Origin of the sequence: Roseovarius salinarum (genome assembly GCF_002834145.1) — a bacterium.
GTDB classification, from domain to species: Bacteria; Pseudomonadota; Alphaproteobacteria; order Rhodobacterales; family Rhodobacteraceae; genus Roseovarius; species Roseovarius salinarum.
Genome location: NZ_PHNT01000016.1, coordinates 1 through 94,633, shown reverse-complemented (window position 1 = coordinate 94,633; position 94,633 = coordinate 1). Strand labels below are relative to the sequence as shown.

Sequence of the window (94,633 nt, the reverse complement as noted above, 5' to 3'; positions counted from 1 at the left end):
CAATCTTGTCGTAGGCCTGGAAATCACCGAAATACTTCGTGATCGCAGCCGTCAACGTCGTCTTGCCGTGGTCAACGTGACCAATCGTCCCGATGTTCACGTGCGGTTTCGAACGGTCAAACTTTTCCTTTGCCATATCTCTGGGCGCCTTGTTCTGTTGGAGGGCCGGACGGCCCGTGGTGCTTGCTCCGCGCGCCTATTATTGGCTCGCGCGCCGAAAATCAAGCGCTTCATCGCCCGTTGAAGACCCCCGCGGGCGCGGTCAGCCCTCGGTCGCCTCGACGACGCGTTCCTTCCCCGAATCGGCGCTTTCCGCGTCTTCCTCCGCCGCGGTTTCCGCGGCCGCCGGCGCGGGCTCTTCCGTCGCGGCCTCGTCTGCGTCGAACCAGCCGTGCCGCGCGTGCTGCTGGACCAGCCAGGTCTCGATGCGCTTGGACGCGTTGCGACTAAGGTTGCGCATCTGCTGTTCTTTCGACTGGGTCAGCCCCGAACCCAGCACCGTCTCTCCCGAAAGGGTTTCGACCACGGTGATCTGTTCGGGTTCCTCGTTGAGCTTCTTGCCCGCGGCGTCGTCCCAGGCGGTCACCTTGATGATGAGAACCGATTTCGGAGACGCGACCACCGGCACGCCGGGGATGGCCAGAACATAGCCTTCGACGCTGATCCCGAGGTGATAAAGGCTGTCGCCGTCATAGCGGCTGAACCGCTCGTCGATGGCCGCCTTCATCGACTCGATCCACTCCTCCTTGCTGGCCTTGCGCGAGGCCGGGCCCTGCGTGAGGTTGGGGGCGACCACCACGTTGTGACCGAGGTGGAAATCGCCGAGATCGGCCGTCGGCCCGTCCAGGTCGTTGGGATTGGTGCACCCGGCAACGACCAGCCCGGCGATCAGCATGGCAAAAAGGCGGAACATGGACGATCCCCGTGCTCGTTTCACCCGGCCCGAATACAGCAGCCGCGCAGGCCGTGCAATCCGTTGCCGGGCGCGGCGTGACGCCTACGTTCTCGGCGAAGAGGTCGAGAGATGACAACACCCACCGGCATACCGGTCCGCGCGACGCTGCCCCGACGCCGCCTCGGCGCGGTGGAAAGCTTCCTGGCCGCGCGTCGCAACCTGCTCGGCATCGTGCCGGAGGCAACGATGCACCAGGCGGTGGTGTCCGGCCGGACCGGTGCGCGCTGGCACATGGTCACCGACCCGGCCGCGATCCGCCGCGTGCTGTTGGAACGTCCCGACGCCTACCCGAAATCCGAGGTCACCAAGGCGATGCTGCGCCCGGCCATCGGCGACAGCCTGTTCGTCGCCGAGGGCGCGCACTGGCGCTGGCAGCGCCGTGCCGCCGCGCCCGTGTTCTCGCAGCGCAACCTGTCCGCGCTCGCGCCGGTGATGACGGCCGCCGCCGACCGCGCAGCCGAACGGGTTGCAGCGGCGGGAAACCGGGCCCTCGACCTTTGCCAGGAAATGGTGCGCACCACCTTCGACGTGATCGCCGAGGTCAGCTTCTCCGACGACGGCAGCTTCGACGCGGCCGGCGTGCACCGTGCCATCGACACCTTCATCGCCGAGGTCGGGCGCCCCGCCTTTTTCGACATCCTCGGGCTCCCGGTCTGGATCCCGCGGCCCGAACGGCTCATGGCCGAGCGAAGCGTTGGGGCCATGAAGGCCGAGGCCGATGCCGCCGTGGCGGCCCGCAGCGCGCGGGGCACGGGGACGGCGCCCGATCTGCTCGACATGCTGATGTCCGCGCAGGATCCCGAAACGGGGCGCGGGATGACCCGGTCGGAGTTGCGCGACAACCTGCTGACATTCATCGTGGCGGGTCACGAAACCACCGCGCTTTCACTGGCGTGGTCGCTCTATCTCTGCGCCTTCGACCAGCAGGTGCAGGACCGCGCCCGCGCCGAGGCGCAGTCCGTTCTGGGCACGCGCGCCGCCGGCGTGGACGACCTCGACGCTCTGCCGTTCATCCGCATGATCGTGGAAGAGGCGCTGCGCCTCTACCCGCCCGCGGCGATCGTTTCGCGCACGGCACACGCGGCCGACCGGCTGGCGGGGGCCGAGGTGCGGCCGGGCGACACGGTCGTGTTGCCCATCTACGCGCTGCACCGAAGCCGGTTGATCTGGGACACGCCCGACGCGTTCCGGCCGCACCGCTTCGCCGATCGCAAGGCGATCGACCGTTTCGCCTATCTACCCTTCGGCGATGGACCCCGCGTGTGCATCGGCGCCCGTTTTGCCATGCAGGAGGCGGTGATCGTTCTGGCCACGCTGCTGGCGCGGTTCCGGTTCCGCCCCGTGCCCGGCCGCGACCCGGACCCGGTGATGATCCTGACGTTGCGGCCGGAGCGCGGCGTCTGGCTGGAGGCCGAGCCCGCCGCCCCGCGTCAGTAGAATGCCTCGAACGGGATGTAGCGCACTGGGTCGCCCGGCGTGATCGTCGCCGCGCCGTCGCCCAGTTCCACCAAGCCCTCGGCCCAGCTCAGCCCGCTGACCCGCCCGGATCCTTCGGAGGGGAACACCTCGACGCGCCCCGCACGCACCCGCGCCCGCAGGAATTCGCGCCGGCCCGGCTTCTTGCGTTTCTCGAACCCCGCGGGCAGTTCGACGCCCTGCGGAACGCGCCATCCCTCGCCGGCGAGCACGCCCATTGCCGGGCGCGCGAACACCAGTGTGCAGACCATGGCCGCCACCGGGTTGCCCGGAAGCCCGAAGACCGGCACGCCGCGCCACAGGCCCAGCGCCAGCGGGCGGCCCGGCTTGATCGCGATGCGCCATTCCGCCATCGCGCCGGATTCGTTCAGCAGGGCGGAGACATGATCCTCATCGCCCGCCGAGGCGCCGCCGGAGGTCAGGATCACATGCGCCACGTCGGCGGCCGCGTCGAGACGCGCGCGCAGCGCATCGCGATCATCGGGCACGCGCCCCATGTCCTGCAAACCGTACCCGAACCTGCGCACGAGACCACCGAGCATCGGCCGGTTGGCGTCGTGGATCCGGCTTGGTGCGACCTCCGTGCCGGGCTCGGCCAGTTCGTCGCCGGTCGACAGCACCGCGACCTGCAGCCGCGCGCGCACCGGCAGGCTGCCGACACCGGTCGCGGCCGCCAGCGCCGCGTCGGCCGGGGTCACGCGGCGGCCGGCGTCAAGGATGCGCGCGCCGTCCTCCACGTCCTCTCCGGCCGGGCGGGTGTTGGCGCCTGCGCGGATGCCAGCGCGAAAGGCGATGCACCCGCCCGAGTCGTTCACGTCTTCCTCGAGAACCACGGTATCGACGCCCTCGGGCAACGGCGCGCCGGTCAGGATGCGCACGGCCTGCCCGGCGGGCACCGGTTTGCCCAGCGGCACGCCGGCCGCCGCGCGGCCGGGCACCAGCGGAAGCACCGGGTCTCCCGGCGGCAGCGCGTCATGGGCAAAGCCGTAGCCGTCAACGGCGGAATTCGCCTGCGGCGGGTGCGCGCGCCGGGCCGTCACCGGGGCGGCCAGAACCCGGCCCGGGCTGTCGGAAACCGCGCAGTCCTCACGGCCCACCACAGGGTGCAGCCGGTCGCGCAGCCGCGCCAGCGCGTCCTCCACCGGCGTCCAGTCCACGCCGGCGGGCATGGCGAAGCAATCATCGCGCAAGGGTGGCGGTGCCGGGGCGGGCGTTGCAGCGGCGCGCAGCGCGTCCTCCTGGCCCACGCCGAGAATCCAGCCCTCCTCGGCATCGCCTTCGGCCAGCATGGTCTCCAGCGTGCCCGGCTCCAGACCGGCAAGGGTCCGGGCCGTGACGCGCACCTGCGCGGCATCGGGGATCTCGTCCTCCACCGCCTGTGTCGCGATCTCCTCGGCCAGGAGCGAGGGGTAGATCTCGGCCAGCACGATCCGGGCCCCGTCGGCGGGTTCAAACGGGCTGACGGCCAGCGCGTCACCATACCGCCGGCGCATTGCCTGCAGCATCGGCAGGCCCAGCAGCACCTGCGAGCCGACGGACCCGGTGGTGTAGAGCTTCCAAACGGGCTGCGCGCGCCGCAGGCGCTGCTCGACCTGCCGTCGCTCGGGCAGGCCGTGGCCCGCCCGGTCGCTGCCCCGCGCCGGCAGGTCGGGCGTTTCGTGGTCGCGCGGACAGCCCCAGAAGGGACCGGTTCCGGGAAACAGCCGGTTGAGCTGCGCGGCAACGCCGAAGCGGTTGTTGGCGTTGTCGGGCGCGTCCTCGACCCTCTCGGCCAGCTCGGCCCAGAGCGCCAGCGGATCGGCCCGCCCCGTCACCGCGCGCGCGAACCCGCGCGGGTAGCCGAAGGGAAAATCGAACCCCGCCAGCACCCGCCGCCCCGCGTCGAGCGCCCGGTCGAAATGGGTGACAAGCGCATCCCGCGCGGCGGCCCGCGTGCGGTGATAACTCACCCGCGTTTCGCCGCCCTCGTGCACCGCGATCCAGATCGCATCACGCACGGGGCGCGCCGGCGAAGGCTTGGAGCGCGCCGACCAGTCGACCATCACGATGGACTCGAAACCGGTCACAGCCCCACCTCGCGCAAGATGAAATCGGCGATCACGGCCGTGTCGTCGAGGCAGAAAACGGGCCGGTCGATAGTCGGGTGCGCATCGCTGGCCACGGCACGAACGCTCGGGTCGCCCGGCGCGATCAGCGCCTTTCCTGTCGCGGCGCGGTGCGCTTCGACCTTGGGGTGCGAATCCCGCTTGTAGCCCTCGACCAGCACCAGGTCGACCGGCGACAGACGATCCAGAAGCTCCGGCAGGGCGGGCTCCGGCGCGCCGCGCAACTCGTTCATCAGGACCCAGCGGTTGGCCGAGGCCAGAAGCACCTCGGATGCGCCGGCATGGCGGTGGCGGTAACTGTCCTTGCCCGGCTGGTCCACGTCGAAGCTGTGGTGCGCGTGCTTGAGCGTCGAAACGCTCAGCCCGCGGCCCGTCATCTCGGTCACCAGCCGTTCCATCAGCCCGGTCTTGCCGCTGTTCTTCCAACCGACGATGCCATAAAGCCTCATGGCCCGCCCCCGGCCATCGCACGTGCGCGCGCCAGATCCTCGGGCGTGTTCACGTTGAAGAACGGGTCGCCCGCCTCATTGAACAGGGCCGTGCGGCCGCCGTGGGCGTCCGTCCACTCGACGACCTTGCGCAGGCCGCCTTCAAGCGCGGCGCGCAGATCATCGCGCAACGCCACCGGCCAGAGGCCGAAGGTCGGGTGGCGCCCCTCGGAGGTCGCCGCCAGCGCCAGCGGCGCCTCCATGCCCTCGGCCGCGCACAACAGCCGCGGGACGAGGTCGCAGGGAAAGAACGGCGTGTCGCCGGCGACACTGACCACGGTTTCGGCCCCCTGCCCGGCCGCCCAGTCCAAACCGGCCAGCACACCTGCCAGCGGCCCGGGAAAGCCCGCCACGCTGTCGGGCAGAACCGGCAACCCGAAACGCGCGAAGCGCGCGGGATCGCCGTTGGCATTGAGCGCCAGCCCCGCCACCTGCGGCGACAGGCGGGCGGTCACCTGGTCGAGCAGACAGCCCTCTCCCAGCGTCAGCAGCGCCTTGTCGCCACCGCCCATGCGCGTGGCCCGCCCCCCGGCGAGGATGACACCCAACGGCTGGCTCATGCCGCGCCCTTCCCGCCGGGTGCGGCAAGAAAATTCGAATTTTCTTGCCAATTTTCTTTGAAGAAAATTGGCCCGGCGGCCGGCGTCATGCGCGCTCTCCCTTTCGGCGGTGGCGGGCCGATTCCTCGGGCACGGCTCCCGGGTCGGCATCGCGGTGAACACGGTCCGCGCCCGACAGGCACAGGAACCGCTTGCCCTTGAGCCGGCCGATCAGCGTGAGGTTCACCTGCCGCGCGATCTCGACCCCCCAGGCGGTGAAGCCGGAGCGCGAGGCGAGCACCGGGATGCCCATGAGCGCGGTCTTGATCACCATCTCTGAGGTCAGCCGCCCGGTGGTGTACAGCGTCTTGTCGCCGGCTGCGACGCCCTCGGAGAACATCCAGCCGGCGATCTTGTCCACCGCGTTGTGGCGGCCCACGTCCTCCATGTAGACCAGCGGCCGGTCGCCGCGGCACAGGACGGTACCGTGGATGGCACCGGCCGCAAGGTAGAGCGACGGCGTGCGATTGATCGTGGAGGCCAGGGTATAGAGGTGCGAGGTGCGCACCGACGCCTCCGGCAGCTCGACCGCCTCCAGCCCCTCCATCATGTCGCCGAACACGGTACCGACCGCGCAGCCGGAGGTGCGCGTCTTCTTCTTCAGCTTCTCCTCGTAGCGCGTCTGCCCGTCGGTGCGCACGATGACGGTGTCGAGGTCGGCGTCGTAGTCCACGCGCTCAACCGTCTCGGTGTCGGCCAGCATGCCCTGGTTGCGCAGGAACCCGAGCGCCAGGTACTCGGGATAATCCCCGATCGTCATGGCCGTGACGATCTCCTGCCCGTTCAGGAAGATCGTCAGGGGCCGTTCCTCCACCACCGCGGCGGTGGCGGGGGTGCCGTCGTGGTCCACGCCCTCGACCGTGCGGGTCAGCCCCGCGCCTTCCGGGTCGGGGGCGATGATATAGTCGGCCGGGTCCACCTTTGCCGTCAATTGCATCTCCTTCGCGCAAGCACTATGCGGGCTACGTGCGAGTCAATCTAGGGGCAAGCGTTGGCGACAGAAACCACGAAATCCGCCTATTGGCAGGGCGTGCGCGACGGCGCGCCGTTCCTGCTGGTGGTGTGTCCCTTCGCGCTGCTGTTCGGGGTGGTCGCCACCGAGGCCGGGCTCGACGTGGTCGAGACCATGGCGTTTTCCGTGCTGGTCATCGCCGGCGCCGCACAGTTCACCGCCGTGGAACTTCTCAAGAACGACGCCCCGACGGTGATCGCGCTGGTGTCGGCGCTCACGGTCAACCTGCGCATGGCGATGTATTCGGCATCGCTGACGCCGCACCTGGGCGCCGCCACGCTGTGGCAACGCGCGCTGGTGGCCTATTTCACCGTCGATCAGACCTATGCCTGTTCGGTTCTGGCCTACGACCGGAACCCGGACTGGTCCGTTGCGCAAAAGCTGGGCTATTTCTTCGGAACGGTCACGCCGATCTGCCCGCTGTGGTATGTCTTCACGCTGGTGGGTGCGCTGGCGGGCAACGCGATCCCGGACGGGCTCGCGCTGGATTTCGCGGTACCGATCACCTTCCTCGCGCTGATCGGGCCGATGCTGCGCACCCGCGCGCACATGGCGGCCGCCTTCGTCTCGGTCGTCACCGCGCTGGTGTTCGCGTTCCTGCCCTACAACCTCGGCCTGCTGGTGGCCGCTCTGGCAGGGATGATGACCGGCGCCGAGATCGAACGCCGCGATCCCGAAAGCCTGCTGCCATGAATGAGGTGGCGGTCTGGACGGTGATCGTGCTGCTGGGGCTGGGCACCTTCGGGTTGCGCTTCGTCTTCACGGGCGTGATCGGCGATCGCCAACTGCCGCCCTGGATCCTGCGGCACCTGCGCTACACCGCGGTGGCCGTGCTTCCGGGGCTTGTCGCCCCCCTTGTCGTCTGGCCCTCGGCCACGGGCGGGCAGCTCGACCCGCCGCGACTGGCTGCGGCTGCCGTGACGCTGGCAACCGGACTGTTCAGCCGCAATGTCGTCGCCGCGATCCTGCTGGGGGCCGCGACACTATACGCCGGACTTTACCTGCTGGGCTGATGCGCTGGCGCGCCGCCACCTAGCTGTCGGCGCGTGCCACGCGCTCGGGATCCCATTCCTCGAGCACCTTGCTGTTGTCGTCGCTGTCGTATTCGTACAGCACCTCTTCGGTCACGCCGGGCACCTGCGCGAACTGTTCGGCCAACTGCTTGGGAAACCAGGTCGTGCGGATATCGCCGAAGCCGGGCAGCCCCGACAGCACGCGCGAGGTGCTCAGCGAACACTGGGCCGGCGGGACCGCACCGTAGGCCATGACCGCCTGCATCGCCTGTTCCGCCACCTCCGGCGGCACGTCGAGCTTCTGCACCTTCACGTGATAGGTCTCGCGCGCATGAAATCGCGTGTAGACATCGGCCACCTGGGGCGTGATGCCGTAGACCACGTCGTTACGTTCCGGCAGCGTCTCGTGCTTGAACGATCCGGCCGGATCGAAGACCACCCTTTGCGAGGCGTTGACCATCAACGAGGAATGCGCACCGGCCCCCGTGTTGTTGTTGATCATCGTGTAGAGCGTGAGCCGCGGCGGCCCGTCATGGCGGTAGGCGGCCTTGGTCACCTCGTTGTCGGGCGCCCAGACCGACTGACCGGCGCAGGCGCCCAGAAGCATGGCCGCGCCGAGCGCAAGCAGTGATCGTTTCATGCCGTCCCCCAACCCCGGACTGGATGTCAGCCGTTGATCAACCCGATGAAGACGATAACGGCGATGGACAGCCCGGCCACCCAGGCCGACGCTTTCACGAAGCCCTCGAAGGTCTTCTCCTGCTCTTCGATGTCCATGTTCCCATGCTCGTGTTCGGCCATGTCGTTGCGATCCCTCGAATGTCACGTTTCATCGCCGAGATACTGCATTTCGGCACGGCTGTCATCACCTTTGGGACACCGTTGCCGCGTGTGCGGCCAAAACGGCCGCGCCGGCGCCCCTGGTCCATGAACGCGAACAATACCGGCGCCGCCTCAGCCGCCGCTGCCGGACCGGATGGTCTGCCACGTCCAGGCATCGCCGGACCGGCCCCGGCGGACCCGGCCGGCGTGCCAGAGGTGCAGGCAGTGCGCCAGCGCCTCGACCAGCGCGAGACCGTATTCGCCATCGCCGACCTCGCGCTTGAAGATCGGCATGAAGCACTCGGCCGCCGTGCGTGGTGCCGAAAGATGCGCCTCCAGCCGCGCAAGCGCCCCGTGGTGATTGTCGGCAAGCTGCCGCAAGCGCAGTGGCAACCCGGTGAAGGGCAGCTTGTGACCCGGCAGCACGAGGTGATCCTCGCGGGCATGAGACACAAGGCGGTCGCAGGCCGCCAGCCAGTCGGACAGGGGATCGGCCTCGGGTTCGGTGGGGTAGACGCCGATGTTGGGGCTGATCGAGGGCAGCAACTGGTCGCCGCCCAGCACGAGGTTGCAATCGGCGCTCCAGAAGGTCGCGTGTTCGGGGGCATGGCCGCCACCCATGCGCACGGTCCAGTCGCGCCCGCCCATGCGCACCACTTCGCCCTGGGTGATCCGGCGATAACCCAGCGGGATGGGATGAACCGTATCCGCGAAATTGAACGGCCGATCGGCCTTGCGCGCTTCGTAGATGTCTTCGCGCATCCCGGCACCCCGGTAGAAGGCCAGCGTCTCCTCGGGCCAGGTCTCCTGCACGTCCAGCGTCAGCATGCGCGCCATCAGGAGCGCGGTGCGCGGCATCCACAGACGCGCGCCCCGCTCCATGAACCAGCCGGCCAGACCGACGTGATCGGGATGATGATGGGTCACGACGACACGCGACACCGGCTTGCCGGCAAGCGGACCATCCATCAGGGCCTGCCAGATCGCGCGGCCGCGCCGCGACGCCAGGCCGGTGTCCACGATCGTCCAGCCGTCGGCGCCGTCATCCAGCGCGAAGACGTTGACATGGTCGAGCTTCATCGGCAGCGGCAACCGCAGCCAGAGCACGCCCTCGGCCACCTCGGTCGCTTCGCCTTCGCCGGGCGGCTCCGGCCAGGGGTGGCGGATGCCGTTGACCTGGCCGTCCATCATGCGCCGAGGTCCTCCGCGCCGACCGCGTATAGGTCATCCGCCCCGGCCGTGGCGTGGGCGATGTGCGCCGCGTGTTCCGGCAGCAACCGCGTGATGTAGAACCGGGCAAGTGCCGTGCGCGGCCCGTTTCCACCTTCGGCGCGGGCCGCCGTCAGGTGGAAATGCCCACCGAGCACGCGGGCAAAGGCGCGCAGGAAGGGCACCGCGCCGGCGAACCGGTCATTCGGGTCATGCGCCACCATCCAGTCGATGGCCTCGCGCAGGCTTTCGCAGGCCTGCCAGACGGGTTCCGCCAACTCCGGCAAGCCTCCGCGCGCCACCTCGGCATCGGCCTCGATCTCGTCGATCAGGGAAAAAGCCGCCTCGCCAGCATCCGCCAGCTTGCGGCCCACGAGGTCCATCGCCTGGATGCCCGTGGTGCCCTCGTAGATCGTGGTGACGCGCACATCCCGCAGATACTGGGCCGCACCGGTTTCCTCGATGTAGCCCATGCCGCCGTGCACCTGGATACCGATGTCGCTGACCGCGATGCCGGTTTCGGTCCCCCAGGCCTTGGCGATCGGCGTCAGCAACGCCGCCCGCGCCGTCCAGTCCTGCGCGCGCGTCGCGGTTTCCATGTCGATGGCCGCCGCACAGGCCAATGCGATGGCACGCGCGGCAAAGACCTCGGCCTGCATCGTCAGCAACATCCGCCGCACGTCGGCGTGGTCTGCGATCGTGCCCGTGCCATCCTCGATCGGCACGCGCCCCTGGCGGCGTTCCAGCGCATATCCGAGGGCATGCTGATAGGCCCCCTCGGCCGCGCCGATGCCCTGTCCGCCGACCCCGAGACGGGCGTTGTTCATCATGGTGAACATCGCGCGCATGCCGTCGTGTGGCGCGCCGATCAGCCAGCCGGTTGCGCCATCGTATTGCATCACCGCGGTCGGGCTGCCGTGCAGGCCCATCTTGTGTTCCAGGCTGACGACCTTGAGGTCGTTGGGCTGGCCGGGCGCCCCGTCCGGGTCGGGGATGTACTTGGGCACGAGGAAAAGGCTGGTGCCCTTCGTGCCCGGCTTTCCGTCGGGCAGCCGCGCCAGGACCAGGTGGCAGACGTTTTCGGCGAAATCGTTGTCGCCCCAGCTGATGTAGATCTTCTGGCCCGTGACCGCGTATGTGCCGTCGCCGTTGGGCTCGGCTTGCGTCTTGAGCGCACCGACGTCGCTGCCCGCCTGCGGCTCGGTCAGGTTCATCGTGCCGCTCCACGCGCCACTGACCAGCTTGGGCAGGTAAATCGCCTTGATGTCCTCGTCGGCGTGGTTTTCCAGCGCCTCGATCTGGCCCTGTGTCATCAGCGGGCACACCTGCAGGCTCAGGCAGGCCGATGCCATCATCTCGTTGACTGCGGTGGTCAGCGTCATCGGCAGCCCCATGCCGCCGTGCTCCGGGTCGGCGCTGATCGCGACCCAGCCGCCGTCGGCGATCGCGCGATAGCCTTCCGCGAAACCGGGGCTCGTGCGGACCACGCCGTTTTCAAGGTGTGCCGGGTGCAGGTCGCCCTCGCGCTGCAGCGGGGCAAGCACCTGTTCACACATCCGTCCCGCCTCGGTCAGGATCGCCGCCGCGGTCTCGGGCGTGGCTTCGGCGAAGCGTTCGGTCTGCTGCACCGCGTCAAGGCCGATCACGTTGTCGAATAGGAACTGGTAGTCTTTCACCGGTGCGCGATATGGCATCCTGACCTCCCGATCTTGGCCAAAGGCGGCATATTGGCATCCGCCACCCCGCCCTGTATGCGAGGGCATCCTCAGGGCTAGCGTAACCCGCGCGCCCGTTTCATCAACCCGAACGCCACGTCAGACCCCGCCATGCCGTCCACCGCCGAAATCCTTCTTCCCGATTGCAGCGGCTATGCCCGCGCCGCCGCGATCCTGCGTGACGGCGGTTGCGTGGCCTTCCCGACCGAAACCGTCTACGGCCTCGGCGCGGATGCGCGGCAGGGTCGTGCGGTGGCCGGGATCTTCGAGGCCAAGCAAAGGCCGCGGTTCAACCCGCTGATCGCGCATGTCGACAGCATCGGGACCGCGCAACGCTTCGTGGCGTGGCCGCACGAGGCCGAGGTCCTGGCGCGCGCGTTCTGGCCCGGACCGCTGACGCTGGTCCTGCCCCTGCGCGCAAGCGCCGGGATCTCGCCGCTGGTCACCGCAGGGCGCGACACCCTCGCCGTCCGCGTCCCCGCTCATCCGGTGGCACAATCGCTCTTGCACGCCTTCGGCGGACCCGTCGCCGCGCCATCGGCGAACCCGGCCGGCCGCATCAGCCCCACCACGGCCGGGCACGTCCTCGCCGGGCTGGGGGACCGTATCGACGCCGTGATCGACGGCGGCCGCTGCCCGGTGGGCATCGAATCGACGATCGTCGGCCTTTGGGACACACCGGTCTTGTTGCGGCCGGGCGGCCTGCCCGCCGAGGTGATCGAGGCCGCCCTCGGCCAGCCACTCCCGCGGCAGGACGAGGGCGGGTCGCTGACCGCGCCGGGGCAGATGGCCTCGCACTACGCGCCGGGGGCCACCCTTCGACTGAACGCCGAAGCGGCCGGGCCTCGCGAACGCATGCTGGGATTCGGCGACGTGCAATGCGACCTCAACCTGTCGCGTGCAGGCGACCTTTCAGAGGCCGCAGCCAATCTTTTCGGCCACCTTCACAGGCTGGACGCGCAGGGGGCCACCGCCATCGCGGTCTCGCCGATCCCCGATACCGGACTGGGCCGGGCAATCAACGACCGGCTGCGCCGCGCCGCCGCACCCCGGCCCTGATTCCGGGGCGCGCCCCGGCCGTAGGGTCGATCCTGTGGGCAACCAAGGCCGGACGATGCGGCCACCGGCCCCGGACAAGGCAGGCGGCGCGCGCAACAGCGCGTATCGCTCAGGCGTGTCCGGCGTCTGCCGAAAGCGTCAGGGCGCTGATTCCCAGAGTCTTGAGCGCAGCTTCCCATTTCTCGCCGTCGGGGGTGTCGAAGACCAGCCGCTTGTCGGCCTCACAGGTGAGCCAGCCGTTCTGCGCGAGTTCGGCCTCGAGTTGCCCCGGCCCCCAGCCGGCATAGCCCAGCGCCATGATCGCGCGCCACGGTCCGCGCCCGGCGGCGATATCCTCGAGAATGTCGAGCGTCGCGGTCATCGCGAAATCCGCGTCCACCTCCAGTGTCGAGATCGAGGATTCATAGCCGCGCTCGTGCAGGACGAAGCCGCGGCCATGCTCGACGGGCCCGCCAAGGTGCACCGCCATCTCGGGCGTCTGCGCGCCCGCGTCGATCGACAGCTGTTCGAGCAATTCACGCAGCTGAAGATCACCCGTCGGCTTGTTGACGATCAGCCCCATCGCCCCCTCGTCGGAATGCGCGCACACGAACACGACAGAGTGTTCGAATCGCGGATCGCCCATCCCCGGCATCGCGATCAGCAGCTTTCCGGTCAGGTCGATGTCATGGCTCACGCGTCTGGCTCCCGTTCTCGGCGTCTCGGCCGTCGCCTCATGGCCAACATGGGGTGGGCAGCGGCCCGGCGCAAGCATCCTGAGACGTGTGCCGCGACTCCGTCCTCGCCCGAATGTGAGTTGGCAATCGCGGCAGGATGGGCCATGTCGATACCATGACAGCCCTTGTTCATCGCCTTATCTTCGTCCTCACCGTTCTGGCCGCGATCCCGGCACGGGCCGTCGGCCCCGACGACATGATCGACGCGCGCATTCTCACCGGCTGGCGCCAGTCCGACGGCCGGCACGTCGCGGCGTTGCAGTTCACGCTGCACGACGGCTGGAAAACCTATTGGCGCGCGCCCGGCGATGCGGGCATCCCCCCGCGGTTCGACTGGGGCGCTTCAAGCAATCTTCGCGATTCGGCGATCACCTGGCCCGCGCCGGAGGTCATCATGCAAAGCGGCGTGCGCACCATCGGGTTCACCGAGCAGGTGACGCTGCCACTGACGCTTTCGCCGGACGATCCCGACCGTCCGATCGCGTTGTCGGGCAAGCTCGACATTGGCGTGTGCAAGGAGGTCTGCGTCCCGGTCAGCCTGCACGTTTCGGCCAGGCTGCCGGCAGATGCCGCCGACCGCGACCCGCGGATCGTCGCCGCGCTGGCCAGCCAACCGCTTTCGGCGGACGAAGCCGGCGTCGGGCAAGTGCGCTGCCGCCTGAGTCCGCGCGACGATGGGCTCGGCCTGCGCGCCGAGATCCGCATGCCGCCGGTGGGCGGACGCGAAATGGTCATCGTGGAGGCCGACGACCCAGACGTCTGGCTGGCGCAGCCCCGGGTCGAGCGCAAGGGCGAATGGCTGGTCGCGGAAACCGAAATGGCGCATGTCGACGGCCGGGCATTCGGTGTGAACCGCTCGGGCCTGCGGATCACCGTCCTGGGCCACGGCCGCGCCGTCGATATCCGCGGCTGCCCCGCCCCCTAGCCCACACGGCGCCGCCGGACCGCAAGTATCGAACCGACGCCGAGGTAGAGCACCAGGCAGATCGCCGCCGCGCCCGCCGCGAAGACAGCCAGTGCCGCCATCGGCGCCGGTGCTTCGGCCAGGGCCGGCCACAGCCGCGTCAGCGGCGCGGGCAGCCCGCCGGTGACCAGCACCGGCACCAGTGTCGCACCCAGCCACGCCAGGATGGCCACGCCGCCCGAGAGAAGGGCCGCGCGCACCCCGATGGCACGGAACCGCATCCCGCGGCGCGCCGCCGTCCATTGGCGCGACAGATCGTGCTGCACGGCGATGAGCGCGGGCACGACCAGCAGCACCAGGAACATTCCGAAGCCCAACCCGTAAACCAGCGTGATCACCGTGGGCTTGAGGAACTCGGCCTGGCTGGAGCCCTCGTAAAGCAGCGGCGTCAGCCCGAGCACCGTGGTCATGGTCGTCAGAAGAACGGGCCGCAGCCGGTCGACGGCCCCTTCCACGATTGCCGGGAGCAGTCCGCGCCGGGCCGCGTGTTCGTCGATGGTGGTGACCAGAACGATGGAATCGTTGATGATGATCCCGGTCATGCCGAGCAGGCCGACGACGGTGAACATGCTCAACGGCACGCCCCAGAGGTAGTGCCCCCAGATCGTCCCGACCAGTCCGAACGGAATGATCGCCATCACGACCAGCGGGCGGGTCCAGCTGGAGAACACCCAGGCCAGAACGAGGTAGATGCCCGCCAGCGTCAGGATCAGACCGGTTCGCGCGTCCGACAGGAAGTCGCGCTCCTGCTCGGCCAGCCCGGACATCCGCCACTCGACCTGCTGTTCGCCCGCGATGCGCGGAAGGATGTCGTCCTGCAGCGTCTCGGTGATCGTTGCAGCCCGTGCGGGATCATCCTCGGAGATATCCCCGGTCACGCTGACGACCGCGACGCCGTTTTCACGCCGCACCGTGGCGAAACCCCGGCGCTCTGACACCCGCACGATGTCGGCCAAAGGCACGTATGCGCCGTCGGGCGTGCGCATCATGCTGCCCCGCAGGAAATCGGCGGTCAGCGCACCCTCGGGAAGCTCGACGCGCACCTCGGCGCTGCGCGGGCCCAGCGGATAGGTCGCCGCCTCGATTCCGTTCAGACGGTGGCGCACCACCCGCCCCAGGCCGTCGGTCGTGAATCCCAGGGCGCGGCCCTTGGCGGTCAGTTCGAGCACGAGTTCCTGCTTGTCGTAGGTCAGGTCGTCCTGCAGGGCAGACACCTCGGGAAACCGCCCCAGGGCCGCCTTCAGCGCCTCGGCCGCGGCCTTCAGCGTTTGCGCGTCGGCGCCGAAGAACTCCACCGCCAGCGCGTCGCCGCCGGGACCCGAACGATGACCCCGAAAGCTGACCTCCTCGGCCAGCGGGTGGCGCTCGACGCGCTCCTGCAATTCGGCCACGAAGGCGAAACTGGAATAGGGACGCAGATCCGCGTCGATCAGCTCGATCGAGATGCCGCCCAGAAGATCGGCGTCCTTCGTCTCCGTTCCCGCCAGGCCGCGGCCGGCGTTGCCGCCCACCTGGGCCATCACGTATTTCAGCGGGTTCCGCCCGTGCCGCGCCTCGTATTCCGCGCCCAGCGCCTCGGTCGCGCGCTGCATCTCGCGCATCATCTCCAGGCTGTCGGCGCGCGTGGCGCCGGGCGCCATGGCGAAATTGCCGCTGACGCTGCCGCGTTCGGGGGCGTTGAAGAAGCGCCACGTGACCTCGCCGCTCACGAACAGCGCCGCCTGGCTGGACAACAGCAGCACCGTGCCCGCCAGCACCGGGTAGCGCGCCCGCACGACCCACCCCATGGCCGGACGGAACGCGCGTTCGCGCAGCCAGACGAAGCCGCGGTTCACCACGCGGCTCGGAAAGTCGTACCAGTGGCGCTTGCCGGTGTGCCGCAGCGCGTGGGACATGTGGTTGGGCAGGATCAGGAAGCATTCGACCAGCGACGCGGCGAGCACGACGATGACGGTGAACGGGATATCGGCAATCAGGTCGCCGAACCGCCCGCCGATGGCCACCAGCCCGAAAAACGCGATCAGCGTCGTCAGCGTGGCCGAGAACACCGGCAGTGCCATGCGCCGCGCGGCATTCTCGGCGGCCGTGACCGGCCCTTCGCCCAGGTTCCGGGCGCGGGCGTCGGCATGTTCGCCCACGACGATGGCATCGTCCACCACGATGCCAAGCGTGATGATCAACGCGAACAGTGACACCATGTTGATGGTCAGCCCGGCCGCGTACATCAGCGCGATGGCCGCCGTCATCGCGACGGGGATCCCGGCCGCCACCCAGAAGGCCGTGCGGACATTGAGGAACAGGAACAACAGCCCCACGACCAGCGCCAGCCCTGTCAGCCCGTTGTTCTTGAGGATGTCGAGCCGGCCGGAGATGTAGTCGGCACGCGTGCGGATCAGCTCGATGCCAACGCCCTCGGGCAGCGTGCGGACCATCTCCTCGGCGATCTCCTCCACCTTTTCTTGTATCTCGATGGCGTCGCCGCGCGCCGAACGGTTCACGCGGATCGCCATCGCCGGCTCGTCTCCGACAAAGTAGCTCCGGTCGCGCGTGATCCCCTCGACCCTGACCCGCGCGACATCGCCCACGGTCAACTTGGACCCGTCGGGACGCGAGCGCAGCACGATCCCCTCGATCGTCTCCGGCGCGCGCTTCTCGATGCCGGTGCGCACGCGGGCGTTGGCGCCCTCGACGTCGCCGGCGGGATCCGACTCGACCTCGGCACCGACGGCCTGCGCGATCTCCGCCATGGTCACGTCGTGGGCCATGAGGTTGATCACCGGCACCTCGACGATGGTCTGCGGCGCGGCGACACCGCGGATCGTGGTGCGCGTCACGCCGGCCTCGAACAGCCGCTGCACCAGTTCATCGGCATACAGGCCCAGTTGGCGGGTCTCCACGGGGCCGGTGATCACCACGTCGGTGACGCGGTCGTACCAGGTGCCACGGCGCACTTCCGGCTCCTCCGCGGCCGCGGGCAGGGTCGTCACCCCGTCCACGGCCGAGCGCACGTCGGCCGCGGCGCGCGCCATGTCCCAGCCCGGTTCGAACTCCAGCCGGATGCGGGCCAGGCCCTCGCGGCTGGTGGCCGAGGAGGTTTCAACGCCCTCGACGGCCATGAGCGCGGGGTCGAGCACCTGCACGATGGCGCGGTCCACGTCCTGGGGCCCCGCCCCCTGCCACGCGATCGAGACGGTCACGCTGTCGACGACGACATCGGGAAAGAACTGGGCCCGCATCCGCGGCATCGCCGCCAGCCCGAGAATTATGAGAACCAGCAGCAAAAGGTTCGCAGCGGTGCGGTGCCGCGTGAAATAGGACAGCACGCCGCCCGCGGCGCCGGGGATGCGGCGGACCATGCCCTAGCCCCCCATCCGGCCTTCCAGCCGCCGGACCATCCGCGCGGGCACCCGTCGCTGTTCGAGTTGTGCCAGAAGGCGCGCCTTCACGTCCTCCGGCATCTCCGGGCTGCGGCGGATGAAATCGACCAGTCGCGCGCGTCGCTCCGCACTCAGGTCCAGCATGGCTGCTTCACCGCCCTCGCGCGCACGCGCCGCCCCGTGGTCCTGCCGCAGCGGGCGCACCTTGACGCCCGCGCCAAGCAGGGGCGAGCGTTTCGTGACAACCTCGCGCCCGTCCAGTGCCGTCGCGCGCACGAGGATATCGTCGCCTTGCCTTCGCAAGAGCTCCACCTGCACCGACTCCAGCCGGTTCTCGCTGCCCAGCACGAGCACGTCCCCGTCCGGGCCGAGAGCGGATGACGGCAGCCTTACCACGTTTGAAAGCTCGGGCTCATCTATCTCGACCTTCACGAAATCGCCCGGCTTGAAGCCCGGCGCGCGGTCCAGGCGGGCATAAAGGCGCCGGCCGGTCTGCCCTTCGCCGACCGCGGCGCTGTCGCGGCTCAGGGTGCCGCGCGCGACCAGCTCGACGCCGTCGACATCCAGCGTGACCGTCACCGGCGCATCGATGAGCGTTCCGTCGTCGCCGAGCAGCCGCGCGTAGCGCCCCGTGGAGACCCGGAACGCAACCTCCAGCGCATCGGGGTCGACCAGGCGGCCCAGGCGTTCGTTCGGGGAAACAAGCCCGCCCTCGACCACCGAGACATCGCTCAGCGTTCCGTCGAACCCGGCGGTGATGCGGGTATCGGCCAGCCGGCGCTCGGCCTCGGCCACGTCGATCCGGGCACGGGCGAGCCGCGTCTCGGCCTGGTCCACGCGCGCCTCGGCCTGCGCCACCGCCTGGCGCCGCGACAGCACCGCCTGCCGCGCCTGCGCCGCGGCCAGCTCGGCGGTTTCCACGCTGGCCTGCGTGCCCACACCCCGATCCTGCAGATCCTTCTGTCGCTTGTAGGCGCGCTCGCGCAGATCCTGCTGGTCGCGCGCGGCGGCCAGTTCGTCCTTCGCCAACTCGAGCGCGCGTTCCGCCTCGCGTGTCTCGGCACGCGCATCCATCAGGTCCGTCCGGGCCCGGTCGAGCGCGGCCTTGGCATCCGCCGGGTCGACGCGCGCCAGCAGCTGCCCTTTCGATACCTCCCCGCCGTCCTCGAATCCCCGGGCCAGTTCCACGAGCGCGCCGCCGACGCGCGCCCGGATCTCGAGCGTTCGGCGGCTGCGGATCTCGCCGAACGCGGACAACACGGGCGTGACGGTCCTTTCCTGCGCCGTCTCGACGTTCACGGCAAAAACACGTTCCCGGCGTTCCCTCGCCGGAGGCTCGCGCGACATGCTGTCCTGCACCGCCTGCGTGACGAGATGACCGGCATAGACCAGAAGGCCGGCTGTCAGCGACAGCAGGAACAAGCCGACCAGGCTGTGGCGCAGAAACCGCATGGTTGAGTACCCGACATGATGCCGCGACGGCCCAATGGTTCAACTTAAGGCCTGAACGGCAAATGCCAAGCGCCGCCCGCCGCGGCCGCCTGCGTCACTTGCGCCGTTGCGCCTCGTCCAGCCGCGGCAGGATCTCGACGAAATTGCAGGGGCGGTGGCGGTAGTCGAACTGCAGTTCCAGGATCTCGTCCCATGCATCCTTGCAGGCGCCGGGGCTGCCGGGCAACGCGAACAGGTACGTGCCGTCGGCCACGCCCCCGGTGGCGCGGGACTGAACGGCGCTGGTGCCGATCTTGCCGAACGATACCATGGTGAAAACCGTGCCGAACGCGTCGATTTCCTTTTCGTAGACCTCTCGGTGGGCCTCGACGGTCACGTCCCGCCCGGTCAGCCCCGTGCCGCCGGTAGAGATCACCACGTCCACGTCGTCGCGCCCGATCCATTCGCGCAGCTGGTCGGTGATCTGGTCACGCTCGTCGCGCACGATCATCCGGTCGGCAACGGCGTGGCCCGCCGCCTCGATCCGGCCGACCAGCACCTCGCCGGAGCGGTCCTGCTCCACGTGGCGCGTGTCGCTCACGGTCAGTACCGCGAAGCGCACGGGGATGAAATCCTTGCTCTCGTCCATCGAACTCATGCCACCTCATGCCCTTTCCAGAAACGCCAGCCGAACGGCGAGCGCGGTGAAGATCGCGGCCGTCGCCGCGCCCAGCCCCCGTGACACCCGGTTCGAGCGCGTGATCCACCCGCCGATACGGCCGGCGAAGACGCCCACAAGTGCGTTGATCGCGAATCCGCCCACCGCGATGACCGCGCCGAGCATCAGGAACTGGATCAGCACCGGCCCCCGGGACGTATCCACGAACTGCGGGACGAAGGCCAGGACGAACAGGATCACCTTGGGGTTCATCAGGTTCACGGCGAACCCGTCGCGGAACGCGCGCCGGGCGGACGCCGGGACAACTGGCCTCGCCACGGGAGCAGTGACCCGCAGCGCACCAACGGCGAGCCACAGCAGGTAGGCCACGCCGGCCCAGCGGATCGCCTCGAACAGCCAGGGCGCCGCGGCCACGGCCGCGCCCAGCCCCAGCCCGGCAAGCGCAACATGCACCAGCACCCCCGCCGAGATGCCCGCGCTGGCCGCCACGCCGGCGCGCGTGCCCGCGCGCAGCCCCTGGCCGAGGCAGAACACCATGTCGGCGCCCGGCGTGAGATTGAGCAGCAGCGCCGCAGGCACGAAAGCCGCCAGTAGCACGGGGTCGATCACGGCGTGACCTCGAACCAGTTGGGCCGCGGGCCGAGGTTGACCACCCGGCTGGCCCCGATCACGCCCTCCTCGCCCCAGCTGTCGTGCACATGACCGCACACGGCCAGCGCGGGCGCCAGCCGCTCGATCGCGTCCCGGATGGCGGTCGAGCCCACCGACTCGCCGCCGGAGGTCCGGTCCGCCACGCCCTTTGGCGGCGAGTGGGTTACGAGGATGTCGGCGCCCGCACAGCGCGACAGCATTTCCTCTGCCTGCGCTTCCGACAGGTCGCACGACCACGCGCCGAAGGGGGTGACCGGAACGCCATACCCCAGCCCGAAGATCCGCAGGCCGGCGACCTCCGTCCCCGTGCCGTGCAGCACCCCGGCCCCGGACGGCGCCGCGGCACGCAGCTCCGCGTCGCTCTCGGCGTTGCCGGGTACGATCACGAAGGGCACCGCGATCCCCTCGAAACGGGCCATCGCCTCGGCCAGCCCGCGGCGCATGTTGCAGAAATCGCCGGCTCCGATCACGAGGTCGGCCTCGCCCGCCGCCGCGACCAGCGCCCTCGCACGGGCCGCGTCGTGGTGAACGTCGGAAAACGCCAGGATCTTCATGGCCCCTCCTCCAGGCGCGCCTTCAACTCCAGCATGTCGGCCCAGGCCTCGCGCTTGGCCGCCGGGTTCCGCAACAGGTAGGCGGGATGGAACATCGGCAAGGCGGGCCGACCGTAACCTTCCGTCCAATGCCCCCGCAAACGCGTTATGCCCCGGCGCCCCAGCGCGGCCTGGCAACTGATGTTGCCCATCAGGACCACGACGGCCGGATCCACCAGGGCCACGTGCCGTTTCACGAAGGGCAACAACATCGCGATCTCGTCCGGCTTCGGGTCGCGGTTCTGCGGCGGGCGCCACGGCAGGACGTTGGTGATATAAACGGCGTGCTCCGGCGCCTCCGCAGCACGAGACAGCCCGATCTCGGCCAGCATGCGGTCCAGCAGCCGCCCGGCACGGCCAACGAAGGGCTTGCCCTCGCGGTCCTCGTCACGCCCCGGCGCCTCGCCGACGATCATCACCCGCGCCGCCGGGTTGCCGTCACAGAAGACGAGGTTGCGCGCCCCGCGCTTGAGGTCGCAGTGCTCGAACGCCGCGATGGCCGCGCGCAACGCCGCAAGGTCCCGCGCGCCCTCGGCCAGATCCTTGGCGACGGCAACGGGATCGTCCTCTCGCGTCCTTTCGGCGGGTGGCGCGGCCTCGGTGCGGGCCGCCGCGCTCCCGGGTGCGGCCTCGCCCGCGGCCAGCGCATAGCGGTTCACCGGCGCGTCCCCGATCGCCTCGGTCGCGCCGAGTTCCACCTGCCACGCCAGCAGGTCCCGCAGCGCGCGGATGTCCTGGCCCGATTCCATGCCGCCAGCCTATCCCCTGGACGCGCCCCGTGAAAGCCGCCACGCCCGGGCCCGATGCGACACGCGCTTCACCTTGCGTCAAATACTCTCGCCGAAGGCCACCCGAGGCCACGGCCGCAGGCCGGGGCCGAGACAAACCTGCGCGCGCGCCAGCGCGCACCGCTTGGCAACACCCGGCCGGCTCAGCGGTCAGGGTCGATCAGGCCGAGCCCGCGCAGGTAGATCCCGATCCCCGCCTCCAGCAGCGCTTGCGGGTCGTAGGGCGCCTGGGCGCCGGGCGCGTTGCGCGCGAACAGCTCCACGACCCCGTGGCTCATCGCCCAGACATGTGCCGAGAACATCGAGGCCGGCGGCCGCCGGTCGGCCGGTATGTGCCGGCTCAGGTCACCGGCCGCCTGCTCGAGCACGCCGCGGGCGCGCGCGGCCGCGGCGGCCAGTTCGGGCGTGCGGTTCACCGACACGCCGCTTTCGAACATGGCGATGTAATGGCCGGGGTGCTGCCGCGCGAAGGCGAGATAGGCCCGCCCCGTGGCCTCGAAGGCCTCCAGCGCCGAGGGCTGGCCGCTGTCGTAGGCGTATTGCATCACGTCCCCGAAGATCTCGTATCCCTGCCGGGCGGCTTCCGCGATCAGGTCGTCGCGCCCGCCGAAGTGGCGATAGACCGCCGCCGGGGTGACACCGGCCTGCTTGGCCGCCTCCGACAGGGTGAATCCCGCCGGCCCCTTCGCCTCGATCAGCGCGAGCGCCGCCTCGACAAGCGCCTGGCGCAGGTTGCCGTGATGGTAGCCGCGTTTAGGCATCCCAGATTTCTGGGCCCGCGCAGACCGCCGTGTCGGCACGGCCGAGCGCTTTCGGCTTCTTTCGCGCGTAGTCGATGTTGCTCAGGACATGGCGCAACGCCTCGAGACGCGCCCGTCGCTTGTCGTCCGAGCGGATCACCGTCCAAGGGGCGTCGACCGTGTGCGACAGGGTCAGCGTCTCCCCGATCGCGGCGGTGTAGTCGTCCCAGCGGCTCAGCCCCTCCACGTCGATCCGGCTGAGTTTCCATTGCTTCAGGGGATCACGCTCGCGCTTGAGGAAGCGGCGCAGTTGCTCGGCCCGGCCGACGTTGAGCCAGAACTTGAACAGGTGCACGCCCTCGTCCACCAGCATCTTCTCGAAATCCCCGACCTGGTGGAAGAAATGCGTGCGCTCGGCCTCGGTGCAGAAATCGAAGACCTTCTCGACGACACCGCGGTTGTACCAGCTTCGGTCGTAGAAAACGATCTCTCCGGCGGCGGGAAGGTGATAGACGTAGCGCTGGAAGTACCACTGGCTCTTCTCGCGTTCGCCGGGCGTTCCAAGCGCCACCACGCGGGCGCCGCGGGGGTTCAGGTGCTCGCGGAAGCGCTTGATCGTGCCACCCTTCCCGGCGGCGTCGCGCCCCTCGAACACGCAAACGATGCGGGTGCCGTTGGCGCGGGTCCAGGCCTGCAGCTTCGCCAGCTCGGTCTGCAGGGTGCGCAGTTCCTTGTCGTAGGCCTTGCGCGGCATGCGTTCGGAGTGCGGGTACCCGGGATCGAGGACATCGTCCTTGTCCGCGCGCTTGATGGCCTGACGCACGTGCTTGGGCGCGTGGTTCTCGAAATAGTCGGTGATCGCGCCGTCGAATGGCAGCTCCATCGGCCTCTCCTCGGTTCGAAAGGGCACTATGGCCGCTCAGTCGCCGGGGCGCAATCCGGCGCGTTCGGCGGCGCGGCGGATGCCGGCGACAACGGCGTCCTGCGCGACATGATGAGGCATGTGGCCCACCCCGTCGAGCCGGGTCAGCATGGCGCCGGGGATCTGCCGCGCCAGCGGTTCGCTGTGGATCGACAGCCCCACCGTGGTGTCGGCGGTCCCGTGAAGGATCTCGGTGGGCACCTGCACGCTGCCATACTCGGTGTGCATCTCGCGGATCTCGGCCTTCAGCCCCGCCCGCTGCAGCGCGTTGGCCCGCAGGGAAGCGCGGCGCAGCGTCAGCCCGGCGCCGAAGTGGTCGATGTAGCCGTCGGGCGGCGCCTGCGGCGCGAAGACCTCGGCGATCGCGCGCTCCACGCGCGCGTCCTGCACGAAGGCGGTCAGCATGGGGATCGCCAGCGGCCCCAGCACCGGGTGCGCGGTGACGCGGTAGAAGGTCGGCAGCCCGCCGGGCCAGGGGTTTGACGGCGCGGCGACCGCCACCAGTGCCGACAGGCTTTGCGGGCGATGCACGGCCCAGGCCAGCGCCACCGCCCCACCGTAGGAATGGCCCAGCACCACGGGCCTGTCCGCGCCCAGCTTGCGCGCGGCCTGCGACAGAAGCCGCGCCTGTTGGCCGATCGTCGCGCCGCCCGCATCGATCCGGTCGGTGTAGCCCAGGCCGGGCCGGTCGAGGACGATGACCCGGAACTCGTCGGCCAGTCTCCCCGCCAGGCTGTGCGTCATGTCACGGGTGTTGCCCGAGGAGCCGTGGATGAGCACCAGGTCGGGCCCCTGCCCGTCCACCACGGCATGGACATGATGCCCGTCCACCTCGATCAGCTGGCCCTCTGGCGGAAAGGCGGCTTCGGCCCGCGCTTCGTGCGCGCGGGCGCGGTGCTGCACCCAGCCCCAGGCCCCGGCCAGCAGGGCCAACGCAAGGGCGAGAAGCTTAGCGGCCAATGTCATCGATGTTGAACGGCGTGGACTGGTAGATCTCGTTGATCCAGTTGCCATAGAGCAGATGCGCATGGCTGCGCCACCGGTTCTGCGGCGGACGCGCCGGATCATCGTCGGGATAGTAGTTGCAGGGCACCGCGATGGGCGTGCCGTTGGCCACGTCGCGATCGTATTCCTGTTTCAGCGTGTCGCTGTCGTATTCGAGATGATTGAAGATGTAGAGGGCATTGTGCTTCTCGTCCTCCACGAGGCAGGGGCCGACTTCGTCGCTGTCAAGAAGGATGCGCAGGTGCGGTGCGGCCAGGATCTCTTCGCGGCGCATCTCGGTCCAGCGGCTCACCGGGATCACGCAGTCGTCGGAGAACCCTCGCAGGTAGGGCGACGCGGGCGCCATGTTGCGGTGCCGGAAACAGCCGAAGGCCTTTTCCGCGAGCATGTGTTTCTGCACGCTGTGGAAGTGGTTGATCATCGCCATGCCGCCCCAGCAGACGCCGAACGTCGAAAGGACATGGGTGCGCGTCCACTCGAAGACGGTCGTCAGCTCGTCCCAATAGGTGACCTCCTCGAAATCGAGGTGCTCGATCGGTGCGCCGGTGATAACCAGGCCGTCGAATTTCTCGCCCGACTCCAGCACCTCGCAGAACGGGCGATAAAAGCTTTCCATGTGCTCGGCCGCGGTATTGCGGGTGCGGTGCTCGCTCATGCGGATCAGGTGCATGTCGATCTGCAGCGGGGTGGCGCCGATCAGCCGCGCGAACTGGTTCTCCGTCTGGATCTTCTTGGGCATCAGGTTCAGCAACCCGATGCGCAGCGGGCGTATGTCCTGCCGCGCCGCCTGGTCCTCGCTCATGACCATGACGCCCTCGCGCGTGAGCACGTCGTAGGCGGGCAGGTCGGCGGGGATCTTGATGGGCATCGCTCGGCGTCCTTGTTGACAGGCGACACAAATAGGCCAGCCGCGGGTTGTGCTCAAGCCGGTGCCCGCGCGGCGCCCGTCCCGGCGTCAGGCGCGGTCGATCGCGGCGGCCACGAGATCGACGAAGCGCGCTGCGTCGGTGACCTCGGCGATCTCGTCGGCCGTGACGGTCACACCCCATTTCGCCATGGCCTCGTAGCGTGGCTGCCGATGGGCCAGCGCCCGGGAATAGGCCCAGCGGATGAAGGCGTCGGGGTCGACCTTGTCGGGCGCGCATCCTTCCTTGGCAAGGTAGTCGTTCCAGACCCGGTCCAGGAATTCCGGCTGGTAGGCCATCGGCTTTGGCGCGCGATCGAAACGGCGGATGAGGGCCTCGGTGTGCGCGGCGTCGCCCTTGATCCAGACCAGCAGGCAGTGGCGCGACAGCTCGGTCAGCAGCGTGTCATCCGGATCGTCGGGATCGACCCATTCGCAGATGCTGCCACCCGTGTCACAGACGAAGTGCGGATACCCGTAGAGCCTGTGCGAGCGTTCGATGAAATGGCCGGTGTCCTGTAACGCCGCGATCTCGGCGCGGCGGAACTGTTCCTGCCGGCGGCGGTATTCCGCGATCGGAAGGCCGCCCTTGTCCGGGTCGCCGGGCTTGCCGAGGTAGGCAGAGACAGGCGCGAGATTGTCGAAGGTGATGTTCGAGCCGATGTAGATCGAATCCGACAGCAGCAGATCGCGCAGGAAGGGAACCTGCATCGCGTGCGCCTTGGCGTTGTCGGCGATCAGCTCACCCATGTACCGGGTGCCGATACGGTAGTCGATGGAATAGTGAAACCAGTGCCCGCTGTCGCGCAAAAGGTTCGAGACATGGGTCTTGCCCAGGCCCGACATGCCATAGAGCAGGACCTGCTTGTGTTCCGCCGCGCGCCAGGCGCTCGCGCTGTCATAGATCATCGCCGCCCCGTTGTTCCGCCCAAGGGTAGGTAGCCAGAGCGCGCAGAAGCGTCAAATCCAAAGCGGACGAACGCTGCACGCAAGCGCCCCGCACGCAAAGCCGGCGGGGCGCAGCATGCCGCATTTCGGCAATGGCGGGCGCTCAGAAGTGGAACCCGACCTTGAAGCCGCCACTGAGCGCGCCGTTGTTCGCGAAGCTCGCGCGGGGCGTGTCGGGCGTGCCCGTTTCGGGCACGGCGTCGCCCAGCCAAGTGTAATGGATTCCGCCCGACAGGCTGACCTTTTCGCTGAGCATGTACTTGCCGCCGACGGAAAGCGCCGTTTGCCCGTTCGTCGGCGCGAGCGGCGACACGAGGCTGTCCGATCCGCCATCCTCGTAGCTCACGGACACCTGGGCCGAGAATTTATCGGTGAACTGGCGCCCGACACCGAGTTCGTAAGTCACGACGTCATCGAGCTCGGCCAGGTTCGAGCCGAGTGCCGGCGGAATGATCGTGAAGCCGCTCCATTCCGACCAGCGCACGCTGCCGAAGGCCAGCGTCTTGGGTGCGACGCCCGTTTGCACGTCGAGTTTGACCGACTGCGGCGTATTCGACGAGGTTGTGCCCGTGAACAACGGCGGCAGCGGCCCCGGGAAATTCTCGACCGTGTTGAAGTTGAGGTCGATCTGCGAATGGTAGGTCAGCGCGGTCCGGAACGCGATGTCGGGGATTTCATAGGCGGCCCCGGCGACGAAACCGGCGCCGGTTTCCTCGTTCAATTGCACGTTGTATCCGTTGGCCGCCCCGTAGGCCAGCCCCGACAGGGTGATCTGTCCGTCGGCCTTGAGGAACCGCGGACCGCCGTAGATCGAGAACCGCTCACCGGTGCGGTAGCGTATCAGCGCCGTCACGGCGGTGCTGTCCGCCTCGGCCAAAGTGCCGCCCAGCAGGGTCGTCAACGGGTTGCCGCCGTACTGCACGTCCGCCCCGTAGGGTTTGTCCAGGATTATGGCGAACGACAGCTTTTCGTTGAAATTTCCCTTCAGCGCGAGGCCGTAAACCGAGAAATCCTTGCCCACGTCCGCGATCGGATTGCCCAACAGGTCGACACCGGTCAGCTCCGGATCCGAGTAGCCGAACGACACCTCGGCGTAGTTGCCTTGCTCGAACAGCACCTCGATCGGTGTGCCGCTGCGGTCCAGTCCGCCGGCCTGCCCGGACCCGGCCACCGCTGAGGCCGCAGTCGCGGCCATAGCCAATCTTTTCATTGCTCAATCCTCCCTCAACTTGTACCGAGCCTATCGCGCGGGGGACCCCGGTCAATTCGTAACGTCACGTCAGCCGCCTGATCCGAAAGGGATTTGTCTTGTATGCAACAATCGCTAGCCGGTCCCGGCCCCGGGACGGGTCGCGGCCCAGAGATTGATGTAGTTCGCCGTGAAGATGACCGCCGCCCCCAGGATCACCATGACTTCCAGCGGCTCGCCGTAGACCAGCATCCCGATCACGGCAACCAGCGGGAGGCGCGCGAAATCAAGTGGCACCACGACAGTGGCCGGCGCGATGGACAGCGCCGTCGTCAGGCAGAAATGGGCCGACAGCCCGGCGCAGCCGATCAGGACCAGCCACGGCACCGAGATCGTCGAGGGCACGGCGACATCGCCGTCCCAACCCGCGCAGACGATGCCGAAGACGCTTTGCGTCAGCGTCATCCAGAACAGGATGCACGTCAGGGATTCGGTGCGCGTCAGACGCTTGGTCGCGATGATCGAGCCGGCAAAGCCGATCGCCGCGCAGGCGGCGGCGACGATGCCTATGTTGATGGTGTCGGGGCTGGGACGCGCCACAATCAGGATGCCAAGGAACCCGAGCCCTGCCGCCGCCACCCGCAATCGGGTCAGGCGTTCACCCAGCAGAAGCGGTGACAGCACCACCACCCACAATGGCGAGGTGAACTCCAGCGCGAAGACCTGGGCCAGCGGAATCATGGCGATGGCGTAGAACCAGAGGTTCTGGCCGGCGAAATGGCTGATGTTGCGCGCAAGGTGCAAACCCGGACTGCGCAGCGTGATCTGCCGACGCGTCCCCGCCAGCGAGGCCACGACCAGCACGATCGCCAGCCCCGCGAAGCTGCGGTACATCATGATCTCGAAGGTATCGAGTTCGAAACTCACCTCGCGCCCCGCCACGGCCATCGAGATGAAGGAGGCCACGGCGCCGGTCATCCAGAGCGTTGCGCGCAGAACCGGAGGGACCTGCGGTTCGGGGATGCCTGTCATGTCTGTTCGTCGCCCCCTTTGCTGGCACGGTCCGGCGATGGGCAGAGCTTGGCACCGGCGCACCGTTTGCGGAGGCGCCGGGCGGCGCTATTTCTTGAGTGCCGTCAATACGGCCCACACCATTCGTTGAGACGGATTGTAGTCGCCCGAGTAACGGCGCAGGAAACGCGGCAGCACCTGGATATCCTCGGGCCGGCCCTCGATGGCATGCCACGGCATCGGCAACCGATCAAAGTTCGTCAGGACGGTTCCATCGAACCCGATGAAAACCAGCCGGCGCGCAGCGCCAGACGTCAATTCCTCCACCGATCTCAGGTCATCGCCCACGACCTTCGTGACCAGATCGTCGCGCACGCTGACGAGGTTGGCATCGGTCACTGCCACGGGGGTATAGCCCAGCCGGCGCGCCAGCGTGTCGAAGGCTTTCAGACTGCTGCCCCATTTCACCGAGAAATCGCGCGGCTGTACGAATTCGACATCCAGCGGGATCGTGGGATTGAATTCGATGCAGACCACCTTCGGCCGGTATGCGGTCAGGCTTTCCCAGACGTGATAGTCGCAGCCGTCAACGTCGATCGACAGGAAATCGAAGTCGCGCGGGATGTCCGTTCGCGAAAGGTGTGCGTCAAGGTTGTCGGACGCCTCGAACCCCACGAAGCCGCACAGCTTGGCGACGGTGTCACCCGGAAAATTCCGGCAAAGCTGCCTGTAGCGCCGCTTGCTGCCCTCGATCAGCACCGCGCGGAAGCCATGGTTCCGGATCAGGTTGCAGGTGTTCGAAAGGTGCACGCCATCCCAGGCGCCGAACTCCACGCACCACCTCGGGTGCGCGGCATCGAGCACACCGAGCCGTGACAGGATCTCCGTTATGACCCCGTCTTCACCGGCCTGCGAATGCACATTGGCCCGGTGGTCCGCCAGATCGTTCTGCACTGCGTATCAGCCTTCCCTGCACCGCGCGTCGAATCGTCCCCGCCGGGCCGAATCGCCTTCTTGTTCACTCCCACTCGATCGTGCCGGGGGGCTTGCTGGTCACGTCGTAGGTCACCCGGTTGATGCCCTTGACCTCGTTGATTATCCGCGTGGCCGTCTCGGTCAGGAAGTCGTGGGAGAAGGGATAGACGTCTGCCGTCATCCCGTCCACCGAGGTCACCGCGCGCAGCGCGCAGGCATAGTCGTAGGTGCGCCCGTCGCCCATCACGCCCACGGTGCGCACCGGCAGGATGGCGGCGAAAGCCTGCCAGATCTCGTCATAAAGCCCGTGCTTGCGGATCTGGTCGATGTAGACGGCGTCGGCCTTGCGCAGGATCTCCAGCTTGTCGCGGGTGATCTCGCCCGGGCAGCGGATGGCCAGCCCCGGGCCGGGGAACGGGTGGCGCCCGATGAAGTGGTCCGGCAACCCCAGTTCGCGGCCCAGCGCGCGCACCTCGTCCTTGAACAGCTCGCGCAGCGGCTCGACCAGCTCCAGCCCCATCTTTTCGGGCAGGCCGCCCACGTTGTGATGGCTCTTGATCGTCACGCTGGGCCCGCCCGAGAACGACACGCTCTCGATCACGTCGGGATAAAGCGTGCCCTGCGCCAGGAAACGCGCGCCCTCGATCTCGCCGGCGTGCTTCTGGAACACGTCGATGAACAGCCCGCCAATGGTCTTGCGCTTGACCTCGGGGTCCGCGACCCCGTCGAGCGCGGACAGGAACAGCTCCTGTTCGTCGGCATGGATCAGCGGGATGTTGTAATGGTCGCGGAACATGGTGGTGACTTCCGCGGCCTCGTCCTTCCGCAGCAGGCCGTGATCGACGAAGACGCAGGTCAACTGGTCGCCGACCGCCTCGTGGATCAGCACGGCGGCAACCGAGCTGTCCACGCCGCCCGACAATCCGCAGATCACCTTGGCATCGCCCACCTGCGCGCGGATCCTGGTGATGGCCTCGTCACGGTAGGCGGCCATCGTCCAGTCGCCGGAGAAGCCCGCGATGCGCACGAAGTTCGCCAGCAGGTTGCGCCCGTTGGGCGTGTGGTGCACCTCGGGGTGGAACTGCACCGCATAGAAGTGGCGCGCGACGTCCGCTGTGATCGCGAAGGGTGCATTGGGCGAGGTGCCGTAGACCTCGAAACCCGGGGCGATCTCGGCGACATGGTCGCCGTGGCTCATCCAGACCTGTTCACGTTCCGATTCGAACCAGCCCGTCAGCGCCTCGGCCCGGTGGGCCGTCTCGGTCACCCACGCGCGGCCGAATTCCGCTGTGCCCTCGCCGCGCTCCACGCGCCCGCCCAGCATCTGCATCATGACCTGCTGGCCGTAGCAGATTCCCAGCACCGGCACGCCCAGGTCGAACAGGCGTTCCGGAGGGCGCGGGGCATCGGTGTCCAGCACGCTGGCGGGCCCGCCCGACAGGATCACCGCGCGGGGCGCGAAATCGTCGAGAAAAGCCTCGGTCACCTTCTGGTAGGGGTGGATTTCACAATACACGTTCAACTCGCGCAGGCGGCGCGCGATGAGCTGCGTCACCTGGCTGCCGAAATCGATGACGAGCAGACGTTCGTGGGCTGGCTGGTTCATGTGCGCCTCCTAGGGCGCGTCGGCCCGCTGCGCAAGCCTGTGCACCACGATTCCGCGCGAAACCCCGCAACGCCGCGGCAAATGTCGCTTTCCCACCTCAAAGGGCGCAAATCCGCCACAGCCGGCCCGCGGGCGTGCGATAGGGTGCGTCAAACCCGCCCGCCGCGGGACACCGAGCAATGCAAGGGTAATGACATGGCCGAAGCAGCAACCCGCAGACGCGCAAGGGGCGGCGGCGGAGCCGCACGCCGTGCGGCACGGACCGCCGTCAGCGTCGAGACCGCCAAGTACATCGAGCGCAAGATCCCCACCTTCGACATCCTCGGCGACGAGGCGCTGGAGATCATCGAGACCAACGCCGAAACGGTGCTCGAGGAAATCGGCGTCGCCTTCGTCGACAACCCCGCCGCGCTGGAACGCTGGCGCGAGGCCGGCGCCGATGTCGAGGGCGAACGCGTGCGCATCCCCCGCGGGCTGGCACGCAAGCTGTGCGCCACCGCGCCCGGGCGCTACACGCAGCACGCCCGCAACCCCGAACGGTCGGTGGAGATCGGCGGCAACACGCTGGTCTGCGCCCCGATCTACGGCCCGCCCTTCGTGCGCGACATGGAAGGCGGCCGGCGCTATGCCACCCTCGACGACTTCCAGCGCTTCGTGAAGCTGGGCTACATGTCCAAGTGGCTGCACCATTCCGGCGGGACCGTGTGCGAACCCACCGACATCCCCGTGAACAAGCGCCACCTCGACATGCTGCACGCGCACATGACGCTGTCGGACAAGCCGTTCATGGGATCGGTGACCGAACCCAGCCGCGCGCAGGACAGCGTGGAGATGTGCGAGATCCTGTTCGGCAAGCAGTTCGTGCAGGACAACACGGTGATGACCTCGCTGATCAACATCAACTCGCCGATGACCTTCGACGAGGTGATGATGGGGTCGCTCGAGGTCTACGCGCGCAACAACCAGGCCTGCATCATCTCGCCCTTCATCGTGGGCGGCGCCATGGCGCCGGTCAGCGTGGCCGGCACGCTGACGCAGGTGCTGGCCGAGGTCATGGCGGGCATCGCCTATTCCCAACTCGTCCGCCCGGGGGCCCCGGTGATCTTCGGCGCCTTCGTCAGCTCGATCGACATGAACAGCGGCGCGCCCACCTTCGGCACGCCCGAAGCCAGTCAGATCCTCTACGGCGCGGGGCAGCTGGCGCGGCGCATGGGCCTGCCGTTCCGTTCCGGCGGGTCGCTTTGCGGCTCCAAGCTGCCCGATGCGCAGGCAGGCTACGAGACGGCGCACACGCACGACGCCGTTCTGCTGGGCGGCGTGAACTTCATGCTCCATTCCTGCGGCTGGCTGGAGGGCGGCCTGGTGGCCGGTTTCGAGAAATTCGTCATGGACGCCGACCAGCTTGGCGCGCTGCACCGGATGGCGCAGGGCGTGCCCATGGACGAAAACGCGCAGGCGATGGACGCGCTGCGCGAGGTCGGGCCGGGCGGCCACTACCTTGGTTGCGCCCACACGCAGGCCAATTTCCGGGATGCCTTCTGGCGTTCCGAGGTTCTGGACTACAAGCCGTTCGAGACCTGGGACGAGGAAGGCGGCCGCGATACGATGACGCTGGCCAACGCGCGCATGAACAAGCTTCTGGGCGACTACCAGCAGCCACCGATCGATCCGGCCGTGGCCGAGGAACTGGCGGGTTACGTGGCGGCCAAGAAGGCGGCGACGCCCGACGCCTTCACCTGACGGCAGCGACCGGACGCGTGGCCTGCATCAAGCGGGCCTCGCCCATCAGCGCGATCAGAACGTCGATGTGGCGCGCGGCGGAATACCCCGCCGCCGCCGTGCGCCGCCGTTCCTCGATCTCCGCCTCGATTTCCATAAGCTGCACGACCGCCGCGCCGCTTCCCGGCAAGGCGTCGCAGCCGAGGTGCCGGCGCAGATGGACGGCACGCCTGTACTCCAGGGCCCCGATCCGGGCGGCCCGGATCAGCAGCCGGGGGCGACGCAGGGCGGCGAGGGCGGAAAAGACATCCTTCATGCTCGATCTCCAGAACAGCCGGTGGGTCGGAGCATCCTGCACAACCCATGAGGGTGTTGCGCAATCTTCGCGTGCAGCGCGCGGCGGGCTTCGCGATCGTTAACCAGCGGGCAATGATAGTTGCCAAACTGTCAACAATTAACGGATGGATAACCTTTGCCCGCCTAGGTTGTGGAAACCTTGTGGAAAAGCCGCCTGTCCCTTGCGACCTGACTCCGCGATACTCGTTCAGCCGTCAGCCGCCTGCGCCGATGCCGCAGCCGGGACGGGTGTGATACCGGCCTGGGTTCCCGCCCCCGCGCGCTTCTATCTCGCGCATATCGAAGGGGGCACGTCGATCCGGGAACTGGCCCGGCGGTCCGGCTGCCACGCATCCACGATCCTGCGCCGTGTGCGCCGCTGTGAAAGCCGCCGGGACGACGTCCTCGTTGACGAGGCGCTGCAGCAGCTCGGCCGCCACCTGGCCCAGGGCGAAGTCATCCATCCCCGTACCAAGGAGATACGGATGACCCCGACCAACAGCCACGCCGACCACGGCACCGGCACCCCCTCGACCGAACGGCTGGATGCCGAGGCGCGCCGCGTGTTGCGCCGGTTGTGCGAAAACGGCGCGGTGCTCGCCGTGGCGACCGAAATGGACAAGGCCGTCGTGGTCCGCGACACACCCCACGGCGGCACCACGCGGCTGGCCGTGGTGGACCGGGACATCGCCCAGGCGATGGCATTGAAGGAATGGATCGCCTGCGATGCACCGGGCCGCCTGTCGCGCTACCACATCACCGGTGCAGGGCGCAGCGCCCTGAATCGCCTTCTTGCCGAAGCCGAGAACGCAGCCTCGGGCTTTGCCGAGGCACAGGCGCCGTTCGGCGTCGCCGCGGCGCCGGCATGGCACGGCGCGGGGCGCGGACCGCGCTACGCCCGATCCGATTCGCCGCTGCTCGCGCTTGCCCGGCGCCGCGACCGCGACGGCCAGCCTTTCCTCGAGGAAAGCCTGGTCCGGGCGGGCGAACGCCTTCGGGAGGATTTCGAACTGGCGCAGATGGAACCGCGCACCGGCCAGAACTGGGATCACTACCTGACCGGCACGATCGATACCGGCCCCGCGGGCCCGGGTGCCGGGCCGAACGTTCAGGCCGCGCGGGACCGTGCCGCAGGCGCCCTGCGCGACCTTGGCCCGGGGCTCGGCGACGTGGCGTTGCGGTGCTGCTGCTATCTCGAGGGACTGGAAAGCGTGGAAAAACGGCTCGGCTGGTCGGCGCGCTCCGGCAAGATCGTGCTGCGGATCGCCTTGCAGCGGCTCAAGCGCCACTACGAGAACCTCGGGGAGGCCGGCGGATTGATGGGCTAGCCCGGCTTGGCCGGCTCAGCCACCGACCAGCCACCCCACGCCGAACGCCACGGCCGCGCAGATCGCGCCCACCAGAACGGTTTCGCCAACGCAGCGCAGGATGCGCTCTCCAGTGGCGTTCCAACGCAACAGGCCAAGGCAGATCAACGCGCCGAAGGTCGACAAGACCGAGTAGACAAAGGTCTGGTCCGTGGGCGGCAACACGAAATAGGGACCGAGCGGAACGGCCCCGAAGATGACAAAGGAAAAGAACGTGAAAAGCCCGCTGACCGCCGGGTTGACCTCCGCAGGGTCCTGCATCCCGAATTCGTAGGTCATCATGAGGTCGGCCATGATTCGAGGGTGCCGTGACAGGATGGTCGCCGCGGTGTCGGCCTCGCCCGCCGGCAGGCCACGCTGGCGCAGGATCTCGAACAGTTCCATGCGTTCCTGCTCGGGCGCCTCGGCGATCTCGCGCAGCTCGCTGTCGCGCCGCGCGCGGTAGAGATCGTGCTCCGAACGCATCGACAGGTATTCGCCCAGCCCCATGCTGATCGCGTCGGCGAACAGGTTGGCCAACCCGAAGACCAGGACCGCCAGCCCACCGATCTGCGCGACACCATCCGCCGCCGCGCCGGCGAACCCCGCGACGATCGCGAAGGTCGTCACGATCCCGTCGTTGCCGCCGTAGACGATCTGCTTGAGGAATTCCTGCGTCCGGCCCAGGGAGTGGGCGTCGCGCCGGTGGGCCTGCCAGTCCATGCTTCTGTCCGGGCCTTCGGTGTTCGCTGCGCGACGCAGCATAGGAAATCGCGGCCCGTTGGCAACTGCGCGAATGCGCTCTGCCAAAAAAACCCGCGGCCCGTACCCGACCGGCACGGGCCGCGCACACTCGTTACACGCATGAACATGCGGGGGGCCGCAGCAACCCGCCACGCACAAGGCCGGATTGCAGAACTGGCACTTGCCCGCGGAAAGCACTATAACGACGGTGACTTACCGAAACGTTCGCGAGGGTGATTTCGTGCGAGACCTGAAGATACCGGATCAGCGCCACCCGGAAAAGGCGCACCGTCCGGACAACGCCCAGCCGAAGAAACCGGACTGGATTCGCGTGAAGGCGCCCACCTCGAAGGGCTACCGCGAAACCCACCGGATCATGCGCGAGCACAAGCTCACCACGGTCTGCGAGGAGGCAGGTTGCCCGAATGCCGGCGAATGCTGGAGCCGGGGCCACGCCACGATGATGATCATGGGCGAGATCTGCACGCGCGGCTGCACCTTCTGCAACATCGCCACCGGAAAGCCGGATGCGCTCGATGTGTTCGAACCCGGCCGCGTGGCCGACGCGGTGCAGAAGCTGGGCCTGAACCATGTCGTCATCACGAGCGTGGACCGTGACGACATAGCAGACGGCGGGGCCGAGCATTTCGCGCAAACGATTCGTGCCGTGCGCCACCGCAGCCCGGGCACGACGATCGAGATCCTCACGCCCGATTTCCTGAACTGCGCGCCCGAGGCGCTGGAAACGGTCGTCGCGGCGAAACCGGACGTGTTCAACCACAACCTCGAGACCGTGCCGGGGCTGTACCCCGACGTGCGCCCCGGCGCGCGCTATTTCCACAGCCTGCGTCTTCTGCAAAGAGTGAAGGAGATCGACCCGGCGATGTTCACCAAGTCGGGGATCATGGTCGGCCTGGGCGAGGAGCGTGCGCAGGTGCACCAGGTGATGGACGACATGCGCTCGGCCGACATCGACTTCCTGACCATCGGCCAGTACCTGCAGCCGACGCCCAAGCATCACGCCGTGCGCCGGTTCGTCACGCCCGACGAGTTCGCGGCCTACGAGAAAGCCGCCTACGGCAAGGGCTTCCTGATGGTCTCGGCCACGCCGCTGACGCGGTCGTCGTACCACGCGGGCGACGATTTCGCGCGGCTGCGCGAGGCGCGGCTGAAGAAGCTGGGCTGACACGCCCGCGCGCGCAGCGCCACCGACCGGCGGCCATCGCCGCCGGTTCGGCGGGCGCCAGCGCCCTTGATGCCTGCCGGATGCCTCCGGCGGGGATATTCCGGTCAAGACGAAGGCACCGGTGCGACGCGCGCGGACGTGTGCGCCATGACGGCCGCGTGCGCGGATCTAGAACCGGTCGAGCAGGCGTTCGAGATACTCCAGTTCCACGTCCGGGCGCTCGCCCTGGCCGGAGCGCCGCCGGATCTCGTCGAGCAGGTCGCGCGCGCGGCGGTAGACGTCCTCGCCCTGCAGCAGCTCGTCCTGCGTGCCCACGCGGCTGCCCTGGCCGGTTCGCCGGCCAAGCGGGTCGTTGCGCTGGCCGCCGGTCTGCCCGCGGGCCTGACCCTGGCCGCCCTGCGTGCGGTTGTTCTCGGCCATCGCCTCGCCAAGGTTGCGCATGCCCTCGCGCAGCGCCTCCATCGCTTCGGACTGCCGGTCGAGCGCGCCGGCCAGGTCGTCCTCTCGCAACGACTCCTCGGCGCCGCGCATCGCGTCCTCGGCCCGTTCGAGCGAATCGCGTGCTGCCTCGCCCTGCTCGGTGCCGCCCCCCGGCAGCGCCTGCCGCTGGCGTTCGAGTTCGCGGCGCAGCGCGCGCTGCCGGTCGGCGAGCGAACCTTCGGCACCTTCGCCGTCACTCTGGCGTTCGCCGCCCTGCCCCTCTCGGGCGCCTTGGTTGCCCTGGCCCTCGCCCTGACCCTGATGGCTCTGGCCACGCCCCTGTGCGCCGCTGCGTCCCTCGTTGCCCTGCGACTGCCCGGCCTGGGCATCGGGGTTGAACTGCTCCTGCAGATCGCGGAACGCCTGATCCGACAGCCCCTGCTGGTTGCGCAGCGTTTCCGACAGGCCCTCCATCGCCTGCTGACCCTGCGACTGGCCCTGCTGACCTTCGGTCACGCGCATGTTCTCCATCATGCGCTGGAATTCCTCGAGCGCCTGCTGCGCCTCGGCCGTGCGCCCCTGCTCCATGAGCTCCTGGATGCGGTCCATCATCTCCTGCAGGTCCTGCTGGGTCATGCGCATGCCGTCCTGCGACTGCTGCTGGCCCGTCTCGCCCTGCTCGCCGTCCTGCTGGGCCCGGCGCGATTTCTGCCGCAGGTAATCCTGCGTGGCATCGCGCAGTTCCTGCATGAGCCGGGCGATCTCTTCCTGGCTGGCACCATTCTTGATCGCCTCGCTGAGCTTTTCCTGCGCCGCGCGCATCCGTTCGAGCGCGTCGTCGATATCGCCATCCTCGAGTTTTACCGCCAGGTCCCAGAGCGCCGCGGCAATCTCCTCCTGCGCAGCCGAATCAAAGCTGTCGTGCCGCACGAGCGTTTCCAGCCGGCGCATGATGACCCGCATGCGCAGGTAGGCGGTCTTGGAGCGGAACAGGCCGTCCTCCGGCCGGTGCGACACCGCGCGCAGCACGCGGATGACACGCGACGCGTTGTTGCGCGTCCAGAGCAGATCGCGTCGCTGTTCGATCACCGCCGCGGCCAGCGGATCGAAGAAGCGCCGTGCGGGCAGCCGCATCTTGCGCGGGGCGCTGGCGCCTGTCTGGTCGAGGTCATCGCGCACCTGCAGTTCCAGCGTGACGGGCAGATGCGCCCAGGGATGTTTCGAAAGGTTCTCGATCAGGCTTTCGGTGAATTCCGCCCGGTCGCCGGTGATCGGCATCGGCAGGTCCAGCACGATCGGCTCGCGCGGGTCGGGCTCGGCAGCGAGGCCGTGCCGGCGCTCCACCCGGTCGAGATCGAGGCGGAAGATCGCCGTGCCACCGGCCACCGCGTAATCGTCGCGCGCCTTGAACGGCAGGCTCATCCGTCCCGAGGCGTCGGTCTTCGCGGTCTCTTCGGTCAGCGAAACACGCGGTGGCGCGTCCGCGATGGCAGTCACCTGCCAACTCCGGCCGCCCGGCCCCTCGATTTTCAACCGGCCGTCCTGGCGGACGTCGAACGCCTGTTCGGGGGCGTCCGGGTCCAGCTGTTCGGCGTCGCGGCCCGAAACGGTTTCGGACAGGTCGAGCGCACCGACCTCGCCGTAGAACCGCAGCGTCACGCGGCTGCCCTCCGGCACGCGAATCATGCCTTTTTGATCGTTCAGGTAAAGGCTGGGCCGTCCGGTGTAGGCAGGTGGCTCGATCCAGCCCTCCCATGCCGGTCCGCCCGCCAGCGCGGCACCGCCGCCCGGGGCCATCTCGCCGACCGAGCCCGCGCGCCAGATCGAACCGAACATCAGCGCGACCACCAGACCAAGCAGCGCGACGTAGCGCAGGCCGTAGGGATCGCGCCGCGACAGGCGCAGGTCGGGCGCAACGGCCCGCGCCGCTGCGGCGCGTTCCGCCATCCGCGCCCGATGCGCCCGCCACAGCGCCTGCGATTGCGGATCGTCGCGCCCCACGGCCTGGTCGTCGGACAGGGCGGCAAGCGGGTGGCCGGCAAGCGGCGCATCGACCCGTGCCAGCGCCTCGTCGCGCCGCGGCCGGCAAAACCGGGTCACGCCGCGCACGGCAAACCACATCAGCGCAAGGGCGGCCAGAGCGGCCAGCCCCCGCACGGCCCAGAGCGGCGTCAGGTCATGCAGCCCCAGTACCAGTGCCGCCGCACAAGCCGCCAGGATCGACCAGACCGGCCAGAACGCCTGAACGAGCCGCTCGGCCCACAGACCCGCCCGGGTCAGGGCCAGCGATCGGCGCAGCCGGGTGTTCAGCTCGGGATCGATGTCGGGTTGTTTCGGCATGCCTTGCTCCCACGGGGGCTGCCGGCCGGATACGTTACAGCCATGGGGGGAGGGTATCGCGATTTATGATCTCGTCAAATGTCGGTCGCGGCCGGATGACGGCGAATTGATCGCCGTGAACCATCACCTCGGGCACCAGGGGCCGGGTGTTGTATTCGCTGGCCATCACCGCCCCGTAGGCGCCGGCGCTGCGGAAGGCGACCAGGTCGTCGGCCGCCACCGGCGGCAGGTCGCGCGCGCGGGCAAAGGTGTCGCCGGTTTCGCAGACCGGGCCGACGATGTCGTAGGGATGGTGCGCGGCGCCCGGCGCGGGCTCGCGCGCCGGCACGATGTCGTGGTGCGCCTCGTACATGGCGGGGCGGATCAAGTCGTTCATCGCGGCGTCGACGATCAGGAAATCGCGCCCCTCGCCCTCTTTCGCATAGATAACGCGGGTGACGAGCACGCCGGCGTTGCCGACCACGAGGCGGCCGGGCTCTATCTCGATCTCGCAGCCAAGATGGCCCAGCGTCTCCTTGATGAGCGCGCCGTAATCCGTGGGAAGCGGCGGCGCCTCGTTCGACCGCGCATACGGGATGCCCAGACCGCCGCCAAGATCCAGCCGCCGGATGTCGTGGCCGTCGGCGCGCAGCGTCCCCGTCAGTTCGGCCACCTTCTCGTAGGCCTGCCGGAACGGCGCGAGGTCGGTCAGCTGGCTGCCGATGTGCACGTCGATGCCCACCACCTCGATCCCGGGCAGCGCGGCGGCCTCGGCATAGACCGTGCGCGCCCGTGACAGGGGCACGCCGAACTTGTTCTCGGCCTTGCCGGTGGCGATCTTGGCATGCGTGCGCGCGTCCACGTCGGGGTTGACGCGGATGGTCACGGGCGCGGTGCGGCCCGTCTCCTGCGCGACGGCGCTGAGCGCGGCCAGCTCCGGCTCGCTTTCCACGTTGAACTGGCGGATCCCGCCCGAGAGCGCCATGCGCATCTCGTCGCGCGTCTTGCCGACGCCGGAAAACACGATCCGGTCGCCGGGCACGCCTGCGGCCCTGGCGCGGGCGTATTCCCCGCCCGAGACCACATCCATCCCCGCGCCGAGCGCCGCCAGCGTCTTGAGGATGGCCTGGTTGCTCGCTGCCTTCATGGCATAGCAGACGAGATGGTCGGTGCCCTCGAGGGCCTCGTCGAACAGGCGGAAATGCCGCGTCAGCGTGGCCGTGGAATAGCAATAGAACGGCGTGCCCACGGCCGCCGCGATCTCGGAAACCGGCACGTCCTCGGCGTGCAGGGCGCCGTCGCGGTAAAGAAAGTGGTCCATCCTCGCCGTCCTCTCGATGGCCGGGGCGCCCCCGGTCTGCCTGCTTGTGCGAATTCCCGGCGGGTCAGCCGCCCCGCCTTAGAAACAGGTAGAGCGGCAAGCCGCAACTGACACCGATCAGGAAGGTGGCGGGCACCGCCAGCAACCCGGCCCACGCGCGCCGCGCCACGCTTTCGGTCACCACCCACACGGTCACGGCGACCGCCGCGATGGTCAGGTCCCAGACCAGACCGCTGGTGGCCGCGTTGGCGTGCCATGCCTCGACCATCCCGCCGATGTCGAAACCGTTCTCGCGGAACCACGCCACGAACCAGCTCATCGGATGCACGGCACCCCAGACGGCAAGCGCCAGCCAGAGCAGCCTCACGTCGTCGCCCCCACGTGAACGCTGACGTTGCCGCTTGTCCAGCCGGTGCTGCCGGTGCGCGGTTCCTCCTTGGCGGCGGGCCGGATCGGTTCGCCGTCCACCCCGCAGGCGCCGAGCGCGAGGACGGTGACGAGAAGCACGGACGTTCGGATCATTGCAGTTTCTCCTTCCAGCGCGCGATCTGCGCACGCACCTGTTCGGGCGCGGTGCCGCCGTAGCTGGTGCGCGACGCGACCGAGTTGTGCACACCCAGTACGTCGAAGACCTCGGCCCGGATTTCCGGGTGAACCGATTGCATGTCCTCCAGGCCCAGGTCCGGCAGGTCGCACCCTTTCTTCTCGGCCAGCGCCACGAGACTGCCGGTGACATGGTGCGCGTCGCGGAACGGCATGTCCAGCACGCGCACAAGCCAATCGGCCAGATCGGTCGCCGTGGAAAACCCGGTGCCGGCCGCGGCCGCCAGCGCCGCCGGGTCCGGTGTCATGTCGCGCACCATCCCTTCCATCGCCGCCAGCGCCAGCATCAGCGTGTCGGCCGCGTCGAAGACCTGTTCCTTGTCTTCCTGCATGTCCTTGGAATAGGCCAGCGGCAGCCCCTTCATCACCGTCATCAGGCCGACGCCCGCGCCCATCACGCGGCCCAGCTTGGCGCGGATCAGTTCGGCCGCGTCGGGGTTGCGTTTTTGCGGCATGATCGACGAACCGGTCGAGAACCGGTCGCTGAGCGCGACGAAACGGAACTGCGCAGAGGACCAGATCACCAGTTCCTCGGCCAGCCGGCTCAGGTGCATGGCGCAGATGGATGCGACGTTCAGGAACTCCAGCGCGAAATCGCGGTCGCTCACGGCGTCCAGGGAATTCGCGCAAGGCCGGTCGAAGCCCAGCGCCCGCGCCGTCATCTCGCGGTCGATCGGAAACGAGGTGCCCGCCAACGCAGCCGCGCCCAGCGGGCATTCGTTCATCCGCGCGCGGGCGTCACGGACGCGCCCCAGGTCGCGGCCCAGCATCTCGACATAGGCCATCATGTGATGGCCCCAGGTGACCGGCTGGGCCACCTGGAGGTGGGTGAACCCCGGCATCACGTAATCCGCCCCCGCCTCGGCCTGGCCCAGGAACGCCTCGATCAGCGCGACGAGGGCCGCGTCGGCCGAATCCAGTTGGTCACGCACCCAAAGCCGGAAGTCGGTCGCCACCTGGTCGTTGCGTGACCGCGCGGTGTGCAACCGCCCGCCCGCATCGCCGATCAGCGCCTTCAGGCGCGCCTCGACGTTCATGTGAATGTCCTCGAGCGCGGGCGAAAACTCGAAATCGCCCGCCTCGATCTCTGACAAGACCGTGAGAAGCCCTTCCCTGATCGCCTCGGCATCCCTATCACTTACGATGCCCGTTGCCGCGAGCATGGCGGCATGGGCCCTCGAGCCCGCGATGTCCTGCGCGGCCAGCCGCTTGTCGTAGCCGATAGAGGCGTTGATCGCCTCCATGATGGCATCCGGCCCCGCGGCAAAGCGGCCGCCCCACATCTTGTTCGAGGTCTCGTCAGTCATGTCAGCCCTTCGGGAGGATGAATGCGCCTAAATCGATCCACCGTGCTTTATCTGGCCATCGGCGTCTGTGCAATTGCGGCGCTGGCCTTCTTCCTGCAACGCAGCGACGAGGGCGCAAGCCGCACCGCCGACGCCGCGCGCATCGAGGCGCTGCGCGAAGGCGACATGAAGAAACTGAACGTGCACGCGACGCCGCGCGCCGTCTCCGAAAGCGCGTTCGAGACCATCGACGGCGAAGCCGGGACGCTGGCAGATTTCGCGGGCAAGCACCTGCTGGTCAACTTCTGGGCGACGTGGTGCGCCCCGTGCCGCAAGGAAATGCCGATGCTTTCGGAACTCCAGACGGATTTCGGCGGCCCGGATTTCGAGGTCGTCACGATCGCGACGGGCCGCAACCCTCCGCCCGCGATGAAGAAATTCTTCGACGAGATCGGCGTCGACAACCTGCCGCTGCACCGCGACCCCGATCAGAAGATCGCGCGCGACATGGGTATCCTCGGCCTGCCGATCACCATCATCGTCGATCCACAGGGCCGCGAGGTCGCCCGCCTGCAGGGCGACGCCGACTGGAACTCGGACAGCGCCCGCGCGATCGTGCGCGCCCTTGTCGAGGCCGGCTGACGACATTGCGATCCACGGCACCGCCGACGGGCAATCGCGCGCCGGTGCCCCGGTGGCGCGAAAGGGGTGTGCGTGCTGGTAAATTGCCCGTCCTGCGCCAAAAATCCGCCATCTTTCCACTCAACCATTGGTAAGGCAGGCAATGGATGCGGAGAGGCACCGATGAACGCGCACGCAACCTTCGGAATTCTTGAAACGGTCGTCCCGGCCAAAGGCGGCAAGGCCGGGGAGCATGTCTTCGGCGTCCGCGAAAGCGCGGGGCCGTTCCAGCGCGAGGTCTGGATCGAGACGATCGTGCGGTCGGCGGGTATGCTCATGGTTCTGGGTGCCCTGGCCCCATGGCTTCTGTCCCTCGAAGGCACGATGCACAGCAAGGTCATGTTTTCCCTTCTTGCCGTCGCCACCGGCCTTTTCCTTTTCGCCTTCGCAACACGCGGTTTCCGCCGCGAACTCGAGGTGAACTTCGCCGAACAGATGATCCGCCTGCGCAGCCTGAACAGCTATGGCAGGAGCCGGATCAGCAAGGACTTTCACCTGGTCGAGGTGCAAAGCATGTTCGTCCGCCGGCCCAGCACACCCGGCGAGCTTGCGGCACTGCACCTGCGCGTGCGCGGCGTGCCGACCAGCCTGTGTGCCCTGCGCGGCGAAACGCCCGAGATCGAGGGGCTGCACCGCCGCCTTTGCCAGGACCTGCGCCGCCTGACCGAGAACGCCCGCGCCGAGGTCTACCGCGAAAAGGCGTCGGCCAGGGGTCGGCGCGTCGCCCGCGTGCACCCGACCGAGGCCTGACGCCACGCCACCTTTGACAACGCACGTGCCTCTTGGGCTTACTCCCGTTCAGGGAGGGGCCCCGTGCCGTTGCACGTTCTGATCATTCTTGTCGCGGCCGGTATTGCCGGGATCGTCGGGTTGCTGCACCTGCTGGGCCTGTCCGAGCCCGCGCGGTTGGCCGACGAGGATGCCGCACGCGCGGCCTGGGCCGCGGAATTCCCCGATGATCCGGCACTGGCCGTCATCGTGAGCCATGACCGCGGCGCCGCGCTGGTCGAAACGCAGCGCGGCCGCGGGATCGTCTGGCCGGTCGGGGCAGACACCACCGCGCGTTACCTCATTGGCGCACGCGCCCGGCGCACGCGGTCCGGGGTGCGAATCGACCTGCCGGATTTCACCGCCCCGCATGTTCACCTGAGGCTCGACGCGCGGGAAGCCGACCGCTGGCCAGCCCTGCTGGAGGACACGGCATGAGGGATCAATTGACCTACCCGGATATCGTGCAGATGGCCGTACCGCTCTTTGTCGCGGCCATCCTGGCCGAGGTGGCGTGGATCGCCGTCAAGGGCCGCGGCGGGCGGTACGAGACCCGCGATGCCATGACCTCGCTCGTGATGGGGGCCGGCAACGTCACCTCCGGAATACTGCTGGGCTTCATCGCCTACGGGTTCTTCATGGCGCTGTGGCGGATCACGCCGCTCGATCTCGGGACAGGCTGGTGGATCGTGGCCCTGTGCTTTGTCCTGGACGACCTGCGCTATTACTGGGTGCACCGCTTCGGGCACCGCGTCCGGTGGGTCTGGGCAAGCCACGTGAACCATCATTCCAGCCAGCATTACAACCTGACGACCGCGCTGCGGCAGACATGGACGGGCCCCTTCACCTTCATGATGGTGGTGCGGGCGCCGCTGATCCTGCTGGGCTTTCACCCCGCGATGGTGCTGTTCTGCGGCGGGCTCAACCTGATCTACCAGTTCTGGATCCACACCGAGGCGATCGGGAAGACGCCCCGCTGGTTCGAGGCGGTGATGAACACGCCCAGCCATCACCGGGTCCACCACGGGCGCAACGCGCGCTACCTCGATGCCAACTACGCCGGCGTCTTCATCATCTGGGACAAGCTGTTCGGCACCTTCGTGCCCGAGCTCGAGGAGGAGCGCGTGGATTACGGGCTGGTGCACAACCTGGGCACCTTCAACCCACTGCGCGTGGCCTTCCACGAATGGGTGGCGATCTTCCGTGACATCACGCGCCCCGGGCTGACATGGCGCGACCGGCTGGCGTACTGTGTCAAGCCCCCGGGCTGGAGCCATGACGGCACGCGCGAGACAACGGATCAGATCAAGCGCCGCCACGTCGCACAGAACCCGGACACGGCGGGCACCCCCGGGCTGCCCGCCCCCGGCAGCGCGGAATGAACCGGCGGGCGCGGCGGGATCGCTCAAATGCGACCTTTAAGCTTTCCTTAGCCCACAGCGCCAAGATTGGCCCTGCGCATGTCAGGAACGCGAGGGCGCCATGGCCGCAGGAAACCGGGCGAAATGGGCGGATGTGCCGCCGGGCCAGGAGGACCCCTTGTCCTACGCGGTCGCCGCGCGCGACGCTTCGGCACTCGACATGGTGCGCCGCGCGGTGGCCGCGCGCAAGGTGATGCTGGCCTATCAACCGGTGATGCCCGCCGCCCACCCGGAACGCCCGGGTTTCTACGAGGGGCTGATTCGCATTCTCGATGACACCGGCCGCGTCATCCCCGCGCGGGATTTCATCCACGCGGTCGAGGAAACCGAGACCGGGCGCGAGATCGACTGCATCGCACTGCGCAAGGGGCTTCAGGCGCTGCACGCCCACCCCGGTCTCCGGCTTTCGATCAACATGTCCGCACGTTCGATCGGATACCGGCGCTGGATGCGCACGCTCCTGCGCGGCCTCGATCGCGACCCCACCATCGCCGAACGGCTGATCCTCGAGATCACCGAAGCATCGGCCATGCGCGTGCCCGAACTTGTCACCGGATTCATGGCCGACCTGCAGCACAGGGGCATCAGCTTCGCGCTCGACGATTTCGGCGCGGGATACACGTCATTCCGGTATCTCAAGGACTTCTATTTCGACATCATCAAGATCGACGGGCAGTTCATCCGCGGGATCTCCGGCGACCCCGACAACCAGGTGCTGACTGCCGCGCTCATCTCGATCGCGCGGCATTTCGACATGGTCAGCATCGCCGAGTCCGTCGAGACGGCCGCCGACGCCGCTTTCCTGACCCGGCAGGGGATCGACTGCATGCAGGGGTATTTCTTCGCCGCGCCCACGGTGCGCCCGCCCTGGCAGAGCCCGGCCCCGCGTGCCGCCAGCGCCTGAGCGCCGCGCCGCCATCGCGCGCCGCGTGTGTTGCCGCACCGCGGCATCTGCGTTATGACGCAACGTAACGAAACGGGGCGTGCCGCCCCGGAACCGGGATATTTCGGAGGAGTCCACCCATGACCAATGTCGTAATCGCTTCCGCGGCCCGCACCGCCGTCGGCTCGTTCGGCGGGGCCTTCGCCTCGACGCCGGCCCACGACCTCGGCACCGCCGTGCTCGAGGCCCTGGTCGACCGCGCGGGCGTCGAGAAATCGGACGTGTCGGAAACCATCCTCGGCCAGGTGCTGACCGCTGCCCAAGGCCAGAACCCCGCGCGGCAGGCGCATGTCAACGCCGGGCTGCCCATCGAATCCGCGGCCTGGGGCATCAACCAGGTCTGCGGCTCGGGCCTGCGCGCCGTGGCGCTGGGCGCCCAGCACATCCAGCTGGGCGACGCCGCGATCATCGCCGCCGGCGGGCAGGAGAACATGTCGATGGCGCCCCACGCCGCGAACCTGCGGCAGGGCCACAAGATGGGCGACATGAAATACATCGACACGATGATCCGCGACGGCCTGTGGGACGCCTTCAACGGCTACCACATGGGCAACACCGCCGAGAACGTCGCCGAGAAATGGCAGATCAGCCGCGAGGCGCAGGACGAGTTCGCGCTGGCCAGCCAGAACAAGGCCGAGGCCGCGCAGAACGCCGGCAAGTTCGACGACGAGGTGATCCCGTTCACCGTCAAGACCCGCAAGGGCGACATCACCGTCGACAAGGACGAATACATCCGCCACGGCGCCACGCTGGAAGGCATGCAGAAGGTGCGGCCGGCGTTCGCCAAGGACGGCTCGGTGACCGCGGCGAACGCCAGCGGCATCAATGACGGCGCCGCCGGCGCCCTGCTGATGAGTGCCGACGAGGCCGAAAAGCGCGGCATCGAGCCGCTGGCGCGCATCGCGAGCTACGCCACCGCCGGGCTCGACCCGTCGATCATGGGCGTGGGCCCGATCCACGCCAGCCGCAAGGCGCTGGAAAAGGCCGGGTGGACGCCCGGGGACCTCGACCTCGTGGAGGCCAACGAGGCCTTCGCCGCACAGGCGTGCGCCGTGAACAAGGACATGGGCTGGGACCCCGAGATCGTGAACGTCAACGGCGGTGCCATCGCCATCGGCCACCCGATCGGCGCGAGCGGTGCGCGCATCCTCAACACCCTGCTGTTCGAGATGAAGCGCCGCGACGCCAAGAAGGGCCTCGCGACACTGTGCATCGGCGGCGGCATGGGCGTGGCCATGTGCCTCGAGCGCCCGTAAGACGCGGAAGGCACGACCAGGGGGCGCCGCGGGCGCCCCTTTTTCTTTGGGCGGACTGTCGCAAGGGCATCATTTCAACGCGATACGGCAATATATTGCGCAACTTTCTTGCGCGATCATTTATCAGCCGGTAACGGTGTTACCGGGAAATTTCGCCAGATTGGAGGACAAGAATGGCAAGAACTGCACTCGTCACCGGCGGCACGCGCGGCATAGGCGCGGCGATCTCGAAGGCCCTCAAGGCCGATGGCTATGACGTGGCCGCGACCTATGCCGGCAACGACGAAAAGGCCGCCGCCTTCACCGAGGAAACCGGCATCAAGACGTTCAAGTGGAACGCGGCCGATTACGATGAATCCAAGGCCGGCATCGCCAAGGTCGAGGAGGCGCTGGGCCCGATCGATGTCGTCGTGGCCAACGCCGGCATCACGAGCGACGCGCCGTTCCACAAGATGACGCCGGACCAGTGGAAAGAGGTGATCGACACCAACCTCACCGGCGTGTTCAACACCGTTCACCCCGTCTGGCCGGGCATGCGCGAGCGCGGCTTCGGCCGCGTGATCGTCATCAGTTCGATCAACGGGCAGAAGGGCCAGTTCGCGCAGGCCAACTATGCCGCGACGAAGGCCGGCGACCTCGGCTTCGTGAAAAGCCTCGCGCAGGAAGGCGCGTCCAAGGGCATCACCGCCAACGCCGTGTGCCCCGGCTACATCGCCACGGAAATGGTCATGGCGGTGCCCGAGAAGGTGCGCGAGGCGATCATCAGCCAGATTCCCGCCGGCCGCCTGGGCGAACCCGAGGAGATCGCGCGCTGCGTGACCTTCCTGGCCTCCGACGATTCGAGCTTCATCAACGGCTCGACGATCTCGGCCAATGGCGGCCAGTACTTCGCCTGACCCGTGGCGCCGAAAACCGGGCCGGCCCCCGCCGGGGCCGGTTCGCCCATTCCGGGACCGGGTTGAACGAAAGATACCGCTCCGGCGGAACCGGAACCGGCCCGCTGCAATGTCGGCGTTTCCTCGGGCCCGGCCCGATCCGATCGGCCGGGACCAGTCGCGCCGTCAGGCCCGTTCTTCGAGACGCTCGATTTCTTCCTTGAGTCGCAGCTTCTGCTTCTTCAGTTCAGCGATTTCCTGGTCGCTGGAGCCGGGTGCGCGCTGCGCCTCCTCGACCTGCTCCGAGAGGGCGCGATGCTTCTTCTTCAGCTCTTCGACGTGCGAACTCAAGCTCATGGGCGGTCTCCTCTCATCTCGTATGGCAATATGTAACAACACCATAAAACCGCCTGCCTGTCACGCCGCGACTGCAGCATCGGCTGGATCGAGCGCATGAGAAACGCGCACAGCCCGGAACAGAACGGTCGGACGTGTATTTCCCGTCAAACGGGAAACGGCAGGGCCTTGCCCAGCCTCAGCACACGGGCTGCGGCGCGGGTGTAATCGTCGCCGTCGGATTCATGCGCGGCACCACGGTGCAGGACCCAGCCGTCGTGCAGGCGAAAGGCTGCCCGCCCCCCGCGGCGGCCACGCAACAGCACCAGCCGGGCGGCCCGCCCGCGGCGCGGCACCAACGGCAGCGCCTGCAGGCTTCCCAGGGTTTCCTGCGCAGCCGACAGCAGCTCGGGCAGGCGTTCGGCCCGCTGGATCATCGTGACATACCCCTTCGGCGCGGTCCGCCGCGCGGCGGCGGCCATCCAGTCGGCCATGGGCGTGCTCCCGCCCAGCGCCGTGTCGCGGCCCGTATCGTGCGACGGACTGCCGCAGCTCCGGTCGAAATACGGGGGGTTGGCGATCACATGATCGAATTGCCGCGCGCGCAACGCGGCGGGCATCGCGCGCAAATCGCCCTCGTGAACCTGCAGCGGGATGCCGTTGTCGGCCGCGTTGCGCCGGGCCAGTTCGGCGTATTCGGGCTGCAGTTCCAATCCGGAAAGGTCGAGGCCCGGCACCCGCGCGCCGAGGCAGAGCGCCGCCACCCCCGTACCGCAGCCCAGATCCAGAACGGACTGGCCGGCGCGGGCCGGCACGCTGGCGGCCAGCAGCACAGGGTCCACCCCGGCGCGGTAGCCGCCGCGCGGCTGCAGGATCTGCAGTCGCCCGCCCAGGAAGGCATCGCGCGTCAACCCGGCCCCGGGCGCGTCGTCACTCATCAACATCAATTCCGTTGTCGCGCATCACGCGCACGGCACGGTCGTACTGGGCCTCGGGCACCATCAGCCGCCGCGGCAGAATGCCCAGCGACCCCTCCAGGACACTCATATTTACGTCCATTTCAAAGCAGTCTATATCCTCACCCTGGAGCAGCGACGTGGCGATCGCGATCGTGACCGGGTCATTGGTGCGCAGAAGCTGTCTCATGGGGATGACTTAAGGGCACCGCACGGCGGTTGTCGAGCGGCGTGACAGGAGTGTGATGGGACTGGACCACCCCGTTTCGAAACCGCATGACCGGTTGGCCGCGCATCTCTGCGGCAAAATGGACGCGGTCAACACGCTTATCCGCGATCGCATGACATCGCGCCACGCGCCCCGCATCCCCGAGGTCACCGCGCATCTGGTGGAGGCCGGTGGAAAGCGCTTGCGGCCCATGCTCACGCTCGCGGCGGCCGACATCTTCGGCTACGACGGGCCCTACGACGTGCACCTTGCCGCGACCGTCGAATTCATCCATACCGCGACACTGCTGCACGACGACGTCGTCGACGAAAGCGCCCAGCGCCGCGGCCGGCCGACGGCCAACCTGCTTTGGGACAACAAGTCCAGCGTGCTGGTTGGCGATTACCTGTTTTCCCGCTCGTTCCAGCTGATGGTCGAAACCGGGTCGCTGCGCGTGCTCGACATCCTCGCCGACGCGTCCGCGACCATCGCCGAGGGCGAGGTCCTGCAGCTGAGCGCGTCGCGCGACCTGTCCACGACCGAGGAGATCTACCTTCAGGTCGTGCGGGGAAAGACGGCGGCGCTGTTCGCCGCTGCCTGCCAGGTCGGCGGCGTGATCTCGCAGGCGCCCGAGGCGCAGGTGCGGGCGCTGTTCGATTACGGCGACGCGCTGGGCATCGCTTTCCAGATCGCCGACGACCTGCTCGATTTCCAGGGCGACGCGATGGAGACCGGCAAGAACGTCGGCGACGACTTCCGTGAACGAAAGCTGACGCTGCCGATCATCAAGGCGCTGGCAAGTGCCGACGCCGACGAGCGCGCGTTCTGGTCGCGCACCGTTGAAAAGGGTGATCAGCGCCCGGAAGACCTCGACAGGGCGCTTGAACTGATCGCGGCACACGACGCGCTGGGCCAGACCCGCGCCGAGGCGACCGGCTGGGCCGAGCGGGCCAAGGGCGCCCTCGGCACGCTCCCGGCGCATCCCGTCCGCGACATGCTCGACGAACTGGCCGATTACGTCGTCGCGCGGATTTCCTGAACACGCCTGCAATTCGCATCGCACGGGCCCCGGCGGGGCCGCGTACACCTGTGTTCACCGGTCCAGCGCGTAAACACTTGACTATTTCTGTCAGCAATGCGAATTGATTCCTACCTATTTACTCGGAAATAAGGGAAGAGAACAGGATGTCCCCAAGCAACATGCTTCACGGCCTCGCGATCACGGCGCTGGCCGCCGTCGCGGCAACGGCCACCCCGGTCAACGCGCAATCGGTCAACGTCTATTCCAGCCGCCACTACGATTCCGACGACGTGCTCTATGACGCGTTCACCGAAAAGACCGGCATCACGGTCAACCGCATCGAGGGCGGCGCGGACGAGCTGATCGCGCGGCTTGACGCGGAGGGCGACAACAGCCCGGCCGACGTGTTCATGGCCGTCGACGTGGGCCGCATGGCGCGCGCCGAGGAAGCCGGCGTGCTCCAACCCTTCGATTCGGAGGTGATCGAGGCCCGCATCCCGCCGCACCTGCGCCACCCCGACGACCTCTGGTTCGGTATCTCGCAGCGTGCGCGAATCGTGTTTTACGCCAAGGACCGGGTGGACACCCCGCCGCGGACCTACGAGGAGCTGGCCGACCCGAAGTGGGACGACACGATCTGTGTGCGCTCGTCCAGCAACATCTACAACCAGTCGCTTCTGGCCTCGATCATCGAGGTGCACGGCGAAGAAGCCGCCCGTGACTGGGCCGCCGGCATCGTCGAGAACATGGCACGCGCCCCGCAGGGCGGCGACACCGACCAGCTGCGCGGCCTCGTTTCGGGAGAATGCGACCTCGCGATCTCCAACCACTACTATTTCCTGCGCGGCTTCGACACGGACGTCTCCGGGCTGAGCGAAGACATCGACAGCATCGGCTGGGTGTGGCCCAACCAGGGCGGGCGCGGCGCGCACGTCAACCTGGCCACCGCGGCGATGACGGCAGCGGCGCCGAACGCGGAAAACGCGCGCAAGCTGCTCGAGTTCATGACCACCGAAACCGCGCAGCGCCATTTCGCCGGCCAGAACAACGAATACCCGGCCGTGCCGGGCGTCGGCCTGGACGAGGACACCGCGCGGCTGGGGCTGTTCATCCCCGACACCCGGACCAACACGGCCGCCTTCAGCCGCAACGCGGCCAAGGCACAGACGATCTTCAACGAAGTGGGCTGGAACTGACCCGCCCCGGGTCGCGGCGCGGGCGACCGCGCCGCGACGACCGCACCGGACGGGCGATCGTCACCTGCGCATCACGATCGGGCGGGCCGCGGCCCGCCCGATCTGCGCTTGTCTCAGACGTCGAATTGGGCTTGATAGGGCACTGCAACATCAGCCCGAGGGACCACATGCCGACGACCTGGATCACCGTCTGCGATACCTGCAAGCGCGAGGACTGGGACGAGGCGCGCAACACCCGCCCCCATGGCGAGGACATGGCCGAACTCGTCGAAACCGCTGCGCGCGACCGGAACCTGCGTACCCGGCGCGTGTCCTGCCTTATGGGGTGCAGCCACGGCTGCAACGTGGCCATCCAGGCCGACGGCAAGCTCGCCTACACGCTGGGCGGCTTCGCCCCCGAGGCCGAAGCCGCGCAGGCCATCGTGGATTACGCCGAGATGCATGCGGAGTCCGAGACCGGCCGCGTTCCGTTCCGCCAGTGGCCACAAGGGGTGAAGGGCCATTTCGTGACACGTCACCCGCCCCTGCCCGACGACGGCGAGGGCTGACCGTGCCGGGCCCGCGCGACCACGGCGGCGGCGTGGATGCGGCCGCGGCGCGCCACGGCGGGACGCGCGCCGAGTGGACGGACCTGTCAACCGGCATCAACCCGAACCCCTACCCGGTGCCGGCCCTGCCGGATTCGGCCTGGACCGATCTGCCCGATGCCGGGGCACAGGACGCCTTGATCGCGGCGGCGCGCGCCTTCTGGGCCGTGCCCGAGGGCGCCGCCATCCTCGCCGCGCCGGGCGCCTCGGCGCTGATCGCCCGCATCCCCGCGCTTGCCCGGGCGGGGAACGTGCATATTCCCAAACCCACCTACAACGAACATGCCGCCGCCTTCGCCGCGCATGGCTGGCACGAAACCGACGGGCGGGCCGACGCGCGCGTCATCGTTCACCCGAACAACCCCGATGGCCGCTGGTATACCAGCGACGACCTGACCGCGCCGCTGATGGTCATCGACGAAAGTTTCGCCGACGTGGCACCGCACCAGTCGCTGGTGGGGTTCTCGGACCGGGCGGGGCGGATCGTCCTCAAGAGCTTCGGCAAGTTCTGGGGCCTGGCCGGCGTCCGGCTGGGCTTTGCGATCGGCCCGCCCGACCTGATCGACCGCCTGGCCGGGATGCTGGGGCCGTGGCCCGTCTCGGGCCCGGCGTTGGCCATCGGAGCCACCGCCCTGGCCGACACCGAATGGGCCGCCGAGACGCGCACGGAACTGAACGAAACGGCCGCGCGCCTTGATGCCCTCATGGGCCGTGCGGGCGCGCGGATTGCCGGCGGCACGGCACTGTTTCGTCTTTACGAGGTCGAAAACGCCGCGCACTGGCAGGACGCGCTGGCCCGTCACCGCATCTGGACGCGCGTCTTCCCGTGGTCAGACAGGCTGATCCGCCTCGGCCTGCCACCGGCGGCCGACTTCGCCAAGCTGGAGCATGCGTTGTGTCACATCTCGTGATCCTGTTCCTTGCCATGCTGCTGGATGCCGCGGTGGGCGAGCCGCGTTGGATGTGGGAGCGCGTGCCGCACCCCGCACAGTTGATCGGCCGGGCGATCGAATGGAAGGAGGCGCAGCTCAACACCGGCGACGGGCGCCGCCTGAAGGGTGTTCTGGCGCTCGCCGGCCTGGCGCTGGGGGCGGTGATCGCGGGTATCGTGCTGTCGTGGCTGGGCTGGATCGCCCAGCTTCTGATCGCCGCGGTCCTGATTTCGCAGCGCGCACTGGTCGATCACGTCGCTGCGGTCGGCGATGCGCTGCGGCTGTCGGTGGGCGACGGGCGCCTGATGGTCGCACGCATCGTGGGCCGCGACACCTCGGCCATGGATGGCCCGGCGGTGGCACGGGCAGCCATCGAATCGGCGGCCGAGAACCTCTCGGATTCGGTCATCGCCCCCGTCTTCTGGTTCGTGGTCGCCGGGTTGCCGGGGCTCGTGCTCTACAAGGCGGTGAACACGGCCGACAGCATGATCGGCTACCGCAACGACCGCTACGCGGAGTTCGGCTGGGCCTCGGCGCGGTGCGACGACCTGCTCAACTGGATCCCGGCGCGGCTGACGGCGGGGATCATCGCCGTCACGCACGGCCAGATCCGCGCCTTGGGCGAGATCGCAGAGGACGCACGCCTGCACCGGTCACCCAACGCGGGCTGGCCCGAGGCCGCGATGGCCCGCGCGCTGGGCGTGGCGCTGTCGGGGCCGCGCAGCTACGACGGCGAATTGCGCGATTACCCTTACGTGAACGAGGACGGCACCAAGGCCCTCGGCCCGGCGCATGTGGATGCCGCCTGCGCCGCGCTCTGGCGCAGCTGGGCGGCGACACTCGCCGGGGTGCTGTTGCTCGCGCTTGCCAGCGGCTGACCGGCTGGTAGGGTGGGGCCGTTCGTTTTCCCGGGAGACCCTGGCCATGCGCATTCCTTCATTTCTTGTCGCCCTGCTTCTGTCCGCAACTGCCGTGACGGCGCAAACCCCGTGCGGCGGATCCTTCGACAGTTTCGTCAACGATCTCAAGCAGGAGGCGGTGTCGCGCGGGCATGACCGGGCAACCGTCGAGCGGTTCTTCGCCCCCGTGCGCCGCGACCCGTCGGTCATCAAGGCCGACCGGCGGCAGGGATTTTTCCAGAAAACCTTTACCGAATTCGCACGCCGGCTCATCAGCCAGAGCCGGCTGGAACGGGGCCGGTCCAACGCGCGGAAATACGCCCACGTCTTCGACGCGATCGAACGCCGCTACGGTGTCAGCCGGGGCGTGCTGCTGGCCTTCTGGGCATTCGAAACCGACTACGGCAGTTTCCAGGGCGACTACAACACGCTGAACGCGCTGGTGACACTGTCCCACGACTGCCGGCGCCCGCACCTGTTCCGGCCGCACATCTTCGCGGCGCTGAAGCTGTTCAGGAACGGGGATTTCGACCCGGCGACGACCACCGGCGCCTGGGCGGGCGAGATCGGCCAGGTTCAGATGTTGCCGAAGGACATCCTGGAAAACGGGGTGGACGGCGATGGCGACGGACACGTGCGACTGAAGACCTCGGCGCCCGACGCGCTGATGTCGGGGGCCAACATGCTGCGCGACCTGGGCTGGCGCGCGAACGAGCCGTGGCTGCAGGAAATCACGGTACCGCGGACGCTGGACTGGTCGCAGACCGGTCTGCGCACCACGAAGCGCGCGTCCGAGTGGGCGCGGCTGGGCGTGCGGCCGCGCCACGGCCGGATCGAGGGCAACCTGCCGGCCAGCGTGATCCTGCCCCAGGGACGCAAGGGGCCGGCGTTCCTCGCCTATCCCAATTTCAGCGTGTACTTCGAGTGGAACAAGAGCTTCACCTACGTGCTGACGGCCGCCTATTTCGCGAACCGGCTGGAGGGCGCGCCGGTCTTCGACCCCGGCAATCCCGATCCCGGGCTTTCGGGCGGGCAGATGAAGGCGCTGCAACGCAAGCTGCAGGCCCGCGGCTACGACGTGGGCGGTGTGGACGGCATCCTTGGCGCCGGCACCCGCGCGGCGGTGCAGGACATCCAGCAGAAGCTGGGAATGCCCGCGGACGCCTGGCCGACGCGGGCGTTGCTGAACCGGCTATAGCGTTTCGGCACATTATGCAGGTTTCCCGGCCTGCCCGTGGTCTGCCTCCGCCGTTCGGCCAAGGTGCGAGCGTCGGCTATGCGCAGGGAGCGGGCTTTGGAAAGTCGCGAGGATTCCCCAAGGCCGCCGTTCTGCCCAAATGCAGCGAATGCCGGGTCAGAGCCCAAAGTGACCGATGTTGCCATGCTGTCTGAATGTTCCCTCCCACCACTGAACCATTCATGACATCCCGGTCAGGGTCTCGGGATTTCGCCTTGACGGACAGGCCGCAAAGACGTGGTCATGCCGCAAAACGTTGGGGAGTCATTTTTTGAGCGAGTTGAAGGTTCGGTTTCTGCCTGAGGGCGGCTTCGAAAAGAACGGAGCATTCATCGAATACGAGGGTGACGAGCCGACTGGGGAAGAAACGGAGTACCAGCGGCAGGGCTATCTAACGCTCGACATCGCCTGCTCCGAATTAAAGATAATAACGAGCCTTGGGGTCATCTGCGAATATGAAGAGGTCGAAAAGCGTCAATACAGTCGCGCAATCCGCGCAACTGGAGTAATCCAGCCTGCTCGATGGGGCCGGTATTCTCTTTCATTTTTGGGCGAGAAGAGCAAAACAGACAGAATCACGGTGACCATCCGGGAGAACGCGATAGGTGAGGCAGCGACGCTGGCAGGCCTGAAGTTTGAGGGAGATCTCGATATCGAAGAGATTCATGAGTTCTTCCTTGAGATCGAAGTGCAACATGAGCGTTTCGCCACACTCATAGACGAACTCTCGCATCCTGATGCAGTGCTCAAAATTTCAGCTCGTGCTGATCGCTTCCGGGGCTTCTACGCACGGTGGTCGCCTTCCATAAGTGATGGCCGCGTGATCAAGTTTCTCGACGAAAAGCGGGACGTCAAAAACGCTGACGAGATTCCAGAGGACTTCTGGCGCTCTTCAGAGTTTGAGCGCACGCTGCTCTCCGACTCAGTTAACCCGCCTGTGACAATCGATGTGGGTCGTCCGTTGCGGCCAATTGTGTCCGCGCCCACTTCCCCCGAGTACGAGGAAGACCGGGATATTGACAAAGACACGCCACCGTCGAGCGTAGCACATGTCTGGACTGACTCCCAACCCGGACCCGGTGCTTAAAGAGCTGACAAACCGGTTTCTCTGAGGTCGGCCTGGCGCTTCTACGAAATGCGAGTCCGCATCCTCCACTACTTTGCGACTAGGGTGAATGGCCGGTCACGTGGATCCTTGCAGCCGCAGCGAAGGTCCGGAAAGTCCGCATGTCGGTCACTCAACCGACGCACAGCGAAGTTCCGCTCTGACTAGTCCCGCCGTCTTGCGCCATGTCCGCTCCGGGCTGACTGCCGTCATCTGACATTTCCGCTCGGAATGCTGGCCTCCTGACCGCAGGCCGACCTTCGCATCGGCAACTTGTGTCAGGTGCAGACCACCAGGCGGCGTTCACCGGGCTTCGCGGCCCGCGTCGCGACGGCACCCTGCGACGCCCGGGGCGCGTCGTTCTCAGGCCACCATCGCCTCGGCCTTCCGCAGGTCCACGCTGACCAGCTGGCTGACGCCCTGTTCGGCCATGGTCACGCCGAACAGCCGGTCCATCCGGCTCATCGTCACCGCGTTGTGGGTGATGATGAGAAAGCGCGTCTCGGTCCGGCGGCACATCTCGTCGAGCATGTTGCAGAAGCGCACGACGTTGGCGTCGTCCAGCGGGGCATCGACCTCGTCGAGCACGCAGATCGGCGCGGGGTTGGCGAGGAATACCGCGAAGATCAGCGCGAGCGCCGTCAGCGTCTGCTCGCCGCCCGAGAGCAGCGACAGCGTCGACAGCTTCTTGCCCGGCGGCTGGCACATGATTTCAAGCCCCGCCTCCAGCGGGTCGTCGCTTTCGACGAGCACGAGGTTGGCCTCGCCGCCCCCGAAAAGATGCTTGAACAGGTTGGCGAAATTGGCGTTGACCTGCTCGAAGGCGGTCAGCAGCCGTTCGCGCCCCTCGCGGTTGAGGCTGGCGATGCCGCTGCGCAGGGTCGCGATCGCCTCTTCCAGGTCGGCCTTCTCGCTTTGCAGTTCACCGTGCTCTTTCTCGACCTCCGCCGCATCCTCCTCGGCGCGCAGGTTCACGGCGCCCAGCGCGTCGCGCTGGCGTTTCAGGCGGTTGACCTCCGCCTCGAGGTCGGCGGCGCCGGGCATGTCGCCCGGGTCGGCGTCGAGCTGTTCAAGCAGATCCTGCGGCGACAGCTGCCGGTCTTCCTCGATCCGCTCGGCCGCCTGGTCGCGGGCCGTTCGCGCCGCCTCGGCGCGGGCCTCGGCCGCGGCGCGGGCTTCGCGCGCCTCCGAAGCGGTCCGCTCGGCGTCGCGTTCGGCGGCGGTAGCCTCGCGCGCGTCGGATTCGCCCTTCGACAGCGCGTCGGCAGCGCGCGCGCGGCGGGCCTCGGCGTCTGAGATGGCGCCGGCGAGTTCCTCCCGCTTCTCGGCGATCTGGCCGGGCACCGCGGCCGCCTCGGCCAGTTCCTCTTCCGAGGCCGCCTTGCGCTCGGCCAGTTCACCGGCGCGGCGCGCGGCCGTGTCCAGCCGATGGCGCCACCCCTTGACCTCCTCGGCCACCTCCTTGGCGCGGCGCGCCCGCGCCTCTCCCTTGCGGCGCAGCTCGTCGTGGGCCGAGCGCTTGGCCATCATGTCGGCGCGCGCGGCCTCCACGGTCGCCTTCATCTGCTCGGCCCGGGCGCGTTCGGCCTCCAGGTCGCCCAGATCCTCGAGCCCCGCTTCCGCCTCCTCCAGCCGGGCGCGCGCCGCCTGGGCCTCCTCCTCGTGGCGGGCGACGGCAAGGCCCGCCGACTCCAGCTTCGACTGCGCGAGATCGTGGTCCGCCTCGGCCCGGCTGAGCCTGCGGCTGGCCTCGGTCACGGTGGCGTCCGCCGCGCGGCGAGCCTCGCGTGCGGCCTGGTCGGCGCGCGTATCCTCGGCCAGTTGCTCGCGCAGGCGCTCGTGCGCCTGCCTTGCCCCGTCCGCACGGGCCTCGGCATGGGCGAGCTGTTGCTTGAGCTCCTCCAGCCGGTTCAACTGTTCCAGCCGCAGGGCGGCGGCCGAGGGCGCATCCTCGGCCCAGGCGCGGAAGCCGTCCCACCGCCACAGGTCGCCCTCGCGGCTGACCAGCCGCTGGCCGGGCTGAAGCCGCGGTTGCAGCCGCGGGCCGGCTTCGGCCGCGACCAGGCCGATCTGCGCCATCCTGCGCGCCAGGATACCCGGCGCCCTGACATGGGCGGCCAGCGGCGCGGCCCCCTCGGGCAGAAGCTGAAGCGTCGCGTAGTCGGGCAGCTGCGCCCAGCCGGACGGGCCGTCCTCGGCAACGACGCGCGCGCGCAGGTCGTCGGCGAGCGCGGCGCCGAGTGCCTTCTCGAACCCTGCTTCCACCTGCAGCTGATCGAGGATCTGGCCGCCCTCGGCGGTATCGCGGTCGACCACCCTGGCCAGAGCCGAGACCTCCGCGCTCAGCGCGCTGACCTCGCCCTCGGCCTCCGAGCGGGCGGCACGCGCCTCGGCCTCGCGCGACTGGGTTTCCGCCCGCGCGGCGTCGGCGGCGACGAGCGCCGCCTCGGCGGCCTCCGCCTCCTGTGCCGCCGCGGCTTCCGCAGCGCGCGCCTCCTCGCGGTCCGACTCCGCCCGGGCCAGCGCCTGCCGCGCGCTTTCGGCGGTCTCGCGGGCGCGGGCGGCCTCGGCCTCGCTCTTGTCCAGGGTCTGCCGGCTGTCGGACACGAGGCGGTGCGCGGACTGGTGGCGGGCGGAAAGGCGCGCCACGTCCTCGGTCAACTGCGCCAGCGCGTCCTCTCGCTGCTGAAGCGCCGTGGCGGCCTCGTGCGCGGCTTCGGCCGCCGCCTCGAGACGCGCGGCGTGGCCTTCCTCGGCGGCCTCGAGATCCTCGGCCTCCTGTTCGAGCCGCGCGATGGTCTCGCCGGCATCCCGGTTGAGGCCGCTCTCGCGCTCGATGTCATGGGCCAATTGATCGATCCGCCGTTCCAGGGTGTCGATCCGGCCGCGGGCGTTCTGCTCCTGCTCGGTCAGCGAGTCGCGCTGCACCTCGAGACGCTGCAGGATCGCCGCGGCGATCGCCTCCTCCTCGCGCAGGGGCGGCAGGGCCTCCTCGGCAGCGGCGCGCCGGCGTGACGCCTCGCGCGCGGCGCCTTCGGCCCGGCCGGCGGCCGTCGTCGCCTCGCGCAGGTCGCTATCGGCCTGCTGGCATGCCGCGTCCGCCTCGCGCCAGCGCCGGTAAAGCAGCATGCCCTCGGCGCGGCGCAACTGTTCGCCGATGGCCCGGTAACGTGCTGCCTGCTTGGCCTGCCGGGCCAGTTGCGCGAGCTGACCGGCCAGTTGCTCGATCACGTCGTCGACACGCGCGAGGTTCGTCTCGGTCGCCTTGAGCTTCAGCTCGGCCTCGTGGCGGCGCTGGTACAGCCCGGAAATCCCCGCCGCCTCCTCCAGAACGCGCCGGCGCGCCTTGGGCTTGGCGTTGATGAGTTCCGAGATCTGACCCTGGCGCACCAGCGCGGGGCTGTGCGCGCCGGTGGAGGCATCGGCGAACAGCATCTGCACGTCGCGCGCGCGCACGTCCTTGCCGTTGGCCTTGTAGGCACTGCCCACGTCACGGGTGATGCGGCGCACGATCTCGATGTGGTCGGTATCGTTGAAGGACGCGGGCGCGAGCCGGTCGCCATTGTCGATGTGCACGCTCACTTCGGCGAAGTTGCGGGCCGGCCGCGACGCGGCGCCGGCGAATATCACGTCTTCCATGCCGCCGCCGCGCATGGCGGTGGGGCGGTTTTCGCCCATGACCCAGCGCAGCGCTTCCAGAAGGTTGGACTTGCCACAGCCGTTCGGCCCGACCACACCGGTCAGCCCATCCGCGATGACGAGATCGGTCGGGTCGACGAAGCTCTTGAAGCCGGTCAGTCTGAGTTTGGTGAACTGCACGCCCTTGCCTTGCCGCCATGATTCCGGATTGTTCGGAACTGTGACGCGTGCCAAGGCCGGCTGTCAACGTCAAACCCCATGATCTGGCATGGATTGCCGGGTTATCAACAAGATATTGCGCCAACCCGGCGGGATTTCGCCCCGCCCGGGGCCGGATTCCGGCGCTGCCGCGTCGCAAATGACCTTGACGCCGTGACCCGCGGCCGCCATACGGGAGGGGCATGGTTCCCCGCGTCGGCGCAAAGCGCCAGGGGATGAAACAGGGAATGACGTGACGGCGGACCCAACCCGGGCGCCCATTCGTCAGCCGCCCCCGCGACTGTGAGCGGAGAGCGCGCGCCGCAACGCCACTGGGATCCCCGGGAAGGCCGGCGCCCGCGATGACCCGCGAGCCAGGAGACCGGCCTTGCATCGGGCGCCATGCCCGACCCAGGAAACAACGGACGGGGTGTTCCGTTGGGGGACTGACACGCGACACGCGCGCTTGCCGGCCCTGCCGACGATACCCCCTTCACAACAGGAACCCGAAGGGGACAGGACATGAAGAAACTTCTCGCAATCGCCGCAGCCAGCGTCGCCGCCACGCCCGCGCTGGCACACCACCCGCTGGCCGGCCAGCCCATGGAAACCTTTGCGCATGGCCTTCTGTCGGGCATCGGGCACCCGGTTCTCGGCTTCGACCATGCCTTCTTCGTCATCGCGATGGGCGTGGCCGCGCTGTTCACCGCCGGGCGTTACACGGCGCCCGCCGGATACATCGCCGCGATGCTGACGGGATGCGGCTTGATGTACGCGGGCGTCGGCATGCCGATGGCGGAAGTCATGATCGCGCTGTCGCTTCTGGTCGTCGGCGCCGTGGTCCTGTCGGGCCGCGCGCTGGGCGCGGGCACGGCCGTCGCGCTTTTCGCGGCCTTCGGCCTGTTCCACGGCTCGGCCTTCGGCGGCAGCATCGCCGCGCAGGAAGGCGGCGTGAACGCGGGTGTTCTCACCGGCTACCTGATCGGGCTTGGCGTGATCCAGTACGCCATCGCGATCGCCGCCGGCTGGGTGGCAGAAAGGATGCTCGGGGCGCGTGAGGCCTCCGCGGTCAATGCCCGGCTCGTCGGTGCGATGGTGGCCGGTGTCGGCGTGTTCCTGACGCTCGAGACCGTCGAGGGGCCGCTGGTCGCCCTGATCGCGGGCTGACCCGCGCGCATCCCGCCGGGCGGCCCGTTCCCCGGGCCGCCTTTTTCTTTGCCCGCTCCGCGTTCCGAGTGAAGGTGCCCCATGCCCAGCAAAAAGATACCCGCCACCGTCGTGACCGGCTTCCTCGGCGCCGGCAAGACCACCGTGATCCGGCACATGCTGGACAATGCCGGCGATCGCCGGATCGCTCTGATCATCAACGAGTTCGGCGATCTCGGCGTTGACGGCGACATCATCAAGGGCTGCGGCATCGAGGGGTGTGCCGACGACGACGTGATGGAGCTTTCCAACGGCTGCATCTGCTGCACCGTGGCCGAGGATTTCGTACCCACGATGCAGAAACTGATCGAGCGCGACGCGGCCCCCGATCACATCGTGATCGAAACCTCCGGGCTGGCGCTGCCCCAGCCGCTGGTGCGCGCCTTCAACTGGCCCGAGATCGCCACGCGCGTCACCGTCGACGGCGTGGTGACCGTCGTCGACGGCCCGGCGGTGGCCGCGGGCCGCTTCGCGCACGACACCGCCGCGGTGGACGCCCAGCGCCGGCAGGACGAGAACCTCGACCACGAAACCCCGCTGTCGGAACTTTTCGCCGACCAGATGAGCTGCGCCGACATGATCGTCGTCAACAAGGCGGACCTGATGGGCGAGGCGGACGCGGATGCGCTGTCCGAAAAACTGCGCGCGCAGTCGCGCGACGGCGTGCAGGTGATCCCGGCGCGGATGGGCGCGCTGCCGCTCGAGGTGCTGCTGGGCCAGGGCGCGGGCGCAGAGGCCGACATGGCCGGCCGCCACGAGTTGCACCATCATCACCATGACGACGACGGCGACGACCACCATCACCACCACGAACATGACCACGACGATTTCGAAAGCTTCGTGATCACCCGCCCCGAGATCGCCGATGCGAAAGGGTTCGCCGAAACGGTCGCCGACGTCATCCGCACCCACGACATCCTGCGGCTCAAGGGATTCGCCGCGGTGGAGGGCAAGCCGATGCGGCTGGCGCTACAGGCCGTCGGCCCGCGCGTCGATACCTATTTCGACCGCCCCTTCGGCGCCGATCCGCGCGAAACGCGCCTCGTGGTGATCGGTCAGGCGGGACTCGACCGCGCGGCGATCGAAACCGCGCTGTCGGCCTGATGCCCCGTCCCGCGCCGACAGCCCCGGCGCACTGCTGGCCCGGGCCTTGCCCGGGCCGGGACGGCTGCCGCGGAGAGATGCGCGAAGGACTGGGCTGATGCACCTTCTTGCCGCCACTCCGGGCGCCATCGACGACGGAACGGAGGCCGTCGATCCCGGCCAGACGCCCACCGACATCGTGTTCATCTCGGCCGCCGACACCGAGCTGGCAGCGCTCAGCGCCGCGCGCGCGGAAATGGCCGATCCGCCCGGCCTGCGGCTGATGAACATGGGCTACCTGCAGCACCCGATGTCGGTTGACCTGCACCTCGACAACTGCGCGACCCGGTCACGCCTGGTGGTCGCGCGGGTGCTCGGCGGCACGGGGTACTGGCGTTACGGGGTCGAGCAATACGCGGCGCGGCTCCACGAGGCCGGCGTGCCGCTGGTCCTGCTGCCGGGCGACGACAAGCCCGACGCCGAGCTGCGGCGGCTGTCCACCGTCGGCGACGCGGACTACGATGCGCTCTGGGCCTATCTCGTCGAGGGCGGGCCGGAGAACGCGGCGAACTTCCTGCGCTACGCCGGCGCAGTGCTCGACGGCACGGAAAGACCCGCCGCCGCCAGCCCGCTGCTGCGCGCGGGGGTCTACTGGCCCGGTGCGGGCGTGGCCGACCTCGCCGCCGCGCAGGCTCACTGGACCGAGGGCCAGCCGGTCGTGCCGCTGGTGTTCTATCGCGCGCTGGTGCAGGGCGCCGGGTTGAACCCGGTCAACCGCATGGTCAAGGCGCTGCTTCGCGAAGGGCTCAACCCCCTTCCCGTTTTCGTGGCCTCGCTGAAGGATCCGCTCTCGGTGGCCACCCTGCAGGGGCTGTTCGCCGCCGCGCCGCCCGAGGTGATCCTCAACTGCACCGCCTTCGCGGTCGGATCCCCGCACGACGCGGAGCACGGCGCCGACAACCCCCTGACCATGCCCGAGGCGAACGCGGCCCCCGTCTTCCAGGTGGTGCTGGCCGGCTCGTCCGAAACCGCCTGGGCCGAGGGCAAGCACGGGCTTTCGGCACGCGACATCGCGATGAACGTGGCCCTGCCCGAGGTGGACGGCCGCGTGCTTTCCCGCGCCGTCAGCTTCAAGGACGAGGCATTCTTCGACGAGGCCACCCAGTGTCCCGTCGCCACCTACCGCGCCCAGGGCGACCGCGTGACGTTCACCGCGCAGCTCGCCGCCCGCTGGGCACGCCTGCGCGCCACGCCCGAGGCCGACCGCCGCGTCGCGCTGGTGCTGGCGAACTATCCCAACAAGGACGGGCGGCTCGCCAACGGCGTGGGGCTGGACACGCCCGCGGCCACCGTCCATGCACTGGGGCTGCTGCGCGAGGCGGGCTACCGCGTCTCGGCCCCCCCGGCCGACAGCGACGCGCTGATGCAGGCGGTCATGGCCGGGCCGACGAACTGGCTGACCGACCGCGCCGAGCGGGCGGGCGGCGTGCAGATGTCCATGGCCGACTACCAGATCGACTACGGCCGGCTGCCCTGGGCGCTGCGCCGGGCGATCGAGGAACGCTGGGGCCCGCCCGAGGCCGACCCCTTCTACACCCCCGGCGCGGTGGATTGCGGCCACTTCGCCCTGTCGGTGCTGCAATACGGCAACGTCGTCGTCGGGCTTCAACCCGCGCGCGGCTACAACATCGACCCCACGGACACCTACCATTCGCCCGACCTCGTGCCGCCGCACAATTACCTTGCCTTCTATTTCTGGCTGCGCCACCAGTTCCGCGCCGATGCCATCGTGCACATGGGCAAGCACGGCAACCTGGAATGGCTGCCCGGCAAGGCACTGGCGCTGAGCGAAGAATGCTGGCCCGAGGCCGTGCTTGGCCCAACGCCGCACGTCTATCCCTTCATCGTCAACGACCCCGGCGAGGGCACGCAGGCCAAGCGGCGCGCGCAGGCGGTGATCGTCGATCACCTGACGCCACCGCTGACGCGCGCCGAAAGCTACGGGCCGATGAAGGATCTCGAGGCGTTGGTGGACGAGTATTACGAGGCCGCCGGGGTCGATCCGCGCCGCATCGATCACCTGCGCCGGGAAATCCTGTCGTTGACCTCGGCCACGGGGCTGGACAGGGACGCCGGGCTTTCGGGCGAGGACGAGGACACCGACCTCGCCCGGCTCGACGCCTACCTGTGCGAACTGAAGGAGGCGCAGATCCGCGACGGGCTTCACGTCTTCGGACAGTCGCCCGCGGGACCGCAGGCGCGCGACCTGCTTCAGGCGCTGCTGCGGGTGCCGCGCGGGCAGGGCAGGGGCCGGGACGCCTCGATCATCCGGGCATTGGCCGACGACCTGGGGCTGTCGTTCGACCCGCTGGATTGCGACATGGCCGCGACGTGGGAAGGCGCCCGGCCCGCGGCCCTTGCCGATGCCGCGCCCGGCCCGTGGCGCAGCCACGGCGACACGGTCGAACGCCTCGAAGCGATGGCGGCACGCCTGCTCGACGGCGAAACGACCCCGCCGGGGCCGATGAGCCGCGCCGTTCTGGACGCGGCCGCGCGCGACGTGCACCCGCGCCTTCAGGCCTGCGGCCCGGCCGAGGGCGAGGGGCTGCTTGCCGCGCTCTCGGGGCGGTTTCTGCCGCCGGCGCCCTCCGGGGCGCCGACGCGCGGGCGCCTCGACACGCTGCCCACGGGCCGCAACTTCTTTTCCGTGGACAGCCGAGCCGTGCCCACGCCCACCGCCTGGACGCTGGGATGGAAGTCGGCCAACCTGCTGATCGAGAAGCACTTACAGGACCACGGCGACTGGCCGCGCAGCCTGCTGGTCAACGCCTGGGGCACGGCCAACATGCGCACCGGCGGCGACGATATCGCGCAAGCGCTTGCGCTCATGGGCGTCAAGCCCACCTGGGACAGCGCGAACCGCCGCGTCACCGGTTTCGAGGTGTTGCCACAGACCGTGCTTGGCCGCCCGCGGGTGGATGTCACGCTGCGCATCTCGGGGTTCTTCCGCGATGCCTTCCCCCAGCTCATCGCGCTGTTCGATTCCGCCGCCCGCGCGGTGATGGAGATGGACGAACCCGAGGACGTGAACCCCGCCGCCGCCCGCGCCGCCGCCGAGGGGGCCGCGCCGCGCGTTTACGGGGCCAAGCCGGGTGCATACGGCGCGGGGCTGCAGGCGCTGATCGACGAACGGCTCTGGTCCGAGCGCGCCGACCTCGCCGAGGCCTACCTGCAATGGGGCAGCTACGCCTATGGCGCGGGCACGGAAGGCCAGGCCGACCGCGCCGGCTTCGAGACCCGCCTGCGCGAAACCGAGGCCATCGTCCAGAACCAGGACAACCGCGAACACGACATCCTCGATTCGGACGACTACTACCAGTTCGAGGGCGGCGCGGCGGCCGCCATCGCCACGCTGCAGGGGCGCGACCGGCCCCTTTATCACAACGATCACTCGCGCCCCGAGCGCCCTGTCATCCGAACGCTGGACGACGAGATCGGGCGCGTTGTTCGCTCCCGCGTGGTGAACCCCAAGTGGATCGACGGGGTGAAGCGGCACGGCTACAAGGGCGCCTTCGAGATGGCGGCGACGGTGGACTACCTGTTCGCCTTCGCGGCCACGACCGGCGCGGTCCGGGGGCATCATTTCGACCTCGTCGAATCGGCCTTCCTCGAAGACGACGAGACCCGCGCTTTCATCGCCGACCACAACGCGCCGGCCCTGCGCGAGATTGCCGAGCGCCTGCAGGAGGCGATCGACCGCGGGCTGTGGATGCCACGATCGAACTCGGCGCGCGGCCGCATCACCGCCGCGCGTGGCTGACCCTGCCGCGCCCGCCCCGGGGCGGGCATCGTTCTGGACAGCGGGGGCCGGCACGGGCAGGATGACCCCTGAACGGAAGGCGCCAGGCATGACACGTTTCGGGTATTGTCTTTGCGGGTCGGTCACCTTCGAACTGTTGGGCTCGTCCCGATGGGTCGGCCACTGCCACTGCGCAAGCTGCCGGCGCGCGACAGGCGCGGGCGTCGTCACGTTCATCGGCCATCCCAACGGCGCGTGGCGCTGGACCGGGGCACCGCCGTCCAGCTACGCGTCCTCACCGGGAACGCTGCGCTATTTCTGTCCGGTCTGCGGGGCGTCTGTGGCCTATGGCAGCAGCCGCGAGCCCGGCGAGACGCATTTCCACGCCGCCCTTCTCGACGATCCCGGCTCGATCATTCCCACAGATGACTTCCACGCCGACGAGCGGCTGGGCTGGATCGCGCCGGGGCAGCGCGATCCGGCCTGAGCGGCACGGTCAGTCACGCGGCAGGCAGTAGAGTTCGACGTGCCCGTCGAAAGCCGTCTCGACCTCGCAGGTGTAGCCGGCCGGCCGGGGCGGCAACGGCAGGCGCCGCCCCTCGCCACAGTCCAGCCGCGCCTCGGTGACGGCGGCATCCCCGTCAAGGTGCGAAACCGCGCAGCCGCTGACCGCCTCGATCGCGGCGATGGCACGGGGCGCGACAGCCTGCAGCCGCGGCGCCCATTCGACATTGCGCCGAATCGCCTGCGCCCTGTCACCGGCGACGCGCACGTCGAAGGTGCTTTGCCCCAGCGTCAGGCGCACCGGTTCCGCGCCCCGGAACTCCGGGCTCGGTGTGTTGCAGCCCGCCAGGGCGAACACCACGGCAAACAAAGGGGCCAACCGCATGACCCAGCGTTGCCGCAATGTGGTTAACAGGGTCTTGCCGCCTGCTGCGACAATCAATGCCATTGTATTCCACATCTCGAATGTTAGTTATATTCCAATATTGGCATATATAGGAGGCCTGCCATGTCCCTTCCTGCGACCCGTCCCGCCGACACCTACTCGCCGCTCTATTTCCTGGCGTCGCTGGGCGCCGGCGGGCTGACCGTCACCTTCTTCATGTACCTGCTGTTCTGGGTCCCTCACCCCGGGCAGCCCGTGCCCGTGTTCGAGGACATCATGGCCGCCTTCTCCACCGGCGGCCCGGCGATGCGGGTCGCCATCGTGGTGGCCATGATCGGCATCGCCGCGATGGCCTTTCTCAACGTCAAGTCGCTGCTGTGGAACGTCGCCGCGCTGCGCCGCTTCGCGCGCACGCCGCAATACGCCACGCTGCGCCGGTCAAACGCCGAGACCACCCTGCTGGCCGCGCCGCTGGCCACGGCGATGACCGTCAACGTGCTGTTCATCCTCGGGATGGTCTTCGTGCCGGGGCTGTGGGGCATCGTCGAATACCTGTTCCCGGCCGCCCTGGTGGCGTTCCTGGCCATCGGCGCCTGGGCGCTGCGGCTGATCGGCGATTTTTTGGGGCGCGTGCTCGCCGGCGGGGGCGAATTCGACATGACCGCGCACAACTCCTTCGCGCAACTGCTGCCGGCCTTCGCCATCTCGATGGTCGCCGTCGGGCTCGCCGCCCCCTCGGCGATGAGCACGGCCACCGTGACCGTGGGCGCCAGCCTGGTGCTGAGCACGTTTTTCGGCGTCGCCGCGATCCTCTATACCGTGGTGGCCGCGATCACCGGCTTCAACTCGATGCTGCATTACGGCACCGCCAAGGAGGCCGGCCCGACGCTGATGGTGGTGGTTCCGATCATGACCGTGCTTGGCATCATGTTCATGCGCCAGAGCCACGGCATGCACGTCGAGTTCGGCACCGAGGGGTCCCCCGGCGAGATGCTGGTGTTCCTCGCCCGGCTCCTGGCGGTCGAGATCCTGTTCCTGCTGCTGGGCTGGGCGGTTCTGCGGCGGCAGGGCTACTTCAAGGACTTCGTGACGGGCCCCAAGACCTCGCCCGGGTCCTACGCGCTGATCTGCCCCGGCGTCGCCTTCGCGGTCATGACCCACTTCTTCGTCAACAAGGGGCTGGTGGCTGCCGGCGTGATCGACAAGTTCGGCACCGCCTACTGGGCGCTCACCGCCGTCGCGCTGGCCGCGCAGATCCTGATGATCTGGCTGATGCTGCGGCTCAACCGACAGCATTTCCGCCCGCGTGAAGCCACCGGGATGGTGCCGGCGGAATAAGCTTTCTCCGCCGCCGGAACCTGCGCGGGGCGTCCTCCTCCGGCGTCCCGCGCTTTTCGTTCCGGTCCGCAGAAAACGGCTTGCGCGTGCCCGCGCGCTCGCACAGACTCGCGCGACCGCGACAGGAGGACCAGATGAGCGACGACAGCGACCGTCATGCCGCGAAGATGGCCAAGAAGAAGGCCGCGCGCGAAAAGATCATGGCCACAAAGACCGACGAGAAGGGCCTTGTGATCGTCCACACGGGCAAGGGCAAGGGCAAGTCATCGGCCGCCTTCGGCATGATCTTCCGCTGCATCGCCCACGAGATGCCCTGCGCGGTCGTCCAGTTCATCAAGGGTGGCATGGGCACGGGCGAGCGCGAACTGATCCAGTCGCATTTCGCGGACATCTGCCAGTTCCACACGATGGGCGAGGGGTTCACCTGGGAAACCCAGAACCGCGACCGCGACATCGAGATGGCCCGCGCCGCGTGGGACAAGGCCAAGGACCTGATCCGCGATCCCGAGATCCGCATGGTCCTGCTCGACGAGATCAACATCGCGCTGCGCTACGACTACCTCGACGTGGACGAGGTGGTTGAATTCCTCGCCACCGAGAAACCCGAGATGACGCATGTCGTGCTCACCGGGCGCAACGCCAATGACGCGCTGATCGAGGCCGCCGACCTCGTGACCGAGATGGAACTGGTCAAGCACCCGTTCCGCGCGGGCATCAAGGCACAGATCGGCGTGGAATACTGACGACACGGCAACCGCGCCGGCCGGCCGCTTGCCGCAGGTGAACGCGCGCCATATCATCCGTGGACCGATCCCATCAGGATACCGCGATGCCGTTCCAGAAAGTCACCCCGGAGAAACTTGCCACCGCCGTGACCCGACAGATCGAGAAACTCATCCTGCGCGGCATCCTGCGTCCGGGCGAACGCCTGCCGTCCGAACGCGAACTGGCCGAGCGCATGGGCGTGTCGCGCCCGTCGCTGCGCGACGCGATCTCCGAATTGCAGGACAAGGGGTTGCTGACGTCGCGCGCGGGCTCGGGCGTTTACGTGGCCGACGTTCTGGGAAGCGCGTTCTCGCCCGCGCTGATCCGGTTGTTCGCGGATCACGACGAGGCGGTGTTCGACTACATCGGCTTTCGCCGCGACCTCGAGGCACTGGCGGCCGAGCGCGCCGCGCGTCTGGCGTCCGAAACCGACCTGAAGGTCATCCAGACCATCTTCGACAAGATGGAGGTGGCGCATGCCCGCTCCAACCCGGCGGAGGAGGCGCGGCTGGACGCCGAGTTCCACCTGTCGATCATCGAGGCCAGCCACAACGTGGTGATGCTGCACATGATGCGCTCGATGTTCGACCTGCTGCGTGAGGGCGTGTTCTACAACCGCCAGGTCATGTTCAAGCAACGCACGAGCCGCCAGCAACTTCTCGACCAGCACCGCGCGATCAACGCCGCGCTGCAGGCACACGACCCGCAGGGCGCGCGCAAGGCGGTGGAGACGCATCTCGGCTACGTCGAGAAACAGCTCGAGGACCAGCGCAAGACGGCCCGCAACGAGGAGATCGCGCGCCAGCGCTTCGAGCACGAGCAATCGCGCTGAGGCGCCGCGCGCTCAGCCGCCGCGCACCGCGTCGATCATCCTTTGCACGTTGTCGGGATCCGCGTCCGGCGTGATGCCGTGGCCCAGGTTGAAGACGTGCGGCCCGCCCGAGAACGCCTCCACGATGCGGCGCGTCTCGGTCACCAGGGCCTCGCCGCCGGTGACCATGTGCGTGTTGGCCAGGTTGCCCTGCACGCAGCCGTTGACCTGCACGTTGGCCGCGGCCCACTCCGGCGTGACGCTTTCGTCCAGCGCCACGCAGTCGGCGCCGGTGGCGGCGTGGAACCCGGTATAGGCCGCGCCCGCCTGCCGCGGGAACGCGATCACCGGCACGTTGTCGTGCCGCGATTTCAACTCGGCGATGATGCGGCGCGCGGGGGCGGTGGCGTAGGCCTCGAAATCCGCGCCCTGCAACGACCCTGCCCAGCTGTCGAACAGCTTCACGCATTCCGCACCGGCGTCGATCTGGGCCGAAAGGTATTCGATCGTGGCCTCGGTCAGCCGCTCCAGCAGGGCCTCGAACAACGGTCGGTTCTCGTCCTTCAGGGCGTGCGCCGGGCCCTGGTCGGGCGTGCCCTGCCCCGCGATCATGTAGGTCGCCACCGTCCACGGCGCGCCGGCGAACCCGATCAGCGCGACGTCGCCCGGCAATTCGCCGGACAGGTTGCGCACCGTCTGGTAGATGGGCGACAGCGTCTCGTGGATCTCCGCGGCGGGCTTGAGCGCGTCGAACTCCGCCTGCCGGGTGATCGTCGACAGGCGCGGTCCCTCGCCGGTGACGAACCACAGGTCCGCGCCCAGCGCCTGCGGCACCAGCAGGATGTCGGCGAACAGGATGGCGGCATCGAAACCGTAGCGGCGGATGGGTTGCAGCGTCACCTCGGTCGCCAGGTCGCTGTTGTAGCAAAGCGACAGGAAATCCCCTGCCTGCGCGCGGGTCTCGCGGTATTCCGGCAGGTAGCGGCCGGCCTGCCGCATGATCCAGATGGGCGGGGTGGGCAGCGTCTCGCCCGCCAGCGCCCGCAGTAGTGTCTTGGCCTCGGCCATGCGTGCCCCCTGTGGTTTGCCCCCGCATCGCCGCACCGTGGCACAATGTCAAGCGCCCGCGCTTGCCACCAATCGCCGCCCCGACTAGACGGGGGCCATGACAAAGGACCTGCCCACACCCGACGCCCCGATGAAGCTTGGCACGCGCGGCTCGCCGCTGGCGCTGGCGCAGGCGCACGAGACGCGCGACCGTCTCGCCGCCGCCTTCGACCTGCCGCAGGCGGCGTTCGAGATCGTGGTCATCAAGACCACCGGGGACAACCGCGCGATGATCGCCAGCGACACGCCGCTGAAGGAACTGGGCGGCAAGGGGCTGTTCACCCGAGAGATCGAGGAGGCGCTGCTGCAGGGCGGCATCGACGTCGCGGTGCATTCGATGAAGGACATGCCGGTGGAACAGCCCGCGGGGCTGGCGCTCGATACCTGCCTGCCGCGCGAGGACGTGCGCGATGCCTTCGTCTCGCCCGGCGCGGCCGGCCTGGCAGACCTGCCCGAGGGCGCCCGCGTCGGCACCTCGTCGCTGCGGCGGCGGGCACAGGTGCTTGTCGCCTTCCCGCACCTCGAGGTGGTCGAGTTCCGCGGCAACGTGCAGACCCGCCTGCGCAAGCTCGACGAGGGCGTGGCCGCCTGCACGTTCCTCGCGATGGCCGGGCTCAACCGGCTGGGCCGGGCCGACGTGGCCCGCGGCCCCGTCGCGCCCGAGGAGATGCTGCCCGCCATCGCGCAGGGCGCCATCGCGATCGAGCGGCGCGCCGACGACAGCCGCGCGGCCGGCATGCTCGAAGCGATCCACGATGCCGAAACGGGCAAGAGGCTGGCGGCCGAGCGCGCCTTCCTCGCCGCGCTGGACGGCTCCTGCGAGACACCGATCGGCGGGCTGGCCGAGATCTCGGGCGGCACCCTGCGGCTGCGCGGCGAGATCCTGCGCCCGGACGGTTCCGAGCGGCTGACAGACGACCGCACCGCCCCGGTCGAGGACGGCGCGGCGCTGGGCCACGACATGGGCAAGGCGTTGCTGGCGCAGGCCGGCCCCGGCTTCTTCGACTGGCGCACGGCATGAGCGCGCCGCCCCGGCGCAGCACCCACGTGCTGGTGCCGGCGGGCGGCGACGCGACAAGGCTGGTCTTGGCCTGGCCCCGTCGACGGGCCGCGATGGTGTTCCTGCCGGCCTGTTGCGGCGCGGCGCTGGCAGCCGGCACCCTTGACGCGCGCGCGACGGGCGGGATGCGCGCGGACGGCTGACACCGGGGGCTCAGTCGGGCAGCAGTTTTCCCGGGTTCAGGATGTCGTCGGGGTCCAGCGCCCGCTTGATCGCGCGCATCGTGGACAGCGCGACCGCATTCTTGCGCCGCGCCATCGTCTTGCGTTTGAGCGTGCCGATCCCGTGCTCGGCCGAGAAGCTGCCGCCCAGCTCGGCGACGACCTCCTCGACCATCTCGGTGATCGCCGCCATGCGCGCCGGATCGGCCTGCCCCGGGCGGACGGAGTAATGCAGGTTCCCGTCGCCCAGGTGCGCCACCGTGACGTCGTCGGCCTGCGCGTCGATCTCGGGCAGCCGCGCGCGCATGCGCGACAGGAAGGTCGCCACGCGGTCCAGCGGCACGGCGATATCATGGATCACCGCCGGCCCGCCGGCCATCGTCACCTCGGCCGCGGCCTCGCGCCGCGCCCACATCTCGGCCCGCTGCGCCTCGGACCGGGCCACGACCGCGTCCAGAACCTCGCCCCGTTCGAACAACGCGCCAAGCACGCTTTCCAGGTGCGCCACGACCGGCACCTCGCCATCGTCGCCCGGCGTCGCGTCGCGCGGCGCCAGCGCACCCACCTCGACCAGGACGTTGACGTCGTGCATCTCGTCGAAGGGCGGGCGGGCGCCGGCCGTGTGCGCCATGTGCGCGGCGATGTAGCTGCCCGGCATGTATTCGAAGGCCTCCACGGCGCCACCCGTTTCCTCCTGCAGACGGTTGAGAAGCCCCAGCGCGGCATCCACCGACGGCGCGGCGACCATCGCGGTGGCATACGCCCGCGGCTTGGGATGCAGCTTGAGCACGGCAGCGGTGATGATCCCCAGCGTTCCCTCGGCGCCGATCAGAAGGTCACGCAGGTCGTAGCCCGAGTTGTCCTTGTGCAGCGCGGTCATCAGGTCCAGCACCTCGCCCGTGGGCAGCACCGCCTCGATCCCGAGGCACAGGTCGCGCGCGTTGCCGTAGCGCAGCACGTTCGAGCCGCCGGCTTTGGTGGCCAGGGCGCCCCCGATCATCGCCGAGCCGCGCGCGCCGAACGTCAGCGGAAAGATCAGCCCCTCGGCCTCGGCGGCATCGTGAAGCACGGAAAGGATCGCGCCGGCCTCCACGACGGCGGTGCGGGCGGGCACGTTGATTTCGCGCACCGCCGACATCCGGTCGAGCGACAGCATGAGCGCACCGTCGGCCCGCGTGCCCTGGGCCAGTCCGGTGTTGCCCGACACCGGCACCACGGGCGTGCGCGCCGCGTTGGCCAGCGTCACGACCCGCGCCACCTGCGCGGTGTCCGCGGGCCGCACGACCGCCAGCGGCCTCCACGCGGCCTGCCCGGTCCAGTCCCGGGTCCAGGCCGCCATGTCGTCGCCCGTGAGGACATGCGCCGCCCCCACGGCCCGCAGGAGCTCTTCAATCATGGACATTTCCCCGCATCTGTCGCCGGGCCGAACCTGCGCCAGCCACGACCCGGGTGCAAGACCGGACTGGACGGACGCCAGACCCGCCCTAGCCTATTCGCCAAGCCAGCAGGAGGACCCGCCAGATGCTCAAGACATTCCGCCGCCTTGCCCTCGCCGTCGCCGCGATCACGATACTCGCGCCGCTGCCGGCCACGGCCGAAAGCGAGGACTGGGTCTTCGACTCGATCGACGGCGGCACGCTGTCGCTGTCCGACTGGTCCGGCCAGCCCGTTCTGGTCGTGAACACCGCGTCGCGCTGCGGCTACACCTACCAGTACGACGGGCTGCAGGCGCTCTATGACCGCTACCGCGACGACGGGCTGGTGGTGCTCGCCGTGCCATCGCAGGATTTCCGGCAGGAGCTCGCCACCGACGAGAAGGTCAAGGAGTTCTGCGAGGTCAACTTCGGCATCGACATGCCGATGACGACGATCACCCACGTCCGCGGGCCCGACGCACACGCCTTCTACCAGTGGCTGGCCGACACCCACGGCTTCGCCCCGCGCTGGAACTTCAACAAGGTGCTGCTGGGGCCCGACGGGGACATGGTGGAAACCTACGGCTCGGCCGCCCGGCCGCTGTCGGCGGCGATCACCGACCGGATCGAGGCGCTTCTGCCCCGGGGTTGAAACCGGCAGCCTCCCGTCGGCCTGTGGCGGGCAGACGGGCAATTTTTCAGCCTTGACGCGGCAAACGCCGTGGCCTACCTAGCGCGCGTTCGGCGGAGTAGCTCAGTCGGTTAGAGCAGTGGAATCATAATCCATGTGTCGGGGGTTCAAGTCCCTCCTCCGCTACCATTCCTTTCAAGAGCACGCGCACCGATCCCGGGCCTCGCCGCGGGGCGGCGATTTACAAACACCGCGATCCCGCGTATCCTTCAGGCAAAGCAAAGCGTCGGGAAAAGGCGCATACAGGCCGAGCAGCAGGTATCATGACACGATCCGGGGTGACGCGCCGCGCGACATGCGCCCACCGTCCGCGCACGAGGGGCGGCCGTGGCTGACTATTCGTTCTTTGCCCTGCCCGAATCGAGCGTCACCGTCAGCGGTGGCGGCCAGCTTGACGGGGTGACGCAGGGCGACGGCTCGCACCTCGTGGGAAGGACCATCACGCTCGAGAACCGCGACTTCTCGGAGATCGCGGTAAGCGAGCCCGGGCGCGACGACGATTTCGACGACAACGACGGCAACCAGCGGCTCGACGGCGCGCAAACCTTCGACGGCACGACCTACGGTGACGGCACGCGGATCGAGGCGGAGTACCAGTTCGTCCTGGAAGACCCCGACACCGGCGAACGTTACACGGTGCTCGCGGTAAACTTGAACAACAGTTCACCCGCTTATGCCACGGTGGAAGGCCTCGCCTTCGTCGACGCGGTACCGCCGACCGGCAAGCCGCTGACCGTCGTCTCTGCCGCCGAGGGGCCCGGAAGCGGCGGGCAGGGTGACGTCCCCGAGGCAACGATCGTGCCGATCTGTTTCTGCGCCGGCACGCGCATCGCCACCCCCGGCGGGCCGAAACCGGTGGAGAAGATCGCGGAAGGCGACCTTGTGATGACCGCCGACCGTGGCCCCGCGCCCGTGCTGCTGCGCCACGCGCGTTTCCTGTCGCGGGCCCATCTCGCCGCGCAACCGCGCCACGGGCCGGTGCGGATCACTGCAGGCGCGCTGGGGGGCGGGTGGCCCGCCACCGACCTGTGGCTTTCCCCCCAACACCGTGTCCTGCTGCGGGCGAAGGCCGCCGCCCGGATGTTCGGCCGCCCGGAAGTGCTGGCGCCCGCCGCACAGCTGGCCGGCTGGCCGGGCATCGACCGCGCGCCCGCGCCGCGCGGGGTGCACTACCATCACCTCCTGCTGGACCACCACGCGGTGCTGACGGCCGAGGGTGCCGCCGTCGAAAGCCTGCTGCTGGGCGATATCGCCGATGCCGAGATCCCGCCTGCAACGCTTGCCGCGCTGCGCCAGCGGCACCGCCTGCCCGAACGCATGACCCCGGCCCGGCCGCTGGTGAAGGGCAAGCGCCTCAAGCGGCTGCTGTGGCGGCTGTCCGCCAACGGGCATCCCCTTGCCGCACCTGGGTCGCCAGGCAAGAGCGCCCCGGCGCTGATACCCTAGACCCCGATGAGCCGCTCGGACGTGGCGGTGTCGAGCGCGTCGAACCGGCCCGACCAGACATCCCGCCCCTTTTGCAGGATGACCGCGCGGTCGGCCACCTGCCGCAGCTCGGCCAGGGACTTGTCGACCAGCAGGATCGCGAGCCCCGTCTCCTGCCGCAGCCGCGCGATCACCGCCCAGATCTCGCGGCGCACGACGGGGGCGAGACCCTCGGTCGCCTCGTCGAGGATCAGCAGCCGCGGGTTGGTCATGAGCGCGCGCGCGATGGCCAGCATCTGTTGCTCGCCCCCCGACAGCGTCGCGGCCATCTGGGCGCGCCGCTCGGCCAGCCGGGGAAACAGCGCGGAAACGCGCGCCAGATCCCATGCCCCGGGCCGTGCCGCCGCGAGCAGGTTCTCCTCGACGGTCAGGTTGGGAAAGCAGCGCCGCCCCTCGGGCACCAGGCCGAGACCCAGCCGCGCCGCCTTGTGGGCGGGCAGGCGCGCGATGTCGCGACCGGCGAAACGAACGGTGCCGTCCGCCAGCGGCACGAGCCCGCAGACCGCCTTGATCGTGGTCGTCTTGCCCATGCCGTTGCGCCCCATGAGCGCAACCGCCTCGCCTGCCTCCACGGACAGCGAAACGTCGAACAGCGCCTGGCTGGGCCCATAGAACACGGCGAGATTCTGCACGGACAGAAGGCTCATGATCCACCCCGGCGCGAGCGGCGGCGGCGGTCGGGGGCGCTGCCCCCGTCGCCGCAAGCGGCGACTCCCCCGGAGTATTTCCGCCAAGGCGAAGGTCGGGGCGCGCGCGGCTTCATCTTGCCGGAAATACTCCCGCCGGAGGCATCCAGGCGGCACCGCCCGGGCAGCCGGTCGGTCGACAGGCCCAGCGTTGCGGTCATGCGTCCTCCCCCAGGTAAGCCTCGCGCACCGCCGGGTCGGCGCGCACCTCGGCGAGTGAGCCGGTGGCGATGACCCTGCCGTAGACAAGCACGCTCAACCGGTCGGCCAGCGCAAAGACCGCGTCCATGTCGTGTTCGACCAGCAGGATCGGCGCCTGCCCGCGCAGCCCGTCGAGGAAACGGGTCATGCGCGCGGACCCCTCGGGGCCCATGCCCGCCATGGGTTCGTCCATGACGAAGGCGTGCGGCTCCAGCGTCAGGGCCACGGCAACCTCGAGTTGCCGGCGCTGGCCGTGCGACAGTTCCGCCGTCCGCACGGCGGCCACGTCGGCCAGCCCGACGCGCTCGAGCGCCGCCATCGCCCGATCGCGCAGCGCCGGGTCGCGCAGCGCCGGCCGCCAGACCCGGAAGGCGCCACCACGCGCGCCGAGCGCGCCCAGCACCGCGTTCTGCAGCACCGTGTCCTCCATCGCCAGCGCGGAGACCTGGAACGTCCGCCCCAGGCCGGCGCGCGCGCGGGCCTGGGTGTTCGACGCCGTCACGTCACGACCCCGGAAGGTGACGCGGCCCGCATCGGGCGCCAGCCCGCCGCAGATCAGCTGGATGAGGGTGGACTTCCCCGCCCCGTTCGGGCCGATCACGGCGTGAATCTCGCCCGGGCGCAATTCGAGGCTGACACCGTCGCAGGCCGCCAGCGCGCCGAACCGCTTGGTCACCCCGTCCGTGGCGAGAACCGGATCAGTCATGCGCACGCCCCCGCCCGGCCAGCGTGCCGACGATCCCGCCGCGCGCGAACAGCACCACCGCCAGCAGGATGAGGCCGAGGTAGATGTGCCAGTAGTCCGACAGGTCTCCGAGGACGTGCTCGAGCGCGACGAAGAGCGCCGCCCCCGCGACGGGCCCGCAGGTGCGCGCCACGCCCCCAAGGATGACGAACACGATGATCTCGCCACTGGTCTGCCAGCTGAACATTGTCGGGCTGACGAACCGGTTGAGATCGGCGAACAGCGCGCCGGCGAGCCCGGTGATCGCCCCCGACATCACGAAGGCCACCAGCCGCAGGCGAAAGGGGCTGAGCCCGACCGTCGCCACCCTTGTGGGCACCTGCCGCGCGGCGTTCAGCGCCAGCCCGAACGGTGCCTTCGCCAGCCGCGCGGAAAACAGCAGCGCCAACAGCAACAGCGCGAAGCACAGCCCGAAGAACTGGATCGGGTCGAGCGTGTTCAGCCCGGGGAACCCGTTGCGGACATAGATCGAAAGCCCGTCCTCGCCGCCGTAGGCCGGCCAGCTGATCGCGAAGAAATAGAACATCTGCCCGAAGGCCAGCGTGATCATGATGAAGTAGACGCCCGAGGTGCGCAGGCTGAGCGCCCCGATCACCAGCGCGGCCAGCGCCGCCGCGGCCACGGCGACCAGCCAGATCACCGGCATGGATTTGGTGCCCTGGATCAGGATTGGCGCCTCCATGATCGGGTCATAGGCCTGGGCGTGGCTGGCAAGGATCCCCATGGCGTAGCCGCCGATGCCGAAGAAGGCTGCGTGGCCCAGGCTGACCAGCCCGCCCAGCCCCAGCGCGATGTTCAGCCCCACGCCCGCCAGCGCGAGGATCGCCGCGCGGGTGGCCAGCGTGATGGTGAAGGGCTCGTCGACCGCCCAGGCCCACAGCGGCACGCCCGCGACCCCCGCCAGGAGCAGGGCGTTGATCCAGCCCTCGCGGCTCATGCGGCCACCCCGAACAGCCCGCGCGGCCGCCAGATCAGGACCACGGCCATCAGGATGTAGATCAGCATCGAGGCCAGCGCCGAGCCGGTGGTCGTGGCCGCCGAATTGTCGAGGAACAGCCGGAACAGCGCCGGCAGCAGCACACCGCCCAGCGTGTCCGTCAGCCCCACCATCAGCGCCCCCACCAGCGCACCCTTGATCGAGCCGATGCCGCCGATGACGATCACCACGAAGGCCAGGATCAGCACCGGTTCGCCCATGCCCACCTGCACCGACTGGATCGCGCCCACCAGCGCGCCGGCCAGCCCCGCCAGAGCCGCGCCCAGCGCGAAGACCACGGTGTAGAGTTTCGAGATGTCCACGCCCAGCGCCGCGATCATCTCCCGGTCGGATTCACCGGCACGGATACGGATGCCCAGCCGCGTGTGGGACACCAGCCAGAACAGCCCCACGGCCACCGCCAGCCCCACGCCGATGATCGCCAGCCGGTAGAGGGGGTACTCGATCCCGCCGGGCAGAGTGACCGGCCCGGACAGGTAATCCGGGATGTTGAGGTAGAGCGGGAAGGAGCCGAAGACCCAGCGCGTCCCTTCCGAGAAGATCAGGATCAGCGCGAAGGTGGCCAGTACCTGGTCGAGGTGATCGCGGTGATAGAGCCGCCGTATGACAACCAGTTCCACGATGGTCCCCGCCGCGGCCGCCGCCGCCAGCGCCGCCACCAGCGCCAGAAGGAACGATCCCGTCGCGCCCGCCACGGCCGCGGCGGCGAAGGCACCGACCATGTAGAGAGAGCCATGCGCGAGGTTGATCAGCCCCATCACCCCGAAGACGAGCGTCAGCCCGGCGGCCATGAGGAAAAGCATGACCCCGAACTGAAGCCCGTTGAGGACCTGTTCGATGAAGAGAATGGGTGTCACGGAAATGGCCTTGTGCCGGGGGGCGGGCACGCGCGGCGCCCGCCCGTGGGCCGGTTACATCTTGCAGTCGTCGACATAGACGTTGCTGTGATCCTCCAGCGCGGTGCCGATGATCCTGTTGGTGAAGACATCGCCCTCCTTGATCACCTCGCGGACGTAGATGTCCTGGACCGGGTGATTGTTCGCCGCGAATTCGAAGTCGCCGCGAACACTGTCGAAATCGGCGGCCTTCAGGGCGGCGCGGAAGCCTTCGGCGTCACCCACGTCGGCGGCGTCCATCGCCGACATGAGAAGGTTGGCCGTGTCGTAGCCCTGGCTTGCATAGAGCGAGGGCAGCCGGCCGTATTCGGCCTGGAACGCCGCGACGAAGGCCGTGTTGGCCGCGTTGTCGAGATCCTTCGACCACTGGCTGGTGTTCTTCACGCCCAGCGCGGCCTCGCCCACGGCCTGCAGGATGCCCTGGTCAAAGCTGAACGCCGGGCCGACCACCGGCAGGTCGAGCCCGCTGTCGGCATACTGCTTGAGAAAGGAAATGCCCATGCCGCCGGGCAGGAAGAAGAACACGCTGTCGGCGTCCGAGGCGCGGATCTGCGCGATCTCGCTGGCATAATCCTTCTGCCCGAGCTTGGTGAAGACCTCGCCCGCCAGTTCGCCGTCGTAGATGCGCTTGTAGCCGGCGAGCGCGTCCTGCCCGGCCGGGTAGTTGGGCGCGAGGATGAAGCTGTTGGAAAAGCCCGCGTCGTTGGCGTAGCCGCCGGCGGCCTCGTGCAGGTTGTCGTTCTGCCAGGCCACGTTGAAGTAATTGGGATGGCAGCCCTGACCGGCCAGCTTCGACGGCCCGGCGTTGGGCGACAGGTAGAACTTGCCGCGGGCCGTGGCACTGGGCACCACGGCCATGGCGAGGTTCGACCAGATGATGCCGGTGAGCACGTCGACCTTTTCGGACTGGATCATCTTGTCGGCAAGCTGCACGGCGATGTCGGGCTTGCGCTGGTCGTCCTCGACGACGACCTCGATGTCGTCGCGGCCCGCCTGCTCGATGGCCAGCAGGAAGCCGTCGCGCACGTCGATGCCCAGCCCGGCGCCGCCGCCCGACAGCGTGGTGATCATGCCCACCTTGACGGTATCCTCGGACGCGGCCGCCGCCGTGCCCAGCGCGCCGATGCAGGCCGCCGCGATCAGTGATCTCAGTTTCATTTGTCCCGTCTCCCTTGTTGGTCCGGTTTATTGTCTCAGAACGCCTTGAAGGTCAGCGTCGTCTCGGTCCGCTCGATGCCCTCGATGTCGAGCAGGTTGTCGTTGATGTACTTGCCCACGTCCTCGGACTCGGGGATGTAGAGCTTCATCAGCAGGTCGAACGGCCCGCTGGTGGAATAAAGCTCCGAGTGGATCTCGCGCAGCGCGATGTCCTCGGCCACGCGATACGACGTGCCCGGCTTGCAACGGATGTTCACGAAGACGCAGCGCATGCTTCCCCCCTCTTGTGACGCGCGCCCATTTAGAGCGGTTTTTGGCGCGAATGAAAACGGCGAATTTGGCCGCGGTGCCCGGCCCGCGCCCCGGTCACCTGACGATCTCGACCAGCGTGTTCTCGCGCCCGTGGGCCAGGACCAGCTTGAACAGCCGCTCGGCGTGGTCGGGGTGCAGGCGCACGCAGCCCGCCGAGGCCGGGCGGCCCAGACGCTCGACCTCGGTCGTGCCGTGGATGGCGTAGTTGCCGTGAAAGAACATCGACCACGGCATCGGCGCGCCGTGGTAGATCGTGGAATAGTGCATCCGCTTCATCGTGCCGATCATGAACAGCCCCGTGGGCGTGACCTTGCCCGCGCGGGCCGTGGATACGGGCCAGCGGTGGCGCTCGCGCCCCTCGACGAAAACGGTCATTTCCTGCTCGGACAGGTCGATGCGCGCCAGAAGCGGCGCGGCCAGGGCCGGCGCCGCGAGCGCCAGGGCAACGACGAGCGCGAGCGCGCGGATCATGCCGTCATGTGCCGCGCCCGCGCCCCGCGTTCGATGGCGGCCGCGTGCAGGCGATCGATGGTCAGCTCGTGCCGGATCTCGGCCAGGAACCGCAGCTCCGTTTCCTGCAGCTTGCCGTCCGCCGCGGCCACGTCGCAGGCCAGGGCATAGGCCGTTTCGTGCAGCGTTTCCGGCAGGTTGTCGCGCAGCAGACCGAACAGCGCATCGAGGCCGTCCTCCTCGGCGAACAGGTCGAACACCATCTGCGACATGCTGTTGAGACGGTCCGTGTCGTAGTCGCCGAACACCGGCAGGTGATTGATCTGACCTTCGATCTTGACGAGTTCGGCCGTGAGGATGTTCTCATCGGAGGCGGATACCGCGATCATGACCGCAACGAGGCAATCCTGCGGTGTCAGCGGGTGCGGAATCTCGTCGGCCATGCGGTGTCCTTTCCAAGCGCCATGTTGCGGCGCAGAATATTGACTGTCCGTCACGCGGGCAATAGGAAGCCGCGGACCCGCGCGCAAGACACGCGCGGCCCCCAGCCCGGAGCCCTGACCGATGTCCGACCTGCGCGACGCCGCCCTCGCCTCGAAAGCCTGGCCTTTTGAAGAGGCGCGCCGCGTGCTCAAACGCTATGAAAAGGCCCCGCCGGAAAAGGGCTTCGTGCTGTTCGAAACCGGCTACGGCCCCTCGGGGCTGCCGCATATCGGCACCTTCGGCGAGGTGGCGCGCACCACCATGGTGCGCCACGCCTTCGAGGTCATCAGCGACATTCCCACCAAGCTGGTGTGTTTCTCCGACGACATGGACGGGCTGCGCAAGGTGCCCACCAACGTGCCGAACCGGGAGCGGATGGAGGAGGACCTGAACCTGCCGCTGACGCAGGTGCGTGACCCGTTCGGCACGCATGACAGCTTCGGCGCGCACAACAACGCGCGCCTTCGCGCCTTCCTCGACAGCTACGGGTTCGACTACGAATTCGCCTCGGCCACGGCCTATTACCAGTCGGGCCGCTTCGACGACATGCTCCTGGTGGCGCTGGAGCGGTTCGACAAGATCATGGAAATCATGCTGCCCACGCTGGGCGAGGAACGCCAGAAGACCTATTCCCCCTTCCTGCCCGTCAGCCCCAAGACAGGCCATGTCCTGCAGGTGCCGACGCTGGAGCGCAACGTGGCCAGGGGCACCATCGTATATGAAGAGCCCGACGGCGAACGCGTGGAAGTTCCCGTGACGGGGGGCAACGTGAAGATGCAATGGAAACCCGACTGGGCCCTGCGCTGGGCCGCGCTGGAGGTCGATTACGAGATGTCCGGCAAGGACCTGATCGACAGCGTGAAGGTGTCGTCCAGGATCTGCCGCGCGCTGGGCAAGCGCCCGCCGGAATCGCTGTCGTACGAGCTGTTCAACGACGAGCACAACCAGAAGATCTCGAAGTCCAAGGGCAACGGGCTGAGCATGGAGGAGTGGCTGACCTACGCCTCGCCCGAAAGCCTGTCCTACTTCATGTATCTCAAGCCGCGCACGGCCAAGCGGCTCTACTTCGACGTGATCCCCAAGGCGGTGGACGAATACCACCAGCAACTGCGCGCCTACCCCGGGCAGGACCTCAAGGCGCAGCTCAACAACCCCGCCTACCACATCCACTCGGGCGACGTGCCGGAAAGCAACCTGGTGGTGCCCTTCTCGATGCTGCTCAACCTCGCCAGCGTCGCGGCCGCGCACGACAAGGAAACGCTCTGGGGCTTCATCCGCCGCTACGCCCCCGGGGCCAGCCCCGAAACCCACCCCGACCTCGACGCCGCCGCCGGGCACGCGGTGAAGTACTACGAGGATTTCGTCGCGCCGGCGAAGGAATACCGCGCGCCCACCGAAGCGGAACGCGAGGCGCTGCAGGAACTGCGCGACAAGCTCGCCGCCTGGGACGGCCCCGCCGACCCCGAAGAGCTGCAAGCCCTTGTTTTCTCGGTCGGCCGCGACCGCTTCGACCCGCTGCGCGACTGGTTCAAGGCCCTCTACGAGGTGCTCCTGGGGGCAAGCCAGGGCCCCCGCTTCGGCGGCTTCATCGCGCTTTACGGCGTCGACGAAACCGTTAAGCTGATCGACGACGCGCTGGCCGGCAAGCTGGGTTGACCCCGATCAACGTCCGCCCGCAGGCCACCGGCTAGGCTGCGCGCACTACGGACCAGAGGGAGGGAGGCCCCGTGATTCGCGTATCCCTGACGGTGCTGGGTGTCGTCCTGGCGGCCTGCGCCACGACAGCCAGCATGCCCGAACCGCCCGAGGGCCGGGCGATCTACATGGAAAACTGCGTGCAGTGCCACGGCCCCGCCGGCAAGGGCGACGGCCCCTGGGCCGCGGCGATGGCGCCCGCGCCCTCCGATCTCACGCAACTCGGTGTGAACGGCGATTTTCCCAGGGCGCGGATCCTGAGCGTGATCGACGGCTACGACCGCACCGGCCTGCCGGGCAAGGAGATGCCGGAATTCGGCGCGCTGCTGAAGGGCGAGACGGTGCCGCTCGACGTGGGCGACGGGGTGCTCACCCCCACGCCGCGCCCGCTGGCGGCGCTGCTGGCCTATCTCGAAAGCATCCAGGAACCCTGAAAAATCAACGGCATATGCCCTCGGTCTCGGCGCCCGCCCAGGGCAGGCGCACCGCGCCGGGCCGCGGCAGCCGGCCAAGGGGGAAGGCGCCACGCAGCATGTCGGCCAGCCGCCTGGTGCGCGGCGCGTCCGGGTCCAGCGTGGCGCAGCAGACATATTCCTCCACGATGCCCGCCTGCTGCTCGTAACCGTAGTCGAGGAACGCGGCCTGCGTGTCGACATCGAACAGGTAGGGATCGTCGGCGCGGGTGTGCTCGCGCAGGGCGCGGATCGGCGAATAGCCCGTCACGTCCCGGTTCTGCCACTGCCAGACATGGGTGATCTCGTGCGCGAACAGCATCGCCGCGACAAGGTCCATCCGCTCCGGGTAACCGTCGAGGTAATCCTCGGCATACCAGTCGCGGTCGTAAAAGACCTTGTTGTGCAGGACGATGGCCGCGGGCGACACGGTGACGGTGCGGCCCTGCGGCTCCGGCAGGATGCGCTCGCGGCACGCCAGCCGGGGCCGTTTTTGCCGGGTGTAGGTGACCGACCCCACCGGCGCACCCTTGACGAAGCGCACGCGGTCGGTGTCCAGCGTCGCCCCGTGCAGGCGCGTGGCAAAGGCCGCCTCGGCCGGGGTCAGGGGGCGGCCACAGGCGGCGAGCAACAGGCAGGCGAGGATCACGGCACAGCGCATGCCGCGACGATACCAGCCCCGGCCCCGGGCGGGTAGACGCAAAAGACGCCCGCCCCGGCGTCGGCGGCGGGGCGCCCCGGGGTTAAACCGTTGGTTTCACGGAAAATCGGCGTTGCGGCACCGTGTCGGGACGATGTCGGTATCGCGTCGGTGCCCGCGGCGGCGTCGGGCGGGGTGAACGGGCCGGGCGGTGCCGGCAAGAGAGTGGCGGATGACGCCACTTACCCGGCCCCGCGCGAGCGAGAGTGTAGGTCCAGTAGCGCGCACGGCTATTCCCCAATAACGCGCAAACGCGCACTTACCGTCACCCCCCACAGACCGATCCAGCCGCGCGATGGCCGACGGGCGCGGGGGCGATCCGGCGGTGGGGATGGTCTGCTTTATGGTCGCCATGTCCGGACGAAGTTCGTGCCATGCGCCTGCGGTAGCCAAATCGCCGCCGCGTGGGGGCGCGTCGGCGATCGCGCGGCGGGCTTCGCCCTTGATTCCGCGCGGGGTAAGAGTGGTGAATTTGGGCAATGGCGGGCTGCAGCCCGCCCTACGGCGCGGTAATCCGGCCCAGCCTGGTCAGACGTCGAGCTCCTCAACAAACCTGGCGTTCTCCGAGATATACTGGAACCGCAATTCCGGCTTCTTGCCCATCAGCCGTTCCACCAGGTCGCCGGTCTCGCCCGGCTCGTCCTCGTCGATGGTCACCCGGATCAGCTTGCGGGTTCTCGGGTCCATCGTGGTTTCCTTCAGGTCCTTGGCGTCCATCTCGCCCAGGCCCTTGAAGCGGGCCACGTCGACCTTGCCCTTGCCGCCCAGGCCCTGCTGCACCGCCGCGTCCTTTTCGGCCTCGTCGAGGCAATAGACCCGCTTGGCCCCCTGCGTGACGCGGTAGAGCGGCGGGCAGGCGAGGTAGAGGTGGCCCGCGTCGATCATCGGGCGCATCTGCGTGAAGAAGAACGTCATCAGCAGCGAGGCGATGTGCGCCCCGTCCACGTCGGCATCGGTCATGATGATCACGCGGTCGTAGCGCAGGTCGTCGAGGCGAAAGCGCGTGCCCAGCCCGGTGCCCAGCGCCTGCGTGAGGTCGTTGATCTCCTGGTTCGAGCCCAGCTTGGAGGAGGCCGCGCCGAGGACGTTGAGGATCTTGCCCCGCAGCGGCAGCAGCGCCTGCGTCTTGCGGTCGCGCGCCAGCTTGGCCGAGCCGCCCGCCGAATCCCCCTCGACGATGAACAGCTCGGTGCCGTCGCGGCTCTGGTCGGTGCAGTCCACCAGCTTGCCGGGCAGGCGCAGCTTCTTGGTGGCGGACTTGCGCTGCGTCTCCTTCTCCTGCTTGCGGCGCTGGCGTTCCTCGGCCCTGAGCACGAGGAAATCGAGGATCGCGCCGGCCGCCTTCGGGTCGGTCGCCAGCCAGTTGTCGAAGTGGTCGCGCACGGCGTTCTCCACCAGCTTCGAGGCCTCGGCGGTGGCCAGCCTGTCCTTGGTCTGGCCCACGAACTCGGGCTCGCGGATGAAGCATGACACCAGCGCGCAGCCGCCCACCTGCAGGTCCTCGCGCGTGATCTGCGCGGCCTTGCGGTTGTTCGCCAGTTCGCCGTAGGCCTTGATGCCCTTCAGGATCGCCGCCCAGAAGCCCGCGACATGCGTGCCGCCCTCGGGCGTGGGCACGGTGTTGCAGTAGCTTTGCAGGAAGCCATCGCGCGCGGGCGTCCAGTTGATCGCCCATTCCACCTTGCCGGGGCTGCCGAAGCGTTCCTGGAAATCCACCGTGCCGGCGAAGGGCTGGGCGGCATAGGTCGTCGCCTCGCCCAGCGTCTCGCGCAGGTAGTCGGCCAGCCCGCCGGGGAAGTGGAAGGTGGCCTCGGCCGGGGTCTCGCCGTCGTCGACCTCGGATTTCCAGCGGATCTCGACGCCCGAGAACAGGTAGGCCTTCGAGCGGATCGACTGGAACAGCCGCGCCGGCTTGAAGCGGTTCTGGCCGAAGATCTCGGCGTCGGCGCGGAAGGTCACGGTGGTGCCGCGCCGGTTGGGGGCCTGCCCCACCTTCTGCACCGGGCCGAGCGGGATGCCGCGCGCGAAGCGCTGTTCGTGGAGCTCCTTGTTGCGGGCCACCTGCACCACCATCGATTCCGACAGCGCGTTGACCACGCTGGCGCCCACGCCGTGCAGGCCGCCCGATGTCTGGTAGGCCTTGCCCGAGAACTTGCCGCCCGAATGCAGGGTGCACAGGATCACCTCGAGCGCGGATTTCCCGGGGAACTTCGGGTGCGGGTCGATGGGGATGCCCCGGCCGTTGTCGCGGACGGTCACCGCGTGATCGGCGTGCAGCGTCACCTCGATCCGGCTGGCGTGGCCGGCGACGGCCTCGTCCATCGCGTTGTCGAGGACCTCGGCGACGAGGTGGTGCAGCGCCCGGTCATCGGTGCCGCCGATGTACATGCCGGGGCGCTTGCGCACGGGCTCCAGCCCCTCGAGCACCTCGATCTGGGTGGCGTCGTAGTCGCCGCTGTCAGGGTCGTGGCCGGAAAGAAGGTCGGTCATCGGCTGCTCACGTTGTTCTTGGTTGGCGCACAGTCTGTCAGGTTTGGCGGGGCAACGGAAGCCTTCGCCGCGCCCGCGGAGAGGTCAGGCCGCCGCCGCCAGGTGCCGCGCGCACCCGCGCAGCGCGGCGGCGTCGTCCGCGACCAGGGCGACGGGGATCTCGGCCACCAGCCCGGCATAGGGGCCCTTGGCGGTGAAGGCGGCCTCGAACCCCAGGGGCATCAGGTGGGGGGCCACGGCGCGCGCCGCGCCGCCGATCAGGTGGATGCCGCCCATCGGCAGATGCGCCAGCGCGAGGTCGCCCGCCACCCGGCCCAGCAGCTCCGCGAACAGCGCCAGCGCCCGCGTCGCGCGCGGGTCGGTCCCGGCGGCATGGGCGGCGACCACCGCGCGCGCGTCACACCCCTGCCCGCCCAGCCAGCGGTGGATGCGCGCCAGGCCCGGGCCCGACAACGCGGCGTCCACCGGGCGATGCGGGGCCTCCTGCGCAAGATGGTCTATCAGTTGGCCGAGCGCGCCGGTGCAGTGCGGCAGCCCGGCGTGCCCGGATTCCGCGGGCGGCACGAACAGCCCGGTGCCCAGCCGGTGCGCCACGGCCACGTTGCAGCTTGTCCCCAGCCCCAGCACCAGCCGGCGCGCGTCGTCGGCAACGCCCGCGCCCGGCCGAAGCACCGTCACCGCGCCCTCGGGCAGGTCATCCAGGGCGTGCGCCTGCGCCTGGAGATCATTGAGCAGCACGACCCGCCCGGCGCCGGTGGCCCGGGCCAGCGCGGCCGCCTCGATCCGCCAGTCGAGGTTGGTCATCTGCACCGCGTCGCCGCGCACCGGCCCGGCGACGCCCGCACAGATCGCCGCGGGCGGACCGGTCCCGACCGCCAGCAGGTAGTCCGCGATCATCTCCGCCAGCCCGCCATGCCCCGCGTTGGCGCGAACGACCTGGCTGCCCTCGACCAGCCGGCCGCCCCGGGCCAGCCCCAGCCGCGTGTGGGTGCCGCCCACGTCGGCGACGAGGGCCGGGGCCTGTGCCTCTGCCTCAGGCATCGCCGTCGCGCCAGCGGGCCATGGTCGCCCGCGCGGCCTGTGCCAGCATCAGCACGTCGATCCCGACGGCAAGGAACTGCGCGCCCCAGTCGCGGTACTGCCGGGCCAGGGCCTCGTCGCGCGCGAGTATGCCGGCCGCCTTGCCGGAGGCCGCGACCCGGCCCAGCGCATCCCGGATCGCCTGCTGCACCGGGGCGGCGGCGCTGTCGCCGCGGTATCCCATGTCGGCGGCCAGGTCCGACGGGCCGATGAATACCCCGTCAACGCCGTCGACCTGCAGGATGTCATCCAGCGCGGCGAGCCCCGCCCGCGTTTCCACCTGCACGACAAGGCAGACCTGGTCGTTGGCCGTCTCGGTGTAGTCGGCGATACCGGAGAACCGCGAGGCGCGCGCCAGCGCCGCCCCCGAGCCGCGGATGCCGTCGGGCGGGTAGCGCATGGCGCGGGCCAGATCGCGCGCCTGCGCCGCGCTTTCCACCATCGGGATCAGGAGTGTCTGCGCACCGATGTCGAGAACCTGCTTGATCGCCCAGGACTCGCCCATCGGCAAGCGGACCACCGGCTGGCTGTGGCACCCCTCCAGCACCTGGAGCTGGTGCATCACGGTGCGCAGGTCGTTGGGCGCGTGTTCGCCGTCGATCACCAGCCAGTCGAACCCGGCGGTGGTCAGGACCTCGGTCGCGTAAGGGTCGGCGAATCCCGCCCAGCAGCCGTAGAGCGTTCGCCCCCGTGCCAGCGCGGTCTTGAATCGGTTCTCGGGGGCGGGCATGGGCGTGATCCTTTCGCCGGGGTGCGTTGCCGCGCAGGATAGACCGCATCGCGCGGTGTTTGAATAGCCCGGCGCGGCGGTGTCCGGCCTTTACAACCGCGCCCCGAACGGCAACAGCTTGGTCATGACCGATCACGCCAAGGGCCTTCTGATCACGACGCTTGGCGTTCTCTTCGTGGTGCCGGATTCGCTTTTCATCCGGCTGATCGAGGCCGACGCCTTTACCATCACCTTCTGGCGGGGTGTCACCGCCGGCGGCGCGATCCTTGTGGGGCTGCTGCTGGTGCAGGGCACCCGCGGTTTCGCCGACGTCGCGCGCACCGGCTGGCACGGGGCGCTGTACACCGTGCTGCTGGGCGCCGCCGCGCCGGGTTTCGTGCTGGCGGTGACCTGGACGAGCGTGGCCAACGTGGTGTTCATCATCGCGGCCATGCCCGTTTTCGCAGCGATCTTCAGCCGGATCTTCCTGGGCGAGCCGATCAGCCGGCGCATCGTGCTGACGATGACGGGGGTGTTCGCCGGTCTCGGCCTGATCGCCTATGGCTCGGGCGAGACCGAGGGCGCCGCGCTGCGCGGCGACCTGGTGGCGCTGGCCGTCGCGGCGATCTTCGCCGGTGCGATGACGACGGCCCGGCGGCTGCGCGCGGTTTCGATGGTGCCCGCGGTGCCGCTGGCGATGCTGGGTGCCTCGCTGGCGGTCTGGCCGTTCGCAACGCCGGGCGCGGCGATGCCGGGCCAGTGGCCGCTGGTGCTGGGGCACGGGGCCTTCATCACGCTGGCCACCAGCCTGATGACGCTGGGCCCGCGCTACATCACCTCGGCCGAGGTGGCGCTGCTGATCCTGCTGGAATCGGTGCTGGCGCCGCTGCTGGTCTGGGCCGTGATCGGCGAGGACCCGGGACACTGGGCGCTGGCCGGCGGCGCCATCGTGATCGGCGCGCTTTTCGTGTCGAACCTGGTGGCGCTGCGCGCGCGGCGGCGGCTGCGCAATGCGCCCCAGCCGCGCGCCGGCCCGCCGGTGCCGTAGGGGGCGCTGCCCCCGTCGCCCTTCGGGCGACTCCCCCGGAGTATTTCGGGCAAGATGAAGGGCGCGCGGGCGCGGATGAGCGGTTTCAGAAGTCGGCCTCGACGCCGGGCAGGTCCAGCGCCTTGAGCAGCTCGCGCAACTCCTGCCGCGCGGCCACGTTGGAAATGTTGAGCTGCTTGACGCCCACGTCCTTGAGATCGAGCAGGGTCAGCCCCCGCGGGAAGAGTTCGCGGAAGATCACGCGTTCGCTGAACCCCGGCGCGGTGCGGAAGCCGATGCGCCTGGCCAGGTTCTGCAGGGCCTCGCCCACCTTCTTCTTGTTGACCATCTGCTGGGCGCCCAGGCGGTTGCGCACCACCACCCAGTCGATCGGTTGCAGGCCGGCCTGCGCGCGCAGCTGGCGGGCGTTCCAGACCATCTCGGAATAGATCGAGGGGCCGAGGATCTTCTCTCCGCTGGCATCCACCTGCGCCAGAAGGTCGAAGTCGACGAAGCTGTCGTTGAGCGGCGTGACCAATGTGTCGGCCAGCGAATGGGCCACCTGGCTGAGCCGCGTGTGCGAGCCCGGACAGTCGATGACGATGAAATCGCTGTCGGGTTCGAGCTCGGCCACCGCCGCCGACAGGCGCCGGTCATAGACGTTCTCGCCCGGCTTCAGCGTGGACTGGTCGACCTCGGGAAGCGCGTGGAAATAGGGGCTGGGCAGGTCGAGCCCCGATTTCTCGATGAACCGCTGGCGGTTCTCGATGTAGCGGCCCAGCGTCTTCTGCCGCAGGTCCAGGTCGAGCGCGCTGACCTTCCGCCCCAGCCGGGCAAGCGCGGTGGCGACGTGCATCGCGACGGTGGACTTGCCGGCCCCGCCCTTCTCGTTGCCGACGACGATGATATGCGCCATGGCCTCTTTCCCGTCCCACGTGTTGGCCCGTGACTACGTCGGCACAATATCCACCGCGGGACCGATTGCAAAGCGGAAGATATTGTTGCGACCGCCAGCGTGGCATGCGGGAAACGGGCAAAGGCAAGGCGCCGCCCCGCCGGGGCGGCGCCCGTGTCTCAAGCCGAGGCCCGGCTCAGAAGCCGAGGCCCTCGTATTTCTTCTTGAACTTCGACACGCGCCCGCCGGTGTCCATAAGCCGCGAGCTGCCGCCGGTCCAGGCCGGGTGCGAGCTGGGATCGATGTCGAGCGGCAGGGTGTCGCCCTCGGCGCCGTAGGTCGAGCGCATCTGCACGACGGTGCCGTCGGTCAGCTTGACGTCGATGACGTGGTAATCGGGGTGGATGTCTTTCTTCATCTCGCCGCTCCTCAGGCCGATGCGCCCTTGCGGGGCTTGTAGGTGTTGTCCTCGGCGATACGGGCCGCCTTGCCGCGCCGCGACCGCAGGTAGTAGAGCTTCGCGCGGCGCACCTTGCCGCGGCGGATCACGGTGATCTTGTCGATGTTGGTCGAGTAGAGCGGGAACACGCGTTCCACGCCCTCGCCGAACGAGATCTTGCGGACGGTGAAGGTGCCGCTGATGCCCTCGCCGTTCTTGCGGCTGATGCAGACGCCCTCGAAGTTCTGCACGCGCGAGCGGGTGCCCTCGGTCACCTTGTAGCCCACGCGCACGGTGTCGCCCGCCTTGAAATCGGGAATGTCCTTGCCGAGCTCGGCGATCTGCTCGGCTTCCAGTTGAGCGATCAGGTCCATCGCTTCTCTCCTAAACTGCTTGCGGTTTCACCCGCAAAGGTGTCGTGCGCCCCCAGAGCTCCTGGTCTTCGTCCGGGTCCCCACCCGGCCGTCCGGGTGAGCCCGCCAGAGATGCAGGTCGTCCTTGCTGTCGCGCCTTTCGGCCGGCCCGGGTGCCACGGCCGCGCCGGGGCGCGGCCTCCGCTGGAAGAAAACGGACCCGGCCTTCGCCGGCGCCGCCCGGAATGCGCGGCATAAAACAGATGCGCCCGCGGAATTCAAGACAAAACCGCCCGGCGCGCGGTGTCACCCGCCGGTTTCGTCCCGGCGCGCGAGGTAGGCGCGCCAGAGGTCCGGGCGGCGGGCGCGCGTCAGCGCCTCGGCGCGGTCCCGGCGCCACCGCGCGATCCGCGCGTGGTTGCCCGAAAGCAGCACCTCGGGGATGGGGCGGCCCTTCCACTCCGCCGGCCGGGTGTAGTGCGGATGCTCCAGCAACCCGGACGAGAAGCTTTCGTCCTCCGCCGAGGCCGCGTTGCCCAGCACGCCGGGGCGCAGGCGCACGATGGCGTCGATCATCGCCTGTGCCGCGATCTCGCCCCCGGTGAGGACGAAATCGCCCAGCGAGACCTCGCGGACGCCGTAATGCTCGATCACCCGTTCGTCGAGCCCCTCGAACCGACCGCAGACGAAGGTGGCGCCGGGACCCTGTGCCAGCTCCTGCGCCATTTCCTGGTCGAACGGGCGGCCGCGCGGGCTGGGGTAGAGTATCGGCCAGCCCTCCGGCACGCCGTCCTGCGCGGCCTCGATGGCCCGGCCGGTGACATCGGCGCGCAGCACCATGCCGGCGCCGCCGCCCGCCGGCGTGTCGTCCACGTTGCGGTGGCGCCCCGCGCCGAACCGCCGCAGGTCGATCGCCTCGAGCGCCCAGAGGCCCTGATCCAGCGCACGCCCCGTCAGGCTTTCGCCCAGCACGCCGGGGAAGGCGTCGGGGAACAGCGTGATGACCTTCGCCGTCCACGCCCCGGCCAGATCGGGGCGCGACGGCATCAGGTCGCGCGGCTGCGCGCGGGCCGCGATCGACTTGCGCCCGTGCGAGCGCGGTTTCCTGTCGGGGGTGTCCGTCATGGGCGCCCTATACCGCCGCGGCCCGCGGCGGGAAAGGGCAAAGGCCGGCGCGGCGCAATGGCCCCGGCGCCTATTCGAGCCCGTGGCGCGCGCGCCAGCGGCGCAGCATGCGGCGGCGTCGCACCAGCGCGTCCTGGTCGCTCATGTCGCTCCGGTTGACCGCCAGCATGCGCGCGCGCAGCTTGGGCCCGCCCTTGGTGTTGCGCCGCCGGGGAGGGGTCAGCCGCGCGCGGAGCGGACCGGGAAGATCGAGGAGGTCGAACACCGGGTCGAGCGGCCCCAGCGGGCCGGTCATGTCCTCGAGCGCGCGGTGCACAAGCGGACACGGGGCGACGGCACGCCGCATCGCCTCGGCCGCCGACCCGAGATCGGCGGCCCCGCGATGGCGTGCCTTGAAATCCGCCTCGTCGAGGCAAAGGCGATCACGCAGCAGAAGCTGCCAGTAGCAGCTTTTCAGCCAGCCGTGCCGGCGGGTGGTGACGAGGAACGACAGCGCCGCGCCCGTGCCGGCGACCTGCCGGACCACCGATGCCACGACGCCGGCGAGGTCGGGGGCCGCCGCGTAATCGGCCACGCCGCGGCGCCCGACGAGGTGGCCGGCGAGGTCCTCGCTGGTGATGAACAGCGGCCGGGGGTCCGACATGTCCTGCGCCTCGAGCAGGGCCGCGACCTCGTAGCCGAAGAACCCCAGGTCGGCGGGGTCGCGGGTTTCCGAATACGCCTTGGCGGCGCGGCAGACGCCCGGCATGTCCTCGCGCCCGATCACCTGAAGGTGCGGGGCAAGCAGCACGGGATTGTCGGCGAGGGCGTCCTGCAGGCTCGTCGTCCCGGTCTTGTGGAACCCCGGGTGAACGAGGATGCGCCGCGTCACGGAAACAGGCCCTCGGGCGGGTCGGCGACGATGCGCCCCGCGTCAAGGTCGACGGTGGGCACCGTCGTCTCGGTGAAGGGCAGCAGTACGGGCGTGGTGAGCCCGGCCCCGTGGATTTCCAGCAGGTCGCCGGCGCCGTGGTTGTGCACCGCGCGGACCCGGCCCAACCGGGCACCCCCGGTGTCGTGCACGTCCAGCCCGATCAGGTCGGCGTGGTAGAATTCGTCCTCGGGCAGCGCGGGCAGCCGATCGCGCGGGGCGTAAAGGCGCGTGCCGCGCAGCGCGTCGGCGGCGGTCTTGTCGCGCACGCCGTCCAGCCGCGCGGTCAGCGCCTTTGCCGCGTGGCCCGTCAGCGTGATCTCGAAGCGGCGCGTGCCGTCCTCGGTCTCGAGCGGACCGTAGGCGGCGATGTCCTCGGGGACGGCGGTGAAGCTTTTCAGCCGCACCTCGCCGCGCACGCCGTAGGCACCGGCCACCGCCCCCAGGCAGACGCGCTCCGGCCCGCCACTCACGCGCGCCCCCCGGGCGCCGGCCGCGCCGCGCGGCCGGCAGCGCCCGCCGGCGCGGCG

Annotated in this window: 94 protein-coding genes, 1 tRNA gene and 1 riboswitch; of the genes, 37 read left to right on the top strand and 58 right to left on the bottom strand. The window is 69.0% G+C overall.

Annotated elements, in window-relative coordinates:
- Together CEF10_RS13905 and CEF10_RS13900 are read right to left on the bottom strand one after the other, a co-directional pair.
- Window positions 1–136, bottom strand: a 136-nt coding sequence (locus CEF10_RS13905) for a GTP-binding protein (protein ID WP_232796516.1), incomplete at its 3' end; no start/stop codon positions are given.
- A 126-nt stretch (window positions 137–262) separates the two neighbouring features.
- Window positions 263–913 carry a hypothetical protein gene (locus CEF10_RS13900; RefSeq protein WP_198586208.1) on the bottom strand — a complete coding sequence of 217 codons (651 nt, stop codon included), beginning with the start codon at window positions 911–913 and terminating at the stop codon, window positions 263–265.
- 111 nt (window positions 914–1,024) lie between these two features.
- Between CEF10_RS13900 and CEF10_RS13895 the strand changes: the two genes are divergently transcribed.
- On the top strand, window positions 1,025–2,392 hold the full coding sequence (locus CEF10_RS13895; RefSeq protein ID WP_101068775.1) for a cytochrome P450: 1,368 nt from the start codon (window positions 1,025–1,027) through the stop codon (window positions 2,390–2,392).
- Here the strand turns inward: CEF10_RS13895 and CEF10_RS13890 are convergent.
- The 4 genes from CEF10_RS13890 to CEF10_RS13875 all read right to left on the bottom strand — a co-directional run bounded on the left by CEF10_RS13890 (window position 2,386) and on the right by CEF10_RS13875 (window position 6,560).
- Window positions 2,386–4,497: a molybdopterin-binding protein gene (locus CEF10_RS13890; protein WP_101068774.1), complete on the bottom strand. Its 2,112-nt coding sequence runs from the start codon at window positions 4,495–4,497 to the stop codon at window positions 2,386–2,388. The two genes, CEF10_RS13895 and CEF10_RS13890, sit on opposite strands and share 7 nt — an antisense overlap.
- Window positions 4,494–4,985, bottom strand: coding sequence for a molybdopterin-guanine dinucleotide biosynthesis protein B (gene mobB / locus CEF10_RS13885; protein ID WP_101068773.1), 492 nt, complete (start codon window positions 4,983–4,985; stop codon window positions 4,494–4,496). The genes CEF10_RS13890 and mobB overlap by 4 nt, the downstream gene beginning before the upstream one ends.
- Window positions 4,982–5,584 (bottom strand): molybdenum cofactor guanylyltransferase MobA, encoded by a 603-nt coding sequence (gene mobA / locus CEF10_RS13880; RefSeq protein WP_101068772.1) that lies wholly within the window; start codon window positions 5,582–5,584, stop codon window positions 4,982–4,984. The genes mobB and mobA overlap by 4 nt, the downstream gene beginning before the upstream one ends.
- An 85-nt stretch (window positions 5,585–5,669) precedes the next feature.
- The gene (locus CEF10_RS13875; RefSeq protein WP_101068771.1) at window positions 5,670–6,560 is read right to left on the bottom strand and encodes a formate dehydrogenase accessory sulfurtransferase FdhD; all 891 of its coding nucleotides are present in this window, start codon (window positions 6,558–6,560) and stop codon (window positions 5,670–5,672) included.
- Between the two features lie 54 nt (window positions 6,561–6,614).
- On the opposite strand from CEF10_RS13875, the gene CEF10_RS13870 reads away from it, so the two are divergent.
- Both CEF10_RS13870 and CEF10_RS13865 read left to right on the top strand, forming a co-directional pair.
- Window positions 6,615–7,328 carry an AzlC family ABC transporter permease gene (locus tag CEF10_RS13870; RefSeq protein WP_101068770.1) on the top strand — a complete coding sequence of 238 codons (714 nt, stop codon included), beginning with the start codon at window positions 6,615–6,617 and terminating at the stop codon, window positions 7,326–7,328.
- Window positions 7,325–7,648 carry an AzlD domain-containing protein gene (locus CEF10_RS13865; RefSeq protein ID WP_101068769.1) on the top strand — a complete coding sequence of 108 codons (324 nt, stop codon included), beginning with the start codon at window positions 7,325–7,327 and terminating at the stop codon, window positions 7,646–7,648. The genes CEF10_RS13870 and CEF10_RS13865 overlap by 4 nt, the downstream gene beginning before the upstream one ends.
- A 19-nt stretch (window positions 7,649–7,667) precedes the next feature.
- Here the strand turns inward: CEF10_RS13865 and CEF10_RS13860 are convergent, their stop codons facing one another.
- The 4 genes from CEF10_RS13860 to CEF10_RS13845 all read right to left on the bottom strand — a co-directional run bounded on the left by CEF10_RS13860 (window position 7,668) and on the right by CEF10_RS13845 (window position 11,373).
- Window positions 7,668–8,288, bottom strand: a complete 621-nt coding sequence (locus CEF10_RS13860; protein ID WP_101068768.1) for a hypothetical protein — start codon at window positions 8,286–8,288, stop codon at window positions 7,668–7,670.
- 26 nt (window positions 8,289–8,314) lie between these two features.
- A complete protein-coding gene (locus CEF10_RS13855) occupies window positions 8,315–8,449 on the bottom strand; it encodes an aa3-type cytochrome c oxidase subunit IV (protein WP_101068767.1) in 135 nt (44 codons plus the stop codon).
- Between the two features lie 153 nt (window positions 8,450–8,602).
- Entirely contained in the window at window positions 8,603–9,658 is a 1,056-nt protein-coding gene (locus CEF10_RS13850) for an MBL fold metallo-hydrolase (protein WP_101068784.1), read from the bottom strand.
- Window positions 9,658–11,373 carry an acyl-CoA dehydrogenase gene (locus tag CEF10_RS13845; protein ID WP_101068766.1) on the bottom strand — a complete coding sequence of 572 codons (1,716 nt, stop codon included), beginning with the start codon at window positions 11,371–11,373 and terminating at the stop codon, window positions 9,658–9,660. The genes CEF10_RS13850 and CEF10_RS13845 overlap by 1 nt, the downstream gene beginning before the upstream one ends.
- A gap of 132 nt (window positions 11,374–11,505) precedes the next feature.
- Between CEF10_RS13845 and CEF10_RS13840 the strand changes: the two genes are divergently transcribed.
- Window positions 11,506–12,453 (top strand): L-threonylcarbamoyladenylate synthase, encoded by a 948-nt coding sequence (locus tag CEF10_RS13840; protein WP_101068765.1) that lies wholly within the window; start codon window positions 11,506–11,508, stop codon window positions 12,451–12,453.
- Window positions 12,454–12,562: 109 nt separating this feature from the next.
- Here CEF10_RS13840 and CEF10_RS13835 read toward each other — a convergent pair whose 3' ends face one another.
- On the bottom strand, window positions 12,563–13,129 hold the full coding sequence (locus CEF10_RS13835; RefSeq protein WP_269801328.1) for a YqgE/AlgH family protein: 567 nt from the start codon (window positions 13,127–13,129) through the stop codon (window positions 12,563–12,565).
- Between the two features lie 155 nt (window positions 13,130–13,284).
- Between CEF10_RS13835 and CEF10_RS13830 the strand changes: the two genes are divergently transcribed.
- Window positions 13,285–14,094, top strand: a complete 810-nt coding sequence (locus CEF10_RS13830; RefSeq protein ID WP_101068782.1) for a protein-disulfide reductase DsbD domain-containing protein — start codon at window positions 13,285–13,287, stop codon at window positions 14,092–14,094.
- On the opposite strand, the gene CEF10_RS13825 is transcribed toward CEF10_RS13830, so the two are convergent.
- The 15 genes from CEF10_RS13825 to guaA form a co-directional block, all read right to left on the bottom strand.
- On the bottom strand, window positions 14,091–17,489 hold the full coding sequence (locus CEF10_RS13825; protein ID WP_101068764.1) for an efflux RND transporter permease subunit: 3,399 nt from the start codon (window positions 17,487–17,489) through the stop codon (window positions 14,091–14,093). The two genes, CEF10_RS13830 and CEF10_RS13825, sit on opposite strands and share 4 nt — an antisense overlap.
- A 3-nt stretch (window positions 17,490–17,492) precedes the next feature.
- Window positions 17,493–18,962, bottom strand: coding sequence for an efflux RND transporter periplasmic adaptor subunit (locus CEF10_RS13820; protein WP_101068763.1), 1,470 nt, complete (start codon window positions 18,960–18,962; stop codon window positions 17,493–17,495).
- Window positions 18,963–19,056: 94 nt separating this feature from the next.
- Window positions 19,057–19,599: a molybdenum cofactor biosynthesis protein B gene (gene moaB, locus CEF10_RS13815; protein ID WP_101068762.1), complete on the bottom strand. Its 543-nt coding sequence runs from the start codon at window positions 19,597–19,599 to the stop codon at window positions 19,057–19,059.
- 6 nt (window positions 19,600–19,605) lie between these two features.
- Window positions 19,606–20,229, bottom strand: coding sequence for a LysE family translocator (locus CEF10_RS13810; RefSeq protein ID WP_101068761.1), 624 nt, complete (start codon window positions 20,227–20,229; stop codon window positions 19,606–19,608).
- Entirely contained in the window at window positions 20,226–20,825 is a 600-nt protein-coding gene (locus CEF10_RS13805) for a metallophosphoesterase family protein (RefSeq protein WP_101068760.1), read from the bottom strand. Before CEF10_RS13805 ends, CEF10_RS13810 begins: the two co-directional genes overlap by 4 nt.
- Entirely contained in the window at window positions 20,822–21,613 is a 792-nt protein-coding gene (locus CEF10_RS13800) for a uracil-DNA glycosylase (protein WP_101068759.1), read from the bottom strand. The genes CEF10_RS13805 and CEF10_RS13800 overlap by 4 nt, the downstream gene beginning before the upstream one ends.
- A 182-nt stretch (window positions 21,614–21,795) precedes the next feature.
- Entirely contained in the window at window positions 21,796–22,413 is a 618-nt protein-coding gene (locus CEF10_RS13795; protein ID WP_101068758.1) for a TetR/AcrR family transcriptional regulator, read from the bottom strand.
- Entirely contained in the window at window positions 22,406–23,275 is an 870-nt protein-coding gene (gene ppk2 / locus CEF10_RS13790) for a polyphosphate kinase 2 (RefSeq protein WP_101068757.1), read from the bottom strand. The genes CEF10_RS13795 and ppk2 overlap by 8 nt, the downstream gene beginning before the upstream one ends.
- A gap of 36 nt (window positions 23,276–23,311) precedes the next feature.
- A complete protein-coding gene (locus CEF10_RS13785; RefSeq protein WP_101068756.1) occupies window positions 23,312–24,280 on the bottom strand; it encodes an alpha/beta fold hydrolase in 969 nt (322 codons plus the stop codon).
- Entirely contained in the window at window positions 24,264–25,187 is a 924-nt protein-coding gene (gene metA, locus CEF10_RS13780) for a homoserine O-acetyltransferase MetA (protein ID WP_101068755.1), read from the bottom strand. Before metA ends, CEF10_RS13785 begins: the two co-directional genes overlap by 17 nt.
- 87 nt (window positions 25,188–25,274) lie before the next feature.
- Window positions 25,275–26,132 carry an ATPase gene (locus CEF10_RS13775; RefSeq protein WP_101068754.1) on the bottom strand — a complete coding sequence of 286 codons (858 nt, stop codon included), beginning with the start codon at window positions 26,130–26,132 and terminating at the stop codon, window positions 25,275–25,277.
- 142 nt (window positions 26,133–26,274) lie between these two features.
- Complete coding sequence (locus CEF10_RS13770) at window positions 26,275–27,366, bottom strand: OmpP1/FadL family transporter (protein WP_232796514.1); 1,092 nt, start codon at window positions 27,364–27,366, stop codon at window positions 26,275–26,277.
- A 129-nt stretch (window positions 27,367–27,495) separates the two neighbouring features.
- Window positions 27,496–28,392, bottom strand: coding sequence for a DMT family transporter (locus tag CEF10_RS13765; RefSeq protein WP_232796513.1), 897 nt, complete (start codon window positions 28,390–28,392; stop codon window positions 27,496–27,498).
- Between the two features lie 87 nt (window positions 28,393–28,479).
- Complete coding sequence (locus CEF10_RS13760) at window positions 28,480–29,325, bottom strand: class I SAM-dependent methyltransferase (protein WP_101068752.1); 846 nt, start codon at window positions 29,323–29,325, stop codon at window positions 28,480–28,482.
- 64 nt (window positions 29,326–29,389) lie between these two features.
- Window positions 29,390–30,952, bottom strand: coding sequence for a glutamine-hydrolyzing GMP synthase (guaA, locus tag CEF10_RS13755; RefSeq protein ID WP_101068751.1), 1,563 nt, complete (start codon window positions 30,950–30,952; stop codon window positions 29,390–29,392).
- 195 nt (window positions 30,953–31,147) lie between these two features.
- Between guaA and CEF10_RS13750 the strand changes: the two genes are divergently transcribed.
- Window positions 31,148–32,692 carry a trimethylamine methyltransferase family protein gene (locus CEF10_RS13750; RefSeq protein WP_101068750.1) on the top strand — a complete coding sequence of 515 codons (1,545 nt, stop codon included), beginning with the start codon at window positions 31,148–31,150 and terminating at the stop codon, window positions 32,690–32,692.
- Here CEF10_RS13750 and CEF10_RS13745 read toward each other — a convergent pair.
- On the bottom strand, window positions 32,685–32,987 hold the full coding sequence (locus CEF10_RS13745) for a DUF6477 family protein (RefSeq protein ID WP_101068749.1): 303 nt from the start codon (window positions 32,985–32,987) through the stop codon (window positions 32,685–32,687). The genes CEF10_RS13750 and CEF10_RS13745 overlap by 8 nt on opposite strands.
- A gap of 271 nt (window positions 32,988–33,258) precedes the next feature.
- Here CEF10_RS13745 and CEF10_RS13740 point away from each other — a divergent pair, with 271 nt between their 5' ends.
- The gene (locus CEF10_RS13740) at window positions 33,259–34,335 is read left to right on the top strand and encodes a DUF6456 domain-containing protein (protein ID WP_101068748.1); all 1,077 of its coding nucleotides are present in this window, start codon (window positions 33,259–33,261) and stop codon (window positions 34,333–34,335) included.
- 15 nt (window positions 34,336–34,350) lie between these two features.
- Here the strand turns inward: CEF10_RS13740 and CEF10_RS13735 are convergent, their stop codons facing one another.
- A complete protein-coding gene (locus CEF10_RS13735) occupies window positions 34,351–35,076 on the bottom strand; it encodes a VIT1/CCC1 transporter family protein (RefSeq protein WP_101068747.1) in 726 nt (241 codons plus the stop codon).
- Between the two features lie 262 nt (window positions 35,077–35,338).
- On the opposite strand from CEF10_RS13735, the gene lipA reads away from it, so the two are divergent.
- Window positions 35,339–36,283, top strand: a complete 945-nt coding sequence (gene lipA, locus CEF10_RS13730) for a lipoyl synthase (protein ID WP_101068780.1) — start codon at window positions 35,339–35,341, stop codon at window positions 36,281–36,283.
- A 168-nt stretch (window positions 36,284–36,451) separates the two neighbouring features.
- Here lipA and CEF10_RS13725 read toward each other — a convergent pair whose 3' ends face one another.
- The 5 genes from CEF10_RS13725 to argH all read right to left on the bottom strand — a co-directional run bounded on the left by CEF10_RS13725 (window position 36,452) and on the right by argH (window position 42,253).
- On the bottom strand, window positions 36,452–39,043 hold the full coding sequence (locus CEF10_RS13725) for a TIGR02302 family protein (RefSeq protein WP_101068746.1): 2,592 nt from the start codon (window positions 39,041–39,043) through the stop codon (window positions 36,452–36,454).
- A 34-nt stretch (window positions 39,044–39,077) separates the two neighbouring features.
- A complete protein-coding gene (gene lysA, locus CEF10_RS13720) occupies window positions 39,078–40,343 on the bottom strand; it encodes a diaminopimelate decarboxylase (protein ID WP_101068745.1) in 1,266 nt (421 codons plus the stop codon).
- A gap of 64 nt (window positions 40,344–40,407) precedes the next feature.
- Window positions 40,408–40,710, bottom strand: coding sequence for a DUF2834 domain-containing protein (locus CEF10_RS13715; protein ID WP_101068744.1), 303 nt, complete (start codon window positions 40,708–40,710; stop codon window positions 40,408–40,410).
- The gene (locus CEF10_RS13710; RefSeq protein ID WP_101068743.1) at window positions 40,707–40,865 is read right to left on the bottom strand and encodes an argininosuccinate lyase; all 159 of its coding nucleotides are present in this window, start codon (window positions 40,863–40,865) and stop codon (window positions 40,707–40,709) included. The genes CEF10_RS13715 and CEF10_RS13710 overlap by 4 nt, the downstream gene beginning before the upstream one ends.
- Window positions 40,862–42,253, bottom strand: coding sequence for an argininosuccinate lyase (gene argH, locus CEF10_RS13705; protein WP_101068742.1), 1,392 nt, complete (start codon window positions 42,251–42,253; stop codon window positions 40,862–40,864). The genes CEF10_RS13710 and argH overlap by 4 nt, the downstream gene beginning before the upstream one ends.
- A gap of 21 nt (window positions 42,254–42,274) precedes the next feature.
- On the opposite strand from argH, the gene CEF10_RS13700 reads away from it, so the two are divergent.
- The 7 genes from CEF10_RS13700 (at window position 42,275) to phbB (ending at window position 48,197) form a co-directional block, all read left to right on the top strand.
- The gene (locus CEF10_RS13700) at window positions 42,275–42,874 is read left to right on the top strand and encodes a TlpA family protein disulfide reductase (RefSeq protein ID WP_101068741.1); all 600 of its coding nucleotides are present in this window, start codon (window positions 42,275–42,277) and stop codon (window positions 42,872–42,874) included.
- A gap of 162 nt (window positions 42,875–43,036) precedes the next feature.
- Entirely contained in the window at window positions 43,037–43,663 is a 627-nt protein-coding gene (locus CEF10_RS13695) for a hypothetical protein (RefSeq protein WP_101068740.1), read from the top strand.
- 63 nt (window positions 43,664–43,726) lie between these two features.
- The gene (locus tag CEF10_RS13690; protein ID WP_101068739.1) at window positions 43,727–44,119 is read left to right on the top strand and encodes a hypothetical protein; all 393 of its coding nucleotides are present in this window, start codon (window positions 43,727–43,729) and stop codon (window positions 44,117–44,119) included.
- Window positions 44,116–45,063 (top strand): sterol desaturase family protein, encoded by a 948-nt coding sequence (locus tag CEF10_RS13685; RefSeq protein ID WP_101068738.1) that lies wholly within the window; start codon window positions 44,116–44,118, stop codon window positions 45,061–45,063. Before CEF10_RS13690 ends, CEF10_RS13685 begins: the two co-directional genes overlap by 4 nt.
- A gap of 100 nt (window positions 45,064–45,163) precedes the next feature.
- Window positions 45,164–46,006, top strand: coding sequence for an EAL domain-containing protein (locus tag CEF10_RS13680; RefSeq protein ID WP_101068737.1), 843 nt, complete (start codon window positions 45,164–45,166; stop codon window positions 46,004–46,006).
- Window positions 46,007–46,125: 119 nt separating this feature from the next.
- Window positions 46,126–47,301, top strand: coding sequence for an acetyl-CoA C-acetyltransferase (locus CEF10_RS13675; protein ID WP_101068736.1), 1,176 nt, complete (start codon window positions 46,126–46,128; stop codon window positions 47,299–47,301).
- Window positions 47,302–47,474: 173 nt separating this feature from the next.
- Window positions 47,475–48,197, top strand: coding sequence for an acetoacetyl-CoA reductase (gene phbB / locus CEF10_RS13670; protein WP_101068735.1), 723 nt, complete (start codon window positions 47,475–47,477; stop codon window positions 48,195–48,197).
- 165 nt (window positions 48,198–48,362) lie between these two features.
- On the opposite strand, the gene CEF10_RS13665 is transcribed toward phbB, so the two are convergent.
- From CEF10_RS13665 to CEF10_RS13655, 3 genes are all read right to left on the bottom strand, one after another.
- A complete protein-coding gene (locus CEF10_RS13665; protein ID WP_101068734.1) occupies window positions 48,363–48,533 on the bottom strand; it encodes a YdcH family protein in 171 nt (56 codons plus the stop codon).
- 146 nt (window positions 48,534–48,679) lie between these two features.
- On the bottom strand, window positions 48,680–49,450 hold the full coding sequence (locus CEF10_RS13660; RefSeq protein ID WP_101068733.1) for a tRNA1(Val) (adenine(37)-N6)-methyltransferase: 771 nt from the start codon (window positions 49,448–49,450) through the stop codon (window positions 48,680–48,682).
- Window positions 49,443–49,658: a putative signal transducing protein gene (locus tag CEF10_RS13655; RefSeq protein ID WP_101068732.1), complete on the bottom strand. Its 216-nt coding sequence runs from the start codon at window positions 49,656–49,658 to the stop codon at window positions 49,443–49,445. Before CEF10_RS13655 ends, CEF10_RS13660 begins: the two co-directional genes overlap by 8 nt.
- 55 nt (window positions 49,659–49,713) lie before the next feature.
- Here CEF10_RS13655 and CEF10_RS13650 point away from each other — a divergent pair, with 55 nt between their 5' ends.
- The 7 genes from CEF10_RS13650 to CEF10_RS16945 all read left to right on the top strand — a co-directional run bounded on the left by CEF10_RS13650 (window position 49,714) and on the right by CEF10_RS16945 (window position 56,635).
- Window positions 49,714–50,715: a polyprenyl synthetase family protein gene (locus CEF10_RS13650; protein WP_101068731.1), complete on the top strand. Its 1,002-nt coding sequence runs from the start codon at window positions 49,714–49,716 to the stop codon at window positions 50,713–50,715.
- Window positions 50,716–50,876: 161 nt separating this feature from the next.
- Window positions 50,877–51,893, top strand: a complete 1,017-nt coding sequence (locus CEF10_RS13645; RefSeq protein WP_101068730.1) for an extracellular solute-binding protein — start codon at window positions 50,877–50,879, stop codon at window positions 51,891–51,893.
- 167 nt (window positions 51,894–52,060) lie between these two features.
- Complete coding sequence (locus tag CEF10_RS13640; protein ID WP_101068729.1) at window positions 52,061–52,441, top strand: DUF1636 family protein; 381 nt, start codon at window positions 52,061–52,063, stop codon at window positions 52,439–52,441.
- A 2-nt stretch (window positions 52,442–52,443) separates the two neighbouring features.
- Window positions 52,444–53,391 (top strand): threonine-phosphate decarboxylase, encoded by a 948-nt coding sequence (locus CEF10_RS13635; protein ID WP_101068728.1) that lies wholly within the window; start codon window positions 52,444–52,446, stop codon window positions 53,389–53,391.
- Window positions 53,376–54,290 (top strand): adenosylcobinamide-phosphate synthase CbiB, encoded by a 915-nt coding sequence (cbiB, locus tag CEF10_RS13630; protein WP_101068727.1) that lies wholly within the window; start codon window positions 53,376–53,378, stop codon window positions 54,288–54,290. The genes CEF10_RS13635 and cbiB overlap by 16 nt, the downstream gene beginning before the upstream one ends.
- A gap of 46 nt (window positions 54,291–54,336) precedes the next feature.
- Entirely contained in the window at window positions 54,337–55,509 is a 1,173-nt protein-coding gene (locus CEF10_RS13625; RefSeq protein WP_101068726.1) for a lytic murein transglycosylase, read from the top strand.
- Window positions 55,510–55,819: 310 nt separating this feature from the next.
- Window positions 55,820–56,635, top strand: coding sequence for a hypothetical protein (locus tag CEF10_RS16945; protein WP_157933036.1), 816 nt, complete (start codon window positions 55,820–55,822; stop codon window positions 56,633–56,635).
- A gap of 381 nt (window positions 56,636–57,016) precedes the next feature.
- On the opposite strand, the gene smc is transcribed toward CEF10_RS16945, so the two are convergent.
- The gene (smc, locus tag CEF10_RS13615) at window positions 57,017–60,472 is read right to left on the bottom strand and encodes a chromosome segregation protein SMC (protein WP_101068724.1); all 3,456 of its coding nucleotides are present in this window, start codon (window positions 60,470–60,472) and stop codon (window positions 57,017–57,019) included.
- Between the two features lie 205 nt (window positions 60,473–60,677).
- Window positions 60,678–60,895, top strand: a riboswitch (cobalamin riboswitch).
- 117 nt (window positions 60,896–61,012) lie between these two features.
- Between smc and CEF10_RS13610 the strand changes: the two genes are divergently transcribed.
- The 4 genes from CEF10_RS13610 (at window position 61,013) to CEF10_RS13595 (ending at window position 67,065) form a co-directional block, all read left to right on the top strand.
- A complete protein-coding gene (locus CEF10_RS13610; RefSeq protein ID WP_101068723.1) occupies window positions 61,013–61,657 on the top strand; it encodes a HupE/UreJ family protein in 645 nt (214 codons plus the stop codon).
- 81 nt (window positions 61,658–61,738) lie between these two features.
- A complete protein-coding gene (cobW, locus tag CEF10_RS13605) occupies window positions 61,739–62,800 on the top strand; it encodes a cobalamin biosynthesis protein CobW (RefSeq protein ID WP_101068722.1) in 1,062 nt (353 codons plus the stop codon).
- Between the two features lie 97 nt (window positions 62,801–62,897).
- Window positions 62,898–66,599, top strand: a complete 3,702-nt coding sequence (gene cobN / locus CEF10_RS13600) for a cobaltochelatase subunit CobN (RefSeq protein ID WP_101068721.1) — start codon at window positions 62,898–62,900, stop codon at window positions 66,597–66,599.
- An 88-nt stretch (window positions 66,600–66,687) separates the two neighbouring features.
- On the top strand, window positions 66,688–67,065 hold the full coding sequence (locus tag CEF10_RS13595) for a GFA family protein (protein ID WP_157933035.1): 378 nt from the start codon (window positions 66,688–66,690) through the stop codon (window positions 67,063–67,065).
- A 9-nt stretch (window positions 67,066–67,074) separates the two neighbouring features.
- Here CEF10_RS13595 and CEF10_RS13590 read toward each other — a convergent pair whose 3' ends face one another.
- A complete protein-coding gene (locus CEF10_RS13590; RefSeq protein ID WP_232796512.1) occupies window positions 67,075–67,530 on the bottom strand; it encodes a hypothetical protein in 456 nt (151 codons plus the stop codon).
- Window positions 67,531–67,590: 60 nt separating this feature from the next.
- Here CEF10_RS13590 and CEF10_RS13585 point away from each other — a divergent pair, with 60 nt between their 5' ends.
- The 3 genes from CEF10_RS13585 to CEF10_RS13575 all read left to right on the top strand — a co-directional run bounded on the left by CEF10_RS13585 (window position 67,591) and on the right by CEF10_RS13575 (window position 70,402).
- Window positions 67,591–68,805 carry a TsoY family (seleno)protein gene (locus CEF10_RS13585; RefSeq protein WP_101068718.1) on the top strand — a complete coding sequence of 405 codons (1,215 nt, stop codon included), beginning with the start codon at window positions 67,591–67,593 and terminating at the stop codon, window positions 68,803–68,805.
- 134 nt (window positions 68,806–68,939) lie between these two features.
- On the top strand, window positions 68,940–69,548 hold the full coding sequence (gene cobO / locus CEF10_RS13580) for a cob(I)yrinic acid a,c-diamide adenosyltransferase (RefSeq protein WP_101068717.1): 609 nt from the start codon (window positions 68,940–68,942) through the stop codon (window positions 69,546–69,548).
- 86 nt (window positions 69,549–69,634) lie between these two features.
- The gene (locus CEF10_RS13575; protein WP_101068716.1) at window positions 69,635–70,402 is read left to right on the top strand and encodes a FadR/GntR family transcriptional regulator; all 768 of its coding nucleotides are present in this window, start codon (window positions 69,635–69,637) and stop codon (window positions 70,400–70,402) included.
- Window positions 70,403–70,414: 12 nt separating this feature from the next.
- On the opposite strand, the gene hemE is transcribed toward CEF10_RS13575, so the two are convergent.
- On the bottom strand, window positions 70,415–71,449 hold the full coding sequence (hemE, locus tag CEF10_RS13570; protein ID WP_101068715.1) for a uroporphyrinogen decarboxylase: 1,035 nt from the start codon (window positions 71,447–71,449) through the stop codon (window positions 70,415–70,417).
- A gap of 97 nt (window positions 71,450–71,546) precedes the next feature.
- On the opposite strand from hemE, the gene hemC reads away from it, so the two are divergent.
- Entirely contained in the window at window positions 71,547–72,509 is a 963-nt protein-coding gene (gene hemC, locus CEF10_RS13565) for a hydroxymethylbilane synthase (protein ID WP_101068714.1), read from the top strand.
- Window positions 72,506–72,691: a hypothetical protein gene (locus CEF10_RS13560; RefSeq protein ID WP_101068713.1), complete on the top strand. Its 186-nt coding sequence runs from the start codon at window positions 72,506–72,508 to the stop codon at window positions 72,689–72,691. The genes hemC and CEF10_RS13560 overlap by 4 nt, the downstream gene beginning before the upstream one ends.
- A gap of 10 nt (window positions 72,692–72,701) precedes the next feature.
- Here the strand turns inward: CEF10_RS13560 and CEF10_RS13555 are convergent, their stop codons facing one another.
- Window positions 72,702–74,111, bottom strand: a complete 1,410-nt coding sequence (locus CEF10_RS13555) for an FAD-binding oxidoreductase (RefSeq protein ID WP_101068712.1) — start codon at window positions 74,109–74,111, stop codon at window positions 72,702–72,704.
- A gap of 119 nt (window positions 74,112–74,230) precedes the next feature.
- Here CEF10_RS13555 and CEF10_RS13550 point away from each other — a divergent pair, with 119 nt between their 5' ends.
- From CEF10_RS13550 to CEF10_RS13540, 3 genes are all read left to right on the top strand, one after another.
- Window positions 74,231–74,776, top strand: a complete 546-nt coding sequence (locus tag CEF10_RS13550; protein WP_101068711.1) for a glutathione peroxidase — start codon at window positions 74,231–74,233, stop codon at window positions 74,774–74,776.
- 91 nt (window positions 74,777–74,867) lie between these two features.
- Window positions 74,868–74,944: transfer RNA gene (locus CEF10_RS13545), tRNA-Met, on the top strand.
- 198 nt (window positions 74,945–75,142) lie between these two features.
- Window positions 75,143–76,261 carry a Hint domain-containing protein gene (locus CEF10_RS13540; RefSeq protein ID WP_101068710.1) on the top strand — a complete coding sequence of 373 codons (1,119 nt, stop codon included), beginning with the start codon at window positions 75,143–75,145 and terminating at the stop codon, window positions 76,259–76,261.
- On the opposite strand, the gene CEF10_RS13535 is transcribed toward CEF10_RS13540, so the two are convergent.
- The 8 genes from CEF10_RS13535 to CEF10_RS13500 all read right to left on the bottom strand — a co-directional run bounded on the left by CEF10_RS13535 (window position 76,258) and on the right by CEF10_RS13500 (window position 82,188).
- On the bottom strand, window positions 76,258–76,947 hold the full coding sequence (locus CEF10_RS13535) for an ABC transporter ATP-binding protein (protein ID WP_101068709.1): 690 nt from the start codon (window positions 76,945–76,947) through the stop codon (window positions 76,258–76,260). The genes CEF10_RS13540 and CEF10_RS13535 overlap by 4 nt on opposite strands.
- A 196-nt stretch (window positions 76,948–77,143) precedes the next feature.
- Complete coding sequence (locus tag CEF10_RS13530) at window positions 77,144–77,893, bottom strand: ABC transporter ATP-binding protein (protein WP_101068708.1); 750 nt, start codon at window positions 77,891–77,893, stop codon at window positions 77,144–77,146.
- Window positions 77,886–78,869 (bottom strand): branched-chain amino acid ABC transporter permease, encoded by a 984-nt coding sequence (locus CEF10_RS13525; RefSeq protein WP_101068707.1) that lies wholly within the window; start codon window positions 78,867–78,869, stop codon window positions 77,886–77,888. The genes CEF10_RS13530 and CEF10_RS13525 overlap by 8 nt, the downstream gene beginning before the upstream one ends.
- A complete protein-coding gene (locus tag CEF10_RS13520; RefSeq protein ID WP_101068779.1) occupies window positions 78,866–79,786 on the bottom strand; it encodes a branched-chain amino acid ABC transporter permease in 921 nt (306 codons plus the stop codon). Before CEF10_RS13520 ends, CEF10_RS13525 begins: the two co-directional genes overlap by 4 nt.
- A 54-nt stretch (window positions 79,787–79,840) precedes the next feature.
- A complete protein-coding gene (locus tag CEF10_RS13515) occupies window positions 79,841–80,983 on the bottom strand; it encodes an ABC transporter substrate-binding protein (protein WP_101068706.1) in 1,143 nt (380 codons plus the stop codon).
- A gap of 35 nt (window positions 80,984–81,018) precedes the next feature.
- Window positions 81,019–81,255 carry an Lrp/AsnC ligand binding domain-containing protein gene (locus CEF10_RS13510; RefSeq protein WP_101068705.1) on the bottom strand — a complete coding sequence of 79 codons (237 nt, stop codon included), beginning with the start codon at window positions 81,253–81,255 and terminating at the stop codon, window positions 81,019–81,021.
- A gap of 94 nt (window positions 81,256–81,349) precedes the next feature.
- On the bottom strand, window positions 81,350–81,766 hold the full coding sequence (locus CEF10_RS13505) for a L,D-transpeptidase (RefSeq protein ID WP_101068704.1): 417 nt from the start codon (window positions 81,764–81,766) through the stop codon (window positions 81,350–81,352).
- Complete coding sequence (locus CEF10_RS13500; RefSeq protein WP_101068703.1) at window positions 81,763–82,188, bottom strand: tellurite resistance TerB family protein; 426 nt, start codon at window positions 82,186–82,188, stop codon at window positions 81,763–81,765. Before CEF10_RS13500 ends, CEF10_RS13505 begins: the two co-directional genes overlap by 4 nt.
- Window positions 82,189–82,309: 121 nt before the next feature.
- Between CEF10_RS13500 and CEF10_RS13495 the strand changes: the two genes are divergently transcribed.
- Window positions 82,310–83,884, top strand: coding sequence for a lysine--tRNA ligase (locus CEF10_RS13495; RefSeq protein ID WP_101068702.1), 1,575 nt, complete (start codon window positions 82,310–82,312; stop codon window positions 83,882–83,884).
- Window positions 83,885–84,018: 134 nt separating this feature from the next.
- Window positions 84,019–84,357 carry a c-type cytochrome gene (locus CEF10_RS13490; RefSeq protein WP_108723462.1) on the top strand — a complete coding sequence of 113 codons (339 nt, stop codon included), beginning with the start codon at window positions 84,019–84,021 and terminating at the stop codon, window positions 84,355–84,357.
- Window positions 84,358–84,361: 4 nt separating this feature from the next.
- Here CEF10_RS13490 and CEF10_RS13485 read toward each other — a convergent pair whose 3' ends face one another.
- From CEF10_RS13485 to CEF10_RS13470, 4 genes are all read right to left on the bottom strand, one after another.
- Window positions 84,362–85,036 carry a hypothetical protein gene (locus CEF10_RS13485; RefSeq protein ID WP_101068701.1) on the bottom strand — a complete coding sequence of 225 codons (675 nt, stop codon included), beginning with the start codon at window positions 85,034–85,036 and terminating at the stop codon, window positions 84,362–84,364.
- Window positions 85,037–85,603: 567 nt separating this feature from the next.
- Window positions 85,604–87,565, bottom strand: a complete 1,962-nt coding sequence (parE, locus tag CEF10_RS13480; RefSeq protein ID WP_101068700.1) for a DNA topoisomerase IV subunit B — start codon at window positions 87,563–87,565, stop codon at window positions 85,604–85,606.
- 84 nt (window positions 87,566–87,649) lie between these two features.
- Window positions 87,650–88,606, bottom strand: a complete 957-nt coding sequence (locus CEF10_RS13475; protein WP_101068699.1) for a glucokinase — start codon at window positions 88,604–88,606, stop codon at window positions 87,650–87,652.
- The gene (locus CEF10_RS13470) at window positions 88,599–89,375 is read right to left on the bottom strand and encodes an aldolase/citrate lyase family protein (protein ID WP_101068698.1); all 777 of its coding nucleotides are present in this window, start codon (window positions 89,373–89,375) and stop codon (window positions 88,599–88,601) included. The genes CEF10_RS13475 and CEF10_RS13470 overlap by 8 nt, the downstream gene beginning before the upstream one ends.
- A gap of 124 nt (window positions 89,376–89,499) precedes the next feature.
- Here CEF10_RS13470 and CEF10_RS13465 point away from each other — a divergent pair, with 124 nt between their 5' ends.
- A complete protein-coding gene (locus CEF10_RS13465) occupies window positions 89,500–90,402 on the top strand; it encodes a DMT family transporter (protein WP_101068777.1) in 903 nt (300 codons plus the stop codon).
- Window positions 90,403–90,487: 85 nt separating this feature from the next.
- On the opposite strand, the gene CEF10_RS13460 is transcribed toward CEF10_RS13465, so the two are convergent.
- The 6 genes from CEF10_RS13460 to rimM form a co-directional block, all read right to left on the bottom strand.
- Entirely contained in the window at window positions 90,488–91,297 is an 810-nt protein-coding gene (locus CEF10_RS13460) for a division plane positioning ATPase MipZ (protein ID WP_101068697.1), read from the bottom strand.
- Between the two features lie 175 nt (window positions 91,298–91,472).
- Window positions 91,473–91,694, bottom strand: coding sequence for a 50S ribosomal protein L31 (gene rpmE / locus CEF10_RS13455; protein ID WP_101068696.1), 222 nt, complete (start codon window positions 91,692–91,694; stop codon window positions 91,473–91,475).
- A gap of 11 nt (window positions 91,695–91,705) precedes the next feature.
- Complete coding sequence (gene rplS / locus CEF10_RS13450; RefSeq protein ID WP_101068695.1) at window positions 91,706–92,089, bottom strand: 50S ribosomal protein L19; 384 nt, start codon at window positions 92,087–92,089, stop codon at window positions 91,706–91,708.
- Window positions 92,090–92,374: 285 nt separating this feature from the next.
- The gene (gene trmD / locus CEF10_RS13445; protein ID WP_101068694.1) at window positions 92,375–93,193 is read right to left on the bottom strand and encodes a tRNA (guanosine(37)-N1)-methyltransferase TrmD; all 819 of its coding nucleotides are present in this window, start codon (window positions 93,191–93,193) and stop codon (window positions 92,375–92,377) included.
- A 70-nt stretch (window positions 93,194–93,263) separates the two neighbouring features.
- A complete protein-coding gene (locus tag CEF10_RS13440) occupies window positions 93,264–94,064 on the bottom strand; it encodes a hypothetical protein (protein WP_101068693.1) in 801 nt (266 codons plus the stop codon).
- On the bottom strand, window positions 94,061–94,576 hold the full coding sequence (gene rimM / locus CEF10_RS13435; RefSeq protein WP_101068776.1) for a ribosome maturation factor RimM: 516 nt from the start codon (window positions 94,574–94,576) through the stop codon (window positions 94,061–94,063). The genes CEF10_RS13440 and rimM overlap by 4 nt, the downstream gene beginning before the upstream one ends.
- Between the last annotated feature and the right edge of the window lie 57 nt (window positions 94,577–94,633).

Coding starts and splice junctions, on each gene's coding strand:
- CEF10_RS13900 (WP_198586208.1), bottom strand. CDS start 913: ATGTTCCGCCTTTTTGCCATGCTGATCGCCGGGCTGGTCGTTGCCGGG.
- CEF10_RS13895 (WP_101068775.1), top strand. CDS start 1,025: ATGACAACACCCACCGGCATACCGGTCCGCGCGACGCTGCCCCGACGC.
- mobB (WP_101068773.1), bottom strand. CDS start 4,985: ATGAGGCTTTATGGCATCGTCGGTTGGAAGAACAGCGGCAAGACCGGG.
- mobA (WP_101068772.1), bottom strand. CDS start 5,584: ATGAGCCAGCCGTTGGGTGTCATCCTCGCCGGGGGGCGGGCCACGCGC.
- CEF10_RS13875 (WP_101068771.1), bottom strand. CDS start 6,560: ATGCAATTGACGGCAAAGGTGGACCCGGCCGACTATATCATCGCCCCC.
- CEF10_RS13865 (WP_101068769.1), top strand. CDS start 7,325: ATGAATGAGGTGGCGGTCTGGACGGTGATCGTGCTGCTGGGGCTGGGC.
- CEF10_RS13860 (WP_101068768.1), bottom strand. CDS start 8,288: ATGAAACGATCACTGCTTGCGCTCGGCGCGGCCATGCTTCTGGGCGCC.
- CEF10_RS13855 (WP_101068767.1), bottom strand. CDS start 8,449: ATGGCCGAACACGAGCATGGGAACATGGACATCGAAGAGCAGGAGAAG.
- CEF10_RS13850 (WP_101068784.1), bottom strand. CDS start 9,658: ATGGACGGCCAGGTCAACGGCATCCGCCACCCCTGGCCGGAGCCGCCC.
- CEF10_RS13845 (WP_101068766.1), bottom strand. CDS start 11,373: ATGCCATATCGCGCACCGGTGAAAGACTACCAGTTCCTATTCGACAAC.
- CEF10_RS13840 (WP_101068765.1), top strand. CDS start 11,506: ATGCCGTCCACCGCCGAAATCCTTCTTCCCGATTGCAGCGGCTATGCC.
- CEF10_RS13830 (WP_101068782.1), top strand. CDS start 13,285: ATGACAGCCCTTGTTCATCGCCTTATCTTCGTCCTCACCGTTCTGGCC.
- CEF10_RS13825 (WP_101068764.1), bottom strand. CDS start 17,489: ATGGTCCGCCGCATCCCCGGCGCCGCGGGCGGCGTGCTGTCCTATTTC.
- CEF10_RS13820 (WP_101068763.1), bottom strand. CDS start 18,962: ATGCGGTTTCTGCGCCACAGCCTGGTCGGCTTGTTCCTGCTGTCGCTG.
- moaB (WP_101068762.1), bottom strand. CDS start 19,599: ATGAGTTCGATGGACGAGAGCAAGGATTTCATCCCCGTGCGCTTCGCG.
- CEF10_RS13805 (WP_101068760.1), bottom strand. CDS start 20,825: ATGAAGATCCTGGCGTTTTCCGACGTTCACCACGACGCGGCCCGTGCG.
- CEF10_RS13800 (WP_101068759.1), bottom strand. CDS start 21,613: ATGGAATCGGGCCAGGACATCCGCGCGCTGCGGGACCTGCTGGCGTGG.
- CEF10_RS13795 (WP_101068758.1), bottom strand. CDS start 22,413: ATGCCTAAACGCGGCTACCATCACGGCAACCTGCGCCAGGCGCTTGTC.
- ppk2 (WP_101068757.1), bottom strand. CDS start 23,275: ATGGAGCTGCCATTCGACGGCGCGATCACCGACTATTTCGAGAACCAC.
- CEF10_RS13785 (WP_101068756.1), bottom strand. CDS start 24,280: ATGACATTGGCCGCTAAGCTTCTCGCCCTTGCGTTGGCCCTGCTGGCC.
- metA (WP_101068755.1), bottom strand. CDS start 25,187: ATGCCCATCAAGATCCCCGCCGACCTGCCCGCCTACGACGTGCTCACG.
- CEF10_RS13775 (WP_101068754.1), bottom strand. CDS start 26,132: ATGATCTATGACAGCGCGAGCGCCTGGCGCGCGGCGGAACACAAGCAG.
- CEF10_RS13770 (WP_232796514.1), bottom strand. CDS start 27,366: ATGGCCGCGACTGCGGCCTCAGCGGTGGCCGGGTCCGGGCAGGCCGGC.
- CEF10_RS13765 (WP_232796513.1), bottom strand. CDS start 28,392: ATGACAGGCATCCCCGAACCGCAGGTCCCTCCGGTTCTGCGCGCAACG.
- guaA (WP_101068751.1), bottom strand. CDS start 30,952: ATGAACCAGCCAGCCCACGAACGTCTGCTCGTCATCGATTTCGGCAGC.
- CEF10_RS13750 (WP_101068750.1), top strand. CDS start 31,148: ATGGCCGAAGCAGCAACCCGCAGACGCGCAAGGGGCGGCGGCGGAGCC.
- CEF10_RS13745 (WP_101068749.1), bottom strand. CDS start 32,987: ATGAAGGATGTCTTTTCCGCCCTCGCCGCCCTGCGTCGCCCCCGGCTG.
- CEF10_RS13735 (WP_101068747.1), bottom strand. CDS start 35,076: ATGGACTGGCAGGCCCACCGGCGCGACGCCCACTCCCTGGGCCGGACG.
- CEF10_RS13725 (WP_101068746.1), bottom strand. CDS start 39,043: ATGCCGAAACAACCCGACATCGATCCCGAGCTGAACACCCGGCTGCGC.
- lysA (WP_101068745.1), bottom strand. CDS start 40,343: ATGGACCACTTTCTTTACCGCGACGGCGCCCTGCACGCCGAGGACGTG.
- CEF10_RS13710 (WP_101068743.1), bottom strand. CDS start 40,865: ATGATCCGAACGTCCGTGCTTCTCGTCACCGTCCTCGCGCTCGGCGCC.
- argH (WP_101068742.1), bottom strand. CDS start 42,253: ATGACTGACGAGACCTCGAACAAGATGTGGGGCGGCCGCTTTGCCGCG.
- CEF10_RS13700 (WP_101068741.1), top strand. CDS start 42,275: ATGCGCCTAAATCGATCCACCGTGCTTTATCTGGCCATCGGCGTCTGT.
- CEF10_RS13695 (WP_101068740.1), top strand. CDS start 43,037: ATGAACGCGCACGCAACCTTCGGAATTCTTGAAACGGTCGTCCCGGCC.
- CEF10_RS13685 (WP_101068738.1), top strand. CDS start 44,116: ATGAGGGATCAATTGACCTACCCGGATATCGTGCAGATGGCCGTACCG.
- CEF10_RS13680 (WP_101068737.1), top strand. CDS start 45,164: ATGGCCGCAGGAAACCGGGCGAAATGGGCGGATGTGCCGCCGGGCCAG.
- CEF10_RS13675 (WP_101068736.1), top strand. CDS start 46,126: ATGACCAATGTCGTAATCGCTTCCGCGGCCCGCACCGCCGTCGGCTCG.
- phbB (WP_101068735.1), top strand. CDS start 47,475: ATGGCAAGAACTGCACTCGTCACCGGCGGCACGCGCGGCATAGGCGCG.
- CEF10_RS13665 (WP_101068734.1), bottom strand. CDS start 48,533: ATGAGCTTGAGTTCGCACGTCGAAGAGCTGAAGAAGAAGCATCGCGCC.
- CEF10_RS13660 (WP_101068733.1), bottom strand. CDS start 49,450: ATGAGTGACGACGCGCCCGGGGCCGGGTTGACGCGCGATGCCTTCCTG.
- CEF10_RS13655 (WP_101068732.1), bottom strand. CDS start 49,658: ATGAGACAGCTTCTGCGCACCAATGACCCGGTCACGATCGCGATCGCC.
- CEF10_RS13650 (WP_101068731.1), top strand. CDS start 49,714: ATGGGACTGGACCACCCCGTTTCGAAACCGCATGACCGGTTGGCCGCG.
- CEF10_RS13645 (WP_101068730.1), top strand. CDS start 50,877: ATGCTTCACGGCCTCGCGATCACGGCGCTGGCCGCCGTCGCGGCAACG.
- CEF10_RS13640 (WP_101068729.1), top strand. CDS start 52,061: ATGCCGACGACCTGGATCACCGTCTGCGATACCTGCAAGCGCGAGGAC.
- CEF10_RS13625 (WP_101068726.1), top strand. CDS start 54,337: ATGCGCATTCCTTCATTTCTTGTCGCCCTGCTTCTGTCCGCAACTGCC.
- CEF10_RS13610 (WP_101068723.1), top strand. CDS start 61,013: ATGAAGAAACTTCTCGCAATCGCCGCAGCCAGCGTCGCCGCCACGCCC.
- cobW (WP_101068722.1), top strand. CDS start 61,739: ATGCCCAGCAAAAAGATACCCGCCACCGTCGTGACCGGCTTCCTCGGC.
- cobN (WP_101068721.1), top strand. CDS start 62,898: ATGCACCTTCTTGCCGCCACTCCGGGCGCCATCGACGACGGAACGGAG.
- CEF10_RS13595 (WP_157933035.1), top strand. CDS start 66,688: ATGACACGTTTCGGGTATTGTCTTTGCGGGTCGGTCACCTTCGAACTG.
- CEF10_RS13590 (WP_232796512.1), bottom strand. CDS start 67,530: ATGGCATTGATTGTCGCAGCAGGCGGCAAGACCCTGTTAACCACATTG.
- CEF10_RS13585 (WP_101068718.1), top strand. CDS start 67,591: ATGTCCCTTCCTGCGACCCGTCCCGCCGACACCTACTCGCCGCTCTAT.
- cobO (WP_101068717.1), top strand. CDS start 68,940: ATGAGCGACGACAGCGACCGTCATGCCGCGAAGATGGCCAAGAAGAAG.
- CEF10_RS13575 (WP_101068716.1), top strand. CDS start 69,635: ATGCCGTTCCAGAAAGTCACCCCGGAGAAACTTGCCACCGCCGTGACC.
- hemE (WP_101068715.1), bottom strand. CDS start 71,449: ATGGCCGAGGCCAAGACACTACTGCGGGCGCTGGCGGGCGAGACGCTG.
- hemC (WP_101068714.1), top strand. CDS start 71,547: ATGACAAAGGACCTGCCCACACCCGACGCCCCGATGAAGCTTGGCACG.
- CEF10_RS13560 (WP_101068713.1), top strand. CDS start 72,506: ATGAGCGCGCCGCCCCGGCGCAGCACCCACGTGCTGGTGCCGGCGGGC.
- CEF10_RS13555 (WP_101068712.1), bottom strand. CDS start 74,111: ATGTCCATGATTGAAGAGCTCCTGCGGGCCGTGGGGGCGGCGCATGTC.
- CEF10_RS13550 (WP_101068711.1), top strand. CDS start 74,231: ATGCTCAAGACATTCCGCCGCCTTGCCCTCGCCGTCGCCGCGATCACG.
- CEF10_RS13535 (WP_101068709.1), bottom strand. CDS start 76,947: ATGAGCCTTCTGTCCGTGCAGAATCTCGCCGTGTTCTATGGGCCCAGC.
- CEF10_RS13530 (WP_101068708.1), bottom strand. CDS start 77,893: ATGACTGATCCGGTTCTCGCCACGGACGGGGTGACCAAGCGGTTCGGC.
- CEF10_RS13525 (WP_101068707.1), bottom strand. CDS start 78,869: ATGAGCCGCGAGGGCTGGATCAACGCCCTGCTCCTGGCGGGGGTCGCG.
- CEF10_RS13515 (WP_101068706.1), bottom strand. CDS start 80,983: ATGAAACTGAGATCACTGATCGCGGCGGCCTGCATCGGCGCGCTGGGC.
- CEF10_RS13510 (WP_101068705.1), bottom strand. CDS start 81,255: ATGCGCTGCGTCTTCGTGAACATCCGTTGCAAGCCGGGCACGTCGTAT.
- CEF10_RS13505 (WP_101068704.1), bottom strand. CDS start 81,766: ATGATCCGCGCGCTCGCGCTCGTCGTTGCCCTGGCGCTCGCGGCGCCG.
- CEF10_RS13500 (WP_101068703.1), bottom strand. CDS start 82,188: ATGGCCGACGAGATTCCGCACCCGCTGACACCGCAGGATTGCCTCGTT.
- CEF10_RS13495 (WP_101068702.1), top strand. CDS start 82,310: ATGTCCGACCTGCGCGACGCCGCCCTCGCCTCGAAAGCCTGGCCTTTT.
- CEF10_RS13490 (WP_108723462.1), top strand. CDS start 84,019: ATGCCCGAACCGCCCGAGGGCCGGGCGATCTACATGGAAAACTGCGTG.
- CEF10_RS13485 (WP_101068701.1), bottom strand. CDS start 85,036: ATGCGCTGTGCCGTGATCCTCGCCTGCCTGTTGCTCGCCGCCTGTGGC.
- parE (WP_101068700.1), bottom strand. CDS start 87,565: ATGACCGACCTTCTTTCCGGCCACGACCCTGACAGCGGCGACTACGAC.
- CEF10_RS13475 (WP_101068699.1), bottom strand. CDS start 88,606: ATGCCTGAGGCAGAGGCACAGGCCCCGGCCCTCGTCGCCGACGTGGGC.
- CEF10_RS13470 (WP_101068698.1), bottom strand. CDS start 89,375: ATGCCCGCCCCCGAGAACCGATTCAAGACCGCGCTGGCACGGGGGCGA.
- CEF10_RS13465 (WP_101068777.1), top strand. CDS start 89,500: ATGACCGATCACGCCAAGGGCCTTCTGATCACGACGCTTGGCGTTCTC.
- CEF10_RS13460 (WP_101068697.1), bottom strand. CDS start 91,297: ATGGCGCATATCATCGTCGTCGGCAACGAGAAGGGCGGGGCCGGCAAG.
- rpmE (WP_101068696.1), bottom strand. CDS start 91,694: ATGAAGAAAGACATCCACCCCGATTACCACGTCATCGACGTCAAGCTG.
- rplS (WP_101068695.1), bottom strand. CDS start 92,089: ATGGACCTGATCGCTCAACTGGAAGCCGAGCAGATCGCCGAGCTCGGC.
- trmD (WP_101068694.1), bottom strand. CDS start 93,193: ATGACGGACACCCCCGACAGGAAACCGCGCTCGCACGGGCGCAAGTCG.